Source organism: Sulfurimonas sp. RIFOXYD2_FULL_34_21 (assembly GCF_001830805.1).
GTDB lineage: Bacteria > Campylobacterota > Campylobacteria > Campylobacterales > Sulfurimonadaceae > Sulfurimonas.
Genome location: NZ_MICH01000011.1, coordinates 1 through 115,343, shown reverse-complemented (window position 1 = coordinate 115,343; position 115,343 = coordinate 1). Strand labels below are relative to the sequence as shown.

Below are 115,343 nucleotides of genomic sequence, written 5' to 3'. Positions count from 1 at the left end.
AATCATTTGTGCCGAGTGACTTGCCGAGGCTCTCATCAAACTTTTTTTGAAAAATATTTGCTTGAAGAAGCGAAGATGAGCCTATTATTTTCAAGCCATAACCATAAACCGCCTGCATAAGCGTATAGTATTTTCCATCGGCTCCCATTTGATTTGAAAAACCGTATGCCTGTGTTTTAGCGATACTATAAGGTGCTTGAATATATTTAAAATGATGGTTTGCTCCCCCTGCTTCTAGTGCAATTTCTACCATATCTTTAAGCGATAGATACTCCTTGTGTGTCTCATCATATAAAAAACCGTTCCAAGTAGCAATTCCGTAGTTTCTTATTTTTCCCTCTTTTACAAGTTGTTCAAAAAGCTCAAACGCTTTTTTGACTCTTTTTTTCAACTCTTCATAATCAATATATCCGAGTTGCATCTCAGGATTGTGTAAAAATAAAATATCTAATGTTTTCAACCCTAAGTTTTTCAAAGAGTTCTCAACGCTCCATCTTAAATAATCCGGAGTCATACAGTGCTGATCTACGATAATCTCTTCTTTAGAAGCTAAATTTTTATCAATCACATTCTGCTCAATCCATGTATAAGGATTTTTCGGGAAAGGAAAATCAAGCGGCACAAATCCTGCTTTTGAGGTAATAACCAACTGCTCTCTGGTAGCTTTTTTCTCATAAAATAGTTCACTTAAAGCCTCTCCTATCTCTCTTTCGCTAGTCTGATAACGGTAGTTTATTGCCGTATCTATCAAATTTATTCCCTTTAGTACGGCAAGTTTTACCGACTCTTTATAGTTGATAACATAGTTCTCTTCTCTGTATGGCTCTTTACGAAAAGTACCCAGACCCAGTGAAGATACAAAAACTTCTCCATCAAAACGGTAAAAATCTTTACTATATTTTTTGAACTGTTTTAGATAAGCGAAGGTTGCCTCTTTTGTTGCATAAGTGTTCATTTTAAGTTACAACCACTTTTATAGGAGCTTTTAATTTAAAGCTTAACATGTCTTCTATACCCGCTAGAGTAGTAGTCGTATTCATAGAACAGCTCATGCATTCGCCTTGATATTTTATAAGAATATTCAAAGCTGAATTCTCGTCGTTGATATCTATCAGCTCTACGTTGCCGCCGTCAGCCTTTAGCGTCGGGCGGATATACTCCTCTAAAATGGACTCTACGCTCTTGATTTTTTGAACAAGACTCATAGATTCAAATCTTCCCTCGCCCTTTGCTTCAATAATTTTGCGTGCATTCTCTTCGGCTGTTCGCTCTTGGAGAATCTCGTTAAGTAAATCAATCAAGTAAACATCTTTGGCTTCATGTCCGCCCGGTTTTATACATGACTTACAAAATCCGCCTGCTTTGGTATAGTCGATAATCTCCTCTATGAAAGACAATTTATTTAGCTTTATAACCTCTTTTAGCGTATCTTGCGATACTCTGGCGCACTCACATACGATAAACTCGCTCTCAAGACTCTCCATATCAACATTTTTATAGATTGATGCCGCTTTTTTTATAACATCGTATGCCATGACGGAGCAGTGCATTTTTTGCCCCGGTACGGCAGGAATATCGGGATTGTCACGGAGTGCTTTTTCAACATCGATATTTGTGATTTTTAAAGCATCGTCAACAGTTTTGTTCAAACATAACTCTGCCATCATATCGGATGACGCTATGGCAGTTCCGCAACCAAAACTCTTAAACTTGCTTTTTTTAATCTCATCTGTTTTTGGGTCTATCAACCAGTACAGTCTTACCGCATCCCCACAGCTCTCAGCTCCGAAATCTGCGATTATAAGTCTGTTTTGTCCTGCTTCAGATTCGGTTATCTCTCCCATATTTGTCGGTTGATTCATCCTTTTTTGTACCTCTTGCGAATACTCTTCCCAAAGTGCGCCGCCGATTAAATCATCTCTTGCCATAGAATCCTCTTTGTAAATAGTTTAAAAAGGGCAATGCAATTACTATTCTTGACATAAAAAATTTTGCTAGAACAAAACTTGCATTCTGATTTATGAAATATAAAAAAACAAAAGGATTTACATGTATCAACTTACTGCGATATTTAACAAAATCTGTCTAAATGACGTCTTGCAAGACCTTTATGAGAAAAAAATAGAGGGTATAACAGTTATAGATGTTATAGGAAAAGGCGGCATTGGAATTACTGAGGAGGGCGGAACTCCTGATTTGGATCCAAAAGTGAAAGTTGAAATAATTCTTTCATCTGAGGCTTTCAAAGAGATAGCAAAAGAGGCGATAAGAGCAAACACTCAAGACCTAGGTCACGGAGCAGGCAAAATGTGGGTAATCCCTGTTTTGGAGGTTGAACGTATCCGCACCGGAGAAAAAAATGAGGCTGCTCTTACTCAATCTTACATAAGCAGAAAAAAAAGCAGCAACAGTAACTATTTTACAAATGTTGACACTCCTGCAAGCTAAAAACCCTACAATAAAAAAACGACATTTTTAACAGTGATTTGTCGTTTTTTTGCATTTTAAACCTCATCCCCACAATTTCAAGTTATAATAAATCTAAATAAAATGGATAAATTTTTACATGTAGTGTGTGATGTGTTAAAAAAAGAGCGAAAATTTGACATATCAGATGATGGAAAATAAAAAGGAGTTCTATAGATGATTAAAATACCACAACAAGACAATAATAATTTTTATCAAGATATAAAATCCATCTTACAACTTGCAAGAGACAATGCCTATAAATCTGTAAATTTTATCATGGTAGAAGCTTACTGGAATATTGGCAAGAAGATAGTTGAAGAGGAACAAAGCGGCAACTATAGAGCCGAGTATGGCACTTATCTTATCAAAGAGCTTTCAGCCCAACTAACTACGGAGTTTGGAAAGGGTTTTAGCCAAAGAAATATTAGAAATATGAGACTTTTTTATAACTCTTTTCCAATCTGGCAGACAGTGTCTGCCGAATTGAGTTGGAGTCATTATGTATTTATTTTAAGAGTTGAGAATCCACAAGCACGGCTTTGGTACATGGAAGAATCAGCCAAAGCAAACTGGAGCGTAAGAGCTTTAGAACGACAGATAAACAGCCTATATTATGAAAGACTTTTATCAAGCAAAGAAAAACAGCCAATTATAGAAGAAGCCAAAGAAAATACAAAAAATCTCCAACTCACACCAAAAGATATCATCAAAGACCCTTATGTCTTGGAGTTTTTAGAGCTAAAAGATAACAAATCATTTAGAGAAAATGACCTTGAAAGTGCATTGCTAGAAAAAATACAAGAGTTTTTACTAGAGCTTGGGCGAGGTTTTGCATTTGTGGCACGACAAAAACGCATCAAAACCCAGACGAGTGATTTTTATATAGACCTAGTTTTTTACAACTATCTTTTAAAATGTTTCGTGCTCATAGACCTCAAAATAGGCAAACTCACCCATCAAGATATAGGGCAAATAGATATGTATGTAAACATGTACGATGATTTGGAAAAAGATACAAGCGATAACCCGACCATCGGGATAATCCTCTGCACAGACAAAGATGAAACGGTCGTAAAATACTCTCACATAAACGATAGAGATAATCTTTTTGTATCAAAGTATCAGATGGTTTTACCAACGGAAGAGGAGCTTATACGAGAGGTGGAAGGGGATGTTTTGGAGATTGGGATGATGAAGGATGAAAAAAAGTTAGTCAATCAAAATGGAGATAAAAATGGAAGATGAAAGTTTATTTACTAAAAAAGATTTATATATTGCATATAAAAAAGTCAAATTTGAATTATTTAATGATAAAAATACTATTGCAACATTGAAGCTATATGAATATGAAAAAAATTTAAATAATAATATTGACTCTTTATTTGAAAAAATAAAAGATGGTAATCTTTTAGGAAAAGATTTAGAATGTAAAGGTTTCTTTGAAATTCCAAAATCTTTTGATAGCAATAGCAACAAATATGAAATCCATTTTTTTTCTAGTTCTTTAAAGCATCATGATTTTAAACCTGAATCAATTACTCTTAAATTTCGCAAAGTAATAGATGCTGATATAGATTTTCATATAATATCAGCATTATGGATTTTAAAAATCGGGCAATTTATTGATGAAAAATTTGATGCTAATATTTATGGCTCAAGATTAACAAGAATTAAGCCTGTTGATACTAGTTCTTGTGAATATGATTTATCAAGTCAAAAATACAATGAAGAAAGCCCAAAAATATTTGAATCTTATCATCATAAATATCAAGCTTGGAGAAATAATAGTTTTAAAGCAATAAGAGAATTACACAAAACTTCTTCAGTTGTTGCAGTCACAATGGATATAACAAGTTTTTATCACAGCATAGAGCTAAATGGATTTAAAGAGGTGAAATTTTATGAGAAGTTTTCTTTAGATATTAAATTTAAAGAAAATCCAAAATTAAAACAATTTCATGAATCTTTTATTGGCTTATTGGCACTTTGGAATAATGCAATAGAGTCCGAAAATGGATTGCCCATAGGGTTGTCTGCATCTTCCGTTTTAGCAAATGCAGTTATGAAAGATTTTGATACAGAAGTTACGAAAAATCTTGCTCCAACTTATTACGGTAGATATGTTGATGATATTTTATTGGTATTTCCAGACAATGGAAATCTAAATAGTGGAAAAGAGATTATAGAGTATTTTATAAATAAAGATATTGTAACTCGTAATGATAATAAAATTTTAAATAAATTAAAATGGACAGATAAAGTAGTTAAATTAACAACCAAAGATTATCAGTACCAACATGAATTTAGAAAGTTTAATTCAAAAGAATTAAAATATAAAAATCTAATTTTAAAAGAATCCAAACAAAAAATATTTTATTTGGATAAAAATGCTGATTTAAGTATTATTGATGGGATTGAAGCTGAGATAAATTCTATTTCAAGTGAGTGGAGATTTTTACCTGATATAGCAGATGAAAATTCATCACTACTTCAAAAAGTGGTAGGTTTTTATGCAGATGGAAAAGAGTTTAATGATGCTCTTAGAAAAATAGATGCTACAACTATTAAGAGATTGGGATTATCTTTACTTGTTAGTCATTCTCATTCTTTAAATCAATATATCAGTCCAAAAAATTGGATAGATCAAAGACTTAAGATATATGACTTAATAGAAAACCATATTTTTATACCAAAAAATTTATTTGAAAATTATACTTTTCTGCCAAGAATATTTGCTTTAATGATTCATAGTGGAGATGGTGAAAGAGCGTATTGTTTTCTGCAAAAAATAGATGATTTAATGAAGAAATTTAAAGATATAAAACAAACTGAGTCTTCAAATAAAAAAGATGTGATTTTTGAAAAATTTGGGAGTTATTATCTGAAAAAATTCCAAGAAGTATTTTTTGAAACATATAATATTCAAAATACTATATCTGGGAAATATTTCAATAAAATCAAAGAACTTTTGGATTTTGATATTGAAATTTCTAAAGAAAAAATAGAAGAAAAAAATTCTCATTTAATAATGTCTGACTTAGGTTTTGATAGTTATTCAAAGCTCATTACTGAATACATATTGACCAAAAATGATAAAAGTTTATTTAAAACTATTCTTGATAAACAAGAAGATGTAAATTGTGATGATTTGGACTTAATAGATACACTTAATGAAGATTATTTAAAAAATATATCCGACTTTCATAAACAGTTATTGGAAGAAACTAAGCAAAATGATAAGCATTTAAGATTAAATACATTGATATTTTCTACTAGATTATTCACACCATTAGATATTTCAATTGTATTACCAGATTTAGATTCAGAAAAGTTTATAAATCTTGTAAATTCTCTTCGTGGAACTCGTAGTGAAGTTTCAGATAAAAATAAAAAGTACGAATGTAAATTAAGTGTTGTAGAAGTTCGTAACAAAAAACTAACTCATTGTAAATCAGTAGATGTGGCTATTACAAACTTTGAAGTAAAAGATGAGTATTGGAAAAAATCAGTTAGAGAACAGCCGATAAAAAATTTAGATCGATTTATCACAATTCAACACATGGTTAATGAGGCAGTAAGAAAAAAACCTAATTATTTGATTTTCCCTGAACTATCAATGCCACAAGAATGGGCATGGTTTATTTCTCAAAAACTTTTAGCTAATAATATCTCTTTAATTACTGGAGTTGAATACATTCATACTGTTGAAAAAACTTCAGAACTTAATCAAAAAATAGTGCATAATTCAATAATGATGTTTTTGATATCTGATAATATCGGTTTTAATTATATGAAATACTTCAGACAGGATAAGTTAGTAGGTGCATATCTTGAATCTATTGAGTTGAAAAATATTGCAAATATCGACTTAAAGCCTGATGATAAACATAAAGAGAAAAAAATTTACAAGCATGGTGATTTTTATTTTTCTTCTTTGATATGTAATGAATTAACTGATATTGAAAATAGATTTGACTTAAGAGGCAATATTGATTGTTTATTTGCTATTGAATGGAATAGAGATATTAAATCTTTTAATGCCTTAGTAGAGTCATCATCTTTAGATATTCACTCATATATAGTTCAAGTTAATAATAGAAACTATGGAGATAGTAGAATTCGTGCACCTTATAAAGATGATTGGGATAGAGATGTTGTTCAAGTTAGAGGTGGAAAGCATGATTATCTAATTGTTGGAGAAATAAATATTGAAAAACTTAGAGAGTTTCAATCACATAATATTTCTCCAAATAAAGATTTTAAGCCAGTTCCAACTGGATTTAAAATGCTTAAAGAGAGAAAAAAATGGGATAACAATCAATGACCCAAAACCAAAACAACCAAATCCTTATCTACCAAACAGAAGACGGCAAAACAAAAATAGAAACAAAGCTTGAAGATGAGACAGTTTGGCTTACTCAAGAGCAAATGTCAGAGCTTTTTCAAAAAAGTCGCTCTACTATTAATGAACATATTAAAAATATTTATGAAGAAAAAGAGCTTGAAGAGATAGCTACGATGAAGAAATTCGGAAATTCCGAATTTGCTAAAAAACCTACAAACTTCTACAACCTCGATGTCATCATCTCCGTAGGCTACAGAGTAAAATCACTCCAAGGCACAAAGTTTCGTCAATGGGCAACACCAAGGCTCAAAGAGTACATTGTAAAAGGTTTTAGTATGAATGATGAGTTGCTCAAAAATGGTGGTAAGAGCAACTATTTTGAAGAGTTACTTGCTTGCATACGAGATATACGAAGTAGTGAAAAAGTCTTTTGGGCAAAGGTGCTTGATATTTATGCAACAAGTATACAAATAAAAAATAGTAAATTTTTTATCAATCTTGAATTATTTAATATTTTAAAAAAAGGAATATAAGTAAAAAAGATAAGAATTTACCTATACAGTATAAGTTATGAGTAAAAAATAAATTATTTTACTCATAGCTTTAGACCTATGTTAAAAATATTAAAAAATTTACTCATTCTAAATCATTGCCAATTTATACAAAAACAGTCTCTCTTTAAAAGACGGAACGTCAAGTTCTTGTCGGTACTTTGCGATTGAGCGGCGAACCATTTTTATACCGAATCGCTCCTCAACTTTTTCATGTAAATCTTTATCGCTTAGAGGGCTGTTTTTATCTTCACTGCCCACTAGTCTTTGAATAAAATTTTTAATCTCTGATGTTGAAGTATCGCTAATCGCATTTGAGAAAAAGTCTTTAAATGCAAACACGCCATGTTCACACTCAAGATATTTATCACTGATTGCCCGCGATATCGTGGATTCGTTAAAACCCAGTTCATCCGCGACATCTTGAAGCCTGAGAGGTTTTAGTTCTCCTCCCATAAAAAAGGCGTACTGTTTCTCAATAAGTACTAGCCCTATATTATAAAGCGTTGCTTTTCTAAGCTCTAGTAACTTTACAAGCTCTCTTGCTTCTTTAAATTTCTGTTTTGCGAAATTATCATATTTATCAATTTGATTGACTATCAAATCAGGATAAAAGTCATGATTAATTTTTATAGTCAAATCATTATCGTTAAACTCGATAAACATGTCGGCAAATATCTGTTTCTCCTCTTCCATGTAAGCTAGTGCAGGAGGGTTTTTAAGATGTCTTAAAATATCTTTGGCATCATGAAGTCTTGGATGATTTAAAAACTTCTCAATCTTTTCAAAATTTATAATCAGAGTACTCATTAAAATACTCAACTCATCATCAAGCGTATAATCATTTAGCTGAAATAAAAAAGACTCTTTATAGTCAACCGCTCCGACTCCTGAAGGCTCTAAGTAGGCAAAACGCTGGCGAACCTGTTCTACTTTATATGCGTCTGTACCAACCTCTTTTGCAATCTCTTTTACGTCGCCTTCAAAATAACCCTCTTCACTGATATAGAGTATTATCTGACGGGCAATTTTTTGTGAGATAGGCGTCGGAAAAAGCGGTGCCGTAATCTGAAAATCTAGTTTTTCGTACAACGATTCGTTTGATACGCTCATCCACTCTATTTCATCGCTAGAGGCATTTGAAACCCTATTTTGCGACTCCAGATATGCAAAGTGGCTTCTTTTGGATGAGCCTTCCGAAATCTCAAAACCTGATTTGACTTCAAGGCACGGGTTTTCATTTGTTATTACTTGAATATGTTTTTCTAATTCGCTTAGTGAACACTGCAGCAGTGGCAACCAGGTCTGCATAGAGAGTCTTGGGAGCTGTTTTTGTTTAAAATTGTAATTTTGTTTCATTATAAACTTCTTAATAAATATTTCTTTCTTTAATTAACTGCATATTTTGTTCTAGATAAATTATAATTGAAAACTTAGAGGTTAGAGAGAGTCTCTTGCCCAAAAAAAGGACAAGAGCAAATTAGTATTTTAAACGAACCAAACCGTTTGGTTGAATTACCTTCATCTGACATGAAAGACGAGCTTTCGGGCTTGTTTCATTTAACATTTTCATGACTGCCTTTTCTTTATCGGTTACGCCGCTTAAAAACTCCATACCCGATTCTATGCTCACGATACATGTACCGCACTCTCCGTCTCGACATCCAAAAGGAAGCGCACTTCCCGATGCTTCAACCACATCTTGAATCGTCTTGCCCGGTTTTGCATTAATTGCTAAAAAGTCATTTATTATCTCTACGCGTGTCGTCATCTTTTTTTTCCTTGTTTCTGTTTTAAATTCTTTGATTGATATATCACCGTTAATAAAGCGTTATCTGTAATGAAAATTGCTCTTTGACCATTACTCTCCTTCTCTTTGAGATTTTTCTCTGTTTGCTTTTAGAGTATCACGCTGTTTTCTATGCTCTCTTAACCAGCGCAACTCCTCTTCTACCTCATCATAACCGTCAATATCACTTATAGACTCTAACTCAGCCTCACGACATCCGTAAGTCTCGCCCTCCTCTATAAAATGAACCTCATATATGCGAATGACCTGAAGCCAATCTCCTATATATTTTACATACCCCTCAGCGCCGGGATAGACTAAGATTTCATCAGGTGCGCGAAACGGATTTGAGCCGTCGTTTTTTATAGGTTTTTTAATCCTGACTCGCTCTCCGAGCCTAAATACGGGGAGAATCTCATCTTTAGTCGAAGCTGAGATTTGATTGGCTTGTGCATGCGTGAACTCCATTGCTAACCTCCTCTATATCATTACATGTAGTTGATGTCGAACATGTGCTACAAGCGCTTGGTTTATCAAAAGTATCCCAAATCTCTGCGGCAGATGGCGAATACCCGTTTTCAAAGTTTTTATATACGGAGATAAGTGCAAATTTATAATAATCCAACAGCTTTTCATCAGATTCAAACTTAGCTTGCACAGCCCTATCAAGCATCTCGCCGTATTTTTTCATAATATGAAAACGCTTTACGTAAACCAAACGCTCATCATATTCAAGGTCAAAGAAATCAAAAAACTCTTCCGTATCGCTCAATTTTTCAAACTCTTCAAGTCTGCTCATGACATATCCTTTAAATACCCATCTCTTTTTTTAACTGTTTTGCCCAGTTAAGAACTCTCTCGTTTGTTAAATCTTCTTGATTGATATTATCTATGGCAAGACCGCAAAATTTACCGTCTCTTTGTGCCAATGAAAATTTATACTCATACCCCTTCGTTGATGTATATCCATACTCTGTATCAGCGCCGAGTTTTGTAAAAACATCTTTCATTTTCGCCAATGCGCTTACAAAGTGTTCGCCGTGAGTTACTTGGTCTCCTGCTCCGAAAAATGCAACATATTTGCCTGATAAATCGGGTTTCTCATTTTCCATCTCATAAAGCGGATCTATCCAGTCTCTCTGAGGATCGCCCTGTCCCCACGTAGATGAGCCGATTAGTAAAACATCAAACTCTTCAAACTGCTCCAAATCTTCATAATCTTCTTCCATGTTAATAAGAGAGGCATCTTCAAAAAGCTCTTTAAGTTTTTCTGCCGCACCCAGAGTAACTCCGCCGCTGCTGCCTACAAAAATACCTATCTTTGCCATTTTTTCTCCTAGTTGCTATTTTTACAAGGTTTATAACACTCATAAACCTCATAAGATTTTTCAAGATATTTCTGCCCCTCTTCATAAAGCTTATCCAATGTTCTGTATCCGAAACGGTGTGCATCTTTGAAATATTTGTCAACCAAAACTACTCTGTCGGCTATAACGATACAACGACCGAATCCCTCATGACTCATCTCCATAACAACATTGCACATAACTCCTGTTTTACGTTCAAACTGAAGTGCAACCGCCTTAAATAGCATCTTAATCTCGCTTATGAGCATCTCATCGATATCTGCTATGATTGGTATCTTTTTTAAATCCTCTTTTGTTTTGACAAACTTTTTTACAAGAAGTTCTTCATCACTCATTTTAGACCAGTTTCCAAACTGATCAGCCGCTCTTAACTGGCGAATCAGCTCTTTTGTAAAATCATTTGACTCTGTACTTTGACTCATCATTTTTTCCTTTTATTTTGCCCATCTTGCTAATCGTATATCTTGGCTGTTTTGTACATGTATTATTTTTTTTATCCACGGCGGAGGGTTGGCGTTAATCATAAATACCAGCTCTTTTAAAACATCCTCTATCTTTCTCTCTTGCTCATCTTTCATGGGATGCATACCGCTTCTGATTACTTTTGCCGCCGCCGTAGGGCCTATTGATTCGCAGTACATGATATTAACTCCATCAAGTGCTTTTATTTTAAAATCCGTTTTATCATCGCCTTCTAAATCAGATGTATCGGTCTTAACTATGCCCTCTAATTCAAATCCATCTTTTGAAACTCTGTAAACACAAAACTCTTTAGCGCCCCCAAAGTGTGAATTAATCTTTTGCATGTCATTTGAAGCAAATGCGACTTTAATAGCATTTTCTATTGAACTATTGCCTTCTACCGTTATTTTTGTTGATTCACTCATGATGTTTTACCTCTCTCAATTTATTTGCTATCTCAAAAAGGAAGTATGTACTTCCCTCATACAATATGTCGTTCTTTAGCTGATTGCCCAGCTCTTCATAATTCGGAAATCCGCGGATTGCCAAAGCACTTCTCTTCTCTTGCATGTGCAATAATCGTTCTGCATGAAAATTGCTAATAACCAAATCAGCTTTTGCAAAATAATCAGCCGCATCTTCAAGGTCTCCTACAAATACGTTATCCGCTTTTATCCTATTTAAAATCGGACTATATACCGTTGAAATAACGGCCTTTACAGTGCCTCCTACACTCTGAAGCAGTTCACACATTCCAACGCACATGTCAGGCTCACCCGTTATGACAAAACTAGACGACCCTATCAGAAAATGCGTATCAAGCATCGCATCTTGAAGCCTTCCTCTGTATCTTTTAATTGGCGACGGCGGCTCTTTTTGTCCTATTTTTATCAATTCGCTTACAAAATTGTCACTATTTGCCAGTCCCATAAGCGAATCAAAATGTAAATGAACTATTTTGTCATTTTTGCCAATAAGCTCCGTTGCCGCAATTTTCATAGATTCGCCTATGCTTATTACATGTGAACTATTAGCAAGGTTTGTTATCTCCTCTATTGATATAGCTCCTGCTCCTAATTTTCCCTGCCCCTCACTCAGATATCCGTCAAGCGAAGTTGACAAGTCGGGAAGTGCCAAAACTTCAAACCCGAAACTCTCACAAAACTCTTTTACTTTTTCAACTTCTACGGGCTGCATACTTACATGCGGAAGAATTAAAAGTTTGCCTTGTTTTATATCGGTTGACTCTTTTGTATGCTGACTGATTAAGGCTTTTGTCGCAAGCGCCCAACCGCTCTCCATACCGCCCTCATAATCGGGCGTATGAACATAACAATACGGTATCTCTACATGTACGCCGACACTCCTTATATCATCGCCTTTTGTTTCGGTAAGTCCTGTTGTGTGAAGACCTATGAGTTCCGGTTTCATAGTTTTGTTTTTTTGGGTGATGTTTTCAATCGCCATCAATATTGAGTAGTCTCCGCCGTCAAGCACGGCAGTTATATCACTAACGGATGTGTTATACATTGCAATAGGCTCGTTAAAATGACGAGTAAAAAAAACTTTTGTATAAGAGGCGCAGCCTTGTGAACCGTGCATTAAAGGCAAACAATTCTTTATACCCATAAATGCAAGTGCGGCACCCATCGGCTGAGAGTGTTTTATGGGGTTTACCTGAAGCGGTTTGTGTTCATGTTTGCTTAATGGTATCGATTTCATTATTTAGTCTCCCAAGGAGCAGGAGTTGAGACATTTTTAAATACTGGATTTAAAAAAGCGCATCTCAAATCTTCTGCCAAATTTAAAAGTCCCTCATAACCGCCGTAGCTTACCTTTTTCTCCTGATTTACATCGATAAAGGATATCTTTTTCTTGATGGCCGTATATAGACTTCGTCCACCCGCAAGCAAAATATCGGCGCCGCGCTCATCTATGATTTTTGCTTGTTCACTTGCGGGTGCCCTCATAAGAACACCTCCTTCACCCAGATACTCTTTTGCTTTTTCAATGTCGTCTGCGGTTGATTTACGGATGGATGTTGCAACTACCTCTATGCCCAAATCTTGCAGTCCTGAAGCTATCGACCAAGCTTTATTTCCGCCGGTATTTAAAACAGCTTTTTTACCCCTAAACATCTTTTTATAAGGCAGTAGTTTCTCTTCTAGCTTTGCTTCATGCTCTTGTATAACCTCTTTTGCTCTTTCTATGAGAGCTTTGTCACCGAGTGCATTTACTATCTCCATTATCGCAAAACCCGTATCGCGCTTGCCGTAAAATGAGACAGAGACCCAAGGAATCCCGTAACTCTCCTGCATTTTGCGACACAATGTAACGAGTGATTTAGCACACACTATAACATTGAGTTTTGCACGATGAGCGCTTCTTATACTGCCGACTCTTCCGTCGCCGCTCAGTGAGCTTAGCACTCGAATACCTATCTGCTCAAACAGAGGAAGATACTGCCACATGTCGCCCGTTACGTTGTAATCGCCTATCAAATTTATGTCGTAAGGTGTCGTAAATTCAGGCTCTTTTGTGCCTATTAGATGTTCAAGCACAGCCTCGCCCGCTAAACGTGAGCCTAAATTTTTACCCCCTACAAAACCAGCAGCATGAACGGGAACTATAGGAACTCCATGTTTTTGGCTTGAGAGTTTACATGTCATATCTATATCATCGCCGACCATTGCAGTTACACATGTAGAATAGACAAAGATTGCTTCGGGAGCATAATGTTTGAGTATGTAATCCAGTGAAGCATCAAGACGTTTATCTCCGCCGAATATTACGTCGTTTGTAGTTATGCCTGTCGTAAAACCCATAACGGTATGGTTACGCCCTTCGTATGAACTAAGAGTCTCTCTAGTCTCCCACGAAGCACCTAGACAAGTTTGCGGACCGTGAACCAAATGCACTGCATCGGCATAAGGAAAAAGCGAAATCTGCGCCCCGTCAAAGGCACATCCTCCAGCCACCATGCCCGGTTTTGGCATATCACAACCCTCACCCTTTTTTTTCTCTTTGGAGTGCGAACAAGCACTCTCGTTCATCAACTCTTTTATCTTTGCGCGACTAACCATCATCCACTCCTTTGGAGTTATATGAAACCAGTGTTGCAATTTCTATTCGAGAAGCTGTCATAGCACATTATATGCAACCATAAAAATATCCTACATACAAAGAGAGTTTTTATGAATAATAGTCTGCACATCGGTATAGAGGCAATGGATGAGAAACATGATGAGTTTTTAGCACTGCTTTTACAAATACAATCCTGCTCCAGTGATGAGTTTATGCATCTTTTTGAGGAGATGATTAAACATACAAAAGAGCATTTTGCTTTTGAAGAGTCTATAATGAATGAACATAATTTTTATGCAAAAACAGAGCATTTTGAAGAACATGCAAATCTTTTGGGCGAAATGGAATACTTTTACGACAAAGCCAAAAAAACTCCTGCCTTTGGAAAATCCTACATCAACGATTACGCATACGAAAAGTTTCAACGCCACATCATAAACATAGATTCACAGCTCGCAATGTTTCTAAAAGAGAGGAATATATCTCTTTAATAACATAGATTGCTTCGTCGTTTCACTTCTCGCTAGACAACAACTTTTGTCATTGCGAGGAGGAACGACGAAGCAATCTAAAAAATGAAATTAGTTTTTTAGCGTACTAAATCATAAAGTAAAATAATATTTCAAAATGCAATATTTTTAAATCAAATTTTTATTTTGTATTATAGTTGTGTAAATCTGATATTAGCAGGGTATGTATGTATGATGTAGTGGTTTATAATGATGGAGAATTAGAGTTAAGAATCTCAGTTAATGAAGAGACAATTTGGCTTACTCAAAAACAACTTGCGGAGCTTTTTGATGTAACAAAACAAAATATAAGTTTACATGTCAACAATATTTTTAAAGAGAAGGAACTTGATAAAAATTCAACTGTCAAGTTTTACTTGATAGTTCAAAAAGAAGGAAATAGAGAGATTCAAAGGAATGTTGAACATTATAATCTTGACATGATAATTTCTATTGGATATAGAGTCAATTCTATTACTGCAACAAAATTTAGACAATGGGCAACATCTGTACTTAAAAATTATATCCAAAACGGATATGCTATCAATACGCACAAAATTACAGAACAAAGATTAAATATTCTTGAAAATGATGTAAAGATTATCAAATCTCATATTAAAAATAATACAATAGAAATCAAATACGGAATATTTTTTAACGGACAAATATTTGATGCTTATGTACTGTTATCGGATTTAATAAAAAGTGCAAAAGTTTCAGTCATTTTAATTGACAACTATATAGATGAGTCTATATTGACTCTCTTGTCAAAAAATCAAAATGTACAATTTACTCTTTATACTCAAAACAGATCTAAAAAACTACAACTTGATATAGAAAAATACAACAAACAATACTGCAATCTTGAAGTAAAAATCACTAAAAATTTTCATGATAGATTTCTAATCTGTGATGAAACCGTATATCATTTTGGAGCAAGTTTCAAGGATCTTGGCAACAAAGTATTTTCAGTCAATAAAATCGCTATATCGGTAAATGATTTGCTAAAAAATATATAAGATGCAAGTGGTTTCAAATATGCAGAGTATCCATGCTGAAGCCAGAAAGGGAACGAAGAAGATAGGGTTTATGTGAGTTATATTTTAAGATAGAGCTTTTATATAAAGTAAGATTTATAATTTTTTTTGCACATCAATTGCTTTTTTTAATAATTCATCTCTTTCAATTTTCGTGTTCTCTAAGACTTTTTCTGCATCTTTTTGTAGTTTATCTATCTTATCTTTATTATCTTCTAAAAATTTGTTATGAAATTTTTGTGATTTTTTTAATAACTCATTTGCATTCATTGAAAATCCTTTTTTATCTATCTATATTTTTTTAATGGTAAAATTGAATGTGCAAAATTATAACGAAATATTCGACTAAAAAATATTCTCTCAAGTAGATGACAAAAGACGTAACAATTTTATGTAGTTATTAAACTTTTTATAAAAGGTTCATTATATAAAATTGATTCAAAAATTGGGTTAATAATATTCACTGCAACTCCCTTTTATTTTTTATCTTTTTCTTTTGAAATATACTCTAAACAATGTGGACACTTTTTAGCATCTCTGTTTATTAGTTCTTTACACATTGGACAAGATATTTTTAAAAATTTTGTATTATCGGTATTTAATTTAAGATTTCGCTCTAGAGAATAGATTGAATTAGCGATGGTATTAGCAGATTTATTTTGAAATGAAGATATTCTTGAACCTTCATATTGTCTTAAATCAAGTTTGTATAGTAAATAGTTTTTATTACTCAAGTAATCTTTATAAAAAATTTCAAATTCAATTATGCTATTATTTTCGTCTATTTTACTGTTATCAAACCCTTTAATATCAAATTTAAAAAGTCTATCAGGTGCTAAGTAAGATATCCCATTTTTTATGGGAAACAACTCTTTAATCTTATCTAAATTATTACATTTTTCTCGCAATTCAAGATTCTCTTTAAGATTTATTTTTATATCCGTAGCAGAAGTTTTCCCCGTATTTCCAATATTCAATTCTAAAGTATTCTGATATATTTCTAAGTCTAAGTATATTTTAGCTCCATCAGCTTTTTTCGTTTCTTCTAACATTTTATGCGTAAGTATTACATACCATGTTGTTATTACAGCAAGTATTACTGTTGCAATAGCTGTAATATAATTACTTGAAAAATTAATAATTGACAAATAATTCAATATGCCGACAATGATAAGCAAAGTTGCTAATATAATCAATAAAACTATAGTTGTTAAGCTTTTATAAAACATATTTAGCCTTTAAATTTTCATAAATTATACCACCAAAGAATCAAAAAAACAAAAAAATATGACAAATTGCAATATTTTAGATAAATATCTACTTCTTAACTTTAAACTGCTCTTCCAAAGCTTTTAGCTCATCGGCGTTTTGTTGAGCTTTTTTTACAGCTTCTTCAAATGCAAAACCTTTTTAATCATTACTATACAGTACTTTTAGGCACTTTTTAGACACCATTATTTTACTTTAAATCGAAGTTTGGAGGACAGCCGCCTTTGAACAAGGACGGCTGAAGGAGAATAGAATAAAAAATTAACGAACTAAATCGAAGAAGTAGTCTGTTGAAGCCGTACTTTTTGTCTCTTCATCAAGCTGATCAAGAATTTTGTTTGTAATCCAAGTCAACAAATTAAGAGCACCGTCATATCCTGATATTGAATATCTGTGTAAGTGGTGACGGTCAAATATAGGAAATCCGATATAAATTAACGGTGTTCTTGTATCACGCATAAGCTCTTTGCCGTAACTGTTGCCAATCATAAAATCAACAGGCTCCGTAAAGAGCAATGAACGCATATGCCATAAATCTTTACCCGCCCATACATGACACTCGTGTGCTGCAGGAGAAGTATCAAGAAGTGCTCTCATCTCCTCTTCCCAGCCGCGCGGTGCATTGTGGCAAAGTACATGTGTCGGTTCTGCACCCATCTCTAAAAGGAATGAGACCATACCGATTAGAAAGTCAGGGTCTCCCCAGATAGCGAACTTTTTACCGTGCATATACGGGTAAGAGTCCTGCATAGCATCCACAAGGCGACCACGCTCGATTTTTAGTTTTTGAGGAACATCTTTGCCCGTTAGTTCTGAGAGTTTCATAATAAACTCATCCGTACCTTTAAGACCGATTGGATTTGAAAATCCACCTTTATGCTTCCATCTTTTTTGAACCATTTTCATGGTTTTAACCGTTGAATACTTTTGCAGTGAAATAGTAGCTGTCGAGTTGATAGCATCTTTAGCATCCGCTATAGACGTACCTCCTGCAAACATACTGTAATCACCCGCAGGCATATCCCACTGGTCAGAGTGATCGCCTATCATCAAATACGAAGCACCGAAAGCCTCAACTATCGACTTAACCGAGCGGATAGAACCGATATATGTCTCAAATCCCGGAATAATGTTGATACGCTCTTTTTTAACTTCAGATTTTTGACCTTCACTGAGCTGCTCTAAAATACCGTGCATCATATTGTCATAACCGGTAATATGGCTACCTACAAATGAAGGAGTATGCGCGTAAGTAATCGGGAAATCTGCAGATAAAAACTCTCCGCCGTCTTCCTCTTTCGCCGCCAAAGCAAATGCAAAAAGGTCATCACCGATAACTTCCGCCATACATGTAGTAGAGACCGCAATCATTTCAGGTTTATACAAAGCCGCACAGTTTTTCAGACCGTCTTTCATATTTGCAAGACCGCCGAAAACTGCCGCATCTTCAGTCATAGAATCACTTACACAAGGCGTAGGCTCTTTAAAGTGTTTTGTGAAATATGAACGAAAATATGCAACACATCCGTGACTTCCGTGAACGTAAGGCATAGTATTTTCAAAACCAAGCGCCACCATGACAGCCCCTAAAGGTTGACATGCTTTTGCAGGATTTACCGTAATAGCCTCACGAGCTAAATTTTTCTCGCGATAGTCCCACGATTTTGTCCAATCGGAAATCTCTTCAACTTTAGCAGGGTCGATAGCACCCATGCTGCCTTCAAACTCTTTTTTGTTCTCTAAAACCTCTTTATATTCAGGACGCAAAAAGAGTTTTTGACCGTTTACAATATCTTGTACTTCTTGCATTATGCTTCTCCTTCTTTATCCCATGGTGCTTTAGTGTGAGCCCACACAGGTGAGTTAATCGCCAAATCCATGTCTGCTGCAAAAATTGCAAAACCGTCATATCCATGATAAGGTCCGCTGTAATCCCATGAGTGCATCTGACGATAAGGCAGACCCATTTTTTGGAATACGTATTTCTCTTTAATACCCGAAGCAACTAAATCAGGCTGCAATTTTTTAACAAATGCTTCTAGCTCATATTCATTGACGTCATCATAAATTACGGTTGAGCGGAATATCTCATCTTTTGTTCTTTTGTAATCATCATCATGAGCAAACTCATAACCCGTACCGATAACTTCCATACCTAAATCTTCATAAGCACCGATAACATGTCGAGGACGCAAACCGCCAACGAATAACATTACCGTTTTGCCTTCTAAGCGAGGACGAAATTTATTTGTAATCGCATCAACCATCGGTTGGTATTTTGCAATAACTTCTTCACATTTAGCTTGAATACTCTCATCAAAAAATGCGGCAATCTTGCGTAGAGATTTAATAGTTTGGCTAGGACCAAAAAAGTTATACTCTATCCAAGGAATACCGTACTCTTTCTCCATATGACGAGAGATATAGTTCATAGAACGGTAACAGTGAAGCAGATTTAACTTTACTTTTGTCGTTTGTGCCATCTCTTTTAGAGTCGCATCTCCCGACCATTGAGCCACAACACGCAGACCCATCTCTTCAAGTAAAATACGGCTCGACCACGTATCACCGCCGATATTGTAGTCACCGATAATTGCAACATCATACTCTGTTGGTACTAACTTTTCGCCTAATATTTTTGGATTTGCATCAAATACATAATCACGAACCGTATCGTTTGCAATGTGATGACCGAGTGATTGGGAAACCCCACGGAAACCTTCACAATTTACAGGAACGATAGTGTTGCCCGTACTGTTTGCATACTGTTTTGACGTTGCATTTATATCGTCTCCGATAAGACCTATCGGACACTCTGACTGAACCGTAATTCCGTTATTTAACGGAAACAGCTCATCAATCTCTTCCAAACACTTAGTAAGTTTTTTATCGCCGCCGAATACAATATCTTTTTCTTGAAAATCTGAAGAAAAATTCATTGTAACAAACGTATCAACGCCTGTTGTACCTATATAGTAATTACGACGACCGGCACGGCTGTATTGACCGCAGCCGATAGGACCGTGAGAGATATGAACCATATCTTTAACAGGTCCCCATACAACACCTTTACTACCTGCATAAGCACAACCGCGCTGACTCATAACACCCGGAACTGTTTTCTTGTTTGAACGTACATTTCCGCATGTTTTTTGACTCTCATCTTCAGGAGAGCCTACACCTAAGTGCTTAGCACGATTATTTGCAGCTTTTTCGGGATAAGCTTTTAAAACTTCCTCAACGGCTGCTTTTTGTCTTGCTTCCAATGATTCTGGACCCATTTTCTTCTCCTCTATGTTTTTATTTTTTTATTTACGCTGCAACAATCTTAAATTGAGCCATAGAGTCAAATTTTTTACAAAGAGCCATAGTCTCATCATCACTGTCCAATCTTTTTGAGAGTTCGGAGATTTGGTAACGATTTGTATAAATCATATAATCTGTTGCCGCTGTTTTAGCGTAATGAACCAATGCCTTAAACATGAAAGTATCTTTGTTCGTATAAGAGAGATTCTCTTTTACACCGTGAGACTCACTAACCATTTTAATCTCACTTATATCGCTAAAATCAACACCTGAGTTGTCTAATTTTTCAACTACTTTTTCATCCGGAATATTGTTTCCCATATCTGCAGGAAAGTGAAAACCTAAAATAAACATTCTTATTCTCCTTATTTATATACTATTTTCTTTTTTTAAGCCTCGGCTGCTTTACCGATTTCATCTTCGATAACCTCTTCTTCAAGACCGAATTCCATAAGAAGGTCTTCAAGATCATCCATCTCAAGCGGAGTAGGAATTATCTTCATATCATTTGCAATAATTTTACGAGCAAGCTCTTTATACTCTATTGCCTGATCTGATTTTGGGCTATACTCTACAACCGTCATACGACGAAGCTCTGCATGCTGAACAATATTGTTACGCGGTACAAAGTGAATCATCTGAGTTCCAAGCTCACGAGCAAGCGCCCATGCAAGGTCATACTCACGGTCGGTCATACGAGCGTTACAGATAAGACCTGCAAGACGAACACCGCCGGTATTTGCATACTTCAAAATACCCTTAGATATATTGTTAGCCGCATACATAGCCATCATCTCACCCGACATAACTATATATATCTCTTGTGCTTTACCTTCACGAATCGGCATAGCAAATCCGCCGCAAACAACGTCACCTAAAACGTCGTAAGAGACGAAGTCTAAACCTTCCTCTTCATAAGCACCCTCTTCTTCAAGAAAGTTTATCGCCGTAATAACACCGCGACCTGCACAACCTACTCCCGGCTCAGGTCCGCCTGACTCGGTACAATTTATCCAACCGCCCGACGTATCACGCGAAAATATACCTGCACCCGGTTTACATGCATCTTCAAGCTCTAAATCTTCAACCGTACCCATTTCAGCGGCAAGTTGTAAAATAGTATTTTGTGCCTTTTCATGAAGAATAAGACGAGTCGAGTCCGCTTTAGGGTCACAACCGACAATTAATATATTTTTGTCAAAGTAGTGAGCCATTGAAGCCAACGTGTTTTGAGATGTAGTTGATTTACCAATCCCACCTTTTCCGTAAAACGCAATTTGACGAAGTTCTGCCATTTTTTCTCCTTTAGTTTAAATACCTTTATCAGGCACTTATGTACTTCACTTTTGTTAGTGCATTGTGTGTTCTAGGTTTTTAAAACACTAAAAGGAGACAATTTGCGATTAATAGTTACAAAGGAGCTAAAAAGGAACAATTTTGTAAGAATGGATTATGCAGAAGGTCGATTAGAATATTTGTAACTATAAACTATTTTCTGATTTAAACTCATTTAATTGAAATAGTTTTAAATATCACAACGAAAATGCGTAAATATTTCCAAACTTAACGCTGCTTTTGCCTCTTACCATGTGAACAAAACGCTGCTTTTGTTCAAAGTGATATTTTTTATACAAATCAACTACATGTTGTTCGCCAAGCGGGATATCGGCAACAACTTTTTTAAGTCCGCGAAAATACAAAATACCGCGCATCATCTTCTGGGCTTCTTCCAAATGCCCCTCTCTTACCTGCCAAGGACCTAAATAAACATTGCGTGAATTTACAACGCTTGAGTGCTGAAAACTATTTGGCAGAGTAAACTTTAGCGAGGAGTTTCTATCCATCTCTTGCATCAAAAAATCCATTCTGTTTTCAGCGAACGTCTCTTTGTCTATTTTGGAAATAACCGACTCAAAATTTTCTCCGTCAAGCTCTTTTGCGTTTGCATTTGTAAAATTAAAAGGCGGTACTTTACCTACATTTATAAAGCGTCCCACTTCCATTTTTGACTCAAAACCGTAACGTTCAAAAAAAGAGACCATATCTGGATTTGCATGAATGTAGATATTTTGATACTCGCTTGAGAGAGAACCTAAGAGTGTTTCAAACAATCTTTTGCCGATTCCTCTGCCTTGATAACTGCTTGAGACCATAAAGTACTTAATCATTGCGGAGTTTTCAAACTCTATCGCCATTACGGCTCCGACAAGATTGTCCTCTTCGTATGCGCCGTAACAAAGATGTGCCGAGTGCATCATCATAAGTTTTACATGATAACCGTCGATTAACCAACCTACCTCATCAGCGATAGATACAAGTTTGCTCACATCCGCAAATTTCAGCCACCCTATAAACATAAACTCTCCATATACAGATGAACTAACTCATTATCGTTTAGTACTTTTTTCCTAGACGTCACAATCTCACGAATACTCGGAAGCAGATTTTGAAGCGAAGCTTTGTCCGCACTTATTCCTAACTGCTTTAAATGGTATAAAATTGTTCCCGTACCTGAGTGTTTTCCGATTGGAAATTCTCTGATGCATCCAACCTCATCAGCGTCAAACGGCTCATAAGCATGTGAGTTTTTCATCATCCCATCGGCATGGATACCGCTTTCATGAGAAAATATATGCTCTCCGACGATAGGAGCACTCGGCGAGAGAGTTACTCCTGCGGCATCGGCAACCAAAGTTACAAGGTTTTTTATCTTAAACGAATCTATTTGACGTGATTGACCGTATAGATGTTTTAACGCCATAGAGAGCTGTTCAAACGAAGCGTTGCCTGCACGTTCACCCAAACCTATAACGGTTGTATTTACACTAACGGCTCCCGCATCAAGTCCGCTCAAAGCATTTGCATTTGCCAATCCAAAGTCGTTATGCGTGTGCATCTCGATATCAAGAAGATTCAGCGATGTCAGATGTTTTATATTTTGATACGTTACGCTCGGAGTTAAAATCCCTACCGTGTCACAATATCTAAATCTTTGTGCTCCAAGTTCGTTTCCTAAAGTCATAATCTCTTTTATAAACTCCAATGAACCGCGTGAGCTGTCTTCGCCGCCGATACAAACAAACAAACCTTCTTTTTTTGCCTCTGTTATAACTCGCTCTAACTCTTTTAACATGTAAGATTTACTGCCGCCGAATTTTATATCTATGAGAATATCAGATACGGGAACGGACAAATCAACTGCTCGAACACCGCATTTCAATGAAGCTTCCAAGTCACTCATCTTTGCACGGTTCCAAGTCATCATACGTGCGTTTAGTCCCAAAGAAAGTAACTCTTTTATATCCTCTTGTTCACGTTTGCCCATTGCAGGGATGCCGATTTCAAGTTCATCCGCACCGCACTCTACAAGACCTTTAGCGATAGATAGTTTTTCTTTAGTGTTAAACGCAACGTAAGGTGCTTGTTCTCCGTCGCGCAAAGTGGTATCGTTAATCAGTGCCATAGGACTAATTCCCTTCCAACTCTTCACTAAGATTAAAGTATTTTCTAGCAGCTTTTAAAACAGAAGCTTCAATTGGCTGATATGCGTAACTCTGGTCTGCAATAAGCCCTGCGGCTTTTAAATCATCCTGCGGACATCCGCCGATTTTAGCAGTCAATATCAACTTACAATCTTTTAGCTTTCTTAGTATCGGCTCTATCGGATTTGCACCATCAGGTCCTGCACAATACTCATAATCGAGTTTACGATGATGAATAAAACGTATGCCTTTATCTCCCGCCTCATAAATCAAAAACTCTCTAACAGAACCGAAATGTTGGTTTATCATACCTTCGCCTGCTGTTGTAACGGCAACTAAAATAGTCTGCCCCTCAGAGCTTAGGTTCTCTTTTTCCTGTCTTACCCTCTCGTTGGCTCTGTCCAAAAAGAAACGGAACTCTTCGATTTTTGCCTGAGACTCTTGACGTGCTTTAATATTGTAATGCTCTTCTAGTGCATCAAACGACATCTGAGAAAAGACATCCTTAGTAAACTCCTGACCTCTGTCTTCTCCTATAAGCCCAACCGCATCGGCGCGGCACTGACGACAATGCTGCATAAGTTTCATATCCATACCGCATGCTTCTTGAACTTCCATCTGCTGCTCATCTGTTGCACTCGGCACACCGCTAAGCCCAAATGCAGTTCCATGTTGGGGCGCTGAGATAATCGGCATGATGTTATGCAAAAAAACTCCTATCTCTTTAAGTTTTTTAGAAACCTCGACAAGATGTTTATCATTGATTCCCGGGATTAAAACAGAGTTTGCTTTGATAAGGATGCCCTTTTCGACACACTTTTCCATGCCTTCTAGCTGACGCTGCAAAAGTATTTTAGAAGCTTCTTTCCCATAGATTCTTTTGTTTTCATAAAAAATCCACGGGTAAATTTTTGAACCGATTTCGCCCGTTTCATCAACACTGTTTATAGTTACTGTCACATGGTCAATGTTGTATTTAACCATCTCGTCAACAAACTTTGGAAGCTCTAAACCGTTAGTTGAGAGACAAAGTTTCAAGTCAGATGCTTTTTCACGAACAAGTCTAAAAGTCTCAAATGTCTTTTTAGGATTTGCAAGTGCATCTCCCGGCCCCGCAATGCCAAGTACGCTCAGACGCTGAACTTCACCGCCGACATACATCACTTTTTTTGCAGACTCTTCAGGAGTTAAACGCTCGCTTGTAACTCCCGGACGACTCTCGTTTGAACAGTCATATTTACGGTTACAGTAGTTGCACTGAATATTACATGCAGGTGCAACCGCTACATGTATACGTGCATAATGATGGTGCGCACCCTCTGAATAACACGGATGATTATGAATCTTATCTTTAATATCCTGCGGCATAAAAGCCTCTGATAGATTACTTGAACTACAGCTCATCTTAATTCCTTTAAACTTTTAAAGTTATAATGATCTTGCAACATGTAGCGACAATCATTTATTAATAATGATATTGCAAGTTGTGTTCTAGCACTGTTTTTGCGGTTTTGTACGAAGAGTGACAATTTTGGCTTTTTGTAATACTTTCATCTGCTTCATTTGAGACTACTCTAATTTTTCGAGTAGTTGGATTTAAGCTACATCGTGTGTGTTATTTCTTCATGTGACATTTAACACACACTAAATATTTAAGAATAATATGTATTTTTTCTCTTAAAGTTAAAAAACCTTGCAATTCATCATGTTTTATACAAATATTTAATAATTAACACACATTTAACATGTAAGTTATTTTTGTTTTTTTAAGTTGATGTATATATAATGTGTTTGAATAAATAGTTAGGATACAAGGATATATAAATTGAAAAGAACAATATTTTATTCATGGCAATCTGATTTACCAAATAATACAAATTGGACTTTTATCGAAGATAGTATTGTTTTATCTACAAAAGAGCTCAAAAAAAACAAGCCTATTTCTATTAATATAAATGTTGATAGAGCAACAAGAGAAGATACAGGTTCTCCTGATATTACAGAATCCATATTTAGCAAAATAAGTAATAGCAGTGTATTTATTGCTGATATATCAATAGTAAATAATTCAGATGAAAATATTAGAAAAACACCCAACCCAAATGTATTAATTGAACTAGGGTATGCGGCAAGAACCTTAGGTTGGGAAAAAATTATTTGTATATATAATACAGATTTTGGGAGCTTTGATGATTTACCATTTGACTTAAGAAATAGAAGAATAATGACTTATAGTTTAAATGATAAAGTTAAGCTTGATATTAAAAAAGGTTTATCAAGTCAAATTAAAAAATCTATTATTGAAATGCAATCTAAAGGAATTTTAACAGATAAAATTTTAGATTTTCTAAAAAAAGAAATCGACCAAGAAATGCTAGCATTATTATCTCACTTGATTAGATTCATTAATAAACAAAGTGAATCTATTAACTTCTTTGATGAAATAACAGCTTTTTTAAATTATGAAAAAGAGGACATAATAAAAATATTAAAAGATAAAAAAGTAATAGGCTTTTATATACTAAAAAGTTTTTTTGAGCATGAAAATAAGTTTAATACATTTATTAATCAAGCAATGGGTTCTCAATACTATAATAGAGAAATATTAAATGCACTTATTGACATTTATGAGTGGTTTTCTGCATATAGTGATATGTGGACAAAATATTCTTCTGATTTATTTATCAAACTTGATAAAAAAGAAGATAAATTATTTGTAATTCATAGTAATCAAGTTTCTCCAGATAATAAACTTGATAAGAGATATTTGCTTATGGAAAAGGTTGGAGAAGAAGGTAAAGGTCGAGTACATGATTTTGGAGATTTTTATCCAGGTCATATTGAAAATCTAATCAATTATTATCAATTCAATAATGATTACTTAGATAAGTATGTAGATGCATTAATGATATTAATAAGAAGCTTGAATAATTGGCTAAATATAACAAACAATGAGATAATCATGGATTTTGTAAAAAACTTTAGAGTTAAAAAAACTGATGGCGATTGGCTGTAAGTCCTAACAAGTACTAGGAGAGAAATAAGTAGCCTAGCGGCGACTTATTTCTCAAGACAAACGTTAGGATAATAATGGAACTTTTAGATATTTCCCAGTGGTCAAAATTGCACTTTACTACTACTTTGATATAAGCCAAAGTTTGAAACTGTTATGAAAGTTTTAAACTCTTTAGGCGTAAAGCTTCAGGCTACGGCTTAACGAACAAACTCAAGTCAAAACTTCATCCAAAAGCTGTTTTACGATTTTCAGCTCTTTTGCACTCAATACACATAATTTTTCTATCAGTCTCTCATTATCGATGGCTCTGATTTGTGCTATAAGTATGTCTGAGTCCTCTTTGAGGTTTTCTCGTTTGCCAATTCGCATTCTTAGAGGCTGTGCATCTTCTACGAGCGAAGTAGTTAGCGGTAGGATTACAGTAGTCGGGTAAGAGCTTTCATTTAAATCATCATTTTGTAAAATCAGTACGGGTCTTACTTTACCCACTTCATTGTTTTTCTTTACAGGATTAAGATTTGCCAGCCAGATTTCACCTCTATAAGCCGTCATTTAGAGTTCCATCTAGCAGTTTTGCTTCTTTGCTATCTGCTTTTAATGTCTTTTCGACCGCACTTAACATTCTTTTCTTTTGAGAATTTTCAAAACTTTTGGCATAAAAAGAGATAGCTTCACGAATGACATCACTCTTCTTTTTATGTAGTGACTTACTAAGAAATTCAAGCTTTTTTTCCAATGATTCATCAAGTCTAACTGTCGCCGTCATATTAAATCCTTTTGTATTTTGTAATACAGTATTATAACATACAACAAATAATTAAATTCATATACGAATAGAACACAATATGCACAAGATGAGTTAAACAATGAAAGGGTATCTTATGAGAATCGCTATTCCGCTTGATAAAAATATGATGTTTTATAACGAAAACCCATATACTGCGCCGAAATTTGCTATCTATTTTATTGAAGGCAATCACTCAGATATAAGCTTCAAGATTCTCAAGATTTTAGACAATCCCAGATATCTTGATGTAAGTGAGGGAGTTGAAGAAATTCAAAAAAAATGCGACTGCAACATAGAGCGTCAAACCGATATGCAGCACATCTGTGAACACTACTCGATTCTTGAAACTATCGGCAACTGCAGCTATCTACTGGCTGCAAAGTATTGTCATAATACCTACAAAACACTAAAAAACGGCGGTATTAAAATCTTTAAAATCCCCTCTATTATCAAAAAAACTGAAATAGCTATAAAAAATTTTCTTATAGGAGCTTCCTTTGCAAATAAAATTCAAAGCATACATGATGCATCTTGAGGACATCGATTACGGCTCACAAAAAATGACAATTACCGACAAAAAAGGATGCCACTAATGAGTGATGTTATACAAACTATAAAAAAAGAGTTGAGAAATCATACGACAGTTCCATATTTCGGGCTTGGTATATTTTATAACACAAAAACAAAAGAGGGCGAGCAGATGCCTTATGATTCCGATTCGATGATACTTATGATGAATAACAATCGTCCTATGAGCCAAAGGCTTATGTTTGAGTACTCTCGCGCGGCTATGCACCTAGAACAAAGGCGGGGTGTTGATTATATAGTTCAACTTACAAACCATATATATACAAAAGATTTTACACCCACACCTTTGCAAAAAGCCATAGTTGACATGTTGCCTAGATATATCATAGACACCAACCGCGATTCTAAAATTCAAGAGCTGTTAGCTTACGAACCGCACTCTTTGGTAGTCGGAAAAGCTCGAATTATGGCAGATAAAAACCGCTATGAAGTATATGACTATGACGTAGAAAACAAAAAATATTTTTTAGTTGACGACGAAGTGCTAGATGATGCCAAAAAAATTCTATTTAAACCGATGGGTTCAACTCTGCCTGAGCCAATTTTCATAATTTCAGATGCAGACTACGTTGACTGGCTAACAGAAGCCATGGGCGGATTTGCACTGCCACCCATACTTAAAACTTACAGAAAAACAAAAAAGTACCTTTTTTTAGGCACTTCGTTTGACAGAGACACCGACAGAATGGTAGCCAACGAACTTACGTTGAACTTGGAAGGCGGTTATGTAATTAGTGATAAAAAACTCGGTAAAAAAGAGAAAAACTTTATCGAAAAACATAATCTTGAAGTTTTAAGTATGTCGCTTGAAGAGTTTACTCAAGCATTTATATAAATAAGGATTTACAATGCCGATGATTCCGACAGTAAAAGACCGCTCACAAAAGGGCGAACGCTATTTTGATCTCTTTTCAAAGCTTATGAATGACCGAGTTATTATGATAACCGAACCGATTGATGATTATATGATGGGCATAATCGTCTCTCAACTGCTCTATCTTGAAGCTGAGGATTCAGACGAACCGATTCACATGTACATTAGTTCTCCCGGCGGTTCCGTTATGGCGGGACTTGCGATTCTTGATACTATGGAGCTTATAAACGCACCTGTTTATACTTATGCCATGGGAATGGTTGCTTCTATGGCGGCAATTCTTTTTACATGTGGACAAAAGGGTCATAGATATATTATGCCAAATGCCGAAGTTATGATTCATCAGCCACTAGGCGGAGCTTCAGGGCAGGCAAGCGATATAGAGATTCAAGCAAATCATATTTTAAATCTCAAAAAAAGAGTTTATAAAATTCTTGCAAAGGCAACGGGACAACATGTTAAAACTATTGAGAAGCAGAGTGATCGTGATAACTATTATGAAGCACGTGAAGCGATTAAATTTGGATTGGCCGACAAATTATTAGAAAAAATCACTAAAAAGGACGAACAATGAATCAGGAAAAAAGTTGTTCGTTTTGCGGACGCAGACAAAGCGAAGTCAAAAAAATATTTTCATCCGAAAAGACACATATCTGCAATGAGTGTGTAACTACATGTTCAAATATTTTGCAAAAAGAGATAAAGTATGAACAACGCGCACAGATGCACGAAAAACTGCCTAAACCTCAAGAAATAGTCGAGTACCTAAACAAACATATCATCGCTCAAGAGGATGCAAAAAAAGTTCTGGCAGTAGCGCTTTACAATCACTACAAAAGGATAGAAAATCCTATCTATAACAACATTGAACTTGAAAAAAGCAATATTTTACTGCTAGGACCCACAGGAAGCGGAAAAACACTTTTGGCAAAATCATTGGCTCGTATTATGAATGTACCCTTTGCAATAGCAGATGCTACGGCACTAACGGAAGCCGGTTATGTAGGCGAGGATGTCGAGAGCATCTTATCCCGTCTGCTTGCCGCGGCAAACTATGACATAGAACTGGCTCAAAGAGGCATAGTCTATATAGACGAGATTGATAAAATAGCAAAAAAAACAGAATCCTCTACTATGGGGCGCGACGTGTCGGGCGAAGGCGTACAGCAGGGACTTTTAAAAATACTAGAGGGTGCGGAAGTCTATGTTCCTCTAAAAGGGAGCCGTAAAAACTCTACGACCGAGACGGTGCTTTTTGATACAAAACATGTACTTTTTGTCTGCGGCGGTGCGTTTGTAGGATTAGTACCCGATACTCATACGAAAAAATCAAACAGAGTCGGTCTGACTCAGGTACAAAATGCAAATGCAAAAGAGTTTAAAGTTGACCAAAGAGCGCTTGTTCATTATGGAATTATTCCCGAGTTTATAGGTCGAATTCCGGTTATTGCACAGCTTAAAGAGTTAAGCATCGATGAGATGGTACAAATCTTAAAAGAACCCGACAATGCTCTTATAAAACAGTTTCAAGCTCTCTTTGAGATGGATGGAATCACTTTGAATTTTGAAGAAAAAGCGTTAAAAGCAATAGCCGAAGAAGCCGTGGAAAAAGGAGTTGGAGCAAGAGGGCTTAGAGGAATTATAGAAGAGATAATGCTTCCTCTTCAGTTTGAATGTCCATCCGATGAAAACTTGCTGACATGTACTATTACAGAAGCGATGATAAAAGATAAAACAAAAAAACCAATCTTAACTTACAAAGAAGAGAAGGAAGCATAATGCGTGTATATTTAGACAACAATGCCACAACAAAAATCGACCCGCTTGTAAAAGTAAAAATGCAGCCGTTTTTTGAAGAGCTGTATGGAAATCCAAACTCGCTTCATCAATACGGTATAGAAGTAAGACCTGCTTTGAACGAAGCTCTGGGATACATGTACGACGCTCTTAATGCGCCTAGCGAAGATGATATCATTATTACCTCTTGTGCGACGGAGAGCAACAACAGCGTATTAAAAGGTATCTATTTTGAGTATATAGCCAAAAATCCGCTGAAAAATCATATTGTTACAACATCGGTTGAACATCCTGCCGTGTTAGATACTTTGATGTTTTTAAAAGATTACGGTGTTGATGTAACATTTGTTGACGTGAACGAAAACGGCGCTATATCTGCGCAAGATATTAAAAATGCCGTAACGGACAAAACTATACTTATCTCCGTAATGTGGGCAAATAATGAAACCGGTGTGATATTTCCGATTGAAGAGATAGGCAAATTTGCAAAGGAAGCGGGAATACTCTTTCACACGGACGCTGTTCAGGCCATAGGAAAAGTTGAACTGGATTTGACAAAAGTACATGTAGATTACCTTACATTTTCAGCTCATAAATTTCATGGACCAAAAGGAGTCGGCGGACTCTATGTAAAAAAAGGCAAAAACCTTCCTAATCTTCTTCACGGCGGCGAACAGATGGGCGGTAAACGCGCAGGAACTCTGAACGTAGCATATATTGTCGGGATGGGATTAGCTATGAAACAAGCAATGAAACATGTAGAAATTATGAATAGTAAAGTTCGTACTCTTCGCGATAAGCTCGAAGATGCTATTTCAGAAATTTCGGACTCTTTCGTAGTCGGTCAAAGAGAGATGCGTACGCCAAACACACTGTTGGTATCGCTCCGCGGTATAGAGGGCGAATCTATGTTGTGGGATTTAAACCGTGCAGGAGTAGCGGCGTCAACGGGAAGTGCCTGTGCTTCTGAGTCTCTTCATGCAAATCCTATCATGAGCGCAATAGGAAAAGATGCCGAACTGGCACATACGGCGATACGTTTATCACTCTCAAGATTTACAACCGAGGATGAGATTGATTACACTATCGATGTATTTAAAAAAGCGGCTCAGAGGCTGCGTGCCATATCTTCAACTTATGCTTACACAAACTCTGTTGCCTAAAAGCTTTAACAGCATTTAGGCTCTTCTTGAACCTCTTTTTTTACACCGCGCATACTTAATGGGATATCTTCGCGATATTTTTTCTCTCTAAAAGCAGGAGATTTAACAACACCGTTTTTTTGACTTAGTTTATAAACCTCTTCATTTAAAAAGTGCTTATCAAACTCTTTAGTAAAGGGCATATCCCAAGTTATACAACCGATGCTGGGACATATTGCCGCACATTGAGGATTGTCAAAAACTCCGACGCACTCGCTACATTTCTCAGGTTGAACATAGTAACGGCTCTCTCCCGTGGGATTACTCATATCATCAACTATCGCATTAAGCGGACAATTTTGTAAACAGGCATCACATGTAATACAGCTTTCGTCAATTATAACAGCCATTATGCACTCCTTATTTGTGCTTTGTGATAAATTCTAAGTAACCAAGGAGCAGGAGCATCTTTTAGCAAATCTTGCAGTTTTAAAATAGCCTCTGCTATATTTTCGCCATCAGCTACTCTCACGGGATGGATACCCGCACTTTGAATCATCTTTGACGCAGTCGGACCAATCTGATTGCAGTACATGATATCTGCCTCTTTAAGAGTATCAATCTTATAGTCTAGCTTCTCTTTTTCCCCCTGCGGCTCTTGTGAAGCATCAATAACTTCCAAAAACTCCGCACTATCTTTTGAGACACGGTAAAGATAAAATGATTTAGACCAGCCGAAATGTTGATTTATACACTCTCCATCAGATGATGCAAATGCTACTCTCATAATATTGCCTTAAAGAGATACATTTACATGTAATTCACGCGACTTCATATCAATCTCTTGAATAAAAGGCTGAGCCTTGATGGAAGGAAGCATTAGACCTTTTTTCTTATGCTCTCTGATTTTATATACATTATTATCATTTCCTGACATGTAGTACTCTTCAAAATCGACGGTATAAGGCATATCCCACACGATTGAGCCTTCAGTCGGACAAGCCTCTGCACATCTAGGCACATTTGCATGACCTACACACTCTACGCAACTTTCCGCCTTGACGTAAAAACGCTCACCCTTATGCGGGTTTTTTTCATCACTCTCACCTAGTATTGCGGCAACAGGACACTCGGACGCACAATCACCACAGTTTATACAGTTATCAGTTATCATTACAGCCATTTTTTTCTCCTAATATAAGTTCAATAATCAATTTGCATCTTCTGTTCTAGAAAATTATTCTAAGCAATCTTTTTTTCTGCACTCTTACCACTGTGTTACATCAGATATAAAACAACATTTTTATCAATCAGTCTCTCAAAATGATTTAGTAACATGTCCGCCGTTGAAGTTGAGCCTAAGTGACATCCCGAACATGAACCTATATAATTCAACCATATTTGAGGGTTTTCCCCCGAAATATAGTTTACAAGTTTTACTCCTCCTCCATCGCTTAAGAGAACCGGGCTTATCTTAGTGTCTATTAAGTCTTGAATTAACTTTTTTTGGGCAAAATCACTAAGCAGATAAAAAGATTCGTTTTTAGCCCCTCCTATTGATGAGTTGCTTACATAAGTAATAATTGATTGGGCTTGAACATTATTGTTGTGAGCCGCTGCAATCAAGTATCGCATAGCTTCCAAAATATTTCCGTCTTCTTTATAAAGCATCCCTGTTTTTAGTTGAACATTACTCATACTCTTTTCCTTTATATATCTTTTGTCTAAAATATGCATTTAATATTCTAGAATCCAAAACGACACTAAATAAAGATATTTATGGTACAATTCCAGTTCAAATTTTACAGAAAGTGGGTGATGTGATATGCCAGGTATAGTACTACGCAGTGATGACAATTTTGATGCATCTTACCGTCGTTTCAAAAAGCAGACTGACCGTAACTTAATCGTTACTGAAGCTCGTGCTCGTCGTTTCCATGAAACGAAAACTGAAAAACGTAAGAAGTTTTTAATTGCATCTCGTAAGAAAATGCTTAAACGTCTTTATATGATGAGACGTTACGAATCACGCCTATAGTATAAGCCTTCGGGCTTATAACTACATTTATCTTCAATCAAAATATTACTTTTACTATAATTTCCCGTACATCTCGTTATAAAACGACAAAGCGTATCTATCGCTCATAGAAGCTATATAATCAGCTATTACCCTATGTTTTTTTCTGCTCTCTAGTTGATTATAATAAAATTTCGGCATCATTTTGGGTTCTTCGTTAAGTCCTTTGTAAAGTCCTTTAATCGCCTGTTTACCGGCATACATCTTTACCATGATATCTTTATGCTGATATAGTTTGTTAAATAACAGTTTTTTAAGCTTTTTTAACTCTGTTTCAAGTTTTTTATCAAAACCGACAGGGATATCTGTTTTACAATCTATCGTTGCGCAAAGTATCCTCTCATTTTTAATCATATCTTTAGAGTAGGCTATAAGCGAATAGACCAGATGATTAATTAGATGTGAAACAAAACGGTATCTAAACATCTCGTCTTCGCTCTCGGATATCCCTTCATCTTTAACTTTTTGCAAAATCTCTCTTATAAGTTCGCTCTCTTTTAAATCATCAAAATTTATTAAGCCGGAATTTACCCCATCATCTATATCATGAGTTATATATGCTATCTCGTCGGCTCTATCAACTATCATCGCTTCTATGCTTGGATGAGTATCAAAATTAAATTGTTCATCTATTATAGACGGGAGAAAACTTTTTTTATATGGATATGAGTGTTTAAGTATCCCCTCAAGTGTCGCAAAGGTAAGATTTAAGCCGTTAAACCCGTTATAACGTTTTTCAAGCGAAGAGACGACTCTAAAGCTCTGAAAATTGTGTTCAAAACCATTTTTATGTCCATCTTCTTTTAAACACTCATCAAGCGCATCGCCGCCAATATGACCAAAAGGAGTATGACCCAAATCATGTGAAAGCGCAATTGCTTCCGCCAAAGATTCGTTTAACCCTAAGTGAGAAGTTATAGAACGAGCTATTTGAGAGACTTCTATGGAGTGTGTCAGACGTGTACGAAAAAAATCACCCTCTTGATTTAAAAATACCTGCGTTTTATACTCAAGTTTTCTAAAACTCCCCGAGTGGATTATCCTGTCTCTGTCCCTTGCATAAGGATTTCTAAAATCTTCATCTATTTTGTAAAATCTGTCATGTGGTTGCATTATTTGCCTTTTATGCTTTTACTACTTGGTTTCTTCCCGCTTTTTTAGCCTTATAAAGAGCATTATCCGCTCTTTTCATAACTGCAAACGGGTCTTTGTCTTGAGAGCTTCTTTGTACTACGCCGGATGAGATATTTATATATATGGTTTTCTGACTTGACTTATTTCTTACGCTAAAAGGGCTTTTTGCTATAGTCTCTCTTAAGATATCCGTGTGTTTGTATGATTCATCCGCGTCACGTGAAGGAAAAAGTAAAACAAACTCCTCTCCGCCGTATCTGTAAGCTTTTCCGCCTCCGCTAACGTTTGCCAGTTTTGAAGCTACCATCTTTAAAACCTCATCGCCGGTATCATGTCCGTAAGTATCGTTAAACTTTTTAAAGTGGTCTATATCTATCATTGCAAGCGAATACTTCATGCCCAACTTTGCCATATCCTCTACTAATGCTCTTCTTCCCGGTAAAGACGTAAGCTCATCGTAAAATGCCAAACGATAGGACTCGCGTATAAGCAAAATAAAGATAATAACACCTATAGCCAATAGCGAAAGTTTGTTAGCATATGGTGTTTTTATAAAATATAGTCCCGCATAAAAAGTCAGTGTTATAACTAAAAATGAGCTGTTATACAACATGTATCTATTAAACACCACCAAAAATGTCATTGCAATAAGTACAAATATACCTATCACTACGGATATATCTTCAAGCGGATAAAAAGAACTCGCAAAAATTTTCATCTTTAAAAGAGCGATTAACTCATCATTTGGATAAAAAACAAAATATAAAACTACAACTATTTCAAGCACAAAAAAGATAATTTTTATAATACCCCAAATTGAGAAAAGTCCTCTCTCTTTGAGAGATAAAAATATGAGAAAATGTAGCGGAAATAGCATAGAGACATATAAAAAGAGATTTGTCGCCCTCTTTGCATCCAAATACTCAAACCCTAACGGCATTAATAAAAGAGGAGTAATTACGAATATAAATCTATTTCGGTTAAAGTGCCATGAAACCCATAATATAAGTGCGCTGATAGCATAAAAGAGGTAGGGAACGAGATTGAATATAATTTTTGGTATTTTTGCTTCATTAAATACCATTAGCGCAAACATAAAAGAGATAAAAAGGGGTATTGCTATATTAATAGCTATTGATTTTGAAGAGTTCATATATACCTTTTTAACTCGTTATCGAGTGTCACTACTCAGTTTACGCTTTTTTCAAAAACTCTGTTTTTAGATAGATTTTAGTTCCGTTTACACGACCTTCAATGTGACCTTCTACGTCTGATGGGATAGAGATATTTCTAACGGTGGTTCCTCTCTTTGCAGTAAAACCTGCACCTTTAACCTCTAAGTCTTTGATTATAACTACGCTGTCACCGGCATTTAAAATTACTCCGTTAGAATCTTTAACGACTATATTACTTGTGTTTGCGCTTATTCCGGAATCTGCCCATGCTTTTATATCATCTTCCATATACATCATATCAACTAAATCTTCTCTTCCTAGAGCTTTTAAAAGTCTGTACGACATTACCGCTACGGCAGGAGTTTCGCTCCACATACTGTCATTTAAGCAGTTAAAATGTGCCTCATTCATTTTATCGGGGTTTTCTATCTGCTCTTTACATGTAGAACATAGATAGATAGACTGCTGGGCACTTCCATCCGAAGGTGCTACTTCAAAAGCACTAAGTCCTTCGCTGCTTCCACAAAGTTCGCATACGCCGCCGCTTCTAGTTTCTAACTCTTTTTCTAAACTCATCTATTTTTCCTCTTTTTTGAACTTTAGTGCATCTTCTACATCCGTAGAAGTTTTTGCTTTTGTTTTGTTAAATGCTTTATCCGCTTCTTCTTTATTGTAGTTTCTACACTCTTTTGGCATAACTGCATTTGGCTCATTAGCTATTTGATCGCAAATCGCATAATTAAACTCAAAATATGAACACCCGCTAAATAACAAACTTGACATTAAGATATATTTATACATGTTGCCTACTTTTTTTTGATTATTAAATCTAAATATTTTGACGGTGTCGCTCTCATCATCTCCTGTGCCAGCCATCTTATCTGAAAATATGCCGCACCGCTGTCTCTAAGCGTAAAGTAGTTTTTCAGACTTCTAAGATTAAACGTTACGACCATATCCACTTTCCAGTTATCGGTTACAATATGCTTAAACGCATCGCCGACGTTTCGCTTCTTTTTTCCGCTCTCTAGTGCTTCAAAAAGTACCTCGGAGCTGTTTTTAAACTCTTCTAAAAATCCAAGTGAACTCTTTGCAACGGCAATCTCGTAAAAATCTTCCACTCTTTTAAATTGAAATTCAAGTTTATCATAAATTGTAGCTGCTTCGATTTTATTATACTCTTTATCGCAAGTTACAAACATATCAAAATCAAGAATTTTATCTATAAAAAACTCCCTGTTTTTAGATAAGTGCGAAGCTACGAAAGCGTTTATAACAGAACTCATCGTATAACGCGTACTTCTGACGGAGATTGCTTGGATACGGTGACGAGCATGTTCTTGAAGTACGCCTCTACTTGTTCCTCTAATTAGAAAACTCAGATTTGCATGTTCTAAAATAGAGTGATGGAAGTGTGTCCATGCCAAATCATCCAATAAACTTGACTCTTGGATATCGTTTATCTCTTTACATGTAGAGTCATCGGGCATATAGTTTTGGATATATTTTACAGATTCATTTTCGCTGTTTTGGAATGAATCATAGCAGGTTCTTGCCGCCGCTTCAGCCACACCGATGCCGGTATCTTGCATTAAAACTACTTCAGGCTTTGAGTAATTTATGCCATACGTCTCTTGCATAATCCGTCCTAGTTTAGATTAGTGTTATTTTACAATAATAAACTTAGTCTATTCTACTATCTCTACATGTATTAAAAATATCAGTTTCATCAGGTTTACTTTTGAACACCGTTTAAGATAGGAACAAAATCACAATATTCAAGCTCCTCTTTTTGAATCGATTTTCCTGTTTTTTTAAAACGCGTTATAATCTGTTTGAAACCTACTTGCATAGGTGCTACCAATATCCCGCCATCTGAGAGTTGTTCAAAAAGTTTTGCCGGTATCTCTTTTGCCGTTGCCGAAAAAAGAATTCTGTCATAAGGAGCATATTGAACCCAGCCGTTTTGTCCATCTTCTACTCTTGTGTGAATGTTGTTAATTCCGAGTTTTCTAAATCTTGATTTTGCCTCTAGCATTAAAGATTCTATTCTCTCTATGGTAAAAACTCCGCGAAACAGATGCGATAAAACAGCTGCCTGATAACCGCTTCCGCAACCTATTTCTAAAACTTTATCCGTACTTTTTGGCTCAAGATAGTGCGTCATTTTTGCAACCGTCAGCGGAGAGCTTATCCACTGCGCAGAACTCATCGGAAGAGCATCAAGCTTATATGCACTTTGTCTAAATCCCGATGGCACAAACTCTTCTCTGTTTGTTTTGGCTATCGCATTTCTAATACTCTCGCTTAGAGGAAATATTTTATGGCACTCATCAGCTAGTTTTGCTGTTTTTATTGCTGTAATTCTATCCAATGCCCACATCCATATATCGTCTCATTGTTATAATCTCTTTTTTGTTGTATGGTATCTCCAATAGAGTTCTATCGCCGTTTCTCTCGTCTTCGCCGTGAGGTCTTATAATACCGCTCATCTTTGTACACTCATCATTTTGCGAATCGCTTGCCACTACGTAGCATTGATTTATAATAGCTAACGTTTGTGTTATGACCCTAAAATGCTCTGTTCTTAAAACTCCCCACCAAGAAGGAACGGCTATAACATCACACCCCTCAAGTTTTTGCCAAAACTCTTTAAAACGGAGTTCAAAACAGATTAAAATACCTATTTTAATTCCGTCCACTTCTACAATTTTAACATCTTCGCCGCTACCCTCAGACATGTACTTATGTTCGTTTCCGAAACGAAACAATTTCGCCTTTGCTCTTTTAAAAACTATTTCGCCGTTATAAAAAATTTTGGCAAAATTAAAAACTTCATTACCGTTTTTCTCAAGCATAGTGAGTATGATTATTTTTCCCAAAGAGGCTTTTTTTAGCTCAATATCAGCTACATGTGAAAATTGTACCGCTTTGTCATAGTTCTCATAGTCAAAACCGGTTAAACAAACTTCAGGAGCAACTATAAGGGATTTTTGAGATGTTTTAGCTACCAAATCCAAAAGTGTTTGAAGGTTATCGTTATAGTCGCCAGTGGTGTCAAAAAGTAGTGAGCAAAGTTTGTAGCCACCCTTAGATATATTTTGAGTAATAATATTCTCCGCTAAGAAATTAGTCCATCATTATATCTTATTTGGCATCGCTACATGTAGTGCTAACTCTAAATTATAAAAAATTTAGCCAAAAATAAAAGAGCTAATTTCAACAATAAAATAAAAGTAGTTCCTATTATATTGCCTATCTGACAAGATGTGCAGTGTTTATACTGTCTGCCCTCATACTGTGCATAAAAGAAATAGGTAACGGTAAGCGCCGCCATTGAAATCAAAATATAATTTTCTGCCGTAGCTAAAACGCTCAAGGTCTCTTCGCCTACAAAAAAACTCAAAAACAGACCTATCAATCCAAAAATAAAAAGATATTTAAATGCTTTAAGTATAACATCTCTTTTAAATACCGTGGGACAGTCATTCATAGTTATGGCATCAGTTCCAAACTCAAGTTTTGAATCAAAAAGTTTTTTCTCATCCTCGTCAAGTCTTACTCTTAAGTTTGAACCAAAAACGTAATCTAGTTTTCTTTGAATCGTTATTGAGAGCTCGCCGTCTGCATCTAAAAACTTCTGATTTGCATCTCTGTCTTCATACATAAGAGTAACTTTTTCGTATCTTGTCGTTTTTGCACTCATTCCCGGAAAATATGCAGTTTTTTCTATCGGGGTGACCTTTCCTTCTCTTTTTAAAATCCTAGGATTTATAAACTCCAAAAACTCGCCGTTATGCTTAACTACTACGACAGAGAGCGGAGAACCTATCTGAAATGCCGCCAATGCATTTAAATCATTAGCCTCAATTGTATCTTTTAAGTCCTGTATCGTATTAAAAAGCTCATCATTGAAAAATCTAACATTTGCTCCAAACTCCAAACTCGGTGTCGTAGGGTATGTTACTATCTCTTTTACCATTGTTTTCCTTATTCAAATGTCATTAGGGCATAACCCATATTTTGATAGCCTATTGTCTCTATGAAACTATTTTTGGAGATTGTAACGAATGAGACAACATCCTCATTTGGAATTGTGCTTGCATTTAGACTCATAGCACAAACAACTATATCCACACCCTTATTTGCTAATTTAGCAAGTTGATTTTGAGAGCGTTTTACATGTTCTAAATCTTCATCTTTTACTAACTCATCATAATTTTTTGAAACTATCGGCGCACACCCTCCGTGTATAGTAATTGCAAATTTTATAGTATCTGAATTTTTTTCTATCATATCCATAGTTCTCTCAACCAACATCATTCGGCTTGCCACATACTGCATGTTCTTTGAGCTGCAATCAAATACGGCTTTGTACTCTTTAGCGTCTAAAATCGTTATAAATAGAGATAAAATTAAAAACAGATACTTCATTAGGATTTACTCCCCTAGAGCAAAAACATTTGAAAGAGTATTGATATAATTAAAATAACCCGTAATTGCAACAGCTTCTAAAATCTGTAAATCCGTATAACCTAAATCTTTAAGAGCATCAATCTCTTCTTTTAAAATCTTGTAACTATCTTTTTTAGAAGCTTTTATACAGAAGTTTAGAAGTGCTTTTTCTTTATCTGTAGTGTCAATCGCATCGACACCGTTTAAAACCTGCGCTATACGCTCATCTGAAAGTCCCAACATTTTAGCAATGCTTTTATGCACATCAACACACATTTTGCATCCATTTTCTACGGATATAAGAAGAGCAATTGACTCTTTGATATCATAAGAGAGTTCCGTCTCATCAAGAAGATATTTTTGAATCATCCCATCAGTCGCAAAGTATATCTTTTCATCAAGCGCCAAAAGTTTAAATATCTCACCCAATTTTCCAGTTTTTTCTAAAATAGGACGCGCTCTATCTTGAATAGCCGGTGTCATATCCTCAAATTCAGGTAGTTTAATATGTGCCATTTTTTCCCTTATCTTATTTTGATTAAAATTTATAAAACGTTAAGTAGAGCTTAACGTTTAAAATTATAGAGTATAATTCTTATATTAATATTAATAGGATTATACATGGAATATAAAATATCTGAACTTGTTGCGCAGACTGATGTTCCCAAATCTACCATTTTATACTACATAAGAGAGGGTTTGTTGCCCGAAGCAAAAAAGCTAAAATCAAATGTTCATAGATACAGTAACGAACATATTGAGCTTATAAAATATATTAAATACATGAAGCAGGAGATGGGAAGTTCTAATGAAGAGATAAAACATGCTCTTGAAAATAAAAATCAATCTCTATCAAGCTCATTCTCAATGCTAGCACCCTTAATGCAAACATTAAGTGCTATACCTTCAGGTGCAAAACACTACACTAAAAAAGAGTTTATAGAACATTATGATATTGATATAAAACTTTTACAACAGCTTTTAATAGACGGTATTTTAGTGCCGATAAACAGTGACGATTTTACCGATAAAGAGGCTTCTATAATAAGACTTATAGAGGATTTTAAAGAAGTAGGCATCGAATATACTCTTATAAGAACATATGTTCATCATGCGAAAATACTTGCAGAGCTTGAACATAATATACAAAAACAGCTTTGCAGTGTTCGCAGCGATGAGAATTTTTCCACACTCTGGAAAATTATGTTTGAAACTCTTTTTAACGCTAAAGAGTATCTCTTTAGCCGCTATACGCATAATATTTTATTTAAAGCTCTTAAAGATGAGATTTCTAAAAATCATCATCAAAACTGAGACTTCCTTTTGAGTAGTTTGCAACCGTTCCTTCAAAAAAGTTTGTTTTTTGATCATTAAACTTTGAAAAATCATCAACCCATTTTATAGGATTTGTTACGTTATAGAGTTTAGGAAATCCTACACTAGAGAGTCTATCGTCTGCAAGGTACTGGATGTATTGCTCTAAAATAGCGTCAGTTAAACCTAAAATTTGTCCTTGCGTTATGTATTTTCCCCAATTAGATTCAAGTTTTACAGCCTGTTTAAACATTGCGATAACTTCGTTTTTCAATTGTTCCGTAAAAAGGTCTGGTCTCTCTTTTCTAAGGGAGTTTATAAGGTTTTGAAAAAGAACCAAGTGAGTTACTTCATCTCTTTGAATAAATCTAATCATTTGTGCGGAACCTAACATTTTTCCGCTTCTTGCAAGTGTATAAATGTAAGCAAAACCACTATAAAAATATATACCCTCTAAAATCTGGTTAGCGAAACAAGCTTTTACAAAGTTGTGTTCTGTTGGATTATTAGAAAGTTCATCATAAACACCTGCTATTGCATCATTTTTTGTTTTTAGCATCATGTCTTTGCGCCAAAGGTCATAAATCTCATCACTGTTAGCTGAAATACTGTCAACCATAACAGCGTAACTTTGTGAGTGAAGTGCCTCCTCATAAGCTTGACGAACCAAAATAAGATTTATTTCAGGAGAAGTGACATAAGGATTTATATTATCCATAATATTGTTCGTTTGAAGCGAATCCATAAAAATCAGCTGTGAAAGTGCTTTATCGTAAGCCTCTTTTTCCATTTCGGTAATGTTCTTATAGTCGCTTACGTCACGCGTCATATCAACCTCTTTTGGAAACCATGTGTTGTTTAACATCATCTCCCAAAGATTATATGCCCATTGATACTTTATATCATTTAACTCAAATATTCCTGTGGGATTGCCACCAAATATTCGTCTTTCATTTACACTTTCGTTTGATTCAGGATTATATATTTTTTTTCTATTCATCTCATCTTCCTAAAAATTAAGTTTATGATTATATCTTTATGAAGGTTTTTATTTTATAAAAGAGTCCAAATATTGTCATAGCTTTAAATTTATCTTATAAATATTTTTAATAAATATATTCTATATTTTAGTGTAGTAATCTTACTTATAATAGTATAAAATAGAATATAAAGGAGGATGGTATGAAATTATTTCTACTTTTCATACTTATTATAACAACCATGAATGCAATTGTCTTGAAGCCGTGGAGCGGTAAAATAGAAAAACTTAGCGATGAAGAGAGACATGTAATAATAAATAAAGGTACTGAGAGACCTTTTAGCGGTAAATATACAAATGAAAAATCAGAGGGCGTATATACATGTAAGCTCTGCGGAGCAGCGCTTTATGAATCAAAAGATAAATTTGATTCACACTGTGGATGGCCTAGTTTTGATGATGCTATAAAAGGAGCGGTAAAAAGAGTTCCTGATGCGGACGGAAAAAGGATAGAGATTGTTTGTGCCAACTGCGGTGCACATTTAGGTCATGTTTTTGAGGGGGAAGGATTTACGTCCAAAGATACAAGATACTGCGTAAACTCAATCTCACTAAACCTTGACAAAAAGCAAGATGCAAAAAATAGTGAGTTATCATATGCTTATTTTGCAGGCGGCTGTTTTTGGGGAGTAGAGTACTATCTTGAAAAACTTAACGGTGTTAAAGAGGTAATATCAGGCTTTATGGGAGGACATGTAAAAAATCCTACATATTATGACGTAGTTAAAAAAAATACCGGACATCTTGAAGCCGTTAAAGTTGTTTATGACAAAAATATAATCTCCTACGAAGAGATTGCTAAAGCATTTTTTGAGATACATGATCCTACACAAACTAACGGTCAAGGTCCAGATATTGGGGAGCAATACCTCTCGGCAGCTTTTGTTAATAACGAAGATGAGAAAAATACGATAATCAGACTGATAAAAAAACTTGAAGCCAACGGCTACAAAGTGGTAACTAAGATATTGGATAAGTCTGAATTTTATGAAGCTGATGAGAGTCATCAAAACTATTACGAGAAAAAAGGTTCTACTCCGTATTGTCACGGATATACAAAAAGGTTCTGATTAAAGTTTAATGGCGAGAGATTTTAAACTCTCTCTCGCCATTTTAAACTTTATTTACGTGTGTGTCTTTTTCTCTCTGATTCAGTTAAGAATTTTTTACGAATACGAATACTTTGAGGTGTAATTTCCAAAAGTTCATCATCTTCAATCCACTCTAATGCACGCTCTAACGACATGTCACGAGGTGGAATAAGTTTGATAGCTTCATCAGCTCCGCTTGAACGTACATTTGATTGAGCTTTACCTTTAATCGGGTTAACTACTAAGTCGTTTGAGCGTGAGTGTTCACCGACAATCATACCCTCATACACTTTAGTTTGAGGTCCAATAAATAATACACCGCGGTCTTGGATATTGAATAGTGAATATGCCAATGTTTCGCCGTTTTCCATAGAGATAAGTGCGCCATAACTTCTTGACTCAACACTTCCGCTATATGGACGGAACTCTAAGAAAGAGTGATTCATGATACCTTCGCCTTTAGTGTCTGTTAGAAACTGTCCACGGAAACCGATAAGAGCACGTGCAGGAATTTCAAACTCGATTCTTTGAAAACCTTGTCCCATCGGAACCATTGATTTCATCTCAGCTTTTCTTTTACCCAAACGCTCAATTACCGTACCGCTCAACTCTTCCGGAACATCGATAACAAGGTGCTCAAACGGTTCACATTTTACACCCTCTATCTCTTTTACGATTACTTCGGGACGAGATACACCAAATTCAAAATTTTCACGACGCATATTTTCAGCCAAAATCGTAATTTGAAGCTCACCACGACCTGAAACTTTGAACTTACCTTCGCCGACAACTTCAAGTCTCATAGCAACGTTTGTCGTCATTTCAGCTTCAAGTCTATCTTTTAACTTATTTGAAGTTACATGTTTACCCTCTTGACCTGCAAGCGGAGAGTCGTTTACTGAAAATACAACAGTAAGTGTCGGCTCTTCAATGTGCATAGGATCAAGTGGCATAGGATTTTTAGGATCACAGATAGTATCGCCTACGTCAACTGTCTCTAAACCTGCAAATGCTACGATATCACCCGCTTCAGCTTCATTTATCTCCATACGATTTAAACCGTGAAAGCCGATTAGTTTTGTTATGCGTCCTTTTACCAGTTCACCGTCGGCTTTTGCAAGCATAACATTGTCACCTTTTTTGATAACACCGTTAAAAATACGGCTAATTCCTATTTTTCCTACATAGTTATCGTAGTCAAGCGTAAAAACTTGTGCCTGTGTATGATTTTCTCTATCACCTTCAGGCTCAGGTATTTTGTCAAGAATCGTCTCAAAAATACACTCAAAGTTTCCATCAGGATCAGCCATATCAAGTTTTGCAATACCATCACGCGCTGCAGCATATATGATTGGAAAATCAAGTTGATCTTCCGTTGCATCCATAGCTGCAAAAAGGTCAAACATCTCATCGACTACACGCTCAGGTTCTGCTGAAGGTTTATCGATTTTATTGATTACGACAATCGGTTTTTTACCAAGCGCCAACATCTTTTTAACAACGAATTTTGTTTGAGGCATAACACCCTCATAAGCATCAACAAGTACCAAAACACCGTCAACCATCTTTAAAACACGCTCAACTTCGCCACCAAAATCGGCGTGACCCGGAGTGTCGATAATATTTATTTTATGATCTTTGTAACGAATTGCCGTGTTTTTTGAGAGAATCGTAATACCGCGCTCTTTTTCTAAAGCATTACTATCCATAGCGCGTTCTTCATGTTGCTCGTGAGCACCGTATGTTCCGGACTGCTCTAGTAGTCCATCAACTAATGTTGTTTTACCGTGGTCAACGTGAGCGATAACGGCAATATTTCTAATCTTTTGCACAAGGCTTCCTTCTTTGGTTTCTTAAAAAATAATGAAACCAAGATAAAAATTTTCGCGATTATACCTAAATTAAAGTAATTAATAGGTAAAAGTAATGATATACTTATAGGATACTTTATATTTTCTAATGTATATACTCATATTTTAAGAGTCAATATGATTAATTATCCGCATAAATTAAATGTTATATTTGATAAATTAAAAAGTCATAATATCAAACCGATAATTGTAGGTGGTTTTATTAGAGATTTTTTACTGGGTATCCAATCCAAAGATATCGATATAGAAATTTATGGAATATCCTCATTTGTGCAACTAGAAAATTTACTAAAAGAGTTTGGAAGCGTAAATATAGTCGGAAAAAGTTTCGGCGTTTGCAAACTATATTTTGAAGATTATGATTTAGATTTCTCTTTCCCAAGAAGAGACAATAAGATAAAAAACGGTCATAAAGGATTTGAAATTGAGATAGATACAAATCTTGATTTTAAAACTGCAACTTCACGAAGAGATTTTACGATTAACTCCATCGGATATGACGTAATAGAGAAAAAAATATTAGACCCGTTTAACGCAATAGATGATTTAAAACACAAGGTACTAAGAGCGGTAGATAACAACAGTTTTGCCCAAGACCCTCTTAGAGTCTTAAGAGCTGTTCAGTTTAGCACTAGATTTGAACTTAAAATAGATAATGATTTATTTTTAACATGTAAAGATATGGTCTCTAAAAAAATGCTTGACGAACTTCCAAAAGAGAGAGTCTTTGAAGAGATAAAAAAACTTCTTTTGTACTCAAAAAAGCCATCAGAGGGATTTAAACTTTTAAAAGAACTTGGAAGCGATATTTATACGGGCAATATAGCTGTAATTGATGAGATATCAAAACAGCTAACAACTAACATACAAACAAATTTGATATTGATGTTGTCAGGGCTTTGTTATGATTTCAATGAAAAACAGGCAGAAAATTTTATTTTTAGATTTACAAATGAAAAAGTATTATTAAATGAAACAACAAAACTAATTGAATTACATAATGAAATTGACAACATTTATAATAACGGTGTAACAGACTACGAACTTTATAAGCTAGCTACTAAAGTAAAAATAAGTAAACTTCTTATTTTGTCCTCTTCAATATATTTTGCTAAGAATGAGTCTAAAACTTATAAAGCCGGCAATGATATTTATGAAAAAGCAAAAGAGTTAAATATTTTAAATAAAAAACTCCCGCCGCTTATAATTGGAAAAGATATATTAAAATGCGGTTTTGAACCCTCAGTACTCTTTTCAAAAATCTTACATGTAGCTTATGAAGCTCAAATGCAAGGTAAATTTAAAAGCCGCAAAGAGGCTCTTGTGTGGTTAAAAGATTATCTAAAGCTTTGAACTATCAATCTCTATAACAGTATGAACGTTGCCTCGCGGATTATAATCAGCTACTATTTTCATATATTTTGGTTTTAATTTTCTTTCTAAAACACCATAAATCTCATTGGCGCTATTTTCATGAGAAATATGTCTATCTCTAAACGAGTTTATATAAAGTTTGATAGCTTTTAACTCTACAACCCACTCATCAGGCGTATATTCTAAATATATTGTTGCATAATCAGGATATCCGCTTCTTGGACATAGACATGAAAACTCAGGAAGCGTCATTTTTATAAGATAATCTCTTTTATGCTCGTTAGGCCAAATTTCCAAATCTTTTTCTACATCAAACTCACTAACAATTTTTTCACCGTATTTCATAATAACTCCTAAACTTTTTAGTGTTATACATCTAAATGCTTAACATCTTTAGCATGTGTTTCTATATAGTTACGGCGAGGTTCAACTTCATCACCCATAAACAGAGTAAACGTATCACTTGCAAGTTCTGCATCATCAATAGTAACTTGCAGTAAAACTCTATTTTCAGGAGTCATTGTTGTTTCCCAAAGCTGATCAGGATTCATCTCTCCTAGACCTTTATAACGCTGAATATAAGCACCCTTTTTAGCATACTCTATAATGTTATTTAACACTTTAACAACATCTTCTTCAAAATCTAAATTCCACTCTTTTATCTTCTTATATACATAACTGGCTTCAGCAAAATGTGGAGCACCAAACAAATCATCATTTATAAGTAACTCTTCCATTCCGTCTTTTGTCTGTACAAAAATATGAATTGATTCGTTATTAATACTTTTTGTTAAAATATTATTTCCCATTCCGACTAAAAATTCTTCAACTTTTTCATACATTGATTTTATATCAAGACCTATTAAATCAGGATTCTCTATAAAATGGCGAATTAGGCTAACTAACGCATATCTTCTCTCTAGTGCTTCAAGTGAACCTCTATAGTGGTCAACCATTTTAAAATATGAGATTAAATCATTATGTCCAATAGTTTCAATATTTAAAGATTCAATACCGTTTTCTATAAGAAAATCATTCATTTGACGATCATCTTTAAAATAAATCTCTTTTTTACCTTTTTTATAACGATACAGCGGCGGTTGTGCCAAATATAAATAGCCATTTTCTATAACACTTTTAAAGTGACGGAAGAAAAATGTAAGTAATAAAGTTTGAATATGAGAACCATCAACATCGGCATCAGTCATGATAATAATTTTATGGTAACGAAGTTTATCTTCATTATACTCTTCACCGATACCACAACCCATTGCAGTTATCATATTTGTTATCTCTTCAGATTTCAAAATCTTATCAAGTCTAGCTTTTTCAACATTTAAAATTTTACCTTTAAGCGGTAAAATCGCTTGAAAAACTCTATCACGACCCATTTTTGCAGAACCGCCTGCCGAATCACCTTCGACTAAATAAAGTTCACAAATTGATGCATCTTTGCTTTGACAATCTGCAAGTTTTCCAGGAAGAGTTCCTACACTCATAGAGTCTTTTCTGCGTGTAAGTTCTCTAGCTTTTTTAGCAGCTTCACGACCGCGTGCAGCCATCAAAGATTTAGCAACTATCGCTTTTGCTTCAATAGGATTTTCTTCAAAATATTTGCTAAGAAGTTCATAAGTAGATTTTTGAACTAACGGTCTTACATAAGTATTTCCAAGTTTACCTTTTGTTTGTCCTTCAAACTGAGGTTCAGGAACACGAACTGAAACGATTGCTATAAGACCTTCGCTAGTATCTTCACCGCTTATTTTTACATCTTTCTCTTTTGCCGCACCGTTTTGTGCATTATAATTTGAAATAACACGAGTAAGTCCTGCTCTAAAACCAGCTTCATGTGTTCCACCGTTTGGAGTACGGATATTATTTACAAAAGAATAAACTTTTTCATCATAAGTATCATTATACATAAGTGCTATATCAAACTCTATATCTTCAATTTTTGAACTAAAAACAAAAACTTTAGCAACTTCTTGTTTTTTATTTAAATCATTTACATATTGAGCTATACCACCTTCAAAATGGTATGTTTGTGAGAGGTTTGCTCTCTCATCTTTAAAATTAATAGTAATAAATGGATTCAAATATGCTAACTCTTTAAATCTTCTTGCCAAATATTCATACTCAAAAATTATTGTTTCTGTAAATATGCTTGGATCTGGAATAAATTCAATTGTTGTACCTGTTTTACGTGTTTTTCCAGTAACTGCTAAAAGTTCTTGAGGAATACCTTCTTTAAAATTTTGCTCAAAAATTTCCCCATTTCTGTAAATAGTCATTTTTAAATCGGCAGAGAGTGCATTTACAACAGAAACACCAACACCATGAAGGCCGCCTGAGACTTTATAAGTATCTTTATCAAATTTACCGCCGGCATGTAAAACTGTTAAAACAACAGTTGCAGCACTCATTCCTTCTGTTGGATGCATATCTGTAGGAATACCACGCCCATTATCAGAAACTCTACATGTACCCTCTTTTGTAAGAGTCACATTTATTGTATCACAATGACCAGCCATTGCCTCATCAATAGAGTTGTCAATTACTTCATAAACTAAATGATGTAAACCTCTATGACCGGTATCTCCAATATACATACCAGGACGTTTACGAACAGCCTCTAGTCCTTTTAGGACTTTAATATTACTAGCACCGTAATTTTCCATTAACATCTCCATAGCCATTTTTGGCATAATTATGGTTATTTTATCTAATTTATTCTAAAAGAAAGTTTTATGGGGATATGAATGAGAATTTTGCGCTATTTTTCAGTAGTTTATAAACTATCTCTTTTTACAAATTTTAAAGAGATAGATACTAGGTTTATTTTAGATAACAATAGGCATAACGACAGTCTTAAAATTGCCTTCACTTAAAACAAATGGAAGATTACTCTCATTTAAACCTATATTAAACTCCAAACCGTTTATAGTATTTAAAAAATCAAGAAGATATTTGCTATTTATAGCAATAACAAATGCAGATGAAAAACCTGTCGTATAATTAATTTCTGTTTTAGCTTCGATATTATCGTCACTTAATGACTCGAAGGTAATTAAATTTTCTAAAAAAGTAATTTTTACATCTGTTGATATTGTAGTAATCTGTTTGATAGATTCTATCATTTTAGCTTTTGGCAATGTTAGAGTTTTTGATATCTCTTTTGGGATAATTCTAGAATATTCAGGGAATTTTCCGTTAATAAGTTTTGTAAAAAAAGTGTATTCATTTGAGTGAATAATTAAACTTGTTTCATCGTAATAGAGTTCAATGTTATCAAAAAATAGTTTTTGAATCTCAATAATTGCTTTTTTTGGGATAATAATTGATAATTGATTGCTGTTTTGATTATCTATATTTACTACTGCTAATCTTCTCGTATCGGTAGAGGCAAAATTAATACTGTTTTCTTTTATGTCAATTAAAGCACCGTTTAATTCAAATTTTGGATTGTTTGTATCAATGGAAGGAGTTATTTTTTTAAGAGACTCTATTAAAGATTGTGAGTCAATTAAAATACGTGATTTTTCTATGTATGATGGAAATAAAGGAAATTCACCGTAAGAAAAAGTAGGTAATTTAAAATTAGAGTGCGACTGTGATATGTATAAAGTATCGTTTTTAACTTCTAAATTAATTTCTGCATCTTTTAAAATTCTAACAATATCGAGTAATTTTTTTCCGTTAGCAGTTACATTGCCTTCATTAATAATATTAACTTTTTCAGTAGAAATTAATAGACCTATTTCATAATCAGTTGCTCTTATAGTTAATTTAGAGTTTGATACATTGATTAATACATGTGATGTAATTTGAGAAGTATCTTTTTTTTCCAAAAAAGGTTGAACATGAATCAAGATATTTTCAATGATAGATTTTTGTACTGTTATCTTCATCAGAATTCCTATTTATTATATAAAATTATAGTATTAGTAGTAGGAGGTAGTGATTATGTGAATATCACCGCAAAACTCCTATTTCAAGAGCGATATAGATGTGATGAAACTACAAGGCTCTTTTCACATTTGTTCACTTTAGTAATTATATCTTTTTTTTTATTTTTTAAGAAGATGATGTAATTTTATTTGATAATTCTTCAATTTTGACTTTAAAGTCTTCATCATTTTCCAGTAATTCATTTATTTTTTTAAGAGTATGACTTATTGCAGTATGGTCTTGCATTCCGAAATACTGGGCAAGTTGAGGCATTGTATTTTGAGTTAGTTCGCGACAGAGATAAATAGAGATTCTTCTTGCATAAACTAGATTTTTACTTCTACCTTTTGAACGTATTTCGCTTGGTTTTATATTTAAATCTTTTGCAACACTTTGAGTAATAATGTCTAAAGTCAAATTGGCACGATTTTCTTGCAGTTGGTCTTTTAAAACATTTTTTGTAAATTGCAAATCAATATCTACATGCATAAGTTGTGAGTATGCATGTAGTTTAGATAATATGCCTTCTATTTCACGTACATTACTCTCAATTACGGTTGCTATATAGTTGATGATATCTTTTGTTAGAATTACTTTGTTTATTTTACATTTATTTTCAATAATAGCTATTTTAGTTTCAAGCTCAGGTGGCTGAATATCTGCAACAAGACCATGTTCGAAACGGCTTTGAAGTCTTTTTTCTAATCCTGCTATTTTTTTTGGATGTTTGTCTGCAGTTAAAATAATCTGTTTCCCAACTCCTTTAAGTGCTTCAAAGGTATGAAAAAATTCCTCTTGAATACCCTCTTTATTGCTTAAAAATTGAATATCGTCAATTAAAAGAACATCACACTTTCTATATTTTTCTTGAAATCTTTCCATAGTTTTGTTTCTAACATGACGGATAAAATCATTTAAAAATTGCTCAACCGTAGTATAAATAACAATTTTACCCTGATTTTGAAAAACATTGCCTGCTGCTTGCATAAGGTGTGTTTTACCTAAACCTACTCCGCCGTGGATAAATAGCGGATTGTATAAAATCCCCGGTTTTTCACTTACACTCTTAACTGCAGCATAAGCAAACTGATTTGAACCGCCTACCATAAAATTTTCAAACGTATGTGATGGATTTAGCAGTGAGTGTTGTTGTTTTTGCTCTTTTTTTATCTCTGTTTTTTTAGACTCTATTTGATTTTTCAATAAAATTTTAACATTTACTTTTATAGAATTTTGTATTTCAAAAAGATGTCTGATTTTTGCGCCGTATTTATTTTTTATCCAGTTTAAAACTAGAGAGTTTGGAGCATAAAATATAGCCGTATCGTCAGTCGATTTTTTGATATCGTAAATTAAATGTTTTATATATCTGTTATACTCTATTTCCGATATCTCTTCTTTTAGCAAAAGCAAAATTTTTTGACCAATATTCACATAGCACCTTTTATTTATATTATGTGAATAGTAGCTATAATTCCCATAAATAAAGTTAAAATTATGTGAATAGTTGATTTATAACATGTGAAAGTAGAAATATGACAATATTAGGAATAGACCCTGGAACTAGAAAAATGGGCTATGCTCTTATATCATTTGATAAAGGCAAAATATCGCTTATCGAAGCTGGACTTATAAAGATAAAAGCAGAGGAATTGCAGTTTCAGATTCCGCAGATGGTTGAAGCTTTTGAGAGTATATTTAAAAATCATAAAATCGATGAAGTGGCAATAGAGGATATTTTTTATGCACACAATCCAAAAACAACTATAAAACTCGCTCAATTTCGCGGAGCCATAATGCTCCTTCTTATTCAGCAATTTGGGCAGTTTAATGAATATACGGCACTTCAAGTAAAACAAGCACTAACAGGAAACGGCAAAGCTACAAAAGAGCAGGTTGCTTTTATGGCAAAGCGACTTTTAAATATAAAAAAAGAGATAAAACCGCTTGATATAACAGACGCAATAGCAGTTGCAATAACACATTCACAAAGAGTCAGATTAAAACTACAATAACTTCTCTCTTGTTACAAATCAAAAAGTAATTTTTTTAAAACAGTATAATTTTGTTATTAAATTATTAAGGAAAATAATGAATCCATATTTAAGTTTACAAGATGGACATCCTGTAAAAGTATATCTTGAAGAAAATATGCTTATAAGAGGTCTGATTGCAAGTATAAACAGTATTAATATAGTAGAAAATTTTGATGAGTTTGAAAATAAATTTAATAAGCTTTGTTTAGTTGAAAAACATTTTGCAAGAAAAGAGAATCAACTTTTTCCATATTTGGAAAAATACGGTTGGACATCGCCTTCACAAAATATGTGGGCTTTTCATGATGATATAAGAGCAGAGATTAAAACTGCAAGAGCGTTAGTGCAAGAAAAAAATATGAGTGCATTGATGCAACAATTACAAGTAGTTTTTAGAAATTTAGAGCATATTATGCAAGTTGAAGAGGGCAGACTACTGCCAAATGCTATGAATATGTTGGATGAAGATGATTGGAAGGAGATGAGAGCGGGAGATGAGGAAATAGGCTGGATGTTTGATGATGCTCCTGCTGCTTATCCTCCACATGTAGAAGGAGAGTATATTCATCCCTCTCAAGATAAACAGAAGCGAAAACTTCCTTTTTCACTTGAGAACAGAATCAAGTTGGATGAGGGTTATATGCTACCAGAGCAGATTAACTGGCTACTGAAATTTATGCCGGTTGATATAACTTATGTCGATGAGAATGACATCGTTATCTTTTATAATCGCGGTGATGAGAGAGTATTTCCAAGAAGTGCGGGAATTATAGGTCGTGAAGTAAAATTTTGTCATCCTCCAAAGAGTGTAGATCAAGTTTTAATGATTCTGCGTGAATTTAAAGCAGGTCGCAGAGACGAAGCGGAATTTTGGATAACTTTTAAAGGTAAATTTATTCACATCCGTTATTTTGCTATTAGAGACGATGAAGGTAATTATAAAGGTGTTATAGAAGTTTCTCAAGATGTTACTCACATCAGAGGCTTAGAAGGTCAGCAAAGATTGTTAGACTGGGAATAGGGTATAATTTCAAAAAAAAGGAAAAAAGATGTCAAAATTTGAAAATGTTACCGTAGTAAAAAAAGCAAATATTTATTATGATGGAAAAGTTACAAGCAGAACGGTTGAGTTTGCAGATGGCTCAGTTAAAACACTCGGAATAATGATGCCGGGAGAATATACTTTTGGAACAAATGAAGCTGAAATAATGGAAATAATGAGCGGAGAGTTAGATATAAAACTTCCGGGTGAAGAGTGGAAAACTTTGCATACACCTGAAACTTTTAACGTACCTGCAAACTCATCTTTTGACCTTAAAATCAAAACAGTAACAGATTACTGCTGCTCATATATAAAATAATTTAACTCCGAAGTATTAATACTCCGGAGTTCTTTCCGTAGGACCTCTGTATAGTTGGCGTGGACGCGCTATTTTTACGTTTTTTTGTTGATTTAACTCACTCCATTGTGCTATCCATCCCGGTGTTCTGCCTATAACAAATATAACTGCAAACATCTCTTTTGGAATTTTAAGAGCTTGTAAAATCAATCCTGAATAAAAGTCGATATTCGGATATAAACTGCGACTGATAAAGTATTCGTCATTTAGTGCAATTTGTTCTATTTTATTTGCAACGTCTATAAGTTTACTGCTGATACCAAGCTCATCCATAAGTTCATTTCTGATATTTTTAAGAATTGTTGCACGCGGATCAAAGTTTTTATATACTCTATGACCAAATCCCATAAGTTTAAATGAATCATCTTTGTCTTTTGCTCGCGCTATAAATTCATCTACTCTATCTACGGTTCCTATCATCTCAAGCTGACGTATAACACTTTCATTCGCTCCGCCATGACTTTTCCCCCACAGTGCACCTATTCCGGCACTAATTGCAGCATAAGGATGAGCGTTAGTCGAAGCTAAATTTCTAACGGCAGTCGTAGATGCATTTTGCTCATGATCGGCGTGAAGTGTGAAAATAGTATCAAGTGCTTTTATCTCAATGGGTTTTAATTCTATATAGTCATGAGGATAAGATCTTAACATGTAGAGAAAATTCTCCGTAAATCCTCTATTTATATCTGGATATATGATAGGTAAACCGTTTGAATATCTGTAAGAAAAAGCGGCAAGCGTAGGAATTTTGGCAACAATTCTATTTGCCATCTCATTGTACTCTTCTTTATTTTTTATCTCTAAATGATTAAAGTAAAAAGTTGAGAGTGCAGAAACTCCTGCCGAGAGAATTGCCATCGGGTGAGCAGAATCAGGAAATGAATCAAATAGTTTTTTTACGCCTTCATGTACAAAAGAACGTTTCTTCATCTCAAAAGCAAAATTATCAAACTCTTCTTTTGTAGGTAATTCACCGTTAATAAGAAGATATGCAGTATCTAAAAAACTTTTTTCTTGCGCGAGATATGCTATATCATAACCTCTATACATAAGTTTTCCCGCTTCACCGTCTATATATGTTATGTCCGATTTACATGATGCGGTTGATGTATAACCTTCATCATAAGTAAACATTTTAGTCTCTTTGTATAGAGTTGATATATCTATAACAGATGGACCGACAGTTGCATCAAGTATCGGAAATTCATAACTTTTGCCGTCACGATTGTTTGTTAGTGTTACTGTATCTTTGCTCATAATGTACCTCTTTTTTAATAGTAAATAATTATACTACATAAATTGTGTAACTAATCTATTTAGAGTTGTTTCATCTAAAGCGCCTGAAACTCTATGAACCTCTTTTGAATCTTTAAATATTATAATTGTAGGAATACTTCTAATCCCAAACCTTGCCCCTAAATTTTGTTCATTTTCAGTATTTACTTTTGCAAATAGTGCTTTAAGCGGAAAGTTTGCGGCACTCTTTTGAAAATTTGGAGCCATCATCTTGCATGGACCGCACCAAGGCGCCCAAAAATCTATTATTACAGGAATATCGCTATTAACAACTACTTCATCAAAGTTTCCGTTAGTTAGTTCTAACGGTTTTGTATCAAGAAGTGAGCCTTTGCACTTTCCGCAATTGGCTTTATTGTAAGACTCTTTTTTTGGAACATTGTTTACGCTTTTACAATGTGGACAGACTATTCTCATAATTAGCTCCTTTAATGTACTAGAGTACTACGGCAAATATGCCGCCTCTTCTGTAAACAAAAACTCTCTTTTTACCTTGAGTTTCGGTAGCTTTTTTGAAATCATCCAGATTTGTAATTTCATAATCTTCTATTTGAACAATTATGTCATTTTTTCTTATCCCTGCATTATATGCTTCACTTTTTTCATTTACGTCAACTACTATTACACCGTTAAGCGCAATATTAAGTTGTTGTTTATGAGTAGAATTTATCTGAACTAATTTTATGCCTCTATAAGATAATTCCCCATTTATTGTTTGATTATCCAAAGTTGTAAGCGCTACATTGATAGTATTTATTTTCTTCTCTCTTAAAAATTTTATACTTACCGATTTAGAAGGAGATTGTGAACCTATTGTATTTTTAAGTTCGCTTGCACTTTGTATTTTTTTGTCGTTTACGGAGATAATCAAATCACCTCTTTTTAGACCTGCTTTTGCAGCAGGCGAGTTCTCTTCTACTCCTGTTATCAAAGCTCCGTAGTTGTCATTATAAAAATTGCTCATATCATCGCCGATATCGGAAATCGTAACTCCCAAATACGCACGAGTATATTTGCCGTTGTCTATAAGACTTGTTGCAACAGTTGTTGCCATGTTTGAGGGAATTGCAAAACCTATTCCTACGTTCCCGCCTGATTTTGAGATAATAGCCGAATTAATTCCTATTAATTGACCTGCAGAATTTATAAGTGCACCGCCTGAGTTTCCTGGATTTATTGAAGCATCCGTTTGTATAAAATCTTCATACTCCACTATTCCGACACCGCTTCTTCTTGTAGCGGACACTATGCCTTGTGTTATAGTCTCACCTACTCCAAACGGATTTCCAAGAGCAAAAACAATATCGCCTACTTTTACTTTATCTGAATCGAAAAATGTTATTGCATTTAAATTTTTTGCCTCTATTTTAATTACAGCTAAATCACTTTTTTCATCTCTGCCGATTAGTTTTGCTTCATACTCTTTTTTATCTCCTGCCAAATTGACTATTATCTCATCAGCTTCTTCAACAACGTGGTTATTTGTAATAATATAACCGTTTTGCGAGACAATAACTCCAGAACCTAATGATTTTTGAATTCTCTCTTGAGGAATTTGTCCATACCCTTTAAAGAACTCCCTAAAAAATGGGTCATTAAAAAATGGATTTGCGCTAAGTTCGCTTTGACTCATCTCTTTTTTTATCGATATATTGACTATACTCGTTCTTACATTTTCTAGTATGTTGCTGTAAGAAAGTATATAATTTTGGCTACTAGGATGATTTCGTTCAATTGTTTGCGGTGCATATTTAAACTCTACACTCTCTTTTGCGTAAACGGATGTTAGCGTTAGTAAACAGACTAAAAGTAACTTTTTCATATTAACTCCTAATTATTTTTGTAACAAAGTTTATAACTAAATGGTTTATGAAATGTTAATGAAGAGCTAATGGTAAGTTAATAAAAGTTTGTTTTAAAATAAGCCTTCAATATATTTTATTGATGTCGCTTTAATATAACATATAGAGTTTGTAATGTTTGAAGCAGAGTTATAACAGCTTATTGCAAATGTAAATTGGTTATCTGCAAATATGAGAGATACACCGTCACTCATATCTACATGTACAAGTTTGGAATTTTCAACTAACTTAGCATCGCTTATACCGTTAAATTCTAACTCCAAAGTTATCCAGTCAAATCCTCTAGCACTATCTTGCGTTGCCAGAGTAATTTTAACGATACTAGGAGAGATTATATTAATAGAGCGCAGCTCTGAATCCACAAAGCTCTCAAACCTCTTTAAAAAGCTCTCTATATCTTTTTTAAGCAATGGCTTCATTTTATTGACAACCTACACACTCCATACTTCTATCTTCAACATCAGTTGCCATCTCCGGAGACTGTGAGCGAAGGTAATATGTAGATTTTAGACCTAATTTCCAAGCTAACATGTAGATTTCATTTAGGTATTTTCCGCTTGCCTTATCAAGTGTTATAAATATATTTAAGCTCTGACCTTGATCTAGCCATTTTTGACGAATTGCCGCCGCTTTTATTAATACCGTTTGGTTTAAATCATAAGCAGGTGTATAGTAAGCCCATGTTTCAGGTGAGAGCTTAGGAACAACAACAGGAATCAGACCGGAGAGATTTTCTTCATACCATTTTCTCTTAAATACAGGCTCTATCGCTTGAGTAGTTCCTGTTAAAATTGATATTGAGCTTGTCGGAGCAATAGCCATTAGATAACCGTTTCTCATACCTTGCTTTTTAACTTTTGCACGTAGCTCTTCCCACTCATAAGCGGATGCAAAAAGTCCGCCACGGTCAACTAGCTTTTTAACATCTGCAGTAGCATAATCCATTGGCATAACACCTTTGCTCCATTTAGAACCGTCATACTCCGGATAAGAGCCTTTCTCAAGTGCTATATCAGAAGATGCGGATATGGCATTAAAACTAACTGCTTCCATAATTTCATCTATTTTATCAAAGTGTTCCCCGGTTCCCCATGTTATAGATTGCTCTGCCAACATTTGCGCTTCACCCATAACCCCCAAACCTATTGCACGGGTCTTCATGTTAGTTCGTTTTACTTTTTCAATCGGGTAAAAATTAAGGTCTATAACATTATCTAAAGCACGAATAGCAATAGGTACGATTCTATCAATATCCTCTTTTGTATTTATACGAGATAGATTTACCGAAGCTAGATTACAAACGGCAGTATCGCCGTTTATCTTCTCTTTTTCTACAACATAAATAGGTTTACCGCCAAGAGAATCAAGAGCCGTAACTTTTTTAGCAGGTTTTTCTAAGCCGCCATCTACTTTTATTATCTCATCTTCTTCATAACTTACACTATTGCCGTCTTCAAATATAAATTTTATTTTATAGCTGTTAGGGTTAGTGTTTTGAAAAATTTCGGTACAAAGGTTTGAGCTTCTGATGATTCCCGTATGGTTGTTAGGGTTAGCTCTGTTTGCATTATCCTTAAAGCATAAAAATGGACTGCCGGTTTCAAAGTACGACGTTAATATTTTTTTCCAAAGATTTTTTGCTTTGATTTTTTCTTTGATTATGCTCTCATTCTCTTCAAGCTCTTTATATCTTTTGTTAAACTCTTCGCCATAAAGTGTAGTTAGCTCTCTACAATCATAAGGGTCAAAAAGAGTCCAGATACCGTCTTGCTCAACTCTTTGCATAAACAAATCGTTTAGCCAAAGTGCAGGAAAAAGGTCATGCGCACGACGACGCTCTTCACCTGAGTTTTTCTTCAAATCCAAAAAGTCGTTTATATCAATATGCCAAGGCTCCATATAAACAGCGATAGCACCCTTTCTTGTTCCTAACTGATCAACTGCTACTGCTATGTCGTTCGTAATTTTTAAAAACGGGACAGTTCCGCCGGCAGCGTTTTTATGCCCGTCTATGTATGAACCCATCGAACGGACATTTGTCCAATCCCAGCCGATTCCTCCGCCAAATTTTGACAGCATTGCCATTTCAGCGTAAGAGTCAAAAATTCCTTCTATATTATCAGGAGTTGAGCCAATGTAACATGAACTTAACTGATGTCTTGTTGTTCTTGCGTTTGAGAGGGTAGGAGTTGCTAACATTACTTCAAAAGTAGAAATCATGTCATAAAACTTTACTGCCCACTCCTCTTTTTTCTCTTCTCTCTGTGCCAAGAACATTGCTATCGCCATAAACATATGTTGCGGTAGTTCTATGGGATTCCCGTTTCTATCTTTTATAAGGTATCTGTCATATAGTGTTTTAACGCCGAGATAGTTAAACTGCATATCGCGTTCAGGTTTGATATGTTTTTCTAGCTCTTCAAGGTTATACATCTCTTTTAAACCTAAAAGAAGTCTGCCCTCTTTTTCACCTTTTTCAAAATAATTTTTTAGTGAAGAGTATCCGGTAAAACCGTTAACTTCATGGTAGAGGTTAAATAAAAAAAGTCTTGATGCAACAAATGTCCAGTTGGGAGCGTCAATGTCTATCTTATCAACGGCAGTTTTTATAAGTGTTTGTTGTATCTCTTTAGATGTTATTCCATCACGAAAATGAATCTGCGCATCAACTTCAAGTTCACTCTGAGACACATTATCCAAATCTTTAACTGCGGCAGCAGTATATTTTTGGATTTTAGTAATATCTAGTTTTTCAGTTCTGCCGTTTCTTTTTATAATTGTTATCATTTAACTTCCTAAGTTATACAAAAGTACCATCATTTGTAATTTTTTTTAATTTTATGCCAAAGAAATATTAGCGCAATTATGTCATTTATTTTCTAAAAACTCTATCAAAAATTTTATCTACATTTTTTGTGTAGTAGTCATAGTTGAAACATTCACGAATTGCCTCTTCGCTCAAACTTGCTCTTAGCTCTTCATCCGCTAAAAGATGATTTAAGTAAAGACTCTCGCCTTTTTCGTTAGTAGTAGGTTTGCCTTGCTGTATCTCTTCCCAAACTTTCATAGCGTTTCTTTGAACTATTCTATAAGCATCTTCACGGCTAACACCTTTTAGCGGAAGTTCTAAAAGAACTCTTTGTGAGAAAACCAAACCGCCTGTTAGGTTTAAATTTTTCATCATGTTCTCAGGATAAACAGTCAAGTTTGCTATAACATTGTTCATACGGTGTAACATAAAGTCTGTAGTTATAAAACTATCGGGTAACCAAAATCTCTCAGTTGAAGAGTGGCTGATATCTCTCTCATGCCAAAGTGCAACGTTTTCCATAGCAGGTATTGCGTAAGCTCTAATCATACGCGCAAGACCTGTTATATTTTCAGTTAGTATAGGATTACGTTTATGAGGCATAGCAGATGAGCCTTTTTGACCCTTTGCAAAATACTCTTCACACTCATAAACTTCAGTTCTTTGCCAGTGACGAACTTGAACAGCAAATTTTTCGATACTACTCGCCATAAGAGCTAATGCAGTTGCAAGTCTTGCATAACGGTCGCGTTGAATAACTTGATTTGATGCAGGTGCAGGTTTAAGTCCTAACTCTTCACATGTATATTCTTCAAGCTCTAACGGAGCATGTGCAAAGTTACCCATTGCACCGCTAACCTGCCCTACACTTATAACATCAAGAGTTTGTTCAAGATTCTCTAAATGTCTAGCCATCTCATCATACCAAACAGCCAATACCAAACCAAATGTTATAGGCTCTCCGTGTATTCCGTGAGAGCGTCCGACCATAAGAGTCATCTTGTGTTCCATCGCTCTTTTTTTGATGGACTCCATAATCATTTTAACATCTTTGATTATTAACTCTAAAGAGCTTTTCATCTGAAGTGCTACTGCCGTATCAACCGTATCTGAACTTGTCATGCCGTAGTGAAACCATCTGCTCTCTTCACCTAATGTTTCTGATACGCTAGTTGTAAATGCTATAAGGTCATGACGAGTAATAGCTTCAATCTCATCTATTCGCTCAATACTAAAACCTGCGTTATCAACTATTTTCTTTGCATCTTCATCAGGAATAAGTCCTAACCTGTTCCAAGCTTTAACAACCGCTTTTTCTACATCCATCCAAGCTTGATATTTTGCTTGCATAGTCCATTTGGAACTCATCTCTTCTCTTGAGTATCTCTCTATCATTTATTCAACCTGATTATTGTAAAATTTGTGTAAAGTTAAGTTAATGATTTTACAAAAAATACACTAATAGAAGGATTAAATATTGCCATTTGTAATTAAAAAAATGTTTGCTTCAGAAAAAGAAAAAGCTTTTCTATTTTTCAAACGAGAATTGGGACTTTCTCAAAGAGACATTCAAAGATATATATCAGTAGGAAGAGTTCTTGTAAACGGTACACCGATTACGAAACCGTCCGATTATTTAGAAGGTGAGTTTGAGTTTATCTATTTTGAACCTATTTCAAAAGGTTTAACTCCGCATGAGGTACATGAGAAATTTGTTGTTTTTGATAAACCAAGCGGTATGTTAATCCATCCTCAAAACAGACATACGGAGTATTCTCTTATAGATGAGCTAAAAGCACAATTTGGTATGGAAGCAAATATTGCTCACAGAATAGATCAGGAAACAAGCGGACTTGTTCTGTGTGCAAAAGATAAAAAGAGTGAAATAGATATAAAAATGATGTTTCAAGAGAGAGACATGAAAAAGAAATATCTTGCAATGGTTCATGGAGAGTTAAAAGAAGAGATAAAGATTGATGCTCCGTTGCTTAGATATGATGATGCGAATAGTGCATTAGTTAGAATGGTAGTAAAGGTGGATATTACAGGCAAAGAGTCTTTGACTTATGTAAAGCCGCTAAAATATTTTTCTGAGTCAAATACAACATTTGTAGAGTGTTCTCCACATACCGGAAGACAACATCAAATAAGAGTACACCTTCTACATGTAAATCATCCGATTGTAGGCGATCCTGTTTATGGTCAAAGCGAAGAGAATGTTGTTAAATATTTGGATAGAGAGTTAGATAGAGACACGAGAGTAAAAATTAGTGGTGCAAGAAGATTGCTTTTACATGCAAACGAGTTAAAGTTTGAACTATATGGTAAAGAATATAACGTAAAAAGCTGTGTAGATTTTGAAAAAGTCTGTTTTGAGAATATGAAATAAAGCAAAATGTTTCATGTGAAACATTTTATTTTATATTTATTATTAGATTAAATTGATAATTATAAGTGATTAAATTATCTATATGTGAATAAGAAAAATTAAATTTATTTTGAAAATTTATATATTAAATAAATTGAAGCGATAAATCTTCATTAAAGCCCTAAAACAAGGCTTTTAAGCTAGATAAAAGCATAAATTATTCAGGTTAATTTTATATAAATCTATTCTTAATAATGTAACTTTTTTAGAAATTTGTATGAGTATATTTCTTATACTATTCACATATTACAACAATGTGTGAATAATACACATATCAAAGAAATTTAATAATTTTTTTGATACTAAAACTTTTTTTAAGAGAAGCATCAAATTATTTGTGAATTATTTTTATATAAGAAAAGTAGGGTATTATTATATTCATAAACGACCTCCCTGGTGTGTTGGTCGTTTTACATGTAATGTTATTTTTAATTTGCGTAAAGTTTTGATACTTATTTTATCATTATGGTTTTGTAGCAGCTTTTATAAATCCTATTACACCAACAACAAAAACAATTACTAAAAATACAATTTGAAATACTTCTACATAATTCATTCTAATTCACTTTGAGTTTTTTCTTTTAATTGACCGCAAGCTGCGCTGATATCTATGCCTTTAGAGTCACGTATTGTGCATAACAAGCCATGATTGACTAAATACTCTTGAAAAGCAACCATATCAGCTTTTTCAGGTCGTTTATACTCAGTTCCAGGATATGGATTGAAATATATAAGATTGACTTTTGCTTTTATGCCTGAGAGAAGTTTAACAAGCTTTTTTGCAGAAGCTATATCATCATTTTTATTTTTGATAACCAGATACTCAAACATAACTCTTTTTCTTGTATCTATTGGAAAACGTTTAACCGCTTCGATGATAGAAGATATATTGTGAGCTTTGTTCATAGGTATCAGCTCGGTTCTTAGTTCATCATCAACCGCGTGAAGAGATATGGCTATATGAACGCCCAAATCCATCTCTCCCAGTCTGTCTATTTTATTGCTAAGTCCGCTTGTAGAAACAGTCTGTCTTTTACCGGAGATGCATAAGCCCTCTTCTTCTTTAAAAATTTCTATGGCTTTTGCTAAATTATTGAGATTATCTAAAGGTTCACCCATCCCCATATAGACTATATTTATCATTCTGTTATGTTTATGGTCATTGTCCCTTTTTAAAGCTACAACTTGCCCCACAATCTCTCCGGCAGTCAAATCTCTTGTAAAGCCACCTTTTGCAGTTAAACAAAATGCGCACCCTATTTTGCAGCCGACTTGAGTTGAGACACAAATGGTGTATTTTGCTTCTTGTATGACATCACCGTTATCATCAAGTTGAGTATCTTTCATTTTTAGCCAAACACTCTCTACTGTTTTGCCGTCTTGAAGTTCAAAAAGATACTTTATAGTACCGTCGTTTGATTCTTCTTTTTTTATTATTTTGAGAGGGTTCACTACAAACTTTTCACCGAGTTCATCTTTTAGCAATTTTGGTATGTTTTTCATATCATCAAAATTTTCGGCGTAATTGTGATAAAGCCAGCCAAAAATTTGTTTAGCTCTAAATGATGGTTTTATCTGAGTTAATAGCTCTTTTTGTGTAAAATCAAGTAGTGAAGATTTCATTTTAAGGTAAGTTCCTTGATTCTTTTTTTTACATGTAGCGCTAAAATCTTTTTTGCTTTTTCGTGATTTTCTAAAAAATCTTCATGAGCATTTTTGTTAGTATAATTCGTTATGCAAAAAACTCCGCCGGCAGGAATATTAAATTCCTGAGCAACTTTTAAAACTGCAAAAAATTCCATATTTTCTATTCCAACTCCAAAGTTTAAAAACTTTTTTGTTAGTTCTTCGTTTGTTGATATGTAGTTAGACGAGTTTACAATAACATCTTTTTTTGTTTTATCCATGTTAGTGGAAATTACATTATCAAGTGGAGTGTATGCATCATTGTTTAAAAAAGCAAGTTCAATATTTGAAGCTGTTTTTGACTCAATGATATCAAAAAATTTTAATTCTCCGTAGCTTCCTGCACTTCCTATAAATAACAAAAATTCAGGTTTATCAAAAAGACAAGCACGTGTTAAATTCATAGTCGTCTCTATAAGCCCTACTCCCATAGGTATTGCAAAATCGAATGTTTCGTTGTTTCCGGCACAAATAATCATAAACGAACCGCTATACCGTTGTCATGAAGATAATGTTTTAAATCCATAATATCTATCTCTTTATAATGGAAAATGCTCGCTGCAAGTGCCGCATCAGCTCCGTGAAGAAATGCTTCTTTTATATGTTCCATAGTTCCCGCACCTCCGCTTGCAATTACCGGAACATTAACGGCACGGGAAATTTGTTCAGTAATATTTAACTCAAAACCGGCTTTTGTTCCATCGGCATCCATAGACGTTAAAAGTATCTCCCCGCTTCCGCGACTAACTACTTCTTTTGCCCATTCTACCGCATCAAGTCCTGTATCTACTCTACCGCCGTTTAGATAAACATGATATCTATCGCCGTTTTTTTTGACATCAATAGCGGTTACAATACATTGAGAACCGAATCTTTTTGCACTTTCGTCAATTAGTTCAGGTCTTTTAATAGCTGCAGAGTTTACACTTACTTTGTCGCAACCGACGTTTAGAAGTTTGTAAATATCTTCAAGTTTTCGTATGCCGCCACCGACTGTAAGCGGTATAAAGACTTCACGTGCCACTTGTGCAACTATATCTACTATTGTGTCCCTGTTATCGCTTGAAGCAGTAATGTCAAGGAATGTGATTTCATCAGCACCCTCTTCGTTGTACCTCTTTGCAACTTCTACAGGGTCGCCTGCATCTTTTAGTCCAAGAAAGTTAACACCTTTTACAACGCGTCCATCCTTAACATCAAGACATGGAATAATTCTTTTTGCAAAATAGTTCAATATAACACCTTCTTTAAGTATAATGAAATTATACACTTTAAGGCTTATAGTTAGTTTTATAGAAAAAGATTAAAAATGTTTCATGTGAAACATTTTGTAGTAAATTTATACATTTGTGACAAGAAAGTTACTTTTCTTATAAACATTAACTAAATGTAAGTAAAATTATTATAAAATGCCCTACATGGAAAATATTGTAGCTAAAAAGAAATTTGGGCAAAATTTCTTAAAAGACAAAACCGTTTTGCAAAAAATCGTCGAAGCGATGCCCAACAACGATAATAAAATCGTAGAGATTGGACCTGGCTTAGGTGATTTAACTAAATTTTTAGTAGATGTCAAAAGTGTAGAAGCTTTTGAGGTCGATACCGACTTGTGTAAACTGTTACAAAAAAAATTTGATAAAGAGATCGCAACCAAGCAACTCCACATAAATTGTGGGGACGTACTTACCGCTTGGAAGAGTGAGCTTATAGATGAGTCGTATGATTTGGTGGCAAATTTGCCATACTATATAGCGACTAATATAATTCTAAAAGCCCTCGCAGATCCAAAATGTAAAAATATACTTGTAATGGTTCAGCTTGAAGTTGCAGAGAAATTTTGCGCACATGAAGGTGATAAGGTATTTGGATCTTTGAGTATTATAACTCAGAGTGTGGGAGACGCACATATAGTCGTGAAAGTTCCGCCAACTGCATTTGACCCTCAGCCGAAGATAGACTCTGCAGTTTTTTTAATACAAAAAAGAAGTGATAGATGTGATAAAGATTTTGAGGATATGCTAAGAGTTGCATTTACGCAGCCTCGAAAAACTTTAATGAAAAATCTGTCTTCAATGTATGAAAAAACTATACTTCAAGATGCTTTTGATAAGCTAAATTTAGCACAGACGGTTCGTCCTCATCAAGTCTCAACCCGCGACTATCACCAACTCTATAAAATAACAAGGAGTTTGGATGGAACAAGAGAATCAGGAAATTGATAAAAATATTTCTCAAGAAAATCATAAACCAAATCATAATAAAAAACCCAACAATAATAGTAGGTCAAATAACCAAAATGGCAATAAACAAGCTTCTAGCAACAATTCAGCTAGCAATAAAAATAAAAATGCATCAAGAGGACGTCGCCGTCAAAGTACGCCCATAGATGAAAAATTAAGAACTTTTGTAGAGTTAAATCAAGAGGCTCACAAACAAAGACTAAATCCTCACTATAAATTAGATTTAAATTCAAAAGATAAAATTCGTATCACTCCGCTTGGCGGACTTAGTGAAATCGGTGGAAATATAACCGTATTTGAAACACAAAACGAAGCAATTTTAGTTGATGTCGGTATGAGTTTTCCGGATGAAGACATGCATGGTGTTGACATTTTAGTACCTGATTTTACATATATTCGTGAGATAAAAGATAAAATTAAAGGCGTAATTATTACACATGCTCATGAAGACCATATAGGTGCAATGCCATATCTATATAAAGATATGCAGTTTCCTATATACGGTACGCCTCTTCCCTTAGCTATGATAGGCAATAAGTTTGACGAGCATCATATAAAAGATTGCAGACAATATTTTAATCCTGTTGAAAAAAGAAAAATCTATAAAATAGGCGAAGACTTTGAGATAGAGTGGATGCACATGACTCACTCAATAATAGACTCATCATCATTGGCGATAACCACTAATGCAGGAACAGTTATCCATACAGGCGACTTCAAGATAGACCATACACCTGTTGACGGCTATACGGCGGATTTGCACAGATTGGCGTATTATGGGGACAAAGGTGTTTTGTGTCTTCTAAGCGACTCAACAAACTCTTACAATACCAATCCTACACCATCAGAATTAAGCGTTGCACCTGCTCTTGACCGTGTTTTTAGCAAAGCAGAAGGTAGAGTTATATTATCTACTTTTAGTTCAAATATTCACCGTGTATATCAAGCTATTCAGTATGGTGTAAAACATGGTCGTAAAGTTTGTGTAATCGGTCGCTCAATGGAGAGAAATATTGAAATAGCTATGCAGTACGACTATATTAAATTGCCAAAAAATATCTTTGTAGAGCCTGAGATGGTTTCGCAAATGAATGATAAAGAGATTCTTATAGTAACAACCGGTTCACAAGGTGAGCCGAGTTCGGCACTCTTTAGAATGTCAATCGGTGAACACAGACATGTAAAGATAAAGCCGACAGACTTAATCGTTCTATCATCTCGTGCTATTCCCGGAAATGAGGGTTCAATATCCGGAATGTTAAACCACTTGCAACGAGCCGGTGCTAAGGTGACAAATGAGAAAGATATTCACGTTTCAGGTCATGCTTCCATAGAGGAGCAAAAACTTATGCTTCGTCTTGTTAACCCGAAATTCTTTTTACCTATTCACGGTGAGTACAATCATGTTATGAAGCATAAAGAGACTGCTATGATGTGTGGTGTTCCGGAACGTAATATTTATATTATGAATGACGGTGATACAATAGAGATAGCTCCAAAATATATGAGAAAAGTTAAATCTGTAAGAACTGGTAAAACATATATTGATAATCAAAATAATCATAAAATAGATGATGATATCGTAATTGACCGCCAGAAGTTGGCGTCTGACGGTATTGTTATGATTGTTGCTCAGATAGACGGACAACACTCAACAATGCTATCTAAGCCCCTTGTAACTTCATTTGGCTTAGTTGCCGATAAGCAGGATAAATATTTTGCAAAAGAGATGGAAGATGTGTTAGAGCATTTCCTAGTTAACACGAAAGAGGGATTGATAGAAAATTCAAAGGCACTCGAGAACGACTTACGTCAGGTTGTGCGAAAACATATTTATAGAAAAATGAAGAAATATCCACTCATCGTTCCTCATATTTTTGTAATGTAATATAAGTTTTTGACATGTAGAATTTTCTACATGTCACCATATTGCCATTGTTCTATCTTCTCTTATAAAATTTTCTAACAATTTTAAATTTCCACATTTTTATAGTAATTTCATAGACACTTTTTTGATACTATTGCTCAAATTTGTTATATAGTTTAAATGATTTTTGAGGTATTTTTTTTGTTAAATAGAGCTAATATACTAATTGATATTATAGATTTACACCCTTCAAAAATTGCTGTTTATGATGATAACGGATATTTTTTTTATGCAAATACAAACTATATCAGATCTTACAATATTGATTTATCAAATAAAAAAAACCTTAGTTTTGATAATATAAGTTTTTGTACACACAAATTTGAAGATATAAAATCAATACTTTTAAATAGAAGTAGTTTTAATATTCAAAAACAAAAAGGTAAACGTTGGTTCGAGTATATATTTTTTTACACAAAGACAAACTATATAATTCATATTTCCTCAGATATTACGCCAACAAAAGAACAGGAGATGAAACTAGGTTTAATATCTAGTTTTTTTGAAAATATAAATGAAGGTATCGTAATAGCTAATCATGAAGGTTTAATTCAATCGGTTAACAAAGGTTTTTCAAAAATTACAGGGTATGCAGAAAATGAGGCAATCGGAAAAAATCCAAATATCTTAAAATCAGGAATACATGATATAACATTTTATCAATCTATGTGGGAGAGTATAGAAAAAAACGGCTATTGGAAGGGCGAAATATGGGACAAGAGAAAAAATGGGGAAATCTATCCGCAAATACTTTCAATATCTAAAGCCATAAACTCAAAATCCAAAGAAGATTTTTACATGTCTGTTTTTACGGATATTACAAACTTAAAAGATATTGATAAAAAAGTCTATTATCATGCAAATTATGACTCTCTTACAAATCTTCCAAATAGATCATACTTCAATAAACAGCTTGAAAATATACTTAAAGAAGCGCGGGGTAACAACTCTACTTTAGCTCTTTATTTTATAGATGTAGATAAGTTTAAAGAGGTAAATGACAGTTACGGACACAATATAGGCGACAAGATGCTTATAGCAATAGCTAAAAGGCTTTTAAACAGCGTTAAAGAAGATGATGTAATAGCAAGAATCGGTGGAGATGAGTTTGTTTTAATAGCAAAAAATGTTAAAAATATAGAGAATGTAGAGCAGTTGGCTTTTAAATTGCAAAATAAAATTCAGCAACCTCTTGAGATAGATAAATATGTTTTTAACATGAGTTTATCGATAGGAATATCAATATACCCCGAGCATGGGACTTCAAGCGATGATTTACTAAAACATGCAGATATAGCTATGTATGAAGTCAAAAAAAGTACAAAAAATAGTTTTAAAATCTACGACAGATTGATGTCAACTAAAATAGATACAAAAGTATCTATACAAAATGACATAAAAAGAGCATTAAGTAAAGATGAGTTTATTATGCACTATCAGCCTGTAATAGATTTTCATACAGGTTTAATAGTAGGTGCAGAGGCACTTGTAAGATGGCATCATCCGACAAAAGAGATACTAGAACCTAATACTTTTTTAGAGTTTGTTTTATCCGGAGAGATGGGAAAAGAGTTCAATTGTTTAGTTCTTTCAAAAATTTTAAAAGACTTAACACTGTTAAATAAAACTTTTTCAAACAATACTTTGAAAATATCTATCAATATATCAAAAGATCAACTTTTAAATTCTGCTTTTTGTTTAGATTTTATAGGCGTATTTAGAAATCATGATATAAGCCCATCTCAAATAGAGCTTGAAATTATTGAGGCAGAAATTTTAGACAATGCCGACATTATAGAAGAGAATATAGAAAAGTTATCCTCAATGGGTTTTAGTATAGCTTTTGATAATTTTGGAACCGGATATTCCAGTTTAAGTTACTTGAAAAATATTAAAGTCGATAAGCTCAAGATAGATAGAGTATTTATAAAAAATATGATTGAAGATAAAAAAGATTTAAATATCGTAAAATCAATAGTACATGTAGCACAGCTTTTTAATTTAAAGTCTCAAGCAGAAGGTGTGGAAACAAAAGAGCAGTATTTGAACTTAAAAGATATAGGTTGTGATTTTTCACAAGGATTTTATCATTCAAATGCTTTAAATATTGATGATTTTATAAGTTATTTTAATAATATTTGATAATATAAAATAGTGTATGGATAATTAATTTATATATAAGAGCAGTAATGGAGAACAATAACTTAATGAAATTAGCCGATGATTGTTATTGGGATGTAGATAGCAAGTCTTTATTTGTCAAAAATAAAGAGATAAAACTATCCGTTTCACAAAAAAAATTATTTGAATTTTTGGTTGAAAATATAAATAAGGCCGTGCATAGCTCAGATATATTTTACGAAGTGCATGAATCTTTGGATAAAGAGTACAATGAAAAGAGTGTGAGAAACTTTATCAGCGGACTAAGAAAAATAGTTCCAAATTTAAATATCATAAATACATACGGCGGATATTACACGCTTAAGTGTGATAATGTTGACTCAGACTTTATATTTAAAGAGCAGTTCTTTGACATAATAGAGCAGTTAAAAAACCCGATAGTTGTTACAAATCCGCACGAATATGACAACCCGATAATTTATGTAAATAGTGCATTTACAAATCTCTTTGGATATAAGAATGAAGAGATAGTTGGCAAAAACTGCCGACTTTTGCATAGTAAAGATAAAAAGCAGGATGCACTTCATAAAATAAGAGAGGCTATCAGAGAAGAAAAATCTATAGAAGTCAATCTTCGAAACTATACAAAAGATGGTAAATTAGCTTACGAAGATATAACAATTAGCCCTATTTATGACAAGCAAAAAGAGAAACTAATTTATTTTTTGGGCATATACAAAGATGTCACGTCAATACAGCATCTTTTAGAAAAACTGCATAGAATTGTTTAAAATACAATTTTTACTTTACTAAAAAATTAGCCATCATTGCATGATCTTCATGTTCCAAGATATGGCAGTGGTGAACAAATACTCCAGGAATAGTAAATGTCACTATGATGCGGACAGTTTCAATAGGCATTACAAGCACAGTATCTTTCCAACCTTTATCGGTTGGAAAATCTATTTTGCTAGTTCTATCAAGTACCTGAAAATGTACGCCGTGTATATGAAACGGGTGTGCCATATGAGCTGTATTTTTAATAATCCAAATCTCAGTTGAGCCTAGTTCAACATACTCATCAATTCTATGCATATCGTAAGGTTTTTTATTTAAAGTCCAAACTCCGCCTTCCATAACTTCCATTGTAATAGTTCTGCTTTTTGAGGCATCAGAAGCTTTCATTTTCGCAATTGTTGAGAGTTTTTTTGGGATTTGTGTGCTTTGAGTAGAAAGCTCCGTAATTTTAAATCTCATGATATCCATTTGTGCACCAAAATCAGGATAGGCGGGATTTGGTCTAAAATTACTCGCTTCTTTAAAACCAAGTGTTCTTAGTGTAACGGTGTCGCCGATTTTTTTATCTTTAAAATCTATGATTATGTCTATACGTTCAGCAACCGCGATTAAAACATCTTTTACGACTATAGGCTCTTCAAGAAGCCCTCCATCAGTTCCAATTAACATGAAATCTTCGATACCCTCAAACGCAAGTTTGTATGTTCTAGCACTTGAGCCGTTAAGTATTCTAAGACGGTATTTTGTGTTTTTAATATTTTTATATGGAAACGGAGTGGAATTAACCATAACAACATCACCTAAAACTCCGTTATTGTCTTGCGGAGTCTCTTTATAGATAAGATTTCCCTCTTTGTCAAATCTCCTGTCTTGTATGATAAGCGGCAGTTCAAACTCACCCGATGGAAGGTTTAATGCTTTTTCATTATCATCTTCTATAATATAAAGACCAGATAAGCCGTAATAAATCTCTTCTCCGGTTCTACCGTGCGGATGTGTGTGATACCAGAATGTTCCCGCTCTTTGATGGACTTTATACCTGTACTCTTTCATCATCTGCGTCGTAATAGCGTCCTTTGGATGCCCATCCATTGTCTCAGGCACAAGTAAGCCATGCCAATGAATGATAGTCGGTTTTTCAAGACTGTTGGTAAAATCAAGTTCAAAGTCGTCACCGTTTTTTATGCGGATTGTAGGATTTGGCAAATCACCTTGAAATGTTAAAACATCTGTTTTTTTCTCTTTATAGAGAGCGGATAAACTCTTTTGAGCGTTAAACTTTGCTTTTGCAACATGTTCAAAATCAATCTCTTTGGGAATCTTTAGCTCTCCGGTAAAAGGTTCAAACTTATCACTTACTATATTTTTTGGAGCCTCTTGCACTACTTTTTGAACTTTATCGCTCTTCTCGTCAAGTTTAGCACTTTTGTCAGACCCTTTCTCACAACCATTTATTATAACCGCAGCCGCCGAAAAAGAGAAAGAATATAAAAATTTTCTTCGGTTCATCTTCATCTCCTTATAAAAGCCATTTCAAAAAGTATGACAACAAAGATGTGAAAAAATGCTTAAGATGGAAAGTTAATTACAGATAATAATTTAAGAATTTTTAATAATCCCATTTCTAAATTTGATATTAGTTTTCAAATAACGTCTCACATTACCGGTAGCTAAAAGCATAGCTAGAGCCGAGCTTTTTGCTGACCTAGTACATGTGATTGTTATACCTTGCTTTAATTCTTGTTATAGCCAAAACTACCCCTTGAAAGAAATACCTCTTTCCAAAAACTTTCTCTTTCAATTATTACCTTGTCATCAACTTTCATTGGATGGTATTCAAGTAATGATAATCTAAAATTATCTATTGCGTAATTAGGTCCTTCTTTTTTAATAAGTTTTGTAAGTTCGTTATTCCAACCATGACTTGTTTCAATGTAGCAACGCCATCTTGACCAAATACCAGAATCTCCATATGCAGAACCTATGTATTTTTTTCCATTTAATTTGTCGATAATTACATAAACTCCCTTTATATTTTTTAATGCCCCTTTCCAATCTGAGTTTTCATTCTTAATAATTGGGGCTAAAATTTTAAAGTCGTGGTTTATATTTTCATAACCTGGAAATAGTTCACCAGAATAAGGCTTTTTTAATATTTCGGATACTAGCATTTTATTTAGATAGTGTTCTAAATAAAATGCTCTTCCCCTTGATGGTTTTTCTAATTCAATTTTTAACCTTCCTACATAGCTAGAGTATTCATCTAATTCTTTTATCTCATAGCTATAATTATTTGGAGTGTCATCCCTCTTTATTACCTCGTAAATGCCACCAAATAACCAAATATTATTTTCAGGGTAAAAGTCAATTAATGAAAAAATATATTTACGGGAGAATTCATTTTTTGTATTCTTCCATGTATTCCATCTAAACCATTCATTTTTATCTCTTACATAAATATCAAGTGGTTGGTTTTTACCATTCCAACGGGCAGCATGAAATTTAAACAATTTTGGCTCTTCAATCTGAATAATTTTTGTAATTGGTATGTCACTCATTCATCTTTCCTTTAGTGTATAATGTTTCAAATGAGCCAATAAATTTCCGCTAGGTAACTTATTGGCTACTATGTTTCGTTATGCTGAGTGGCTGTCTAAGTACAAAGTGTCAGGAGATAAGTCTTGACCATTTGCCCACTGAATAGAATCAAAATGTGGTTTTACTGTTTTAAAATAATTTTTGTCTTGCAGTTGCTTGAAAAAACCTTTATCAATATATGGTTTCATATCAAATATTCTAACTTCCCCATTATCAAATGTTAGTAGTATTTGATAATCATCTTGAGGTTTTACATCTGTAATATTCGGTGTCATTATTAGCTCCTATTTTAGAGGTTCAATTTTAAAAACTTCTTCACCTTTAATGGCTAATTCCCAATCAGCTATTAGCTCATCTTGATGAATTTCAATCCACGCTTCAACAAGTTTTCTTTTGTTCGTTTTCATCTCACCTTCCAATATATTTCCTTCAGGAATTGTGAATATAGCTTGTTCGCCTTGATACTTTACATGTATATGAGGAAGTTTATGTTTTCTATTGTCAAAATAGTACATGGAGATGATAATCCCATAAAACATAGAGATGATTGCCATTTACAATTCCTTTAATTTATTTTGAATAATTATAACATTTTTAAATTATGTATCTTTAAAAATAAAACTTACTATAATAAATATAGCTGTGCTCAATTTTGGGATAACATGCAAGTAAAAAAGAAACTTTTAGATTTAGTTAGCTACAAAAGATAGAGTTTTATCGACAATGTAAAATTCTCAAAGTGATTTAATCACATCATTTTCTCAGCTATTTCTTGATACTCTATCGTAATAAAAACTTTAAAGGTATAACATTGTCCGATAAACAAGATACAAAATTTGAAGATGCCGTAAAAACCATGATGTTTCATGTTGGAGAAGATCCGAACAGGGAAGGGCTTTTAAAAACTCCGCAGAGAGTCAAAAAAGCTTACGAGTTTATTTTTGGCGGTTACAAAGAAGACCCTAGAGAGATTTTAAGGTCTGCACTCTTTACCAGTTCAAACGATGAGATGGTTCTTTTAAAAGATATAGAATTTTATTCTACATGTGAACATCATCTTCTGCCTATAATCGGTCGTGTACATGTAGCATATATACCAAACGGCAAAGTGGTAGGACTCTCAAAAATACCTCGTGTCGTAAATGTTTTTGCCCGTCGTATGCAGATTCAAGAGCAGTTAACCGAGCAGATAGCAGACGCAATTATGGATACAATACAGCCAAAAGGTGTAGCGGTCGTTATTCAAGCAAGACACATGTGCATGGAGATGAGAGGTGTTGAAAAAATCAATTCTACAACAACGTCTTCTGCACTTCGCGGTTTGTTTAAAAAAGATGAAAAAACAAGAAGTGAGTTTTTCTCTTTGATAAACTCTCCAAATGGTTCTCGTTATTAAGCTCTCTGCAATGTAAGGGGATTTTTGATGCCACTCTCCTCAATCAAAGATAAAATCTCAAATAAAAGATACTCGGTTGCATTTGGCGAAGTTGTCAAAATAAATGCGACCGTTATTACTGCGCGCGGGCTTAAAGTAAGTATTAGCGACATTGTAAAAATTATCTCAAATGATACTGCTCAAGAGACTATCGGGATGGTTACCGAGATAGACGGTGCTACGTTTTTTATAACTCCTTTTAGCTTTGTTGAGGGATTTTGCTCAGGCGATAGAGTCTTTTTAGATCAGACCGGTTTAAATATCCCAGTAGGTCAATCTCTGCTCGGACGCGTTGTAGATCCGTTTATGAGACCTATTGACGGCAAGGGTAGTATAAACGGATCAAAACTCTCAGCGATAATAAAATCGCCCATAGCTGCCATGAAGCGTGGCATGATAGATGAGATTTTTAGTGTCGGTGTAAAGAGTATAGATGGACTTTTGACATGTGGAAAAGGTCAAAAACTCGGTATTTTTGCAGGAAGCGGTGTCGGGAAATCTACTCTTATGGGGATGATTGTAAGGGGTTCGGAAGCACCCATAAAAGTTGTAGCACTAATCGGTGAGCGTGGTCGTGAGGTACCTGAGTTTATAGAGAAAAATCTAGGCGGCAATCTGGAAAATACGGTAATCATTGTAGCAACTTCGGATGATTCCCCTTTGATGAGAAAATACGGCGCATTTGCAGCTATGAGCGTTGCAGAATTTTTTAAAGATCAGGGCTTGGATGTTCTTTTTATTATGGACTCCGTTACGAGGTTTGCGATGGCTCAAAGAGAGATAGGACTAGCCCTTGGTGAACCGCCGACATCAAAAGGCTATCCTCCTTCATCTCTATCGCTTCTTCCGCAGCTTATGGAGCGTGCCGGTAAAGAGGAAGGAAAAGGTTCTATTACCGCATTTTTTACGGTTCTTATAGAGGGTGATGATATGAGCGACCCGATTGCCGATCAGTCACGCTCTATTTTAGACGGGCATATCGTACTCTCGCGTGAGCTTACCGATTTTGGTATCTATCCGCCTGTCCACATACTAAACTCTGCCTCAAGGGTTATGAATGATATAATTTCTCCTGAACATTTTAGGGCGGCAATAAGATTTAGAAGACTTTATACACTTTTAAAAGAGAATGAGGTTCTTATACGCATTGGAGCATACTCAAAAGGTACAGATCCTGAACTTGATGAAGCTATAAATAAAAAAGAGGCTATGGAGAAATTTCTGATTCAAGGCTCAACATATAAAAGCCCATTTGGCGATACTTCAGAGACTCTCTTAAAACTTATGGGTTCTTCATAATAATATCAGATTCTCTCCAGCTGTCTCTTGTAGGTCTTTGCAGTTGAATCTGCGTTATTGCTAATTTCAACCCTGAAACATCTTCGAAAATCTTCATTATATGGTTGATTTCACTGTCTGTACCAAATATATCGATATAGGTGTATATTATGGCTTCAGCACCTCTAAAACTCTTTGTATCCATTAGATTTTTAATTCTTACATGGAAGCTGACTCGTATCAGGTCGCCGATTTTAGTATGCCTTGTAGATAGTTCGATAAGGTTGCCGAGCGTTTTTTTTATATCTCTAATATTTCCATCTAGTGCATACTCTTCACATTTTTGCATAAGTTTTGACCAATGCTTTTCTAAAAAAAGACCTAGCTCTATAGTTTTTAAAAATTTATGTATGTCTAAAATTTCATAACATTTTTTAAAATCATCATCTTCGTAAGCCTCTTTAAGCAAAACAACATGTTTACATTTTTGATAAAGTTCTTCTACTCTTTTAGATATTGCAGGTATCTCGTTTACTGTAGTTAAAAGCTCCTGTGCCTGTGTTACTTCTCCAGTTTTTATATTTGCTTCTATTTCTAAAAGAGTCTCTTGTATTTGATTGTTCAGAGCTATATAATTTGGGATTTGTTTAAATATTTCATTGGCTTTAACAAGCTTATCTACTGTTTTAAAATCTTTGTTTTGAATTGCCTTTAACAGTTCAACAAACTCTTTGTTTTGAGTTAGAAGAAGTTTAATAAGCGGTTTTTTTGATGCAATTGTGTTGTATTGGCTAAGGATAATCTTTGCCGTTGCGAGATTATTTTGCAATATATGTTTTTGAGCATTAAAAAAGGCAACTTTAAAAGTTTGTTCCATTTTTTTATATTGCGGTGTATGTTTAAGCGGTTCAAATTTAGAACACATTGCGTAAGCAAGAGCATACTTTTTTTCTAGAAAGAGAGTTTGAAATCTGCCGTAGTTTTTAAAAGCATTAAATAGTTCTTTTATCTTACTCTCTTTAGATTTTACGTTTTTATATAAGTCTAAAATATTGAGTGCCGTAGTAGTATTTTGATTTATAAGTGCTTCGGTTGCCTCTTTGTAGCTCTTTTCATACTTCTTTTCAAGTATTTTATGTTCTAAAGAACCTTGAATCATAGGCTCTTTTTCAACTAATAAAAATGCCTCTTCAAGAAGACCTTTAGCAATTAGTGATTTTAATTTGACGATTCCTGGGAGTTTTACTTCTACAATGTTATTATTTTCAAGAGCAATTACTAACGAGTCACTTTTTACGATATCAATTCTGTTTATTTTAGTCTCTAATTCTATATATTTGCTATGGGCAATTTTATAGTTTTTTATATCAATAATAGTAATTATATTAGATTTGCCGCTAATCATTATATAGTTTGGATTTGACATTACTATAATCTGCTTTATCTCTAAAATTAGCGTATTTATACTTTTATAACTATTATTCTCATTTAGTGATATAACTTCTACTACACCGTTGTTTTTACCGCAAATAAGAGTATTTTCATCTAAGAAACATAGAGCATCTATCCGAATTTTGTTATGAGTGATAACATTTTTATCTGTCTGCGCAAGTAAATTAATAACTATAATAGCGCCGCCGCTACCGCTACAGGCAAAACTATCTTTATAAAAAGCAAAAGAGCTCACAAAAGTTTTATTTATCGCCTTTTTTAAATCAACACCCGACACATCATATGGAAACGAGCAGAGTCTTGAGAGCAGAGATGAACTGTTTATCTTATATTGCAGTACTCTTGCGTTTTTGCTTCCTGCGATTATATATTTAGAGGACGAATCAAAACTAATAATGTCTATTTCTTCATCATGTAGTTCTATAGTATTGATAATTTTTTTTGATTCTATCTCTATTATGTAAATTGTTTGAGTATTGACTAGAGCAAAAAGTTCTGAGTTTGGGCTAAATGCAGAGACGTATGCAACTGCCGAATTAAGGTGTATATTCGAGATGCTTTTTTTAATTTCACAATCATCAAAATCAAATATTTTAATCCCATGAAACTTAGTCGCATAAGCAACAAGCGAACTGTTTAGAACTTTTAACGCTACAACGTCCGATTTTGCTCTTTGGCACTCATATATTTTAGGCATTAAATATTATAAATTAAAAAGGTGTTATTTGAACTGAAATTTTAAATTAATAGATGAGTTTTGAGCCATAAAAATATGGCTCTTTGAGTTTAGAAATCTTTTGCTTCTACTTCCGAGAAAGCTTTCATAAGATGTTTACCCATTTGGCGGTCAAATTCATCCCAAGACTGATAGTCTTTAAGCTCTGCTGCTACATTTGCTTTAACTTCATAACTCTCTTTGCCGTCTTTATAAGCTTTTTTAGCCCATTTTAAAACAGTTTTAAAGTAGTTTAAGAAAGGGTCTATTACTTTATGCATCTCATTTGATGGGCCGTGTCCAGGAACATACAGGTCATATTTTCTATAGCCGTTTCTTTGATTGATAATATCTTCAAGAAGCTCTATATTTCCATATACGCTTGAACTCTCATCCATGCCGCCTAATCGACAATCCATAAGGTTGTCTCCGAGCCATAAAACATTAGATTCTACATGTTCTATCAAAATGTCCGTATCGGTATGTGCACGCTCCGGATGAAATATTTTAAAAGTGTGTCCGTCAACTTTAAGAATATCGCCGTCTTTTAAAACTTTTGTAGGGAAAGGAAACGGTCCGTCAGTACCTTTTAGGTTCTTTGAAAGTCCCTCTAATATGTTGTACCATAATCTAGCATCACCATCTTTAGCGGCTTTAATCATATTTGGATGAGCATAACTCTGTGCATTTGGATATGCTTCGGCAAATGCTTTACCCGCAAACCAATGGTCTCCGTGTTTGTGTGTATTTAAAATAGCAAGCACAGGTTTATTTGTAGCTTTTTTGTATTCAGCGACAATTTTTTTGCCAACGTTGTAGTTTCCTCCGGGATCAATTACGATAGTACCGTTTTTGCCTTCTACGAATGATGGGTTATTCATAAAACCTTCATTCTCTACACTTGGATTTTCCGGTGGTCCATGCATAATCCAAACATATTTGTTTACTTTTTCAAATTTAAAATTACCGAGCTTGCCTAAAGTAAGAGCATTTAACGATAATGAAAATACCATAGCAACTAAAGCTAAAAAGGTAGCTTTTTTCATTTTATCTCCTAATATTTATTATTTTGGGTTTTATTGTGAGGGGTATTATACTTGTACGAAGTTAATCTCCCCATAGAAGGGAGATTAATAAAGCTTTGGTTACGCTTTACCTGAAAGCATACCATGAATAGTCATAGGTTTAAGAGCATAAACTTTTAGTAACCACATAATCCATCTCTCTTGAGTTGGATCTAATGGGAACGATGGAGTAGGTTTTTTAGTCCAGTTAAACTCAGCTAGCATAACAGTACCGATACCTGTAATTAGAGGACAAACAGTATAACCGTCATATTTAGCTGTAGGCTCTTTTCCGCCCATAGCAGAGACAACATTATCAACCACTACTTTGTATTGTTTACGAGCAGAACCACCAGTTTTACCCATTGGAACACCGGCACAATCTCCAACTGCCCAAACATTAGGGAAGAAAGATGATTGAAGAGTCTCTTTGTTTACAGCAACCCAGCCACCAGAGCCGATTTTTGATTTGCCTACAACATCTGGAGATTTCATTGGTGGAGCAACGTGCATGAAGTCATATTTGAACTCAACCGGCTCACCAACTTCAACTTCTTTCATAATTTTTTCACCCATCTCATCTTCAAACTCTTTTTTCTCCATACGCCATTTATTAAACGTTGCAGTTTTAGTAGCTACATCTACGGCTATTAGGTTATGTTTATAGTTTGCTTTAAACCCTCTTACTTCAAATTGCTTAACTATTGGAGTGTTGTAATCCGGAATACCAAATAGAGCACCATTGTTTGTATTGAAAGTAAGTTCAACTTTATCGCGAACACCTGCTTCAACAAGACGAGCATGTGTTAAATACATGATTTTAAGTGGAGCACCACCACATTTGATAGCCCCTCTAGGGTTGCTAAAAAGTGCTTGAAGTTTTTCAGGACCTTTATGAGCTTTTGCTTTAGCGATTAACTCTTGAATACCTTCCCATGTCGCTACTGCACCATCTTGGAAGTATAGAGAATGAAGACCATTTTTAGTTATAGTTTGTTTTGTAGCTGCATTATCTTTTCCAGAAGATGTAATTTCACCTTCTATACCTTTGATAAATGCATAGTTAAGATTTGCTCCGGCAGCAACAATAAGTTGATTGTAAGTTACTTCTTGACTTCCATCAACAGTTAACTTATTGTTATCTGGATCAATAGAAGTTACACTTCCTTTAATCAACTTAACACCGCTTGGTACATATTCATCTCTTTTGTAAACGATATCATTTATCTTCCAAACACCAGATGCAACCAAAGTTTGTCCCGGTTGGTATGAAACAGAAATAGGATCAGGTTCGATAACAGTTATATCTGCATTAGATATAGAGTTGTTAAGACGAGCAGCAGTACTCATACCTGCTAAACCACCACCTAAGATAACTATTTTACCTTTTACGTCTGCTGAAGAAGCACTTGCAGTTGACGTACCAACAGAAGCACTTGCTAAAACAGATGCAGCCAACGGAGACATTGTTAAATATTTTAGAGCTTCACGACGAGACATAATCTCAGGGTGTTTATCTACTTCATTTAAAATCTCTTTTAAAATCTCATTCTTTTTCATGTATTTCCCTTTTTTTGTGATAAAGTTATCAATTCTACATTCTTGAGCCTTAAGATAGTTTTAAATATTGCTCTTTTTGCTACTTTAATATGATTTTATGTGTTTATGTATCAGTTTTTAAAATGAAAAAATTAATTTAATAATCATATATTTTATTTATAATAAGTTGAACTGATACAGCGTTGTTATATTCATTTTTAGCGATTTTATAACTACATGTAAGCTTTTTTTCTTTAGGAAATTGTATAACTTTTTTAAATAATACGAGTTCAATAATTTTTTTATCATGAGTGAGTTGTCTAACTCTTATTTTTGAGTGAGATTTATCTTTGCCGAAATAACTTATTTCTAAAATTTCGGCATCTTTAATTAAGAATGACGGTCGTAAGTTTGCTTCACCGTATGGCTCAAAATATTCTAAGAGGTTTAAAATTTCAAAATCTATTTCACTGCTTGGAATTATTCCTATAACTTCATCAAGCGAAATAAAATCATTAGAGTCCAATCTTGATGCACTTTTATTAATTGCATTTTTAAAAAAGTCTATATCTTGCTCTCGCAACCCTAAACCTGCCGCCATCTTGTGTCCGCCGAATTTTGTCAAAAAAGAGCTGTTGTTTTTAATAAGTTCATATATATTGATGTTGCCGATACTTCTGGCACTCCCTTTTGCAATGCCTTCTTTTATAGTTAGTACGATTGCGGGTTTTGAGAAGTGTTCTACAAGTCTTGCTGCTACTATTCCTGCGACACCTTCATGCCATCCATCCTTCGCTACAACTATTAAGGCATCATCATTGTTTGCAAGTTCCAATGCTTCTATTGTCGTTTGCGCTTCTACATTACGTCTTAGTTCATTAAGCGTATTTAATTTTTCAAATTTTTCATAAGCTATGTCTATTGATTGTGCAGTTAAAAACTCAAGTGCTATTTTAGCGTCTTCAAGTCTGCCTGCCGAATTTATGCGCGGTGCAACCTGAAAAGCTATATCTTCAGAGGTTATGGAACTTTTATTTAAAAAATCTCTAATTATTATGCAAGAGGGTCTGCTAGAGGTTGCTAAAATTTTTAAGCCCTCTTTTACAATGGCTCTGTTTATATTTGTAAGAGGCATAATGTCGGCTATAATCGCAATGGCTAGCAAGTCCAAAAACTCTTTCATATCAATAAAGAGATTTAACTCCTTTTTAACAACACCTAAAAGCAACCATGCAACTTGCGCTCCGCATATCTCTTCAAAAGGGTAACTACATGTAGAGAGTTTTGGATTTACGATAGCGTAAGCACAAGGCAGAATTTTTGGCGGAGTGTGATGGTCTGTGATAATAAGCTCAATTCCTCTTTCTTGACAAATATCAGCCGCTTCTATGGCACTTATCCCGTTATCAACGGTTATGATTAGCTCTGCGTCAACTTTTTTTAGGATATTTGGGCTAACGCCGTAACCGTCACTAAAACGGTTTGGAATGATTGCCTCTATAGGATATGGGATTTGCCTGAAAAATTCAACCATAATCGCAGTGGAAGTTACTCCATCAACATCATAATCTCCAACAAGAGCTATCTTTTTTTTCTCTCTTATCGCATCTGCTATTTTTTTTGCAGCTCTATTTGCATCATGGAGAAGTTCAGGATTTGGGATTTGGGAGAGTTTTTTCTCATCACTCTCAAATCTTTGAGAGAGGAGTTTAAAAAGAGCCGATTTATCTAATATAGGTACTTCATCAAAAATTTGCATCTTCTAAAGAAGCTACTCTTTTTGAGAAATATTTAGAGTAGCTTCTACAAATGCAAGTATCGATGGATTTGGAGTTTGAAGTCTTGATGTGAATTCAGGGTGAAACTGAACACCTAAAAACCATGGGTGGTCTTTTATTTCAACAGTCTCGATAAGCCCGTTTGATTCACCGGTTACAATCATACCTGCATCTTCAAGCTGTTTGCGGTAAGTAGGATTTGCTTCGTATCTGTGACGGTGTCTCTCATATATTGTTTTTGCTCCGCCGTAAGCTTTGCGTATAATTGAACCTTCTTTAGTATCACACGGATATTCTCCGAGTCTAAGAGTTCCTCCCATCGGAGATTTGTGTGTACGAAGCTGTGTATTTCCGCTTTGGTCTAAAAAGTTGTCTATAAGGTAAATCATAGGATAAGGAGTGTTTTCATCAAATTCAACCGAGTTAGCACTATCTAATCCAAGCACATTTCTAGCATACTCTACAAGTGTAAGCTGCATACCTAGACAAATCCCAAGATATGGAATTTTATTTACTCTGGCATATTCAATAGCTTTTATTTTCCCTTCAACACCGCGATTTCCAAAGCCCCCTGCAACCAAAACGCTATCGCAGTCACCAAGAAGAGCTTCTGCACTTCTCTCTTCTATCTCTTCGCTGTCAACCCAGTGAATATCAACACGGGTATCAAGATGCGCACCTGCGTGGATTAGAGATTCGGTTAAAGATTTATACGACTCTTTAAGCTCAAGATATTTTCCGACAAAGCCTACTACTACTTTGTTTTTGGGCTGAACAATTTTTTTAACTAGAGAGTCCCATTTTTCCATATCTGGATTAAGTTCGCCCAAATCAAGCTCTTTTGATATCGGTTTTAAAATATTTTGTCTTAAAAAAGATATAGGGACATCATAAATTGAAGCAGCGTCGAGCGCTTCTATAACACTGTCGTTTGAAACATCACAGCTCATTGCAAGTTTTTTCTTAAATGTTTTCGGCAGTGCATTTTCGCATCTGGCAATTATCATCTGAGGAGTAATACCGATACGGCGAAGTTCTTGAACGGAGTGCTGTGTCGGTTTTGATTTTAATTCGCCTGCAGCTTTTATATAAGGGATAAGAGTTACATGTACAAAGAATGTTCCTTCAACTTCATCATCATGTTTCATTTGGCGAATTGCTTCCATAAAAGGAAGACCCTCGATATCTCCGACCGTTCCGCCTAGCTCAACGATAAGTATTTCATGCCCCTCGCCAGCTTCTTTTATACGTTTTACGATTTCGCCTACTATATGTGGGATAACCTGTATAGTTTGACCTAGATAGCCGCCTGCACGTTCACGCTCTATAACGGCTGAGTAAACTTGTCCGGTCGTAAAATTGCTTGATTTAAGATAAGAGGTGTCTAAAAATCTCTCATAGTTCCCGATATCTAAGTCTGTTTCGGCACCGTCTCTTGTTACAAAAACTTCGCCATGCTCCAAGGGACTCATGGTTCCTGGGTCAACATTTATGTAGGGATCTATTTTTAACATGCCAACTTGTTTGCCGGAATGTTTAAGTAAAGTGCCAATACTAGCCGCTGTAATCCCTTTTCCAAGAGAACTTAAAACTCCACCGGTAACGAAGATGTATTTAGTCATGAAAAAACTCCCAAATGTTAAATATTAACGCGATTATAGTATAAGGTCTCTTAAAATTAAGTATAATAAATTACCATATATGAGCCTATCAAGGTTCTTTTGATACAATAACATAATCTTAAATAATTTGAAAGTTTTTAATGGATTTTGCACTCTTATACATAGTAACGGCATTAGGTATCTCTACCGTACTAAATCTTTTTTTAAAACGCTTCGGTGTTTCGCAGATAATAGGCTACATCTTAACGGGAACGATAATAGTTTATGCGTTTGATTTAAGACATATGAGCGATTCATCAACCTTAGAGCATATTGCAGAGTTCGGTATAGTTTTTTTGATGTTTACTATCGGGCTTGAGATATCTTTGGCAAAAATGAACAGCATGAAAATAGAGATATTTTTAAACGGCTTTATGCAAGTCGGTTTTACCGCATTGATAGTTTATGCAATAAGCCACTATCTTTTTTCGCTTGAATCCGTTTCGGCTATTATACTCTCTCTTGCTTTTGCACTCTCTTCTACGGCAGTAGTACTGAGTTATTTAAAGAGTTCAAAAGAGATACATAATCCATACGGACAAAGAGCAACAGGGATACTTATATTTCAAGATATTGCAGTAATTCCTATTCTTATTCTTTTGGGTTTTTTGACAAGTTCGGGCGATCAGTCGGTTGTACTTATACTTAGAGATACTTTTATAAGTGCCGTTTTAATTATCGGATTTATGTTTATAGTAGGTAAAAGAGTCATGACATGGCTGCTGCACTTCTCTGCGTCTAGCGAAGTTGACGAGCTTTTTATGGGTTCTGTTTTGTTTATAGTTGTCAGTGCCGCACTTTTTGCCTCTTATATGGGTTTTACGTACTCGCTAGGTGCTTTTGTAGCAGGAATGATTATAGCCGAGACTAAATATCATCATAAAGTAGAATCCGACATATCGCCTTTTAAAGATATCCTATTGGGGACGTTTTTTATCGTCGTTGGTATGAAGATAGACGTCTTCTTTTTTATGGACAATATCGGTCTAATCGTAGGCATATTTGTGCTTGTCTTAGTTTTAAAGACATTAATTACTTACGCCGTGCTTCGTCTTACCTCTTCACATGTACTCTCACTCAAGACGGCACTTGCTCTCTCTCAAGTAGGAGAATTCTCTTTTGTTATCTTTGCAGTTGCAAGTATGGGCGGATTGCTGGATAAAGAGCTGGAGTCTCTGTTTGTTCTTGTCGTTATATTCTCCATGATTGTAACCCCGTTTTTTATCTCTAAAATAAACAGATTTGTAAGTTATGTAAGTCATCATCAATATTTGGGACTAGATACTTCGGCATTTGTTTCAAGACGAGATCATGTAATCGTGTGCGGATATAGTATAGTAGGTAAATTCGTAGCTAAACATTTAGATATTCTTGATGCTCCGTACGTAATTATAGACAACAACCCAAAACATGTTCAAGAGGCTCTTGCCGAGGGGAAAGAGGCATATTTGGGAGATATGTCGAAGTTATCACTTTTAGAAGCTTTGCATGCGGAGAGTTCGGCGGCGGTAATCGTTACTCTTGATAATTTTGATAAAAAAAGAGCGGTTTGTGAAGCTGTGTTAAAACATACAAAAAATATCAACCTGATTGTTAAAATATCTACACTGGAAGAGAAAGACGGTCTGCATGATTTGAATATTACTTCTGTTGTAGATAGCAAGATGGAAGTAGGACGTGTGCTTGTCGAGAAGATGATTACATGTCAATTAAAGTACAGGTAAAATGAAAAATATATACATTACTGATTTAGACCATACGTTTTTACGAACCGATTTATCGGTAAGCTCTTTTACGAAAGAGGTTTGGAACTCTGTTGCGGCACACTCGATAGTAAGTATCGCAACTGCAAGAACCTATAAAAAAACCGTACAGTTTTTAGGCGGTGTTGACCTAAACGCTCCTATGATTCTTCTTGACGGTGCGCTTATTGCAACTATGGATAAAAAAATAATAGACACAAAATTTTTAAGTAAAGAAGTTGCAGATGCTATAATAGACGAAGGTGGCAAATTCGGGATTTTTCCGTTTGTTTTGGCTTTGGCAGATAAAAATCTAAATGAACTCTTTTTACACTCAAATATTTTAAACAGCGACCAAAAAAAAGTTTTATCACGATATAGCAAAGACGATAATTTAAGAGAGTGCGGTAATATCCGCGCTATGGATAATAATTTTAAGATTGTATATTTTGGAGAGGAAGAGCTTCTTAGAAAATTATCACTGCATTTAGAAGCAATTTTTGGAGACACCCTAAAGTATATTTTAGCACCCGAAGCTTATGTCGGATGCTATTTTTTAACGCTTTTGCATAAAGACGCGGATAAGTCGCATGCCATTAGAAGCGTGAGCGAATATGTAGGTTTTGACCTCTCAAAACTTACCGTATTTGGAGATAATTTTAACGATATCGGCATGTTTGAACTTGCCGGAATTTCGGTTGCGGTTGCTAATGCTCAAGAGGGCGTAAAAAAAGCGGCAAAAATTGTTTTGCCTCATACCAACGATGAAGACGCTGTTGCAAACTATCTAAAAGGTCTTAATGGTGGATACTAAATCTAATGTCGTTCCGATGGCGATTATAGGTATTTTGTTTTTTATATTCGGGTTTGTTACATGGCTAAACGGTTCGCTTATTCCGTTTTTAAAGGCTATATGCGACCTTGACGAGTTTGAAGCTCTTTTTGTAACTTTTGCTTTTTATATCTCCTATACTCTAATGGCTCTGCCGATGTCCTATGTGCTTGAAAAGACCGGCTATAAAAACGGTATGGCAATCGGTTTGGCCATCATGGCTATCGGAAGCCTGATTTTTATACCTGCAGCTCAGAGTGCTAGTTTTATACTTTTTTTGGTTGCGCTTTTTACATTGGCAACGGGGCTTACGATACTTCAAACTGCTTCAAACCCTTATGTAGTTTATATAGGACCTATAGAGAGTGCGGCAATGAGGATAAGCATTATGGGAGTTATAAATAAAAGTGCAGGGGTGCTTGCGCCGCTTTTATTTACGGCACTCATTCTCTCTGATATCGGTTCTTTGGAAAATTTATCCAGCCAGACAAAAGAGGCTCTTGCCGCAAAACTGATAACACCATACATCGTTATGGCAGTTGTTCTAACCGCACTTATCGCACTTGTAAAATTTTCTCCACTGCCTGAACTTGAATTTGAAAAAGATGAAAAGACAGATAATAAGAGTATATTTGAGTTTCCACATGTTGTTTTAGGTGCGGCGGCACTTTTCTTTTATGTAGGCATAGAGGTAATAGCAGGAGATACGATAGGGCTTTACGGACAACATTTGGGTCTTTTAAATACAACCGCTTTAACATCATTTACAATGGTTTTTATGGTTTTGGGCTACCTTGCGGGTATCTTTTTTATACCTAAATATGTATCACAAAAAAAAGCTCTTATCCTTTCTGCTCTTTTTGGGATGTTGTTTTTGCTGGGCGTTGTAGCCTCATCCGCAGAGAGCAGTTTTATTTCAACTGTTTTATGGGGATGGATGGGGATTAGAACTCTTCCAAATACTATAACATTTGTAGCTCTTCTTGGTTTAACGAATGCGCTTGTATGGCCTACAATATGGCCTTTGGCGCTTAAAGATTTGGGTAAACATACCGCTAAGGGAAGCGCGCTGCTTATCATGGCAATAGCCGGCGGAGCGGTTTTGCCGTTAATATTTGGAAAGATATCACATGTAAGCGGAGATATGCAGTCAACCTACCTTATAGGAATTATATGTTACATGTTTATCTTTTTCTATGCGGTAAAATGGCATAAGATAAAATCTTGGAGTGATTTATGATAGAGCATAAAAAACTCCGCAACGGCTTTGAATACATAGAAGTTGAGAACTCTTCGGCAAAAGCAAAAATAGCTCTGCAGGGTGCGCATATATTTGAGTACGTAAAAAAAGACGAAGAGTCATTTCTTTGGCTTAGCGAGATAAGTGACTTTGAGCATGGTAAATCAATCCGCGGCGGTATTCCTATCTGCTGGCCTTGGTTTGGAATGAATAGCAATAAGAGTCTTCCTCAGCACGGATTTGCCAGAGTTTTTATGTGGGAGTTTATGGATGGATACGAGATAGACGAAAACAGCACGTCAATTACAATGAAACTAACTCACAATGAAGAGACGTTAAAAATGTGGCAACATAAGTTTGAGCTTGAGCTACATGTAGTTGTTTCAGACAAGCTTATTGTTGAACTCAAAACTACAAATATCGATGACAAAGAGTTTGAAATCACACAAGCTCTTCATACATATTTTGCAGTTTCACATATCTCACATGTCAATATAAAAGGTTTAAACAAGAAACCGTATCTTGATGCGCTTACATGGAAAAAAGAGCTGCAAAAAGGGGATATAACTTTTAATGAAGAGGTTGACAGAGTCTATCAAGAAGTAGATAAGCAAGTGTTACTTTTAGATAAAAGTAGAACAATAAGCATTGAAAACGAAGGTTCATCATCCGTCGTTGTTTGGAATCCTTGGATAGACAAATGTAAGAGAATGAGCGCTATGAAAGATAATGATTACAAAAATATGCTCTGCATAGAGTCTGCAAATGCTTTTGATGATGCAAGAGTTATAAAACCAAATGAAGTACATACTTTAAAGAGTACCTATAATTGTTTATTATAATTTAAGAGAACAAAGAATAGAGTTGTAAAGAGATAATTAATTCTTAATTTAGGAGACGGTTATGAAATTTTCGACAAGAAGAGTTTTTTTAAAGTATATGGCGATATTGGGACTAGGTGTTTGGAGTACGACTCCGCTATATGCAAAAGCGGCAAAAGATAAGCTCAAGTATCAAGATACTCCAAAAGATGGGAAAAAATGTGTAGATTGTGTCCATTTCCTTGCCGCTACAAACGAATGCAAGGTAGTTGATGGTTCTATTAGTCCTGATGGTTGGTGTATGATATATCTTGAAGCTCCAAAAAAATAAGTAACACAGATGACTCTTGAAGAGCTTAGTCGCTTTAACGGTAAAAACGGAGCAAAAGCTTATGTGGCATATAAAGGACTTGTTTATGATTTAACAAGTAGTGATATGTGGGAAGAGGGTGAGCATCAGGGTAGCCATGAGGCCGGCGTTGATTTAACAGAAGCAATGGGTGATGCTCCTCATGCAGATGATGTTTTAAAAAACTTTAGAGTTGTAGATAAGCTTGTAGATAGTAGCTCTAAAATATTACGGCCAAAGCAAGAAGCTATAGTAGAAGCAACAGAACCGTTGAGTACAAAAGAGACCTTAAGTGCTAAAGAGAAGTGGCATAATTGGTACCAAATCTATCATCCGCATCCCGTAACCGCACATTTTCCCATAGTACTTCACTTCTTCGCCGCGGCTATGGATATAGCATTTTTTTTCTCGCCTGTTGAAAAATTTGAGCAGGGTACTTACTACGCTTTTCTTGCCGCAACACTTCTTGGATTGTTTGCTATGAGTGCAGGAGTTTTGAGCTGGTGGGTTAACTATAATTTTAGCATGATACGAGCGCTTGTAATTAAGCTATATACTGCAATATTTACACTAATTGTAGGAATGATTGGTATATATCTGCATATAATTGACCCGATGATAGCGTACAAAGATAGTATTGGGGCAATTTTTTATCATTTTTCTATCCTCATTACCGTACCTTCCGTAATAATTTTAGGGTACTACGGAGGCAGACTTACATGGTGGCGAGCAAAAACAAGTGATGAAGAAACTAATTTCAATGCGCCTAAACCAAATCACTCCAAAACGGTAGTTTTATCGCAGAATGATTTTACTATTATGATAGGAGGTTCTGCGGGTTCCGGTATCAAAACTATAGAAGATTTGCTCACGCATACATTTGTATCTATGGGGTACTCTATATTTTCTACAAAAGAGTACATGTCAAGAGTAAGAGGCGGAAGCAATACGGTTCAAATACGTATATCAGACAAAGATATTAGGTCTGCAAAATGGAAGCCTGATTTATTTCTTGGGCTTGATGAAGCTTCCCTCTTACATGTAAAAGAGCGCATAGGAGATGATACTCTGGTTATCGGAGGTCAAAATGAGAGTTTTTCAAACCATTTGAAAATATCTTTGCAAGAAGAGGCAAAAAAACATGTCTCAAAACAGCTTGTAAATACATTTGCGGCAGGGATGTTGTTTGCTTTGCTAAAACTTCCAAAAGAGGTGCTTGAAGAGAGTCTAAAGAAACGTTTTAAAGAAGATATGCACGAAGCAAATATTAAAGCACTGCAAGAGGGCTACATGTATGCTCAAACGCAAAAATCAGAGATTAAAAAACTCCCTGTTGTGGATAAAAGCAGAGATAAAGAGGTACATTACATAGACGGCACGACTGCTGCGGGTTTTGGTTTTTTAGCCGGAGGATGTAACAGCGTTACGTCATATCCGATGTCGCCATCAACCGGTGTTCTTGCTTTTTTAGCAGGAATGTCTAAAGAGTTTGATATAGCGGTTGAACAAGCAGAAGATGAGATTGCGGCGTTTAATATGGCTTTGGGAGTATGGTACGGCGGAGGCAGAGGATTGACTACGACATCGGGCGGCGGCTTTGCCCTTATGAGCGAGAGTATGAGTCTATCGGGTATGACAGAGACTCCTATGGTAGTCTATCTTGCACAGCGACCCGGACCCGCAACGGGACTTCCTACACGAACGGAGCAGGGCGATTTAAACCTTGCGCTTTATTCAGGTCACGGAGAGTTTGCGCGTCTTATTTTAGCTCCCGGGGATGCGTTAGAAGCTATAGAACTCGGACATTTGGCATTTGAGACGGCAGATAGATTTCAGATACCCGTCGTATATTTAAGCGACCAATATTTAGCCGACAGTGTGCAGAGCATACCAAAAGTTGATTTTGAGCTTTTTTCTCAAAACAGATATATTTCAAAAAGTGAGTCTGATTATCTGCGTTACAAACTTAACGATAGCGGTATAAGTGAGCGCTCAATTCCTGCTTATGGCGAAGGGTTGGTATGTTGTGACAGTGATGAGCATGATGAAAGAGGTCAGATAACGGAGTTGTACAAAGTTAGAGAAGCAATGGTGCAGAAGCGAAAGCATAAACTAGAACAGCTTAGAGATGCGGCAATAGCTCCACGTATTATGGGTGATGGGGATATTGCAATCGTAGGCTGGGGCTCAACCAAAGGTGCTATTTCTGAAGCTATATCTTTGCTTGATAACTCAAGACTAGCACAAATACACTTCTCGTGGATATATCCGCTAAAAAAAGAGCATCTTTTAAAACTACATGATACGAAGCATATTATCGTAGTCGAAAACAACTCTAATGCGCAGTTTGCAGATTTGCTTAAACTTAACGATATAAAAGTTGATGCGACAATCCTGCAGTCAAACGGTTTTGCTTTTTTCAGTGATACTTTGGTTGAAAAAATAGCACAAAAAGTAAGGGAGTTATAATGAACAAGGAGTTTATGCGTCACGATACCGACAATGCTTGGTGTCCCGGATGCGGAAATTTCGGTATTTTAAATATATTAACAGAAGTCTTACAAGAGCTTGAAGTAAAAAAACAGGATATAGTTTTTGTGTCGGGAATAGGGCAGGCGGCTAAGACTCCGCACTATCTTGACGTAAATATGTTCAACGGTCTTCACGGCAGGGCTTTGCCGGTTGCAACTGGAATAAAGATGGCAAACCCCGAACTTATAGTCGTTGCAGAGGGCGGTGACGGAGATATGTACGGCGAGGGCGGCAACCATTTTTTAAGTGCGGTGCGAAGAAACGTAAATATAGTTCATATCGTTCATAACAACATGGTTTATGGACTTACAAAAGGGCAAGCGTCTCCTACAAGTCAGAGAGAGTTTAAAACAAAAGTTCAGGTTAATGGTGTAAGTAATGAGCCGTTTAACCCTATTTTGACGGCTCTTTCGCTAAACGCCTCTTTTGTCGCAAGAGCTTATATGCAAAACAAAGAGCATACAAAGGGGATTTTAAAAGCGGCATTTTTACATAAAGGCTATGCGCTTATAGATATTTTTCAGCCGTGCGTGACATTTAACTCTCTAAACACATATGAGTGGTTTTCGCAAAACAGCTACATGATGGATGAAAATGAGCATGATATTTTAGATATCTCCTCGGCGATGGATAGAGCCAGAGAAACGCATCCTTTTGCTCTGGGCATATTTTACAAACAAGAGCGTAAAACTTTTGAGGAGTACCTTTGGAGTGATAAAAAGAGCCCAAAATCTCTACATGTAAAAAAACATGATATAAAAGAGATTCAAAAGCAGTTTGATAGATATACTATCTATTAAGGTCTTTTTGCGCTTCGTAAGCCAAACGCATCACTCCTACGGCGTAGTTTGAGGAGTTATTGTAAGACATGATTTTTTTGGTATATTCTCTTAAATAATCAAGCTCCTCTTTATCACATGTAAAGCATTTATACTCTTTGTCCGACCTTGTGTTTTTTGCATAAACAAACGAAGCATCCTCATTTTCAAACTCAAAATCGTACCATTTTGACTCAAGTTCTACAATGTCGGGTATCTTGCTCCAATCTATAAGTGTTGAAAAATCCGCTTTTTCATGTAAAAATTTACTTGCAGATACTATGGCATCCTCCATCTTTGTCAAATCCGCAGTTTTTGTTTTGTATCCCTCGGTGTATATAAAGCTGTTTGGCATAAATTGCGGTATTCCTATGGCTCCTGCATAAGAGCTGGGAAGATTACACTCATCGGGAATAATGTCTCTTTCGTAACAGTGGGTAATAATAGAGACCATATTTGTTTTGCCCATGCTTAAGAGCCATTTTTCGCGCTCACTGTTTGGTTTTGTTCTAACTACCAAAGTATTAAATACTATAAAAGCATCATGCTTTGGTTGAATTTTTCCAAGTCTTGTCTCTTTAATAAGTATAGCGGCTACAATCTCGCGATTTACGCCGAATTTCTCTTCAGCGTAATCATAAACCTCTGCATATTTTTTAAGATGTTCTACCATCTCAGGAATATACTTAACAAGCACGTTATTTGCTTTTTTCTCATTTTTTTTATGAGTGGTTATATATTTTGGTTGCAGATACTTAAAACTTATCTCATCAAATTTTTGTGTCTTAAAGTAAGATAGCAAAAACTCGTTTGCATAGTCATAAGATACACCGTTCTTTACTGCTTTGTTACAAACATCAACGTAGTCTTGATTTTCAAATTGGCAATCCGTGTATTGTGAAAAAAGTAGAGTACTTGATAATAGTGTCAATAATATTTTTCTCATTTGCTCTCCTTTTTTGGCATTGTTTAAAACTGCAATAATAACAGAATAGTTTTTATTATAGGTTAATGCTCTATTTTCAAGAAGCATTTATAATGCCTATTTTTGCTACAATACGAGAAAAAATATTATAGATAGGTTAAGAGATGGTAGATAAAGCTTGCGACAACAAAAAATGCATTAATAGTAAAGAGTGTGCGCGTTACGAATCATATAAAAACGGCAATCAGGATTATAAAACATTTAAAGGCACAGAAGTGAAAGGGTGCGGACAGTTTATACAAAAATAGAGTTATTTAGATAAAATATCCTAATACAAAGGGGTTTGTAAAAAATGGGTAAGGAAAAATCGATTAAATTTTTTAAAAAAATCACTGTCACCAAGCAGGATATAACGGAGCAGGTCTATTTAAAGAAAAAAGTTTTAGAGCAAGAAGATCTTATTTCTCAAAATTTCGAGAAAACGCTTGAAGCTTTTGTCTCCATCGTCGAAGATAGAGATAGCTATACGGGCGGACATTCACAAAGAGTTGCAGCATATTCTAAGATGATAGCTCAAGAGATGGGTTGTACACAAGAGGAGTGCGAACTTATCTATAAAGCAGGAACGCTTCATGATATAGGAAAAATTTCTACTCCCGACAATGTTTTGCTAAAGCCGGATAAACTAAGCGAGTTAGAGTATAAACTTATAAAAAGACATGTTGAAGTGAGTCACTCTATCTTATCAACAATCCCAATGTATAAAGAGATTGCAGATATTGTTATTTGCCACCATGAGAGATATGACGGTAAAGGTTACCCAAAGGGACTAAGCGGCGATGAGATTCCTATGCTTGGGCATATTATGATAGTTGCCGATGCTTTTGACGCAATGACTACCAATCGTATCTACAAAGCGAAAAAAAATGTTTACGAGGCCATAGATGAGCTTTGTGAGTTGTCCGAAAAACAGTTCCACCCTAAAGTAGTAGAAAGTGCTGCAAAAGTATTAAAGAGTGTAGAAATTATTGATGATATCAATCAGCTTCCGATTACAGAGATTGAGAAAGAGCGTTTTGCATATTTTTACAGAGATCAGGTAACCGATGCATACAACTCAAAATATTTAAACTATATATTAAACCAAAACAGTATAAATAGAGAGTTTATTTGCGTAAATATAATCTATATGCATAACTTTAGCAAATACAATGAGAAATACGGCTGGGCAGATGGTGATATATTTTTGAAAAAGTTTGCGGCAAATCTTATTATAAAGTTTCCATCTTCATTTATTTTTAGAATACATGGAGATGATTTTGTTATTGTTAGCAAAAATCATACTGATATAATATTGGAAAAGTGTATGCAACAAGAGATATTTAAGGGTATTGATATAACGCTTAGTTTTAAACATGTAGATTTGCGCGTTAATAGTATAACAAATCTACGTGAGCTTGAGATGCTGATACTAAAACATAGTTAGTTTTGGATATCTTTTAGTCTTTGCGGCGTACCTATATCATGCCATTCGCCTAGATAGAGTGAACCGCCAACTCTTTTGTTATTAGCCGCTTCTCTTAAAATTGGAGCAAGCGGAGTTTTTTGCATCTCTATATTCTCAAAAAGTTTTGGACTATAATATCCTATGCCTGAAAAGGTAGATTTTTTATTTGAATCATTAGTCACTCTCTCTTTACTTAACCCAAAGTCGCCCTCAGGATTGTGCTGTGGATTTGGAACTAAAATAAGATGAGCCAAATCATCTTTTAAATCAAAATTAAAATCGAACTCATAATCACACCATACATCGCTATTTACTACTAAAAAAGTATCTTTGCCCATAAAAGGGAGTGCTTTAATAATTCCGCCCGCGCTCTCAAGCGCTCCGCTTTGCCTCTCGTCTGAGTATGTTATACTAACACCCCATGCAGAACCGTCACTCAAAGCTTCAATAATTTTATCTCCGAGATAATCGATATTTATAACAATTTCGCTAAAACCGAGATAGGCAAGTTTTTCAATGTGCCAAACAATAAGGCTCTTGCCGTGAACTTTTAGCAGTGGTTTTGGTATTTTATCCGTAAGCGGACGCATTCTCTCTCCTCGACCTGCCGCTAAAATCATCGCTTTCATTTTATGCTGCTTAAAAGATTTGCAAGCTCTTTGGTTTGGCTATATCTGTTTGCGGTATCTATAATATATTTGAGTGTTAATGGGATATCTTTTAAATAACCGCTTTTTTTATCGCGAATATTTAGCCTAGAGAAGATTCCCAGTACCTTGATATGTCTTTGCATACCCATAAAATCAAACCACTTTATAAATGTCTCATCGTCAACTTTTAATCCCTTTTTATCTCGAAATTCAAGGGCTAGTTTTTTTATCTCTTTTCTATCGTAGGCAACGTAACAATCTTTAAGCAGTGATACCAAATCGTAGGTAATGGCACCGTTCATTGCATCTTGATAATCGATTATCCCGATTTTTTTGTCGTTTTTTAGCATGATGTTTCTTGAGTGAAAATCACGATGTACAAAAACATCTTGAGGCTGTTCAAGTACAACGTCTGAAATAGCTTCAAGCGTTCTTGTTATAACTTCTCTTTGAGAGTCGCTAAGTTTTACATGTAGAAATTTTTCTATATACCACTCCTGCATAAGATTCATCTCTACATGTAAAAACTCTTTATCGTATAAAGGCAGACCTTCTGCGTTTGCTTTTTGTATTTTTAGTATCGTATTTAAGCCTTTTGTATAAAAAGCTTTAAAATTGTCCTGATTTAGTACATCCAAATAGTGAGTCGTTCCAAAGTCTTCTATAATAAGATAGCCGTTTTGTAAGTTTGTCTCAAAGATTTTAGGTGCGCACACATCTGCTTTGCTAAGTCTTGATGTTATATCTAAAAACGCTTTTAAAGAGTTTAGCTCAAGCGAAGAGTCCATCAAAAGAGCAGTTTTTTCTCCGTCTCTTAGCCTGTAATATTTTCTAAAACTTGCATCTGCCAACGCAGCTTCAATCGTATAGTTTTTGTACGGAGTTGTTAACAGCCACTCTTTTATTTTACTCATATATAGCACCTAATATTGAATCTCTTGACGCTCCGGTTACGGAGGATAGTTTAACACATTTTTTGTGCACTCTCTCATGAGCAAGCCATGCAAAAGCCATAGCTTCCATAAACTCGCCGCTTACTCCTACTTCATCGCTTGATGTAACTTTTAAACCTTTTAAATTATCTCTTAGACGCTCCATCAGATAGCCGTTATTAACGCCGCCGCCGCACACGATTAAGAGATTTGTAGAGGTTTTTTTGACCTCATTTGCTATGCTTTGCGCAGTAAGTTCTAAAAGCGTTGCCGCAATGTCCTCGTCTTTGATAGTTCTAAAAAGAGGCATGTAAGAAGCAAGCCATGTTTGATTGAAATATTCTCTGCCCGTACTCTTTGGAGGAGCTTTTTTAAAATAATCATCATCTAACATCTTTTCAAGCAGTGTCGTATTAACCTTTCCGCTTTTTGCAAATGTACCGTCTTTGTCGTATGCTTCGCCTTTGCACTCAAAAGCCCACATATCCATTAAAACATTTCCGCAACCAGTATCGTAGCCTATTAGTTTATCGCCTATAACAGTTAGATTTGCCATGCCGCCGATATTTAAAACAGCAATATTTTCGTCTAGTTTTGAAAATAAAAAATGATGAAAAGCAGGTGCAAACGGTGCGCCTTGACCCCCAAGCGCTATATCTTTTCGTCTAAAATCACTAACGACACTAACGCCTGTTTGCGCCGTTATTATATTTGGATTGCCAAGCTGCATAGAAAAAGGGTAGTCGGAATTTGGTTCATGCCAAAGTGTTTGACCGTGCAGACCGATGGCAGTTATAGTTTTCTTATCTATCTTTTGCCTAGCTATAAAACTCTCTATCGCATCGGCATACATGTAGCCTAGACGAGTATCAATTTGACCTATTGTGCTTAGGGTAGTTTGTGTGCCAATAACGCTTAAGATATCCTCTTTTAATTTTGCATCAAAAGGGTATTTGCCAAAACTAATTAGCTCACAAGTGTTAGAATCTATTTTGCAAAAAGCTATATCAACACCGTCAAGACTAGTTCCCGACATTACACCGATATAAAATTCACTCATTTTTTAGCTCCTAATTGTGTAACAAAAAATGCAACCGCAGTTCCCAGAATAATTTGCCATGAAAATCCCAAACTTATTCCAAAAGTATAGGGCTGAAGTGCTAAAACGGTAATAAAACCGCTAATAAGTGCCCATAAAACACTCTTTTCATTTCCGCGGGAAGTAAATATCGCAGAAAAATATACGCCCAAAAGACCGGTATATGCAAATGCCATAACGCCAAGCGCAAAGCTGATAAGTGAGAGGTCGCTATATCTTTGCCAGAAGTAACTGATTATTGCCATTATGGATAGAGCAACAGCAAAAAAGATTACGGCAACTCTTGAAGCTTTTACAAAATGGTACTCGTCTATATCTCCACGTTTTAATCTCCAAGGTTTATACAAATCTTCAATTGCTACCGACGCCATAGCGCCAAGTACCGAGTTTGCGCTAGAGAGTGCTGCCGCAATTGCTCCGACTGTCACTAAGCCTCTAAGACCATCTGGCATCTCGTTTAAAATGTAGTACATAAAGATAGTGATTTTTTCCCCGTTAAAACTCTGCTCAACACTGCTTTGCATGTAAAAAATAAAAAGAAGTGCTCCTATAGATAAAAAAAGTAGTACGACTGGAATCGTCATAAGAATAGAGATAATAAGTGATTTTGCGGCCTCGTTTTTATCCTTGCAAGCCAAAACTCTTTGTGTCATATCTTGATCAAGCCCGAATGCGGCAATATTAAGAAGTAGCCAACCGCCAAAAAGAGAAAAGATATTAAATTCGCTATTTAGAGAGGCTTCAAAAAAGTTTAGTTTGTTATGCTCTTGCAGAGTTTTAAAGATGTCTATATCGTTTAAAGAGGAGTAGAGATAGATAAGTACGGCAATCCCTGCTCCTACATAGGTTATAGCTTGAATAACATCGCTTAAAACAATTGAGCGAACACCTCCAAAATATGTATATGCAAGTGCGCCTAGCATTAATATAAATATAGAAATACTTACATGTAAGAATATTACATCATTAAATAAAATCATAGAGATAGCAAGTGCGCCTATGTAGAGTCTTGCACCGCTTGCTAGAATTCGACCTACCAAAAACATAATGCCGGCTTGTTTTTTGGAATTTTGTCCATATCTACTCTCTAAAAGCTCATAAACCGTAACCGCTTTCATCTCATAATATTTTGGAATGAGTACGTAAGCGACAAATATTACGGCAACAAGCGCAGAAAAATAGAATCCTATAAAAGTAAAATCATGCTTATATGAGTACTCCGGAACACCTAGAAAAGTAGCGGCAGATTGTGAAGTCGCAAGAACAGAGATAGAAACTGCAATCATAGGCAGCGCGTTTGGAGATAAAAAATAGTCTCGTGAAGAGTTGATTTTAGTTTGGCTTAAAATAAAAGATGAAATTGCAAGAAGAAAAAAATAGGAGCCAAAAACCAACCAGTCAAGAGTTGAAAAAGCACTTTGCATTATTTAATTTGTCTTGAGCCAAAAAGAGACTCTACTCTTTTATTTGATTCTAAAATTCTCTCATAGCTAATTGAGCCGTTTTTAATCTGCTCTAAAATCAAATTTACAAGCTCGTCAATATCTTGAGTAGCTAACTGGTTGCCAAAAATAAGCATGTCAACTCCGGCATTAATAGCAAGAGTTACACTCTGTTTTAGCGAATAATGCTCTGAAATAGCCTTCATCTGCATATCATCGCTTACTATAACGCCCCTATAGCCCAGTTTTTCACGAAGCAGTTTTGTACTTACTTTATATGAGAGTGTCGCAGGATACTCTTTATCCAATTGCGAGTTAAATACATGTGCGCTCATTATCATAGAAACATCGCCTGTTTTTATAAGCTCTTTGTATGGTTCTAGCTCTGTCTCGCTCCATGTTTTGCTTATGTCAACAAATCCTTGATGAGAATCTGCCAGTGACGAGCCGTGTCCTGGAAAATGTTTTAAAACACTGATAATATTTTGCTCTTTTAGGGAGCTCATAAATATTTTTGAATACTTTACGACCTCTTTGCTATCACTCCCGTATGAGCGTTTTAAACCTACGATTACGCTGTTATTTGGATTGATTGCCAAATCAACGACAGGTGCAAAATCACAGTTAATACCTGCTTTGTTAAGTGTTCTTGCAAGATTATTATATACGTGTGTTGACATGTAAGCATCCATTTCGGATACTACTTTTGCCGAAGGAGTTGCACCAAATCCATAAGCAGGTTTTAGTCTTGCGACTTTTCCGCCCTCTTGATCGACCGATATAAGAAGCGGTTTTTTAGAAAAAGATTTTAGTGATGAGGTTAGAGCTTTTAACTGCTCGGGCGAGCTTATGTTTTTTGTTTTGTTTCTATCGTTATAAAAGCGGTCAAAAAGTATTACTCCGCCGAGTTCATAGTTTTGCAAATGTGAGGTAATTTTGCTGTTTTTATCGATGCTCTCGTCCTCAAAGCCGACAATTAACATTCGGCCAATCATCTTTTTTAGCGTCTGTTCATCTTTAGGGATATTAGCCGCACTAAGAGTTATTATAGTGCTAATAAGTAGTGCAAAAAATCTCTTCATTTTAATGAAGTAGCTTTAGTGGGTTGTAGGGGCACTAGTGTCCATGCCACTGTAACGGGCTTTGCTCATTATAGTGCATAACATCGGCTAATTACCTCTGGAGCCGGGTTTTATAGCTTCACTTCCATCTTTACACAGCGGACATGCATCTGGTGCATACATCTCAAACGTAAAATCATCAAGTGCAAAAAACGGAATATTTTGAGGAAGTTTGCAATTTGGTTTTGTTGTAACAGCGCTGTTGATGCGTTTACAAAAACCGCGATTTGCAAGAGCTGCAACGCCGACAATCTCTCCGCCTAAACTCTCTACAACTGCCGCTGCTTCCATAGCAGAGCCGCCCGTTGTGATGATATCTTCGCACATCAAAACTCTCTCGCCGCGGCTTACTTCAAAACCGCGTCGAATACTCATTTCGCCGTTTACTCTCTCTGCGAAGATATAACGAACATCAAGTGCTTGCGCAAGTGCAAAACCTGCGATTAAGCCGCCAAGTGCAGGAGCGCAGACTGTATCTATCTTTATACCGCTTGCTTTGATTTGAAGTGCCAGTGCATCAGCAAGGAGTTTTGCTGTTTTTGGATCCTCTAAGACTTTTGCGGATTGTAGATAAAATTGTGAATGGTTGCCGCTACTTAGTTTAAAATGCCCCTCTAAAAGAGCGTTTGAATCCATATATATTTTTTTAATGTCCATTTTCTAATCCAAATTAATCTATTTTAAGTACTAAACTTTTAATATTTCTGCTTCTTTTGTTTTTAATATACCATCAACTTCCGCAATAAACTTATCGGTAATTTTTTGTATATTATCTTGGGCAGATTTTGACTCATCAGCCGTTACTTCTTTATCTTTTTCAAATTTTTTGATTTTATCGTTTGCATGTTTTCTGTCGTTTCTTATAGCAACTTTAGCAGTCTCTCCCATGCCTTTCATCTGTTTTACAGACTCTTGTCTTTGCTCAACAGTCATTGCAGGGAAAAATAGTTTGATTTGCGTGCCGTCATTATTCGGGTTTGCGCCGACATTTGCTTTTGATATTGCGCTTTCAATCATTGAGAGAAGATTCTTTTCCCATGGGTTTATAACAATAGTGGTTGCGTCTGCTACTAAAATTGAACCTACTTGATCAAGTGCCGTCATAGTACCATAGTAATCGATTTTTACATTGTCTAAAACAGAAGTCGTAACCTTACCTGTTCTAAGTGTTTTAAAATCTCTTAGCATATGGCTTACACTTGCTTTCATTTCAGTTTCACACTGATTGAATATTTCGTTTAGCATTTTTGTTCCCTTGTATTATTGTAATATTATTAAAAAATAGTGGTGTAATTGTAGCAGGAAAAATTTAAAAAAAAGAATTCAGGTGGTTATAGTTGCAAAAAATTGCAACTATTTTGAAGGTGTAGTTTCGTTCTTTTCAGGTACAACAATAGGTGCTGAAGGTGCAGCAACATTAGTTGTTTCAACTAGATTATCAACAACAGATTCACCGGAAGTTGAGGAGTACATGTACCCAAGTGTTATCGTATTTATAACAAATAAAAAACCTATGATAAAAGTTGTCTTTGCCAAAAAGCTGTTTGGACCTTTTGCTCCAAAAACAGACTCATTTGAACCGCTGTACGCTCCAAGACCGATACTAGAGCTTTTTTGCAACAGCACTGCAATTACCAACATCACAACTAAAATTATTTGAACAATAAGTAAAAAACTGGTTGTCATTATATATCCTAAGTTTTAAAAGTTGCGAATTATACCCAAAAAAAATAATTGTTGCAAAATAAACTCTTAAAAATAGATAAATCCAAGTGCTATTTGTTACTCTTTTGAGATAACGACCCTATTTCTTCCTAAATCTTTCGCTTTATAAAGAGCATTGTCCGCTCTTTTTACAATATTTTTTGATGATTCGTCACTCTCTTTAAACTCAGAAACTCCAAAGCTGCATGTTTTTTTGCCAATTTTATCAAATGTATTGTTCTCTATTGCCATTCTTAGTTTTTCTGCTAGCAGACCGGTTTCTAAAATATCTGTTTGAGGTAAAATAATTAAAAACTCCTCACCGCCCCAGCGACCCAAAATATCCGTAGCCCTTATGTTTTGTTTTAAAATCTTTGCTATATCTATGAGTACTTCATCGCCTATGTCATGTCCGTAAGTATCGTTTACCTCTTTAAAGTGGTCTATATCGAGTAAAATTACCGAAAAATTTGTTTTGTATCTTTTGGCTCTATTTAGCTCCTCTTTAAAACTCTCTTCAAGATGAATTCTATTGTATATCTTTGTAAGGGGATCTGTAATTGAGAGCTTTTGCGCTCTTTTTCTGTCTGTAATATCTTGGCGAATGGAGCTATATCCTTCTATTTTATCCTCTTTATTAAAGGTTGGCGAAACTATTGCATCAACCCAGTAGTAGGAACCGTCTTTTTTTAGATTTTTAATTTCACCATGCCAGATTTTGCCTTTAGTTATAGTTTCCCACAGCTCTTCATAAAAACTATTTTCCGTAGCAGGGTGTCGTAATATATCGTGTTTTTTACCTATGAGCTCTGCTTTTTTATATCCGGAGATTTTACAAAATGCTTCACTTACCTCTGTTATAATACCGTCTAAATCGGTAGATGATGTAATGACGTATTTATCTATAACATCTAGATATCTTTTCATTTTTTCATTTGTTTTTTCTAATTCATCTTTACTGATTTGCAGCTCTTTTGTGCGAAGTTCTACTTTTGATTCTAGTTCGGTAGCGTAATCTTTAATAATTTTTCTAGAGTTATATAAAGATTTAGACATGTCGTTAAAAGTCTTAAAAAGTGTTCCTATCTCATTATTTAGTTCTACTCTTTCATCGCTGATTGTGCCAATAGTGTCATTGTTAGATAGGCTTTTTACTCTTTTTATTAAAATATCTACCGGAGTTACTATATGTTTAGTTACTATAATAATGGCAATGACAATAAAAAGTGTCACAAAAAAGAGGATAAGCAGATTTATTAACGCTCTATTATATGCAGGTTGCATTATCTCCTCGTAATCCATTTTTACAACCATTCCCCACCCAAGACTCTGCACATATTTCCATGCAGCATATATTTTGATATCTCGATAATCCACGGATATACCGCAACCGTTTTTTCCTTCAAGAGCTTCTCTTACTGGTATTTTTTTGTTGGATTTACTGCTTGATTGAAGTACAAAACTGTTTTCAAAAGCATCCTTGACATGTCTTAGCGGTATCGCAGATATAATATTTCCATCTTTATCCAAATATCCGGCTACAATTTCTCCGCTCTTGCCTAGGCCTTCATAATTAACTATCATTTTAAATAGCTCTTTTTCTGAAATTTGAAATGCTAATACACCAATAATTTTATTTTTATCAAAAATCGGTGTCGCAATAAAAGAGGCTTTCGCAGAGGAAGGCGCGTAATAAGAAAATGTAGATATTTCAGTTTTTAAAGAAGATTTACTTTTTTTAAATACCCATGCAAGTCCTGAGTCTTTAAGTGGGCCTGATAATAGGTTCTCATATAAATCTGATTCTTTTTTTACGGTATATAAAACATCGCCTTTTGTATCAATCACAAACATATCGTAATAATTGTATTTTAAGAGCAAGTTTTCAAAGAATTGATTTTCTTGATAGATGTTTTTTAACTTATCTGTACTAAAATCTTTTTTGTACTTTTTTAATTGTTCCTTTGTAATAGGAAAAAGAGATATCGTCTCAAGTTGGCTTTTTAGATTGTTTATATAATTATTTGTAATTTTTACTTTTTCATTTAAAATCTGTGTTAGATATTTTTGCGCATGTTGTTCATAATCCGACTTTAGATTAAAATAGTATAAGATAAAAATAAAAAGAAGCGGTAAAATAGACACAATAAAGAACCATAACAGTATCTCGTTTTTTATATTAGAAGAGTACCATTTTTTCATCTGTTTTCACCTATTATTTATCGTTACTTATGCCGAATTAACAAATTTTATCCAATATCTCTTTAAAAATTTTAAATTACCGACTACATGTATATCGGCATCATTTTAATTTTTGGGGTATAATTTCACAAAAAATGGAAAAATAGTGAATTTTAACAGTAAAATTTTTATAACGGTTATCACGATTTTTATATCTTTTGCATCAATGAGCGCCAAAGAGCTAAATAAAATCCCTTCTGTTGCTATAAGTACATTTTCTCTCTATGATATATCAAAAAATATTGCCGCTGATAGTGCAGAGATTTTTATGATTTTACCTTTTGGGGTAGATGCCCACAGCTACGAACCCACACCAAAAGAGATGATAAAAATATCTAAAAGCAATTTAGTTGTTTACAGCGGAGCCGGTTTAGAGCCTTGGATAGAGAGGTTTGAGTTTAAAAATAAAATGCTCAATATGAGCTTACATGTAAAGTTAAGAGAGTTGGGAGGTCATGAAGGTCATCATCATGCTCATAACGAGAGCGGTGTTGACCCACACTATTGGCTAGATACTCAAAATATGATAATAGCGACGCAGACTATTACAAAAGAGTTTATTGAGCTTCTTCCTCATAACAAAGAGCTTTATATAAAAAATAGAGATAGTTATATAAATATGTTAAATAGTCTTGATGCAGAGTATAAAAAAAAGCTCTCTACATGTAAGCTTGATACTATTATAGTAAACCATGATGCATTTTCCTATCTTGCACACAGATATGGATTTGAGGTTGAAGCTCTAAGCGGAATATCTCCGGAGGCAGAGCCTAGTGCAAAAAACATGCTAAGGCTGATTGAACATGTAAAAGAGCATAGAGTCTCAACGGTGTTTTTTGAGAGTTTTGTTAGCGATAAAGCTATAAAAAGCATTGCAAAAGAGGCAAAAGCCTCTTGTGAAGTACTTCAGCCGCTAGGCAATATTACGGCAGATGAAGCAAAAGCAAATCTTAGCTATGAAGATATAATGAGAATAAACCTGCAAAAGATATCTAAGGCATTAGAGTGTCAATAAAATTTAGCGTCCCTATCTTTGATATTAAAAACTTAAATTTTATAATCAAGGGACAGACTATTTTGTCAAACATCTCTTTGGAGATTTTTACATCTGAATACATTGCTATAATTGGACCAAACGGTGGCGGAAAAACGACACTTGTTAGAATGTTGCTCGAGCTTGAAAAGCCAAGTGGCGGGGAAGTTAAGATATACGGAAAAAAACTCTCAAATTTTAAAGAGTGGCATAAGATAGGTTATGTTCCGCAACGTGCTTCACATGTTGACTCTTCTTTTCCTGCCACTGTTTTGGATATTGTAAAAATGGGAAGAATTTCACAAGGCGGATTTTTTAACTCATTTAAAGATGAAGATAAAAGAGCTGTACATGATGCAATGCTTAAGATGGATATCCTTGATTTGCAAAACAAAATGATAGGAACTCTATCGGGCGGTCAAAGACAAAGAGTTATGATAGCAAGAGCACTCGCTTCAAAACCGCAGATTTTAATACTAGATGAGCCAAATACCGGTGTTGACGTTGCTTCTCAAAAGAATTTTTATGCACTTCTTAAAAAACTAAATAAAGAAGAGAAGATAACTATTGTTTTTATAACGCATGATATAGGTGTTATTGCAGACGATATAACAAGACTTTTTACTATAAATCAAAAAGCTATTATATGCAATAATCCAAAACAAACCTTAAGTTGTCAAGAGATGAGTGAGCTTTACGGCATAGATGCGCATCTTCTTCATAATCACCGACATGAGCATTAACATGTTAGAAATGTTTGAATATGGTTTTATGCAAAGAGCTTTTTTAGCAGGTGTCATTATCGCCGTTCTTGCTTCGATAAGCGGAACTTTTATAGTACTTCGTCGATACTCTATGATAAGCGAGACTCTTGCTCACTCAGCGCTTGTAGGTGTTGCTATCGGACTTGTGGCGGAGTACAGTCCGCTTTGGAGTGCCATAGTATTTGCTATTATTTCTGCATGGCTTATTGAATATTTAAGAAGTTCCTTTTCTCTTTACAGTGATGCGGTGCTTTCAATTTTATTATCAGGCTCGCTTGCAATAGCTGTAATTATAGTTTCACTCGGCGGGGCTTTTAACAACTCTCTTTTTTCATATCTATTCGGCTCTATTTTATCCGTCAGTAGTGAGGATGTAATAACTATAGCTATTTTTGGCGCTATCTCTTTGGGGGCATTGCTGTTTTTTTCAAAAGAACTATATTTTGTTGCTTATGATGAAGAGGTTGCAAAAACAAGCGGCATTAAAGTTGATTTCTTAAATTTTCTGCTTGTAACTGTAGTCGCTATTATTATCGCACTCTCAATTAGAGTAGTAGGAAGTTTGTTAATCGGCGCGCTTATGGTTATCCCTAGCGTTTCTGCACTCCAGTTTAGAGTCGGACTTTTAAAAACAGTGCTTATATCTCTTGTTTTTGCACTACTTAGTGTTATATGCGGAATGACGCTCTCTTTTTACTTCTCACTTCCATCGGGTGCAACGATTGTATTGTGTGTTCTTGGAATTTTTATAGTATCTTTAGTTATAAACAGAAAATGAAAATAAGTTTAGAATTCTCTAAATATGCACTGGAGTATAACAACTATAATGTTATACAAAATAGAGTTATAGAGCATCTTCTTAGCAAAATTAAACAAAAGCCGAAAAATATTTTGGATTTAGGTTGTGGAAGCGGCGGTATTGCAAAAGCAATAGATTGGGATTATGAAACGCTAAGCGCAGTTGATTTTGCTCACAACATGTTAGAACTACATCCAAAATCAGAAAAGATAAAAACTATATATGCCGATTTTAACAGAGCCGATTTTTTTAATAGTATGCTTACATGTAAATATGATTTTATATTTTCTGCTTCTGCTTTACAATGGGCGGATAACTTAGAAGATATTTTTAAAGGTATCAAAAGTCTAAATGCTCCGGTTGCTTTGGCAATTTTTACTTCAAACACATTTAAAACCATGAATAAAACCGCATCGATAAGCTCTATATTAAAAAGTGCAGATGAGATTAACGAACTGCAAAAAAAATATTTTACTGCAGAGTTTGAAGTGCTAAACTATAAACTTGAATTTGAATCGACAAGAGATATGTTTAGATATATAAAAAGAAGCGGTGTCAGCGGAGCTAGAAAAATTCTCAGCTATAAAGAGAGTAAAAAACTTCTTCGCGAATACCCTTTAAACTATTTGGAATTTGAAGTTGTCTTTGTTTATGATTCTAATATGTAGATAGAATCATCTATTTTTATCTCTCCGTCTTCTACTACTTTGGCAAAAATTCCTCTGTCGTTTTTTAAAAGAGATGGAATTCGTTTATCTATTACGGATAGATGGTTGCAGATTGTGCAGTTTTGGCTTATCTCCAATACAGTGTTACCGATTTTAACTCTTGTTCCGATTGCTAATGAATATGGATTATAGTCAATTAAAATGTTCTCGCCCAGATATCCAAAGGGCATCTCAATATTGTATGCACTAACAAGATTGTAGCTATCCGTTGAAGCAATTAGAATCGATCTTTGAGAATCTTTGTTATAAAACTTGTCCCCTAAAACACCATCTTTATCAACGGCAATAACCGATTTGTCAACTCTTTTTGAGTCACTGTTAGTTGATATAAAAAGTTTTAAAACTAGCCCACTAGGCATATTTGACATCACTACTCCATTACCATTTTTATCTTTGCAATAGTAACATATTTTTATTTTAGAAAGTGTGAATAAAAATAAAAATGTGAGAAAATTATTACATTATTGTCTTTTTTCCTTGACAATTGAAATTAATTTCATATATAATCTCCGTCTTGCATTTTGTACTATGCATATAAAGTTTGTACTATGCATACTATTAAAATCTACAAGATTAAAGAGAAGGAGGTAAATAATAAATGAGTAAAATTTCTGAAAATAACTTAGAAACTACTACTAACGTAGAGCAATCAAGTAGAAGAGATTTCTTCAAAAGAACTGCTGCTTATTCTGTAAGTGCTATTGCAGCTGCTAATATTTTGGCACCGGCTAAGCTATTGGCAGATGATGAAAATATAATTCACCATACCGAGTGGGGAACAACTTTAGGTGATGAGCTTAATAAATATCCTTACGGTATTCCATCGGCGTATGAGCATAATGTTGTAAGAAGAACTTCTAGTCTTCTTTCATCAGCTGGAGATATGCACGCCGCTGTTTCTATGACGCCGTTACATGAGTTGGAGGGTATAGTTACTCCAAACGGTTTACACTTTACAAGAACGCATAATGGTGTTGCACATGTAGATCCAAATAAGTTTAGACTTATGATTCACGGTCTTGTTGAAAAACCGATTGTTTTAACTCTAGAGCAATTAAAAAAATATCCTTCAGAGAGCAGACTTCTTTTCTTAGAATGCCCTGCAAACGGTGCAGCTGAGTGGAAAGGTCCACAATTCAACTCACTGCAATTTGTAAAAGGTATGATGAGTAATGCTGAATGGACTGGTGTTCGCCTTAAAGTTATTCTTGATGAGCTAGGTCTTAAACCTACTGCAAAATGGATGCTTGCCGAGGGTTCTGACGGATCTGAGATGAGTAGAACTGTTCCTGTTGAAAAAGTTTTAGATGATGCTATGATTGTTTGGGCTCAAAATGGTGAAGCTCTTCGTCCAGAGCAAGGCTATCCTGTTCGTTTAATGTTACCGGGTTGGGAAGCAAACTTATGTGTTAAATGGCTAAAACGTTTGGAATTCGGCGCAGAGCCATGGTACTGTAAAGAAGAGACTTCTAAATATACAGTTCTTACTGCAAGCGGTAAAGCGATTCAACACTTCTATCCGTTAGAAGTTAACTCTATTATTACTACTCCTTGTCCTGAAAAACCGTGGAGTGACCTTAAAAAAGGTGATATAGTAGAAGTTGAAGGTATCGCATGGAGCGGTCATGGAACTATTAAAGCTGTTGATATATCGTTTGATGGCGGAGACAACTATGTTGAAGCAAGTCTAAAAGGTTTAATTCTTCCTAAATCATGGACTAGATTTTCATACATGTATAAGTATGAAGGTAAACCGTTATTATTACAATCTCGTGCGATGGATGATGCTGGATATGTACAGCCTTCAGTAACTCAAGAAAAAGCGATTATCGGCGTAGAAGGTGTTTATCATAGAAACTCAATTTGTACTTGGGAAGTCAGAAAAGATGGTTCAGTTCATAATGTTCAAGTTAGAACAGACAACTGTCCAAGTTAGGGAGATATAGATAATGATTAAATTAAATAATAAATTAATTGTTTTAGGGGTTTCTGTAATTGCAAGTACAGCTCTATTTACAAGCTGTTTTGCTGCTACAACAACTAAAGTTGATTCAGCAGCAGGTGTTTATAAGCCTACTAAGAATGCTTTAGACGGTGGTGTTACATATAAAAGAGCTAATGGCTCATATACTGCATACCGTATAAATGAACAATCTACAAAAGGCATTAATCACGGTAGAGTACCGACTGCTAATGAACTAAAAGCATGGGATGCAGATATTATGCCTGACGGTACCGGTTTACCTGTCGGTTCAGGTACAGTAGATCAAGGTGAAGAACTTTATGATAAAGATTGTGTTGCTTGTCATGGTGAGTTCGGTGCCGGCGGTAAAGGTTATCCAACATTAACAGGAGGCTCTTTAGCTTCACTCACAAATCAAAGAACTTGTCCAGGTAAAGATGCACCAAACAGAACCATCGGTTCATACTGGCCGCAAGCAAGCACACTGATTTGGTATATTCGTGATGCTATGCCTTATGCACACCCAAAAAGCTATTCACCTGACCAAATGTATGCTATGACTGCTTACTTATTGGCTCAAAACAATATTAAAATTGACGGTGAAGATATTGAGGAGTTAAATCAAGATAACTTCAAAAAAATTGTTATGCCTAACCGTAACGGTTTCTATCCTAACATTGACGGACCAAAAGGTGTTGAGAATGTAAGAGCTTTCTACAAAGATCCTAAAAACTTTGGCGCTGTCGGTACTCGTTGTATGAAAAACTGCGGTAAAGAGAAAGTTAGTGCAATCGGGAATGAGATTACTGCTGTTGAACCTGCATACTCTACTGTAAGAGATTTGCCAAAAGTGGATCCTTCTAAGGGAGGAGCTGTTTCAGAAGCTCAAAAGTTATATGAAAAATCTTGTGCGGTTTGTCATAAAACTGACGCAATGGGTGCACCTCCGGTAGGCAATAAAGATGCATGGGATAAAGTAATGAAACAAGGTATGGACAAAGTTAATCATAATGCGATTAACGGTGTCGGCGCAATGCCTCCAAAAGGCGGAGCTATGAATCTAAGTGACGATCAAGTAAAAGATATTGTTAAATTTATGGTAGAATCTAGCAAGTAAGACTCGTTAGATCTACTAAACTAATATAAAGGAAAATATAATGCAAAGAAGAAGATTTTTAAGTTTAGGTGCAGTAGCTGCTGCTGCATCAGTGTTACCTGCTAGCTTAAGTGCTACAGATTTTAGAGCTACGGCACCAAAAGCGTGGGATGCTGCTACTAGTCAAGAGGCAATCGAGGCAATGTTCGGTAAAGTTGCTATGACTGATGGTCAAATTGAGATTAAAGCTCCAAAGCTTGCTGAAAATGGTGGCGCGGTGCCAATAGGTATCATATCTAAAGTAGAAGTAACAACTGTTGCTGTATTTCAAGATGCAAATCCAAGAAGTGCTGTTGTAGTATTTGAATTAGGCGAAGGCAGTGTTGCTGACCTTATGACTAAAATAAAAATGAGAAAAACTGCTAATGTAACAATTGTTGCAAAAGGTAAAGATGGTAAGTTTTACTCAGCTGTACAAAAAGTAGAAGTTTCTATCGGTGGTTGTGGAGGTTGATTTAACCCTCACAAACTATAGATACTGTGTAAATAAAAAATAAAAAAAAAGGAATATTATGAAGATAAAAGCAAAATTAAAAGACGGTGTTACAGAAGTTAAATTATTACTTACTAGTCCAATGGCAGGTAAAGAAGAAGCTGAGAAAAAAAAGATTGAAGTAAGTTATATTGCTCACGTTACTGCTAAAGTAAATGACAAAATTGTATGGGAAGCATCAACAGGTCCTTTCTTATCAAAAGACCCTTATTTCAAATTTGAATTTAAAGGTGCTAAAGCAGGTGATAAAGTTGTTATCGAAACAGTTGATAACAAAGGTAAAACTGATAAAGACGAAGCAGAAATTAAATAGTTTCTGTAATATCTCTCCTTCTTGGAGAGATAGTTTCTAACCAAAGAGTAGATTTGGCTTGTTGTTTTACAGACCAACTGTATTCTTACAAGAATAAACTAAAAAAAGGAATGTCTTATGTTAAAAAAGATGATTAATCCGTTCGTAGTCTCAGCAATCGCTATACTACCAATAATGACTGCTTGTTCTTCAGATAACTCTAGTAAATCAGAAGCTGCTGTTGAAAAAAAAGTTGAAAAAACTGCTCCTGTGGCTGTTCAAACTCCTGATTTTGAATATAAATTAGAGCCGAAGCAAGTTAGTGATAATGTATGGTGTTTCTTTGGTGCATTAGAGATGCCTACAAAAGAAAATGCAGGGTATATGTCAAATAGTTGCTACATTAAAACGAATGACAGTTGGGTACTATGGGATACTGGTGCATCTTATGTATTTGCTAAGCAGGCATATGAAGCTATGACAAAAATTGCAGGAAAACTTCCTGTTAAAACTATAATATTGAGTCATGAACATGATGACCATTGGTTGGGTAATAATTACTATAAAGAAGTGCATGGTTCAGAAATAGTCGGTCCTGAGTCGATTAATAAAAATTATCATTCCGGTGATATAACTAGAATGTTTAGAATTCTGCCAGAAAATGCTATAAGAGGTACAAAAATTATACCTGTTGATAAATGGCATAAAGAGACAATCAAGTTTGCTATTTCAGGTGTCAATTTTGAATATGTACCGGTCGGTAATGGACACTCGGTTGAGGATTATTTCCTTTATATGCCGGATAATAAGCTTATTTTAGCCGGTGACTTAGTTATGAACGGAAGAGTTACGTCAAATAGAGACGGTTCTGTTGATGGGCAAATTGCTGCGCTTGAGACTATGAATTCAAAAGATTGGACAACGTTAATACCGGGACATGGATTTGTTATTGATAAAACTGCTACCGATGAGTCTGTTCAATATTTTACTTTAACAAAAGAGAGAGTTCAAGCTGCAATGGATAACGGTATAGATAGTACCGGAATTGTAGAAGCTGTACCTTTAGAAGAGTTCAAAGATAAAAAGATGTATGATATTTTAAATTCTTTAAATGTATCAAGAGCATATTTAGAATACGATATGGGTTTACCTGAGCATAAGGTAGAGCACTAAATAAAGATTTGGCTTTATGCCAAATCTTTTTTTATAATATAACTTTCTATTTCTATACTCTTCACAATTTACATGTACTCTGTCAAAATCTAAACTATTTAGTCTAGTTTCCTAGCAATACATCTTTTTCAAGCGCATATAACTCATATCTTATATATTTGAAGTTTTCACTATACCCAGTGCTATTAAGCTTATATAACTCTTCAAGTACTCTTGAAGACTCTTGTGCTCTTTTAAAATTTGCGATAACAATGTCAAGTATATCACTGCGATTTAATTCACTTTTACAAGAAGTTCTAAGTACATCGTTAACACTATCTCTATGTTTTAGTAACTCTTGAGTTTCACTAATTTTTACTTTATGTCTAAGTTGTTTTAGTTTTGAGGCTAAATCTTTATTGTTATCCCGATATCTTATAATATCTTCTACAACTCTGATACCCTCTCTAAGGCGATTTAGGTTGGCATCTATCACCCGATAAAGTTCGGGTGATAGTTTGTTATTCATCATTTCCAAAGATACCAAATAGGTGTAAAAGTGATGTAAATATATTTAAAAAGTCCAAATAAAGTGCAATTGCTCCATCAATTGGAGTTTCATATGCGCCTCTAATGATGTTTTGAGTATCATATGTTACTAATATACTAAATAAAATAACAACGGCACCTGATATCAAGATTGACATTAGCGGACTTCCCATAAAAATATTAATTATTGAAAATATTAAGATTACTACTAATGCAATCATAAGTGGTTTTCCGTAACCTGAAAAATCCTTAGTTGTTTTAATTGCATAAAAACTCATTGCCCCAAATATAAGAGATGTCATTGCAAATGCATTTCCTATAATCGCACCGCCACCGCTCATTCCAAGCGTTTTAGAAAGTAAAGGCGCTAACATCAGACCTGTCATAAAAACAAAACCAAACATTACCATTAAATTAATGCCAGGCTTATGTTTAACAAAATGAAGCCCAATTAAAAGTCCAATTTCTAAAATAAGTAGAGGAAAAAAATTAGCCGCAATTGTTCCAGCCATAGGAACACCAACGTATGCGCCAACAGCCCCAGCCATCATTGAAGCGGCAAAAAGTTTGTAAGTCTCTTTAACAAAAGTTACAATTTGCGTGTCACTCTTGGCATAGGTGTTATATGCAGATGCACTTCCCCTTGCATAATCTCTATCATAAAGTCCCATCTTTTTTCCTTTTATTATGTAATACAAAATAGTTTGCATATTTGTATGTTTAGAAATTTTATAGATAAAGAGTTAATAAATAGCAACACGCTTTAAATAGCAAATATATGTAAGACTAACAGATAACAATAAACGATAAAAAGCAGATAAACTTAACACTGAAAAAAAACTTTTGAAATTTTCTTCAAATACTATTGACATCAAAGTTTGATTTGTCTATAATTCCCATCCACAAACACAGAGACCTAAAGTTTAGGGCTTAGAGAGACTTCAAGTTGAAGTAACTTTAGTAAGTTTGAGATCATTGAAAACT

Annotated in this window: 117 protein-coding genes (1 of these 117 running past the window's edge); 44 read left to right on the top strand and 73 right to left on the bottom strand. The window is 35.0% G+C overall.

Features of this window, described 5'->3' with window-relative positions; genetic code table 11:
* A protein-coding gene (locus tag A2530_RS08180; RefSeq protein WP_294883287.1) for an aldo/keto reductase crosses the window boundary here: on the bottom strand, nucleotides 1-955 show its 5' portion. Its footprint begins 170 nt before the window's first position; 955 of the gene's 1,125 nt are visible here — the first part of the coding sequence; its start codon is at nucleotides 953-955; its stop codon lies off the left edge, out of view.
* Nucleotide 956: 1 nt separating this feature from the next.
* The gene (locus A2530_RS08175; RefSeq protein WP_294883289.1) at nucleotides 957-1,928 is read right to left on the bottom strand and encodes an iron-sulfur cluster assembly scaffold protein; all 972 of its coding nucleotides are present in this window, start codon (nucleotides 1,926-1,928) and stop codon (nucleotides 957-959) included.
* Nucleotides 1,929-2,049: 121 nt separating this feature from the next.
* Between A2530_RS08175 and A2530_RS08170 the strand changes: the two genes are divergently transcribed.
* From A2530_RS08170 to A2530_RS08155, 4 genes are all read left to right on the top strand, one after another.
* A complete protein-coding gene (locus A2530_RS08170; RefSeq protein ID WP_294883291.1) occupies nucleotides 2,050-2,448 on the top strand; it encodes a P-II family nitrogen regulator in 399 nt (132 codons plus the stop codon).
* Nucleotides 2,449-2,643: 195 nt separating this feature from the next.
* Nucleotides 2,644-3,714, top strand: coding sequence for a PDDEXK nuclease domain-containing protein (locus A2530_RS08165; RefSeq protein WP_294883294.1), 1,071 nt, complete (start codon nucleotides 2,644-2,646; stop codon nucleotides 3,712-3,714).
* Nucleotides 3,704-6,793: a reverse transcriptase domain-containing protein gene (locus A2530_RS08160; RefSeq protein WP_294883296.1), complete on the top strand. Its 3,090-nt coding sequence runs from the start codon at nucleotides 3,704-3,706 to the stop codon at nucleotides 6,791-6,793. Before A2530_RS08165 ends, A2530_RS08160 begins: the two co-directional genes overlap by 11 nt.
* A complete protein-coding gene (locus A2530_RS08155; protein WP_294883298.1) occupies nucleotides 6,790-7,347 on the top strand; it encodes a RhuM family protein in 558 nt (185 codons plus the stop codon). Before A2530_RS08160 ends, A2530_RS08155 begins: the two co-directional genes overlap by 4 nt.
* A 108-nt stretch (nucleotides 7,348-7,455) precedes the next feature.
* Here the strand turns inward: A2530_RS08155 and rpoN are convergent, their stop codons facing one another.
* The 9 genes from rpoN to nifE form a co-directional block, all read right to left on the bottom strand.
* Nucleotides 7,456-8,724 carry an RNA polymerase factor sigma-54 gene (gene rpoN, locus A2530_RS08150; protein ID WP_294883300.1) on the bottom strand — a complete coding sequence of 423 codons (1,269 nt, stop codon included), beginning with the start codon at nucleotides 8,722-8,724 and terminating at the stop codon, nucleotides 7,456-7,458.
* Between the two features lie 121 nt (nucleotides 8,725-8,845).
* Entirely contained in the window at nucleotides 8,846-9,136 is a 291-nt protein-coding gene (locus A2530_RS08145; RefSeq protein ID WP_294883302.1) for a 2Fe-2S iron-sulfur cluster binding domain-containing protein, read from the bottom strand.
* 90 nt (nucleotides 9,137-9,226) lie between these two features.
* On the bottom strand, nucleotides 9,227-9,622 hold the full coding sequence (locus A2530_RS08140) for a nitrogen fixation protein NifZ (RefSeq protein ID WP_294883305.1): 396 nt from the start codon (nucleotides 9,620-9,622) through the stop codon (nucleotides 9,227-9,229).
* Nucleotides 9,576-9,953: a nitrogenase-stabilizing/protective protein NifW gene (locus A2530_RS08135; protein WP_294883308.1), complete on the bottom strand. Its 378-nt coding sequence runs from the start codon at nucleotides 9,951-9,953 to the stop codon at nucleotides 9,576-9,578. The genes A2530_RS08140 and A2530_RS08135 overlap by 47 nt, the downstream gene beginning before the upstream one ends.
* A 10-nt stretch (nucleotides 9,954-9,963) precedes the next feature.
* Nucleotides 9,964-10,482 (bottom strand): flavodoxin domain-containing protein, encoded by a 519-nt coding sequence (locus A2530_RS08130; RefSeq protein ID WP_294883310.1) that lies wholly within the window; start codon nucleotides 10,480-10,482, stop codon nucleotides 9,964-9,966.
* Between the two features lie 8 nt (nucleotides 10,483-10,490).
* Nucleotides 10,491-10,943 carry a NifX-associated nitrogen fixation protein gene (locus A2530_RS08125; protein WP_294883313.1) on the bottom strand — a complete coding sequence of 151 codons (453 nt, stop codon included), beginning with the start codon at nucleotides 10,941-10,943 and terminating at the stop codon, nucleotides 10,491-10,493.
* A 12-nt stretch (nucleotides 10,944-10,955) separates the two neighbouring features.
* On the bottom strand, nucleotides 10,956-11,408 hold the full coding sequence (gene nifX / locus A2530_RS08120; protein ID WP_294883316.1) for a nitrogen fixation protein NifX: 453 nt from the start codon (nucleotides 11,406-11,408) through the stop codon (nucleotides 10,956-10,958).
* Nucleotides 11,401-12,705, bottom strand: coding sequence for a nitrogenase iron-molybdenum cofactor biosynthesis protein NifN (gene nifN, locus A2530_RS08115; RefSeq protein WP_294883319.1), 1,305 nt, complete (start codon nucleotides 12,703-12,705; stop codon nucleotides 11,401-11,403). The genes nifX and nifN overlap by 8 nt, the downstream gene beginning before the upstream one ends.
* Nucleotides 12,705-14,066 (bottom strand): nitrogenase iron-molybdenum cofactor biosynthesis protein NifE, encoded by a 1,362-nt coding sequence (nifE, locus tag A2530_RS08110; protein ID WP_294883321.1) that lies wholly within the window; start codon nucleotides 14,064-14,066, stop codon nucleotides 12,705-12,707. The genes nifN and nifE overlap by 1 nt, the downstream gene beginning before the upstream one ends.
* 111 nt (nucleotides 14,067-14,177) lie before the next feature.
* Here nifE and A2530_RS08105 point away from each other — a divergent pair, with 111 nt between their 5' ends.
* On the top strand, nucleotides 14,178-14,558 hold the full coding sequence (locus A2530_RS08105; RefSeq protein ID WP_294883324.1) for a hemerythrin family protein: 381 nt from the start codon (nucleotides 14,178-14,180) through the stop codon (nucleotides 14,556-14,558).
* A 206-nt stretch (nucleotides 14,559-14,764) separates the two neighbouring features.
* The gene (locus A2530_RS08100) at nucleotides 14,765-15,595 is read left to right on the top strand and encodes a RhuM family protein (protein ID WP_294883326.1); all 831 of its coding nucleotides are present in this window, start codon (nucleotides 14,765-14,767) and stop codon (nucleotides 15,593-15,595) included.
* 114 nt (nucleotides 15,596-15,709) lie between these two features.
* On the opposite strand, the gene A2530_RS08095 is transcribed toward A2530_RS08100, so the two are convergent.
* From A2530_RS08095 to nifB, 9 genes are all read right to left on the bottom strand, one after another.
* Nucleotides 15,710-15,883, bottom strand: coding sequence for a hypothetical protein (locus A2530_RS08095; RefSeq protein WP_294883328.1), 174 nt, complete (start codon nucleotides 15,881-15,883; stop codon nucleotides 15,710-15,712).
* A 206-nt stretch (nucleotides 15,884-16,089) separates the two neighbouring features.
* Nucleotides 16,090-16,842 (bottom strand): hypothetical protein, encoded by a 753-nt coding sequence (locus A2530_RS08090; RefSeq protein ID WP_294883330.1) that lies wholly within the window; start codon nucleotides 16,840-16,842, stop codon nucleotides 16,090-16,092.
* 301 nt (nucleotides 16,843-17,143) lie between these two features.
* Nucleotides 17,144-18,691: a nitrogenase molybdenum-iron protein subunit beta gene (gene nifK, locus A2530_RS08085; protein WP_294883332.1), complete on the bottom strand. Its 1,548-nt coding sequence runs from the start codon at nucleotides 18,689-18,691 to the stop codon at nucleotides 17,144-17,146.
* Nucleotides 18,691-20,163, bottom strand: a complete 1,473-nt coding sequence (gene nifD, locus A2530_RS08080) for a nitrogenase molybdenum-iron protein alpha chain (protein WP_294883334.1) — start codon at nucleotides 20,161-20,163, stop codon at nucleotides 18,691-18,693. Before nifD ends, nifK begins: the two co-directional genes overlap by 1 nt.
* Before the next feature lie 31 nt (nucleotides 20,164-20,194).
* Complete coding sequence (locus A2530_RS08075; RefSeq protein ID WP_294883337.1) at nucleotides 20,195-20,542, bottom strand: hypothetical protein; 348 nt, start codon at nucleotides 20,540-20,542, stop codon at nucleotides 20,195-20,197.
* A 35-nt stretch (nucleotides 20,543-20,577) separates the two neighbouring features.
* A complete protein-coding gene (gene nifH / locus A2530_RS08070; RefSeq protein ID WP_294883339.1) occupies nucleotides 20,578-21,483 on the bottom strand; it encodes a nitrogenase iron protein in 906 nt (301 codons plus the stop codon).
* A 237-nt stretch (nucleotides 21,484-21,720) separates the two neighbouring features.
* Nucleotides 21,721-22,545 (bottom strand): GNAT family N-acetyltransferase, encoded by an 825-nt coding sequence (locus A2530_RS08065; RefSeq protein WP_294883342.1) that lies wholly within the window; start codon nucleotides 22,543-22,545, stop codon nucleotides 21,721-21,723.
* Nucleotides 22,536-23,651 carry a homocitrate synthase gene (gene nifV, locus A2530_RS08060; RefSeq protein WP_294883344.1) on the bottom strand — a complete coding sequence of 372 codons (1,116 nt, stop codon included), beginning with the start codon at nucleotides 23,649-23,651 and terminating at the stop codon, nucleotides 22,536-22,538. Before nifV ends, A2530_RS08065 begins: the two co-directional genes overlap by 10 nt.
* Nucleotides 23,652-23,655: 4 nt before the next feature.
* Nucleotides 23,656-25,074 (bottom strand): nitrogenase cofactor biosynthesis protein NifB, encoded by a 1,419-nt coding sequence (nifB, locus tag A2530_RS08055; protein WP_294883346.1) that lies wholly within the window; start codon nucleotides 25,072-25,074, stop codon nucleotides 23,656-23,658.
* Nucleotides 25,075-25,495: 421 nt separating this feature from the next.
* Between nifB and A2530_RS08050 the strand changes: the two genes are divergently transcribed.
* Entirely contained in the window at nucleotides 25,496-26,686 is a 1,191-nt protein-coding gene (locus tag A2530_RS08050) for a hypothetical protein (RefSeq protein WP_294883349.1), read from the top strand.
* Between the two features lie 210 nt (nucleotides 26,687-26,896).
* Here A2530_RS08050 and A2530_RS08045 read toward each other — a convergent pair whose 3' ends face one another.
* Both A2530_RS08045 and A2530_RS08040 read right to left on the bottom strand, forming a co-directional pair.
* Nucleotides 26,897-27,238 carry a type II toxin-antitoxin system PemK/MazF family toxin gene (locus A2530_RS08045; RefSeq protein WP_294883352.1) on the bottom strand — a complete coding sequence of 114 codons (342 nt, stop codon included), beginning with the start codon at nucleotides 27,236-27,238 and terminating at the stop codon, nucleotides 26,897-26,899.
* A complete protein-coding gene (locus A2530_RS08040; RefSeq protein WP_294883354.1) occupies nucleotides 27,225-27,452 on the bottom strand; it encodes a ribbon-helix-helix protein, CopG family in 228 nt (75 codons plus the stop codon). Before A2530_RS08040 ends, A2530_RS08045 begins: the two co-directional genes overlap by 14 nt.
* Nucleotides 27,453-27,567: 115 nt before the next feature.
* Between A2530_RS08040 and A2530_RS08035 the strand changes: the two genes are divergently transcribed.
* The 5 genes from A2530_RS08035 to A2530_RS08015 are packed head-to-tail and all read left to right on the top strand — an operon-like array spanning nucleotide 27,568 to nucleotide 31,895.
* Nucleotides 27,568-28,008 carry a hypothetical protein gene (locus A2530_RS08035; RefSeq protein ID WP_294883356.1) on the top strand — a complete coding sequence of 147 codons (441 nt, stop codon included), beginning with the start codon at nucleotides 27,568-27,570 and terminating at the stop codon, nucleotides 28,006-28,008.
* A gap of 57 nt (nucleotides 28,009-28,065) precedes the next feature.
* Nucleotides 28,066-28,896 (top strand): SIR2 family protein, encoded by an 831-nt coding sequence (locus tag A2530_RS08030; RefSeq protein ID WP_294883357.1) that lies wholly within the window; start codon nucleotides 28,066-28,068, stop codon nucleotides 28,894-28,896.
* A gap of 13 nt (nucleotides 28,897-28,909) precedes the next feature.
* Entirely contained in the window at nucleotides 28,910-29,509 is a 600-nt protein-coding gene (locus A2530_RS08025) for a ClpP family protease (RefSeq protein ID WP_294883359.1), read from the top strand.
* Nucleotides 29,506-30,714 (top strand): ATP-dependent Clp protease ATP-binding subunit ClpX, encoded by a 1,209-nt coding sequence (gene clpX, locus A2530_RS08020; protein WP_294883360.1) that lies wholly within the window; start codon nucleotides 29,506-29,508, stop codon nucleotides 30,712-30,714. Before A2530_RS08025 ends, clpX begins: the two co-directional genes overlap by 4 nt.
* Nucleotides 30,714-31,895 (top strand): NifS family cysteine desulfurase, encoded by a 1,182-nt coding sequence (locus tag A2530_RS08015; RefSeq protein ID WP_294883362.1) that lies wholly within the window; start codon nucleotides 30,714-30,716, stop codon nucleotides 31,893-31,895. Before clpX ends, A2530_RS08015 begins: the two co-directional genes overlap by 1 nt.
* Before the next feature lie 5 nt (nucleotides 31,896-31,900).
* Here A2530_RS08015 and A2530_RS08010 read toward each other — a convergent pair whose 3' ends face one another.
* The 4 genes from A2530_RS08010 to A2530_RS07995 all read right to left on the bottom strand — a co-directional run bounded on the left by A2530_RS08010 (nucleotide 31,901) and on the right by A2530_RS07995 (nucleotide 33,572).
* Entirely contained in the window at nucleotides 31,901-32,284 is a 384-nt protein-coding gene (locus tag A2530_RS08010) for a 4Fe-4S dicluster domain-containing protein (RefSeq protein ID WP_294883364.1), read from the bottom strand.
* A complete protein-coding gene (locus tag A2530_RS08005) occupies nucleotides 32,284-32,661 on the bottom strand; it encodes a NifB/NifX family molybdenum-iron cluster-binding protein (protein ID WP_294883365.1) in 378 nt (125 codons plus the stop codon). Before A2530_RS08005 ends, A2530_RS08010 begins: the two co-directional genes overlap by 1 nt.
* A gap of 9 nt (nucleotides 32,662-32,670) precedes the next feature.
* Nucleotides 32,671-33,057 carry a 4Fe-4S dicluster domain-containing protein gene (locus A2530_RS08000; RefSeq protein ID WP_294883367.1) on the bottom strand — a complete coding sequence of 129 codons (387 nt, stop codon included), beginning with the start codon at nucleotides 33,055-33,057 and terminating at the stop codon, nucleotides 32,671-32,673.
* Nucleotides 33,058-33,152: 95 nt separating this feature from the next.
* Nucleotides 33,153-33,572 carry a NifU family protein gene (locus A2530_RS07995; protein ID WP_294883368.1) on the bottom strand — a complete coding sequence of 140 codons (420 nt, stop codon included), beginning with the start codon at nucleotides 33,570-33,572 and terminating at the stop codon, nucleotides 33,153-33,155.
* A gap of 127 nt (nucleotides 33,573-33,699) precedes the next feature.
* Between A2530_RS07995 and rpsU the strand changes: the two genes are divergently transcribed.
* Nucleotides 33,700-33,912, top strand: a complete 213-nt coding sequence (gene rpsU, locus A2530_RS07990; RefSeq protein WP_011371658.1) for a 30S ribosomal protein S21 — start codon at nucleotides 33,700-33,702, stop codon at nucleotides 33,910-33,912.
* A 54-nt stretch (nucleotides 33,913-33,966) separates the two neighbouring features.
* Here rpsU and A2530_RS07985 read toward each other — a convergent pair whose 3' ends face one another.
* The 10 genes from A2530_RS07985 to A2530_RS07940 form a co-directional block, all read right to left on the bottom strand.
* Nucleotides 33,967-35,064: a deoxyguanosinetriphosphate triphosphohydrolase gene (locus A2530_RS07985; protein WP_294883369.1), complete on the bottom strand. Its 1,098-nt coding sequence runs from the start codon at nucleotides 35,062-35,064 to the stop codon at nucleotides 33,967-33,969.
* Between the two features lie 10 nt (nucleotides 35,065-35,074).
* Complete coding sequence (locus tag A2530_RS07980) at nucleotides 35,075-36,238, bottom strand: GGDEF domain-containing protein (protein ID WP_294883370.1); 1,164 nt, start codon at nucleotides 36,236-36,238, stop codon at nucleotides 35,075-35,077.
* 40 nt (nucleotides 36,239-36,278) lie between these two features.
* Nucleotides 36,279-36,836, bottom strand: coding sequence for an alkylphosphonate utilization protein (locus A2530_RS07975; protein WP_294883371.1), 558 nt, complete (start codon nucleotides 36,834-36,836; stop codon nucleotides 36,279-36,281).
* Nucleotides 36,837-37,061 carry a hypothetical protein gene (locus A2530_RS07970; RefSeq protein ID WP_294883372.1) on the bottom strand — a complete coding sequence of 75 codons (225 nt, stop codon included), beginning with the start codon at nucleotides 37,059-37,061 and terminating at the stop codon, nucleotides 36,837-36,839.
* Between the two features lie 5 nt (nucleotides 37,062-37,066).
* A complete protein-coding gene (locus A2530_RS07965; RefSeq protein WP_294883373.1) occupies nucleotides 37,067-37,900 on the bottom strand; it encodes an FAD-dependent thymidylate synthase in 834 nt (277 codons plus the stop codon).
* A gap of 95 nt (nucleotides 37,901-37,995) precedes the next feature.
* Nucleotides 37,996-38,643, bottom strand: a complete 648-nt coding sequence (locus tag A2530_RS07960; protein ID WP_294883374.1) for a protein-L-isoaspartate(D-aspartate) O-methyltransferase — start codon at nucleotides 38,641-38,643, stop codon at nucleotides 37,996-37,998.
* Nucleotides 38,627-39,358, bottom strand: a complete 732-nt coding sequence (locus tag A2530_RS07955; RefSeq protein ID WP_294891503.1) for a carbon-nitrogen hydrolase family protein — start codon at nucleotides 39,356-39,358, stop codon at nucleotides 38,627-38,629. Before A2530_RS07955 ends, A2530_RS07960 begins: the two co-directional genes overlap by 17 nt.
* An 80-nt stretch (nucleotides 39,359-39,438) precedes the next feature.
* Nucleotides 39,439-40,242 carry a peptide deformylase gene (locus tag A2530_RS07950; RefSeq protein WP_294883375.1) on the bottom strand — a complete coding sequence of 268 codons (804 nt, stop codon included), beginning with the start codon at nucleotides 40,240-40,242 and terminating at the stop codon, nucleotides 39,439-39,441.
* Between the two features lie 8 nt (nucleotides 40,243-40,250).
* Nucleotides 40,251-40,694 (bottom strand): DsrE family protein, encoded by a 444-nt coding sequence (locus tag A2530_RS07945; protein WP_294883376.1) that lies wholly within the window; start codon nucleotides 40,692-40,694, stop codon nucleotides 40,251-40,253.
* 6 nt (nucleotides 40,695-40,700) lie between these two features.
* A complete protein-coding gene (locus A2530_RS07940) occupies nucleotides 40,701-41,231 on the bottom strand; it encodes a carboxymuconolactone decarboxylase family protein (protein WP_294883377.1) in 531 nt (176 codons plus the stop codon).
* 105 nt (nucleotides 41,232-41,336) lie between these two features.
* Here A2530_RS07940 and A2530_RS07935 point away from each other — a divergent pair, with 105 nt between their 5' ends.
* On the top strand, nucleotides 41,337-42,029 hold the full coding sequence (locus A2530_RS07935; RefSeq protein ID WP_294883379.1) for a MerR family transcriptional regulator: 693 nt from the start codon (nucleotides 41,337-41,339) through the stop codon (nucleotides 42,027-42,029).
* Here A2530_RS07935 and A2530_RS07930 read toward each other — a convergent pair.
* Nucleotides 42,007-43,029, bottom strand: coding sequence for a ribonucleotide-diphosphate reductase subunit beta (locus tag A2530_RS07930; RefSeq protein ID WP_294883380.1), 1,023 nt, complete (start codon nucleotides 43,027-43,029; stop codon nucleotides 42,007-42,009). The genes A2530_RS07935 and A2530_RS07930 overlap by 23 nt on opposite strands.
* Nucleotides 43,030-43,286: 257 nt before the next feature.
* Here A2530_RS07930 and A2530_RS07925 point away from each other — a divergent pair, with 257 nt between their 5' ends.
* Entirely contained in the window at nucleotides 43,287-44,138 is an 852-nt protein-coding gene (locus A2530_RS07925; RefSeq protein ID WP_294883485.1) for a bifunctional methionine sulfoxide reductase B/A protein, read from the top strand.
* Nucleotides 44,139-44,188: 50 nt separating this feature from the next.
* Here the strand turns inward: A2530_RS07925 and typA are convergent, their stop codons facing one another.
* Nucleotides 44,189-45,991: a translational GTPase TypA gene (typA, locus tag A2530_RS07920; protein ID WP_294883382.1), complete on the bottom strand. Its 1,803-nt coding sequence runs from the start codon at nucleotides 45,989-45,991 to the stop codon at nucleotides 44,189-44,191.
* Between the two features lie 156 nt (nucleotides 45,992-46,147).
* Here typA and A2530_RS07915 point away from each other — a divergent pair, with 156 nt between their 5' ends.
* On the top strand, nucleotides 46,148-47,383 hold the full coding sequence (locus A2530_RS07915) for a CCA tRNA nucleotidyltransferase (RefSeq protein WP_294883384.1): 1,236 nt from the start codon (nucleotides 46,148-46,150) through the stop codon (nucleotides 47,381-47,383).
* On the opposite strand, the gene queF is transcribed toward A2530_RS07915, so the two are convergent.
* The 4 genes from queF to dnaA form a co-directional block, all read right to left on the bottom strand.
* Nucleotides 47,372-47,749, bottom strand: a complete 378-nt coding sequence (queF, locus tag A2530_RS07910) for a preQ(1) synthase (RefSeq protein WP_294883385.1) — start codon at nucleotides 47,747-47,749, stop codon at nucleotides 47,372-47,374. The genes A2530_RS07915 and queF overlap by 12 nt on opposite strands.
* Nucleotides 47,750-47,772: 23 nt before the next feature.
* On the bottom strand, nucleotides 47,773-50,082 hold the full coding sequence (gyrB, locus tag A2530_RS07905) for a DNA topoisomerase (ATP-hydrolyzing) subunit B (protein WP_294883387.1): 2,310 nt from the start codon (nucleotides 50,080-50,082) through the stop codon (nucleotides 47,773-47,775).
* Between the two features lie 162 nt (nucleotides 50,083-50,244).
* Entirely contained in the window at nucleotides 50,245-51,312 is a 1,068-nt protein-coding gene (gene dnaN, locus A2530_RS07900; RefSeq protein ID WP_294883388.1) for a DNA polymerase III subunit beta, read from the bottom strand.
* Nucleotides 51,313-51,478: 166 nt separating this feature from the next.
* Nucleotides 51,479-52,786, bottom strand: a complete 1,308-nt coding sequence (gene dnaA, locus A2530_RS07895) for a chromosomal replication initiator protein DnaA (RefSeq protein WP_294883390.1) — start codon at nucleotides 52,784-52,786, stop codon at nucleotides 51,479-51,481.
* Nucleotides 52,787-52,887: 101 nt separating this feature from the next.
* Here dnaA and ruvC point away from each other — a divergent pair, with 101 nt between their 5' ends.
* The 3 genes from ruvC (at nucleotide 52,888) to A2530_RS07880 (ending at nucleotide 54,749) form a co-directional block, all read left to right on the top strand.
* A complete protein-coding gene (gene ruvC, locus A2530_RS07890) occupies nucleotides 52,888-53,367 on the top strand; it encodes a crossover junction endodeoxyribonuclease RuvC (RefSeq protein WP_294883391.1) in 480 nt (159 codons plus the stop codon).
* 76 nt (nucleotides 53,368-53,443) lie between these two features.
* Complete coding sequence (locus A2530_RS07885; RefSeq protein ID WP_294883393.1) at nucleotides 53,444-54,409, top strand: PAS domain-containing protein; 966 nt, start codon at nucleotides 53,444-53,446, stop codon at nucleotides 54,407-54,409.
* 28 nt (nucleotides 54,410-54,437) lie between these two features.
* The gene (locus A2530_RS07880; RefSeq protein ID WP_294883394.1) at nucleotides 54,438-54,749 is read left to right on the top strand and encodes a pyrimidine/purine nucleoside phosphorylase; all 312 of its coding nucleotides are present in this window, start codon (nucleotides 54,438-54,440) and stop codon (nucleotides 54,747-54,749) included.
* 15 nt (nucleotides 54,750-54,764) lie between these two features.
* On the opposite strand, the gene A2530_RS07875 is transcribed toward A2530_RS07880, so the two are convergent.
* From A2530_RS07875 to purB, 6 genes are all read right to left on the bottom strand, one after another.
* Nucleotides 54,765-56,045, bottom strand: a complete 1,281-nt coding sequence (locus A2530_RS07875) for a citrate synthase (protein ID WP_294883396.1) — start codon at nucleotides 56,043-56,045, stop codon at nucleotides 54,765-54,767.
* Nucleotides 56,046-56,078: 33 nt separating this feature from the next.
* Nucleotides 56,079-56,501: a thioredoxin TrxC gene (gene trxC / locus A2530_RS07870; RefSeq protein WP_294883397.1), complete on the bottom strand. Its 423-nt coding sequence runs from the start codon at nucleotides 56,499-56,501 to the stop codon at nucleotides 56,079-56,081.
* 19 nt (nucleotides 56,502-56,520) lie between these two features.
* Entirely contained in the window at nucleotides 56,521-57,906 is a 1,386-nt protein-coding gene (locus tag A2530_RS07865) for a Do family serine endopeptidase (protein WP_294883399.1), read from the bottom strand.
* Nucleotides 57,907-57,999: 93 nt separating this feature from the next.
* A complete protein-coding gene (locus A2530_RS07860) occupies nucleotides 58,000-58,365 on the bottom strand; it encodes a hypothetical protein (protein ID WP_294883400.1) in 366 nt (121 codons plus the stop codon).
* 1 nt (nucleotide 58,366) lies between these two features.
* Nucleotides 58,367-60,733 (bottom strand): ribonucleoside-diphosphate reductase subunit alpha, encoded by a 2,367-nt coding sequence (locus A2530_RS07855; protein ID WP_294883401.1) that lies wholly within the window; start codon nucleotides 60,731-60,733, stop codon nucleotides 58,367-58,369.
* A gap of 85 nt (nucleotides 60,734-60,818) precedes the next feature.
* On the bottom strand, nucleotides 60,819-62,150 hold the full coding sequence (purB, locus tag A2530_RS07850; protein WP_294883403.1) for an adenylosuccinate lyase: 1,332 nt from the start codon (nucleotides 62,148-62,150) through the stop codon (nucleotides 60,819-60,821).
* Between the two features lie 82 nt (nucleotides 62,151-62,232).
* On the opposite strand from purB, the gene A2530_RS07845 reads away from it, so the two are divergent.
* Nucleotides 62,233-63,144 (top strand): RluA family pseudouridine synthase, encoded by a 912-nt coding sequence (locus A2530_RS07845; RefSeq protein ID WP_294883405.1) that lies wholly within the window; start codon nucleotides 62,233-62,235, stop codon nucleotides 63,142-63,144.
* A gap of 591 nt (nucleotides 63,145-63,735) precedes the next feature.
* Here the strand turns inward: A2530_RS07845 and rlmN are convergent.
* The 3 genes from rlmN to hisF are packed head-to-tail and all read right to left on the bottom strand — an operon-like array spanning nucleotide 63,736 to nucleotide 66,103.
* Nucleotides 63,736-64,806 (bottom strand): 23S rRNA (adenine(2503)-C(2))-methyltransferase RlmN, encoded by a 1,071-nt coding sequence (gene rlmN / locus A2530_RS07840; RefSeq protein WP_294883407.1) that lies wholly within the window; start codon nucleotides 64,804-64,806, stop codon nucleotides 63,736-63,738.
* On the bottom strand, nucleotides 64,803-65,348 hold the full coding sequence (locus A2530_RS07835) for a purine-nucleoside phosphorylase (protein WP_294883408.1): 546 nt from the start codon (nucleotides 65,346-65,348) through the stop codon (nucleotides 64,803-64,805). Before A2530_RS07835 ends, rlmN begins: the two co-directional genes overlap by 4 nt.
* Nucleotides 65,345-66,103: an imidazole glycerol phosphate synthase subunit HisF gene (gene hisF, locus A2530_RS07830; protein ID WP_294883409.1), complete on the bottom strand. Its 759-nt coding sequence runs from the start codon at nucleotides 66,101-66,103 to the stop codon at nucleotides 65,345-65,347. Before hisF ends, A2530_RS07835 begins: the two co-directional genes overlap by 4 nt.
* Before the next feature lie 184 nt (nucleotides 66,104-66,287).
* Between hisF and rsmA the strand changes: the two genes are divergently transcribed.
* From rsmA to A2530_RS07810, 4 genes are all read left to right on the top strand, one after another.
* Nucleotides 66,288-67,088 (top strand): 16S rRNA (adenine(1518)-N(6)/adenine(1519)-N(6))-dimethyltransferase RsmA, encoded by an 801-nt coding sequence (rsmA, locus tag A2530_RS07825; protein WP_294883410.1) that lies wholly within the window; start codon nucleotides 66,288-66,290, stop codon nucleotides 67,086-67,088.
* Entirely contained in the window at nucleotides 67,063-68,997 is a 1,935-nt protein-coding gene (locus A2530_RS07820) for a ribonuclease J (protein ID WP_294883411.1), read from the top strand. Before rsmA ends, A2530_RS07820 begins: the two co-directional genes overlap by 26 nt.
* A 180-nt stretch (nucleotides 68,998-69,177) precedes the next feature.
* Entirely contained in the window at nucleotides 69,178-71,178 is a 2,001-nt protein-coding gene (locus A2530_RS07815; RefSeq protein WP_294883413.1) for an EAL domain-containing protein, read from the top strand.
* Nucleotides 71,179-71,243: 65 nt separating this feature from the next.
* Nucleotides 71,244-71,948, top strand: coding sequence for a PAS domain-containing protein (locus A2530_RS07810; RefSeq protein WP_294883414.1), 705 nt, complete (start codon nucleotides 71,244-71,246; stop codon nucleotides 71,946-71,948).
* A 10-nt stretch (nucleotides 71,949-71,958) separates the two neighbouring features.
* Here the strand turns inward: A2530_RS07810 and A2530_RS07805 are convergent, their stop codons facing one another.
* The 4 genes from A2530_RS07805 to A2530_RS07790 all read right to left on the bottom strand — a co-directional run bounded on the left by A2530_RS07805 (nucleotide 71,959) and on the right by A2530_RS07790 (nucleotide 75,107).
* Complete coding sequence (locus A2530_RS07805; RefSeq protein ID WP_294883415.1) at nucleotides 71,959-73,464, bottom strand: multicopper oxidase family protein; 1,506 nt, start codon at nucleotides 73,462-73,464, stop codon at nucleotides 71,959-71,961.
* Between the two features lie 224 nt (nucleotides 73,465-73,688).
* Entirely contained in the window at nucleotides 73,689-74,513 is an 825-nt protein-coding gene (locus A2530_RS07800) for a GIY-YIG nuclease family protein (RefSeq protein ID WP_294883416.1), read from the bottom strand.
* A gap of 78 nt (nucleotides 74,514-74,591) precedes the next feature.
* Entirely contained in the window at nucleotides 74,592-74,828 is a 237-nt protein-coding gene (locus A2530_RS07795) for a DUF2442 domain-containing protein (protein WP_294883417.1), read from the bottom strand.
* Between the two features lie 9 nt (nucleotides 74,829-74,837).
* Nucleotides 74,838-75,107 (bottom strand): DUF4160 domain-containing protein, encoded by a 270-nt coding sequence (locus tag A2530_RS07790; RefSeq protein ID WP_294883419.1) that lies wholly within the window; start codon nucleotides 75,105-75,107, stop codon nucleotides 74,838-74,840.
* A gap of 257 nt (nucleotides 75,108-75,364) precedes the next feature.
* Between A2530_RS07790 and folE the strand changes: the two genes are divergently transcribed.
* Both folE and fliI read left to right on the top strand, forming a co-directional pair.
* Nucleotides 75,365-75,949, top strand: coding sequence for a GTP cyclohydrolase I FolE (gene folE, locus A2530_RS07785; RefSeq protein ID WP_294883421.1), 585 nt, complete (start codon nucleotides 75,365-75,367; stop codon nucleotides 75,947-75,949).
* A 27-nt stretch (nucleotides 75,950-75,976) separates the two neighbouring features.
* Entirely contained in the window at nucleotides 75,977-77,287 is a 1,311-nt protein-coding gene (fliI, locus tag A2530_RS07780) for a flagellar protein export ATPase FliI (RefSeq protein WP_294883423.1), read from the top strand.
* Here fliI and A2530_RS07775 read toward each other — a convergent pair.
* The 5 genes from A2530_RS07775 to A2530_RS07755 all read right to left on the bottom strand — a co-directional run bounded on the left by A2530_RS07775 (nucleotide 77,271) and on the right by A2530_RS07755 (nucleotide 85,436).
* Nucleotides 77,271-79,415, bottom strand: coding sequence for a WD40 repeat domain-containing protein (locus tag A2530_RS07775; protein WP_294883425.1), 2,145 nt, complete (start codon nucleotides 79,413-79,415; stop codon nucleotides 77,271-77,273). The two genes, fliI and A2530_RS07775, sit on opposite strands and share 17 nt — an antisense overlap.
* 89 nt (nucleotides 79,416-79,504) lie before the next feature.
* Entirely contained in the window at nucleotides 79,505-80,479 is a 975-nt protein-coding gene (locus A2530_RS07770) for an MBL fold metallo-hydrolase (protein ID WP_294883427.1), read from the bottom strand.
* Nucleotides 80,480-80,578: 99 nt separating this feature from the next.
* Nucleotides 80,579-82,057 (bottom strand): FAD/NAD(P)-binding oxidoreductase, encoded by a 1,479-nt coding sequence (locus A2530_RS07765; protein WP_294883429.1) that lies wholly within the window; start codon nucleotides 82,055-82,057, stop codon nucleotides 80,579-80,581.
* A gap of 136 nt (nucleotides 82,058-82,193) precedes the next feature.
* Complete coding sequence (gene recJ / locus A2530_RS07760) at nucleotides 82,194-83,795, bottom strand: single-stranded-DNA-specific exonuclease RecJ (protein ID WP_294883430.1); 1,602 nt, start codon at nucleotides 83,793-83,795, stop codon at nucleotides 82,194-82,196.
* A 12-nt stretch (nucleotides 83,796-83,807) separates the two neighbouring features.
* Nucleotides 83,808-85,436 carry a CTP synthase gene (locus A2530_RS07755; protein ID WP_294883432.1) on the bottom strand — a complete coding sequence of 543 codons (1,629 nt, stop codon included), beginning with the start codon at nucleotides 85,434-85,436 and terminating at the stop codon, nucleotides 83,808-83,810.
* A 140-nt stretch (nucleotides 85,437-85,576) separates the two neighbouring features.
* Here A2530_RS07755 and A2530_RS07750 point away from each other — a divergent pair, with 140 nt between their 5' ends.
* From A2530_RS07750 to A2530_RS07720, 7 genes are all read left to right on the top strand, one after another.
* On the top strand, nucleotides 85,577-87,199 hold the full coding sequence (locus A2530_RS07750; protein WP_294883433.1) for a cation:proton antiporter: 1,623 nt from the start codon (nucleotides 85,577-85,579) through the stop codon (nucleotides 87,197-87,199).
* Between the two features lies 1 nt (nucleotide 87,200).
* Nucleotides 87,201-88,031, top strand: coding sequence for an HAD-IIB family hydrolase (locus A2530_RS07745; RefSeq protein WP_294883435.1), 831 nt, complete (start codon nucleotides 87,201-87,203; stop codon nucleotides 88,029-88,031).
* Nucleotides 88,021-89,289, top strand: coding sequence for a sugar MFS transporter (locus A2530_RS07740; protein WP_294883437.1), 1,269 nt, complete (start codon nucleotides 88,021-88,023; stop codon nucleotides 89,287-89,289). Before A2530_RS07745 ends, A2530_RS07740 begins: the two co-directional genes overlap by 11 nt.
* Nucleotides 89,286-90,131: a D-hexose-6-phosphate mutarotase gene (locus A2530_RS07735; protein ID WP_294883438.1), complete on the top strand. Its 846-nt coding sequence runs from the start codon at nucleotides 89,286-89,288 to the stop codon at nucleotides 90,129-90,131. Before A2530_RS07740 ends, A2530_RS07735 begins: the two co-directional genes overlap by 4 nt.
* A 61-nt stretch (nucleotides 90,132-90,192) precedes the next feature.
* Entirely contained in the window at nucleotides 90,193-90,441 is a 249-nt protein-coding gene (locus tag A2530_RS07730; RefSeq protein WP_294883440.1) for an iron oxidase oxidoreductase, read from the top strand.
* A gap of 9 nt (nucleotides 90,442-90,450) precedes the next feature.
* Nucleotides 90,451-92,928, top strand: a complete 2,478-nt coding sequence (locus tag A2530_RS07725; protein WP_294883441.1) for a 2-oxoacid:acceptor oxidoreductase subunit alpha — start codon at nucleotides 90,451-90,453, stop codon at nucleotides 92,926-92,928.
* Nucleotides 92,928-93,791: a thiamine pyrophosphate-dependent enzyme gene (locus tag A2530_RS07720; RefSeq protein WP_294883442.1), complete on the top strand. Its 864-nt coding sequence runs from the start codon at nucleotides 92,928-92,930 to the stop codon at nucleotides 93,789-93,791. The genes A2530_RS07725 and A2530_RS07720 overlap by 1 nt, the downstream gene beginning before the upstream one ends.
* Here the strand turns inward: A2530_RS07720 and A2530_RS07715 are convergent.
* Nucleotides 93,781-94,755 carry a lytic murein transglycosylase gene (locus A2530_RS07715; protein ID WP_294883443.1) on the bottom strand — a complete coding sequence of 325 codons (975 nt, stop codon included), beginning with the start codon at nucleotides 94,753-94,755 and terminating at the stop codon, nucleotides 93,781-93,783. The two genes, A2530_RS07720 and A2530_RS07715, sit on opposite strands and share 11 nt — an antisense overlap.
* A 143-nt stretch (nucleotides 94,756-94,898) precedes the next feature.
* Between A2530_RS07715 and A2530_RS07710 the strand changes: the two genes are divergently transcribed.
* Together A2530_RS07710 and A2530_RS07705 are read left to right on the top strand one after the other, a co-directional pair.
* Nucleotides 94,899-95,042, top strand: a complete 144-nt coding sequence (locus A2530_RS07710) for a hypothetical protein (RefSeq protein ID WP_294883445.1) — start codon at nucleotides 94,899-94,901, stop codon at nucleotides 95,040-95,042.
* Nucleotides 95,043-95,086: 44 nt separating this feature from the next.
* The gene (locus A2530_RS07705; RefSeq protein ID WP_294883446.1) at nucleotides 95,087-96,220 is read left to right on the top strand and encodes an HD domain-containing phosphohydrolase; all 1,134 of its coding nucleotides are present in this window, start codon (nucleotides 95,087-95,089) and stop codon (nucleotides 96,218-96,220) included.
* Here A2530_RS07705 and murU read toward each other — a convergent pair.
* The 9 genes from murU to A2530_RS07660 form a co-directional block, all read right to left on the bottom strand.
* A complete protein-coding gene (gene murU / locus A2530_RS07700; RefSeq protein ID WP_294883447.1) occupies nucleotides 96,217-96,870 on the bottom strand; it encodes an N-acetylmuramate alpha-1-phosphate uridylyltransferase MurU in 654 nt (217 codons plus the stop codon). The two genes, A2530_RS07705 and murU, sit on opposite strands and share 4 nt — an antisense overlap.
* Nucleotides 96,867-97,805, bottom strand: coding sequence for a phosphotransferase (locus tag A2530_RS07695; RefSeq protein WP_294883449.1), 939 nt, complete (start codon nucleotides 97,803-97,805; stop codon nucleotides 96,867-96,869). The genes murU and A2530_RS07695 overlap by 4 nt, the downstream gene beginning before the upstream one ends.
* A complete protein-coding gene (locus tag A2530_RS07690) occupies nucleotides 97,798-98,883 on the bottom strand; it encodes an anhydro-N-acetylmuramic acid kinase (protein ID WP_294883450.1) in 1,086 nt (361 codons plus the stop codon). Before A2530_RS07690 ends, A2530_RS07695 begins: the two co-directional genes overlap by 8 nt.
* A complete protein-coding gene (locus tag A2530_RS07685) occupies nucleotides 98,880-100,346 on the bottom strand; it encodes a sodium:solute symporter (RefSeq protein ID WP_294883451.1) in 1,467 nt (488 codons plus the stop codon). The genes A2530_RS07690 and A2530_RS07685 overlap by 4 nt, the downstream gene beginning before the upstream one ends.
* Nucleotides 100,346-101,446 (bottom strand): glycoside hydrolase family 3 N-terminal domain-containing protein, encoded by a 1,101-nt coding sequence (locus tag A2530_RS07680; protein WP_294883452.1) that lies wholly within the window; start codon nucleotides 101,444-101,446, stop codon nucleotides 100,346-100,348. The genes A2530_RS07685 and A2530_RS07680 overlap by 1 nt, the downstream gene beginning before the upstream one ends.
* 87 nt (nucleotides 101,447-101,533) lie before the next feature.
* The gene (gene pyrE, locus A2530_RS07675; protein WP_294883454.1) at nucleotides 101,534-102,142 is read right to left on the bottom strand and encodes an orotate phosphoribosyltransferase; all 609 of its coding nucleotides are present in this window, start codon (nucleotides 102,140-102,142) and stop codon (nucleotides 101,534-101,536) included.
* A gap of 30 nt (nucleotides 102,143-102,172) precedes the next feature.
* On the bottom strand, nucleotides 102,173-102,730 hold the full coding sequence (gene frr, locus A2530_RS07670) for a ribosome recycling factor (protein WP_294883456.1): 558 nt from the start codon (nucleotides 102,728-102,730) through the stop codon (nucleotides 102,173-102,175).
* Between the two features lie 108 nt (nucleotides 102,731-102,838).
* Nucleotides 102,839-103,171 (bottom strand): preprotein translocase subunit SecG, encoded by a 333-nt coding sequence (gene secG, locus A2530_RS07665; RefSeq protein WP_294883458.1) that lies wholly within the window; start codon nucleotides 103,169-103,171, stop codon nucleotides 102,839-102,841.
* Nucleotides 103,172-103,267: 96 nt separating this feature from the next.
* Nucleotides 103,268-105,391 (bottom strand): diguanylate cyclase, encoded by a 2,124-nt coding sequence (locus A2530_RS07660; protein ID WP_294883460.1) that lies wholly within the window; start codon nucleotides 105,389-105,391, stop codon nucleotides 103,268-103,270.
* A 145-nt stretch (nucleotides 105,392-105,536) separates the two neighbouring features.
* Between A2530_RS07660 and A2530_RS07655 the strand changes: the two genes are divergently transcribed.
* Genes A2530_RS07655 through A2530_RS07640 form a run of 4 tightly spaced genes read left to right on the top strand, consistent with a single transcriptional unit; the run spans nucleotide 105,537 to nucleotide 108,694 of the window.
* On the top strand, nucleotides 105,537-106,445 hold the full coding sequence (locus tag A2530_RS07655; RefSeq protein ID WP_294883462.1) for a metal ABC transporter substrate-binding protein: 909 nt from the start codon (nucleotides 105,537-105,539) through the stop codon (nucleotides 106,443-106,445).
* Nucleotides 106,436-107,206: a metal ABC transporter ATP-binding protein gene (locus A2530_RS07650; RefSeq protein WP_294883464.1), complete on the top strand. Its 771-nt coding sequence runs from the start codon at nucleotides 106,436-106,438 to the stop codon at nucleotides 107,204-107,206. The genes A2530_RS07655 and A2530_RS07650 overlap by 10 nt, the downstream gene beginning before the upstream one ends.
* A gap of 1 nt (nucleotide 107,207) precedes the next feature.
* The gene (locus A2530_RS07645; protein ID WP_294883466.1) at nucleotides 107,208-108,005 is read left to right on the top strand and encodes a metal ABC transporter permease; all 798 of its coding nucleotides are present in this window, start codon (nucleotides 107,208-107,210) and stop codon (nucleotides 108,003-108,005) included.
* On the top strand, nucleotides 108,002-108,694 hold the full coding sequence (locus A2530_RS07640; RefSeq protein ID WP_294883468.1) for a methyltransferase domain-containing protein: 693 nt from the start codon (nucleotides 108,002-108,004) through the stop codon (nucleotides 108,692-108,694). The genes A2530_RS07645 and A2530_RS07640 overlap by 4 nt, the downstream gene beginning before the upstream one ends.
* On the opposite strand, the gene A2530_RS07635 is transcribed toward A2530_RS07640, so the two are convergent.
* Nucleotides 108,676-109,122, bottom strand: a complete 447-nt coding sequence (locus A2530_RS07635) for an MOSC domain-containing protein (protein WP_294883469.1) — start codon at nucleotides 109,120-109,122, stop codon at nucleotides 108,676-108,678. The genes A2530_RS07640 and A2530_RS07635 overlap by 19 nt on opposite strands.
* Nucleotides 109,123-109,352: 230 nt before the next feature.
* Between A2530_RS07635 and soxC the strand changes: the two genes are divergently transcribed.
* From soxC to A2530_RS07610, 5 genes are all read left to right on the top strand, one after another.
* Nucleotides 109,353-110,690, top strand: coding sequence for a sulfite dehydrogenase (soxC, locus tag A2530_RS07630; protein ID WP_294883470.1), 1,338 nt, complete (start codon nucleotides 109,353-109,355; stop codon nucleotides 110,688-110,690).
* Between the two features lie 13 nt (nucleotides 110,691-110,703).
* The gene (locus A2530_RS07625; protein ID WP_294883472.1) at nucleotides 110,704-111,834 is read left to right on the top strand and encodes a c-type cytochrome; all 1,131 of its coding nucleotides are present in this window, start codon (nucleotides 110,704-110,706) and stop codon (nucleotides 111,832-111,834) included.
* A gap of 40 nt (nucleotides 111,835-111,874) precedes the next feature.
* Entirely contained in the window at nucleotides 111,875-112,327 is a 453-nt protein-coding gene (soxY, locus tag A2530_RS07620) for a thiosulfate oxidation carrier protein SoxY (RefSeq protein ID WP_294883474.1), read from the top strand.
* Nucleotides 112,328-112,385: 58 nt separating this feature from the next.
* Entirely contained in the window at nucleotides 112,386-112,679 is a 294-nt protein-coding gene (soxZ, locus tag A2530_RS07615; protein ID WP_294883475.1) for a thiosulfate oxidation carrier complex protein SoxZ, read from the top strand.
* A 117-nt stretch (nucleotides 112,680-112,796) separates the two neighbouring features.
* A complete protein-coding gene (locus tag A2530_RS07610) occupies nucleotides 112,797-113,831 on the top strand; it encodes an MBL fold metallo-hydrolase (protein WP_294883477.1) in 1,035 nt (344 codons plus the stop codon).
* Between the two features lie 103 nt (nucleotides 113,832-113,934).
* Here A2530_RS07610 and A2530_RS07605 read toward each other — a convergent pair whose 3' ends face one another.
* Together A2530_RS07605 and A2530_RS07600 are read right to left on the bottom strand one after the other, a co-directional pair.
* The gene (locus tag A2530_RS07605) at nucleotides 113,935-114,339 is read right to left on the bottom strand and encodes a thiamine-phosphate pyrophosphorylase (RefSeq protein WP_294883478.1); all 405 of its coding nucleotides are present in this window, start codon (nucleotides 114,337-114,339) and stop codon (nucleotides 113,935-113,937) included.
* On the bottom strand, nucleotides 114,332-115,030 hold the full coding sequence (locus A2530_RS07600) for a Bax inhibitor-1/YccA family protein (protein ID WP_294883480.1): 699 nt from the start codon (nucleotides 115,028-115,030) through the stop codon (nucleotides 114,332-114,334). Before A2530_RS07600 ends, A2530_RS07605 begins: the two co-directional genes overlap by 8 nt.
* Between the last annotated feature and the right edge of the window lie 313 nt (nucleotides 115,031-115,343).

Bases quoted from the DNA above. Each gene is read 5' to 3' on its own strand.
- soxY (WP_294883474.1), top strand. From the start codon at position 111,875: ATGCAAAGAAGAAGATTTTTAAGTTTAGGTGCAGTAGCTGCTGCTGCA.
- rpsU (WP_011371658.1), top strand. From the start codon at position 33,700: ATGCCAGGTATAGTACTACGCAGTGATGACAATTTTGATGCATCTTAC.
- A2530_RS08065 (WP_294883342.1), bottom strand. From the start codon at position 22,545: ATGTTTATAGGGTGGCTGAAATTTGCGGATGTGAGCAAACTTGTATCT.
- A2530_RS07745 (WP_294883435.1), top strand. From the start codon at position 87,201: ATGAAAAATATATACATTACTGATTTAGACCATACGTTTTTACGAACC.
- A2530_RS07880 (WP_294883394.1), top strand. From the start codon at position 54,438: ATGTCAAAATTTGAAAATGTTACCGTAGTAAAAAAAGCAAATATTTAT.
- A2530_RS08035 (WP_294883356.1), top strand. From the start codon at position 27,568: ATGAGAATCGCTATTCCGCTTGATAAAAATATGATGTTTTATAACGAA.
- A2530_RS07770 (WP_294883427.1), bottom strand. From the start codon at position 80,479: ATGAAAAAAGCTACCTTTTTAGCTTTAGTTGCTATGGTATTTTCATTA.
- A2530_RS08000 (WP_294883367.1), bottom strand. From the start codon at position 33,057: ATGGCTGTAATGATAACTGATAACTGTATAAACTGTGGTGATTGTGCG.
- A2530_RS07940 (WP_294883377.1), bottom strand. From the start codon at position 41,231: ATGGCACATATTAAACTACCTGAATTTGAGGATATGACACCGGCTATT.
- A2530_RS08075 (WP_294883337.1), bottom strand. From the start codon at position 20,542: ATGTTTATTTTAGGTTTTCACTTTCCTGCAGATATGGGAAACAATATT.
- ruvC (WP_294883391.1), top strand. From the start codon at position 52,888: ATGACAATATTAGGAATAGACCCTGGAACTAGAAAAATGGGCTATGCT.
- A2530_RS07690 (WP_294883450.1), bottom strand. From the start codon at position 98,883: ATGAGTGAATTTTATATCGGTGTAATGTCGGGAACTAGTCTTGACGGT.
- A2530_RS07720 (WP_294883442.1), top strand. From the start codon at position 92,928: ATGAACAAGGAGTTTATGCGTCACGATACCGACAATGCTTGGTGTCCC.
- A2530_RS08025 (WP_294883359.1), top strand. From the start codon at position 28,910: ATGCCGATGATTCCGACAGTAAAAGACCGCTCACAAAAGGGCGAACGC.
- A2530_RS08145 (WP_294883302.1), bottom strand. From the start codon at position 9,136: ATGACGACACGCGTAGAGATAATAAATGACTTTTTAGCAATTAATGCA.
- A2530_RS07795 (WP_294883417.1), bottom strand. From the start codon at position 74,828: ATGACACCGAATATTACAGATGTAAAACCTCAAGATGATTATCAAATA.
- A2530_RS07775 (WP_294883425.1), bottom strand. From the start codon at position 79,415: ATGCCTAAAATATATGAGTGCCAAAGAGCAAAATCGGACGTTGTAGCG.
- A2530_RS07995 (WP_294883368.1), bottom strand. From the start codon at position 33,572: ATGAGTAATGTTCAACTAAAAACAGGGATGCTTTATAAAGAAGACGGA.
- A2530_RS07860 (WP_294883400.1), bottom strand. From the start codon at position 58,365: ATGAAGCCATTGCTTAAAAAAGATATAGAGAGCTTTTTAAAGAGGTTT.
- trxC (WP_294883397.1), bottom strand. From the start codon at position 56,501: ATGAGAATAGTCTGTCCACATTGTAAAAGCGTAAACAATGTTCCAAAA.
- A2530_RS07865 (WP_294883399.1), bottom strand. From the start codon at position 57,906: ATGAAAAAGTTACTTTTAGTCTGTTTACTAACGCTAACATCCGTTTAC.
- nifK (WP_294883332.1), bottom strand. From the start codon at position 18,691: ATGCAAGAAGTACAAGATATTGTAAACGGTCAAAAACTCTTTTTGCGT.
- A2530_RS08100 (WP_294883326.1), top strand. From the start codon at position 14,765: ATGTATGATGTAGTGGTTTATAATGATGGAGAATTAGAGTTAAGAATC.
- A2530_RS08160 (WP_294883296.1), top strand. From the start codon at position 3,704: ATGGAAGATGAAAGTTTATTTACTAAAAAAGATTTATATATTGCATAT.
- A2530_RS07855 (WP_294883401.1), bottom strand. From the start codon at position 60,733: ATGATAACAATTATAAAAAGAAACGGCAGAACTGAAAAACTAGATATT.
- rlmN (WP_294883407.1), bottom strand. From the start codon at position 64,806: ATGAAATCTTCACTACTTGATTTTACACAAAAAGAGCTATTAACTCAG.
- clpX (WP_294883360.1), top strand. From the start codon at position 29,506: ATGAATCAGGAAAAAAGTTGTTCGTTTTGCGGACGCAGACAAAGCGAA.
- A2530_RS08165 (WP_294883294.1), top strand. From the start codon at position 2,644: ATGATTAAAATACCACAACAAGACAATAATAATTTTTATCAAGATATA.
- A2530_RS07605 (WP_294883478.1), bottom strand. From the start codon at position 114,339: ATGAATAACAAACTATCACCCGAACTTTATCGGGTGATAGATGCCAAC.
- A2530_RS08155 (WP_294883298.1), top strand. From the start codon at position 6,790: ATGACCCAAAACCAAAACAACCAAATCCTTATCTACCAAACAGAAGAC.
- nifB (WP_294883346.1), bottom strand. From the start codon at position 25,074: ATGAGCTGTAGTTCAAGTAATCTATCAGAGGCTTTTATGCCGCAGGAT.
- recJ (WP_294883430.1), bottom strand. From the start codon at position 83,795: ATGCAAATTTTTGATGAAGTACCTATATTAGATAAATCGGCTCTTTTT.
- purB (WP_294883403.1), bottom strand. From the start codon at position 62,150: ATGATAGAGAGATACTCAAGAGAAGAGATGAGTTCCAAATGGACTATG.
- rpoN (WP_294883300.1), bottom strand. From the start codon at position 8,724: ATGAAACAAAATTACAATTTTAAACAAAAACAGCTCCCAAGACTCTCT.
- A2530_RS08030 (WP_294883357.1), top strand. From the start codon at position 28,066: ATGAGTGATGTTATACAAACTATAAAAAAAGAGTTGAGAAATCATACG.
- nifX (WP_294883316.1), bottom strand. From the start codon at position 11,408: ATGAGTGAATCAACAAAAATAACGGTAGAAGGCAATAGTTCAATAGAA.
- frr (WP_294883456.1), bottom strand. From the start codon at position 102,730: ATGCTAAACGAAATATTCAATCAGTGTGAAACTGAAATGAAAGCAAGT.
- A2530_RS08130 (WP_294883310.1), bottom strand. From the start codon at position 10,482: ATGGCAAAGATAGGTATTTTTGTAGGCAGCAGCGGCGGAGTTACTCTG.
- A2530_RS07820 (WP_294883411.1), top strand. From the start codon at position 67,063: ATGGAACAAGAGAATCAGGAAATTGATAAAAATATTTCTCAAGAAAAT.
- A2530_RS07710 (WP_294883445.1), top strand. From the start codon at position 94,899: ATGGTAGATAAAGCTTGCGACAACAAAAAATGCATTAATAGTAAAGAG.
- nifE (WP_294883321.1), bottom strand. From the start codon at position 14,066: ATGGTTAGTCGCGCAAAGATAAAAGAGTTGATGAACGAGAGTGCTTGT.
- A2530_RS08170 (WP_294883291.1), top strand. From the start codon at position 2,050: ATGTATCAACTTACTGCGATATTTAACAAAATCTGTCTAAATGACGTC.
- A2530_RS08005 (WP_294883365.1), bottom strand. From the start codon at position 32,661: ATGAGAGTAGCATTTGCATCATCTGATGGAGAGTGTATAAATCAACAT.
- A2530_RS07915 (WP_294883384.1), top strand. From the start codon at position 46,148: ATGATTAATTATCCGCATAAATTAAATGTTATATTTGATAAATTAAAA.
- A2530_RS07750 (WP_294883433.1), top strand. From the start codon at position 85,577: ATGGATTTTGCACTCTTATACATAGTAACGGCATTAGGTATCTCTACC.
- A2530_RS08125 (WP_294883313.1), bottom strand. From the start codon at position 10,943: ATGAGTCAAAGTACAGAGTCAAATGATTTTACAAAAGAGCTGATTCGC.
- soxC (WP_294883470.1), top strand. From the start codon at position 109,353: ATGAGTAAAATTTCTGAAAATAACTTAGAAACTACTACTAACGTAGAG.
- A2530_RS08040 (WP_294883354.1), bottom strand. From the start codon at position 27,452: ATGACGGCGACAGTTAGACTTGATGAATCATTGGAAAAAAAGCTTGAA.
- A2530_RS07935 (WP_294883379.1), top strand. From the start codon at position 41,337: ATGGAATATAAAATATCTGAACTTGTTGCGCAGACTGATGTTCCCAAA.
- secG (WP_294883458.1), bottom strand. From the start codon at position 103,171: ATGACAACCAGTTTTTTACTTATTGTTCAAATAATTTTAGTTGTGATG.
- soxZ (WP_294883475.1), top strand. From the start codon at position 112,386: ATGAAGATAAAAGCAAAATTAAAAGACGGTGTTACAGAAGTTAAATTA.
- dnaN (WP_294883388.1), bottom strand. From the start codon at position 51,312: ATGAAGATAACAGTACAAAAATCTATCATTGAAAATATCTTGATTCAT.
- A2530_RS07970 (WP_294883372.1), bottom strand. From the start codon at position 37,061: ATGTATAAATATATCTTAATGTCAAGTTTGTTATTTAGCGGGTGTTCA.
- A2530_RS07635 (WP_294883469.1), bottom strand. From the start codon at position 109,122: ATGTCAAATATGCCTAGTGGGCTAGTTTTAAAACTTTTTATATCAACT.
- A2530_RS07835 (WP_294883408.1), bottom strand. From the start codon at position 65,348: ATGATTATTTGTGCCGGAAACAACGAAACATTCGATTTTGCAATACCT.
- rsmA (WP_294883410.1), top strand. From the start codon at position 66,288: ATGGAAAATATTGTAGCTAAAAAGAAATTTGGGCAAAATTTCTTAAAA.
- A2530_RS07930 (WP_294883380.1), bottom strand. From the start codon at position 43,029: ATGAATAGAAAAAAAATATATAATCCTGAATCAAACGAAAGTGTAAAT.
- A2530_RS07755 (WP_294883432.1), bottom strand. From the start codon at position 85,436: ATGACTAAATACATCTTCGTTACCGGTGGAGTTTTAAGTTCTCTTGGA.
- A2530_RS08045 (WP_294883352.1), bottom strand. From the start codon at position 27,238: ATGACGGCTTATAGAGGTGAAATCTGGCTGGCAAATCTTAATCCTGTA.
- A2530_RS07645 (WP_294883466.1), top strand. From the start codon at position 107,208: ATGTTAGAAATGTTTGAATATGGTTTTATGCAAAGAGCTTTTTTAGCA.
- A2530_RS08095 (WP_294883328.1), bottom strand. From the start codon at position 15,883: ATGAATGCAAATGAGTTATTAAAAAAATCACAAAAATTTCATAACAAA.
- A2530_RS07695 (WP_294883449.1), bottom strand. From the start codon at position 97,805: ATGAGTAAAATAAAAGAGTGGCTGTTAACAACTCCGTACAAAAACTAT.
- gyrB (WP_294883387.1), bottom strand. From the start codon at position 50,082: ATGGAAAATTACGGTGCTAGTAATATTAAAGTCCTAAAAGGACTAGAG.
- A2530_RS07965 (WP_294883373.1), bottom strand. From the start codon at position 37,900: ATGCAAGAGACGTATGGCATAAATTACTCAAAGCCTGAAGTAGTTTTA.
- nifV (WP_294883344.1), bottom strand. From the start codon at position 23,651: ATGGCACTGATTAACGATACCACTTTGCGCGACGGAGAACAAGCACCT.
- fliI (WP_294883423.1), top strand. From the start codon at position 75,977: ATGCCACTCTCCTCAATCAAAGATAAAATCTCAAATAAAAGATACTCG.
- A2530_RS07985 (WP_294883369.1), bottom strand. From the start codon at position 35,064: ATGCAACCACATGACAGATTTTACAAAATAGATGAAGATTTTAGAAAT.
- A2530_RS07875 (WP_294883396.1), bottom strand. From the start codon at position 56,045: ATGAGCAAAGATACAGTAACACTAACAAACAATCGTGACGGCAAAAGT.
- A2530_RS07950 (WP_294883375.1), bottom strand. From the start codon at position 40,242: ATGGTAAAAGAGATAGTAACATACCCTACGACACCGAGTTTGGAGTTT.
- A2530_RS08105 (WP_294883324.1), top strand. From the start codon at position 14,178: ATGAATAATAGTCTGCACATCGGTATAGAGGCAATGGATGAGAAACAT.
- A2530_RS07680 (WP_294883452.1), bottom strand. From the start codon at position 101,446: ATGAAGAGATTTTTTGCACTACTTATTAGCACTATAATAACTCTTAGT.
- A2530_RS07730 (WP_294883440.1), top strand. From the start codon at position 90,193: ATGAAATTTTCGACAAGAAGAGTTTTTTTAAAGTATATGGCGATATTG.
- A2530_RS07960 (WP_294883374.1), bottom strand. From the start codon at position 38,643: ATGTGGGCATTGGATAGAATTACAGCAATAAAAACAGCAAAACTAGCT.
- murU (WP_294883447.1), bottom strand. From the start codon at position 96,870: ATGAAAGCGATGATTTTAGCGGCAGGTCGAGGAGAGAGAATGCGTCCG.
- A2530_RS07610 (WP_294883477.1), top strand. From the start codon at position 112,797: ATGTTAAAAAAGATGATTAATCCGTTCGTAGTCTCAGCAATCGCTATA.
- A2530_RS07705 (WP_294883446.1), top strand. From the start codon at position 95,087: ATGGGTAAGGAAAAATCGATTAAATTTTTTAAAAAAATCACTGTCACC.
- A2530_RS08140 (WP_294883305.1), bottom strand. From the start codon at position 9,622: ATGGAGTTCACGCATGCACAAGCCAATCAAATCTCAGCTTCGACTAAA.
- A2530_RS07735 (WP_294883438.1), top strand. From the start codon at position 89,286: ATGATAGAGCATAAAAAACTCCGCAACGGCTTTGAATACATAGAAGTT.
- nifH (WP_294883339.1), bottom strand. From the start codon at position 21,483: ATGGCAGAACTTCGTCAAATTGCGTTTTACGGAAAAGGTGGGATTGGT.
- A2530_RS07980 (WP_294883370.1), bottom strand. From the start codon at position 36,238: ATGAACTCTTCAAAATCAATAGCTATTAATATAGCAATACCCCTTTTT.
- A2530_RS07805 (WP_294883415.1), bottom strand. From the start codon at position 73,464: ATGAACCGAAGAAAATTTTTATATTCTTTCTCTTTTTCGGCGGCTGCG.
- A2530_RS07715 (WP_294883443.1), bottom strand. From the start codon at position 94,755: ATGAGAAAAATATTATTGACACTATTATCAAGTACTCTACTTTTTTCA.
- A2530_RS07725 (WP_294883441.1), top strand. From the start codon at position 90,451: ATGACTCTTGAAGAGCTTAGTCGCTTTAACGGTAAAAACGGAGCAAAA.
- nifD (WP_294883334.1), bottom strand. From the start codon at position 20,163: ATGGGTCCAGAATCATTGGAAGCAAGACAAAAAGCAGCCGTTGAGGAA.
- A2530_RS07685 (WP_294883451.1), bottom strand. From the start codon at position 100,346: ATGCAAAGTGCTTTTTCAACTCTTGACTGGTTGGTTTTTGGCTCCTAT.
- A2530_RS07975 (WP_294883371.1), bottom strand. From the start codon at position 36,836: ATGAGTTTAGAAAAAGAGTTAGAAACTAGAAGCGGCGGCGTATGCGAA.
- A2530_RS07885 (WP_294883393.1), top strand. From the start codon at position 53,444: ATGAATCCATATTTAAGTTTACAAGATGGACATCCTGTAAAAGTATAT.
- nifN (WP_294883319.1), bottom strand. From the start codon at position 12,705: ATGAAATCGATACCATTAAGCAAACATGAACACAAACCGCTTCAGGTA.
- A2530_RS07640 (WP_294883468.1), top strand. From the start codon at position 108,002: ATGAAAATAAGTTTAGAATTCTCTAAATATGCACTGGAGTATAACAAC.
- A2530_RS07790 (WP_294883419.1), bottom strand. From the start codon at position 75,107: ATGGCAATCATCTCTATGTTTTATGGGATTATCATCTCCATGTACTAT.
- queF (WP_294883385.1), bottom strand. From the start codon at position 47,749: ATGAAATACGGTGAAAAAATTGTTAGTGAGTTTGATGTAGAAAAAGAT.
- A2530_RS07625 (WP_294883472.1), top strand. From the start codon at position 110,704: ATGATTAAATTAAATAATAAATTAATTGTTTTAGGGGTTTCTGTAATT.
- A2530_RS07810 (WP_294883414.1), top strand. From the start codon at position 71,244: ATGAAATTAGCCGATGATTGTTATTGGGATGTAGATAGCAAGTCTTTA.
- A2530_RS08010 (WP_294883364.1), bottom strand. From the start codon at position 32,284: ATGGCTGTTATAATTGACGAAAGCTGTATTACATGTGATGCCTGTTTA.
- A2530_RS08135 (WP_294883308.1), bottom strand. From the start codon at position 9,953: ATGAGCAGACTTGAAGAGTTTGAAAAATTGAGCGATACGGAAGAGTTT.
- A2530_RS07800 (WP_294883416.1), bottom strand. From the start codon at position 74,513: ATGAGTGACATACCAATTACAAAAATTATTCAGATTGAAGAGCCAAAA.
- A2530_RS07945 (WP_294883376.1), bottom strand. From the start codon at position 40,694: ATGAAGTATCTGTTTTTAATTTTATCTCTATTTATAACGATTTTAGAC.
- A2530_RS07660 (WP_294883460.1), bottom strand. From the start codon at position 105,391: ATGAAAAAATGGTACTCTTCTAATATAAAAAACGAGATACTGTTATGG.
- A2530_RS08015 (WP_294883362.1), top strand. From the start codon at position 30,714: ATGCGTGTATATTTAGACAACAATGCCACAACAAAAATCGACCCGCTT.
- A2530_RS08175 (WP_294883289.1), bottom strand. From the start codon at position 1,928: ATGGCAAGAGATGATTTAATCGGCGGCGCACTTTGGGAAGAGTATTCG.
- A2530_RS07600 (WP_294883480.1), bottom strand. From the start codon at position 115,030: ATGGGACTTTATGATAGAGATTATGCAAGGGGAAGTGCATCTGCATAT.
- A2530_RS08090 (WP_294883330.1), bottom strand. From the start codon at position 16,842: ATGTTTTATAAAAGCTTAACAACTATAGTTTTATTGATTATATTAGCA.
- pyrE (WP_294883454.1), bottom strand. From the start codon at position 102,142: ATGGACATTAAAAAAATATATATGGATTCAAACGCTCTTTTAGAGGGG.
- A2530_RS07765 (WP_294883429.1), bottom strand. From the start codon at position 82,057: ATGAAAAAGAATGAGATTTTAAAAGAGATTTTAAATGAAGTAGATAAA.